110 protein-coding genes, 2 tRNA genes, 1 other RNA gene and 4 pseudogenes (1 of these 117 cut by a window edge) are annotated in these 107,839 nt (G+C 66.4%); 74 read left to right on the top strand and 43 right to left on the bottom strand.

All coding sequences use genetic code 11. From position 1 onward, the window contains the following. Positions 1 to 600: the 5' portion of a DNA polymerase III subunit gamma/tau gene (locus ABIE58_RS08620; RefSeq protein ID WP_354544293.1), read on the bottom strand. It extends 1,176 nt beyond the left edge of the window; only the first 600 of its 1,776 coding nucleotides appear in the window; it begins with the start codon at positions 598 to 600; its stop codon lies beyond the left edge, outside the window. Positions 601 to 720: 120 nt separating this feature from the next. Here ABIE58_RS08620 and ypfJ point away from each other — a divergent pair, with 120 nt between their 5' ends. From ypfJ to ABIE58_RS08605, 3 genes and pseudogenes are all read left to right on the top strand, one after another. Further along, on the top strand, positions 721 to 1,548 hold the full coding sequence (ypfJ, locus tag ABIE58_RS08615) for a KPN_02809 family neutral zinc metallopeptidase (RefSeq protein ID WP_354544292.1): 828 nt from the start codon (positions 721 to 723) through the stop codon (positions 1,546 to 1,548). A gap of 6 nt (positions 1,549 to 1,554) precedes the next feature. After that, positions 1,555 to 2,040, top strand: coding sequence for a phosphatase domain-containing protein (locus ABIE58_RS08610; RefSeq protein ID WP_354544291.1), 486 nt, complete (start codon positions 1,555 to 1,557; stop codon positions 2,038 to 2,040). A gap of 396 nt (positions 2,041 to 2,436) precedes the next feature. Continuing rightward, positions 2,437 to 2,625 (top strand): annotated as a pseudogene (locus tag ABIE58_RS08605) (IS256 family transposase); the annotation flags it as partial. Positions 2,626 to 2,869: 244 nt separating this feature from the next. Here ABIE58_RS08605 and ffs read toward each other — a convergent pair. Then, an RNA gene (gene ffs / locus ABIE58_RS08600) (signal recognition particle sRNA small type) lies at positions 2,870 to 2,966 on the bottom strand. A gap of 112 nt (positions 2,967 to 3,078) precedes the next feature. Beyond that, positions 3,079 to 4,863: pseudogene (locus tag ABIE58_RS08595) on the bottom strand (bifunctional 2',3'-cyclic-nucleotide 2'-phosphodiesterase/3'-nucleotidase); the annotation flags it as partial. A gap of 254 nt (positions 4,864 to 5,117) precedes the next feature. Here ABIE58_RS08595 and nudC point away from each other — a divergent pair. The 3 genes from nudC to ABIE58_RS08580 are packed head-to-tail and all read left to right on the top strand — an operon-like array spanning position 5,118 to position 7,525. Continuing rightward, the gene (nudC, locus tag ABIE58_RS08590; RefSeq protein ID WP_354544290.1) at positions 5,118 to 6,089 is read left to right on the top strand and encodes an NAD(+) diphosphatase; all 972 of its coding nucleotides are present in this window, start codon (positions 5,118 to 5,120) and stop codon (positions 6,087 to 6,089) included. 51 nt (positions 6,090 to 6,140) lie between these two features. Beyond that, complete coding sequence (locus ABIE58_RS08585; RefSeq protein ID WP_354544289.1) at positions 6,141 to 6,614, top strand: SRPBCC family protein; 474 nt, start codon at positions 6,141 to 6,143, stop codon at positions 6,612 to 6,614. Continuing rightward, on the top strand, positions 6,611 to 7,525 hold the full coding sequence (locus ABIE58_RS08580) for an AAC(3) family N-acetyltransferase (protein WP_354544288.1): 915 nt from the start codon (positions 6,611 to 6,613) through the stop codon (positions 7,523 to 7,525). Before ABIE58_RS08585 ends, ABIE58_RS08580 begins: the two co-directional genes overlap by 4 nt. A gap of 131 nt (positions 7,526 to 7,656) precedes the next feature. On the opposite strand, the gene ABIE58_RS08575 is transcribed toward ABIE58_RS08580, so the two are convergent. Continuing rightward, positions 7,657 to 8,499, bottom strand: a complete 843-nt coding sequence (locus tag ABIE58_RS08575) for a prephenate dehydratase (RefSeq protein WP_354544287.1) — start codon at positions 8,497 to 8,499, stop codon at positions 7,657 to 7,659. A gap of 134 nt (positions 8,500 to 8,633) precedes the next feature. On the opposite strand from ABIE58_RS08575, the gene ABIE58_RS08570 reads away from it, so the two are divergent. From ABIE58_RS08570 to ABIE58_RS08550, 5 genes are all read left to right on the top strand, one after another. Beyond that, positions 8,634 to 9,731 (top strand): c-type cytochrome, encoded by a 1,098-nt coding sequence (locus ABIE58_RS08570; protein WP_354544286.1) that lies wholly within the window; start codon positions 8,634 to 8,636, stop codon positions 9,729 to 9,731. 148 nt (positions 9,732 to 9,879) lie between these two features. Next, a complete protein-coding gene (locus ABIE58_RS08565; RefSeq protein ID WP_502950078.1) occupies positions 9,880 to 11,814 on the top strand; it encodes an extracellular solute-binding protein in 1,935 nt (644 codons plus the stop codon). Between the two features lie 18 nt (positions 11,815 to 11,832). Beyond that, on the top strand, positions 11,833 to 12,927 hold the full coding sequence (locus ABIE58_RS08560) for a microcin C ABC transporter permease YejB (protein ID WP_354544285.1): 1,095 nt from the start codon (positions 11,833 to 11,835) through the stop codon (positions 12,925 to 12,927). A gap of 94 nt (positions 12,928 to 13,021) precedes the next feature. After that, on the top strand, positions 13,022 to 14,128 hold the full coding sequence (locus ABIE58_RS08555) for an ABC transporter permease (RefSeq protein WP_354544382.1): 1,107 nt from the start codon (positions 13,022 to 13,024) through the stop codon (positions 14,126 to 14,128). Next, a complete protein-coding gene (locus tag ABIE58_RS08550; protein WP_354544284.1) occupies positions 14,125 to 15,723 on the top strand; it encodes an ABC transporter ATP-binding protein in 1,599 nt (532 codons plus the stop codon). Before ABIE58_RS08555 ends, ABIE58_RS08550 begins: the two co-directional genes overlap by 4 nt. A gap of 4 nt (positions 15,724 to 15,727) precedes the next feature. Here ABIE58_RS08550 and hemN read toward each other — a convergent pair whose 3' ends face one another. Further along, positions 15,728 to 17,083: an oxygen-independent coproporphyrinogen III oxidase gene (gene hemN / locus ABIE58_RS08545; RefSeq protein WP_354544283.1), complete on the bottom strand. Its 1,356-nt coding sequence runs from the start codon at positions 17,081 to 17,083 to the stop codon at positions 15,728 to 15,730. A 70-nt stretch (positions 17,084 to 17,153) separates the two neighbouring features. On the opposite strand from hemN, the gene fnrL reads away from it, so the two are divergent. Both fnrL and ABIE58_RS08535 read left to right on the top strand, forming a co-directional pair. Next, entirely contained in the window at positions 17,154 to 17,900 is a 747-nt protein-coding gene (gene fnrL, locus ABIE58_RS08540; RefSeq protein WP_502950081.1) for a transcriptional regulator FnrL, read from the top strand. A gap of 104 nt (positions 17,901 to 18,004) precedes the next feature. Continuing rightward, the gene (locus tag ABIE58_RS08535) at positions 18,005 to 18,490 is read left to right on the top strand and encodes a hypothetical protein (protein ID WP_354544281.1); all 486 of its coding nucleotides are present in this window, start codon (positions 18,005 to 18,007) and stop codon (positions 18,488 to 18,490) included. Positions 18,491 to 18,844: 354 nt separating this feature from the next. Here the strand turns inward: ABIE58_RS08535 and ABIE58_RS08530 are convergent, their stop codons facing one another. After that, on the bottom strand, positions 18,845 to 19,684 hold the full coding sequence (locus ABIE58_RS08530; protein ID WP_354544280.1) for a universal stress protein: 840 nt from the start codon (positions 19,682 to 19,684) through the stop codon (positions 18,845 to 18,847). Positions 19,685 to 19,890: 206 nt separating this feature from the next. Between ABIE58_RS08530 and ccoN the strand changes: the two genes are divergently transcribed. The 8 genes from ccoN to ccoS all read left to right on the top strand — a co-directional run bounded on the left by ccoN (position 19,891) and on the right by ccoS (position 27,802). Beyond that, on the top strand, positions 19,891 to 21,495 hold the full coding sequence (gene ccoN / locus ABIE58_RS08525) for a cytochrome-c oxidase, cbb3-type subunit I (protein ID WP_354544279.1): 1,605 nt from the start codon (positions 19,891 to 19,893) through the stop codon (positions 21,493 to 21,495). 14 nt (positions 21,496 to 21,509) lie between these two features. Further along, positions 21,510 to 22,235 (top strand): cytochrome-c oxidase, cbb3-type subunit II, encoded by a 726-nt coding sequence (gene ccoO / locus ABIE58_RS08520; protein WP_354544278.1) that lies wholly within the window; start codon positions 21,510 to 21,512, stop codon positions 22,233 to 22,235. Between the two features lie 12 nt (positions 22,236 to 22,247). Next, positions 22,248 to 22,442 carry a cbb3-type cytochrome c oxidase subunit 3 gene (locus tag ABIE58_RS08515; RefSeq protein ID WP_354544277.1) on the top strand — a complete coding sequence of 65 codons (195 nt, stop codon included), beginning with the start codon at positions 22,248 to 22,250 and terminating at the stop codon, positions 22,440 to 22,442. Between the two features lie 3 nt (positions 22,443 to 22,445). Then, positions 22,446 to 23,315, top strand: coding sequence for a cytochrome-c oxidase, cbb3-type subunit III (gene ccoP, locus ABIE58_RS08510; protein WP_354544276.1), 870 nt, complete (start codon positions 22,446 to 22,448; stop codon positions 23,313 to 23,315). A gap of 248 nt (positions 23,316 to 23,563) precedes the next feature. Then, positions 23,564 to 24,997: a cytochrome c oxidase accessory protein CcoG gene (gene ccoG, locus ABIE58_RS08505; protein WP_354544275.1), complete on the top strand. Its 1,434-nt coding sequence runs from the start codon at positions 23,564 to 23,566 to the stop codon at positions 24,995 to 24,997. Next, entirely contained in the window at positions 24,997 to 25,452 is a 456-nt protein-coding gene (locus ABIE58_RS08500) for a FixH family protein (RefSeq protein ID WP_354544274.1), read from the top strand. Before ccoG ends, ABIE58_RS08500 begins: the two co-directional genes overlap by 1 nt. A 3-nt stretch (positions 25,453 to 25,455) precedes the next feature. Continuing rightward, positions 25,456 to 27,639, top strand: coding sequence for a heavy metal translocating P-type ATPase (locus ABIE58_RS08495; RefSeq protein WP_354544273.1), 2,184 nt, complete (start codon positions 25,456 to 25,458; stop codon positions 27,637 to 27,639). A gap of 4 nt (positions 27,640 to 27,643) precedes the next feature. Further along, entirely contained in the window at positions 27,644 to 27,802 is a 159-nt protein-coding gene (gene ccoS, locus ABIE58_RS08490) for a cbb3-type cytochrome oxidase assembly protein CcoS (protein WP_354544272.1), read from the top strand. Positions 27,803 to 27,811: 9 nt separating this feature from the next. Here ccoS and ABIE58_RS08485 read toward each other — a convergent pair whose 3' ends face one another. Continuing rightward, positions 27,812 to 28,576: an adenosylcobinamide-GDP ribazoletransferase gene (locus ABIE58_RS08485; RefSeq protein WP_354544271.1), complete on the bottom strand. Its 765-nt coding sequence runs from the start codon at positions 28,574 to 28,576 to the stop codon at positions 27,812 to 27,814. A gap of 78 nt (positions 28,577 to 28,654) precedes the next feature. Here ABIE58_RS08485 and cobT point away from each other — a divergent pair, with 78 nt between their 5' ends. After that, positions 28,655 to 29,665, top strand: a complete 1,011-nt coding sequence (gene cobT / locus ABIE58_RS08480) for a nicotinate-nucleotide--dimethylbenzimidazole phosphoribosyltransferase (protein WP_354544270.1) — start codon at positions 28,655 to 28,657, stop codon at positions 29,663 to 29,665. Between the two features lie 65 nt (positions 29,666 to 29,730). On the opposite strand, the gene ABIE58_RS08475 is transcribed toward cobT, so the two are convergent. Next, positions 29,731 to 30,294 (bottom strand): TlpA family protein disulfide reductase, encoded by a 564-nt coding sequence (locus ABIE58_RS08475; protein ID WP_354544269.1) that lies wholly within the window; start codon positions 30,292 to 30,294, stop codon positions 29,731 to 29,733. 25 nt (positions 30,295 to 30,319) lie between these two features. Here ABIE58_RS08475 and argH point away from each other — a divergent pair, with 25 nt between their 5' ends. Genes argH through ABIE58_RS08450 form a run of 5 tightly spaced genes read left to right on the top strand, consistent with a single transcriptional unit; the run spans position 30,320 to position 36,130 of the window. Next, entirely contained in the window at positions 30,320 to 31,711 is a 1,392-nt protein-coding gene (gene argH / locus ABIE58_RS08470) for an argininosuccinate lyase (RefSeq protein ID WP_354544268.1), read from the top strand. Beyond that, positions 31,708 to 31,884, top strand: a complete 177-nt coding sequence (locus tag ABIE58_RS08465) for an argininosuccinate lyase (protein WP_354544267.1) — start codon at positions 31,708 to 31,710, stop codon at positions 31,882 to 31,884. Before argH ends, ABIE58_RS08465 begins: the two co-directional genes overlap by 4 nt. Further along, positions 31,881 to 32,189, top strand: a complete 309-nt coding sequence (locus ABIE58_RS08460; protein ID WP_354544266.1) for a DUF2834 domain-containing protein — start codon at positions 31,881 to 31,883, stop codon at positions 32,187 to 32,189. The genes ABIE58_RS08465 and ABIE58_RS08460 overlap by 4 nt, the downstream gene beginning before the upstream one ends. 41 nt (positions 32,190 to 32,230) lie before the next feature. After that, positions 32,231 to 33,496, top strand: coding sequence for a diaminopimelate decarboxylase (gene lysA, locus ABIE58_RS08455; protein WP_354544265.1), 1,266 nt, complete (start codon positions 32,231 to 32,233; stop codon positions 33,494 to 33,496). 36 nt (positions 33,497 to 33,532) lie between these two features. Then, positions 33,533 to 36,130 carry a TIGR02302 family protein gene (locus tag ABIE58_RS08450; protein ID WP_354544264.1) on the top strand — a complete coding sequence of 866 codons (2,598 nt, stop codon included), beginning with the start codon at positions 33,533 to 33,535 and terminating at the stop codon, positions 36,128 to 36,130. On the opposite strand, the gene ABIE58_RS08445 is transcribed toward ABIE58_RS08450, so the two are convergent. Further along, on the bottom strand, positions 36,127 to 36,948 hold the full coding sequence (locus ABIE58_RS08445; protein ID WP_354544263.1) for a zinc-ribbon domain-containing protein: 822 nt from the start codon (positions 36,946 to 36,948) through the stop codon (positions 36,127 to 36,129). The two genes, ABIE58_RS08450 and ABIE58_RS08445, sit on opposite strands and share 4 nt — an antisense overlap. A gap of 172 nt (positions 36,949 to 37,120) precedes the next feature. On the opposite strand from ABIE58_RS08445, the gene ABIE58_RS08440 reads away from it, so the two are divergent. The 4 genes from ABIE58_RS08440 to ABIE58_RS08425 all read left to right on the top strand — a co-directional run bounded on the left by ABIE58_RS08440 (position 37,121) and on the right by ABIE58_RS08425 (position 39,701). Continuing rightward, on the top strand, positions 37,121 to 37,798 hold the full coding sequence (locus ABIE58_RS08440; RefSeq protein ID WP_354544381.1) for a cell division ATP-binding protein FtsE: 678 nt from the start codon (positions 37,121 to 37,123) through the stop codon (positions 37,796 to 37,798). Between the two features lie 29 nt (positions 37,799 to 37,827). Next, the gene (locus tag ABIE58_RS08435; RefSeq protein WP_354544380.1) at positions 37,828 to 38,700 is read left to right on the top strand and encodes a cell division protein FtsX; all 873 of its coding nucleotides are present in this window, start codon (positions 37,828 to 37,830) and stop codon (positions 38,698 to 38,700) included. Next, complete coding sequence (locus ABIE58_RS08430) at positions 38,697 to 39,434, top strand: lysophospholipid acyltransferase family protein (protein WP_354544262.1); 738 nt, start codon at positions 38,697 to 38,699, stop codon at positions 39,432 to 39,434. The genes ABIE58_RS08435 and ABIE58_RS08430 overlap by 4 nt, the downstream gene beginning before the upstream one ends. 129 nt (positions 39,435 to 39,563) lie before the next feature. Beyond that, positions 39,564 to 39,701, top strand: coding sequence for a hypothetical protein (locus tag ABIE58_RS08425; protein ID WP_354544261.1), 138 nt, complete (start codon positions 39,564 to 39,566; stop codon positions 39,699 to 39,701). Between the two features lie 75 nt (positions 39,702 to 39,776). On the opposite strand, the gene ABIE58_RS08420 is transcribed toward ABIE58_RS08425, so the two are convergent. The 7 genes from ABIE58_RS08420 to ABIE58_RS08390 form a co-directional block, all read right to left on the bottom strand. Further along, positions 39,777 to 41,090, bottom strand: coding sequence for a M16 family metallopeptidase (locus ABIE58_RS08420; RefSeq protein WP_354544260.1), 1,314 nt, complete (start codon positions 41,088 to 41,090; stop codon positions 39,777 to 39,779). Next, positions 41,087 to 42,412 (bottom strand): M16 family metallopeptidase, encoded by a 1,326-nt coding sequence (locus ABIE58_RS08415; RefSeq protein WP_354544259.1) that lies wholly within the window; start codon positions 42,410 to 42,412, stop codon positions 41,087 to 41,089. Before ABIE58_RS08415 ends, ABIE58_RS08420 begins: the two co-directional genes overlap by 4 nt. 68 nt (positions 42,413 to 42,480) lie before the next feature. Continuing rightward, positions 42,481 to 43,017 carry a DUF3035 domain-containing protein gene (locus ABIE58_RS08410; RefSeq protein WP_354544258.1) on the bottom strand — a complete coding sequence of 179 codons (537 nt, stop codon included), beginning with the start codon at positions 43,015 to 43,017 and terminating at the stop codon, positions 42,481 to 42,483. A 50-nt stretch (positions 43,018 to 43,067) separates the two neighbouring features. Further along, the gene (gene lspA, locus ABIE58_RS08405) at positions 43,068 to 43,538 is read right to left on the bottom strand and encodes a signal peptidase II (protein WP_354544257.1); all 471 of its coding nucleotides are present in this window, start codon (positions 43,536 to 43,538) and stop codon (positions 43,068 to 43,070) included. A 10-nt stretch (positions 43,539 to 43,548) separates the two neighbouring features. Further along, positions 43,549 to 45,138: a bifunctional phosphoribosylaminoimidazolecarboxamide formyltransferase/IMP cyclohydrolase gene (purH, locus tag ABIE58_RS08400; RefSeq protein ID WP_354544256.1), complete on the bottom strand. Its 1,590-nt coding sequence runs from the start codon at positions 45,136 to 45,138 to the stop codon at positions 43,549 to 43,551. A 47-nt stretch (positions 45,139 to 45,185) separates the two neighbouring features. Then, positions 45,186 to 46,928: a heparinase II/III family protein gene (locus ABIE58_RS08395; RefSeq protein WP_354544255.1), complete on the bottom strand. Its 1,743-nt coding sequence runs from the start codon at positions 46,926 to 46,928 to the stop codon at positions 45,186 to 45,188. Positions 46,929 to 47,093: 165 nt separating this feature from the next. Then, positions 47,094 to 48,365 carry an RsmB/NOP family class I SAM-dependent RNA methyltransferase gene (locus ABIE58_RS08390; protein ID WP_354544254.1) on the bottom strand — a complete coding sequence of 424 codons (1,272 nt, stop codon included), beginning with the start codon at positions 48,363 to 48,365 and terminating at the stop codon, positions 47,094 to 47,096. Between the two features lie 68 nt (positions 48,366 to 48,433). Here ABIE58_RS08390 and ABIE58_RS08385 point away from each other — a divergent pair, with 68 nt between their 5' ends. Both ABIE58_RS08385 and ABIE58_RS08380 read left to right on the top strand, forming a co-directional pair. Further along, positions 48,434 to 48,622, top strand: a complete 189-nt coding sequence (locus tag ABIE58_RS08385) for a DUF1674 domain-containing protein (RefSeq protein WP_354544253.1) — start codon at positions 48,434 to 48,436, stop codon at positions 48,620 to 48,622. Positions 48,623 to 48,650: 28 nt separating this feature from the next. Continuing rightward, on the top strand, positions 48,651 to 49,904 hold the full coding sequence (locus ABIE58_RS08380) for a DNA polymerase IV (protein ID WP_354544252.1): 1,254 nt from the start codon (positions 48,651 to 48,653) through the stop codon (positions 49,902 to 49,904). 4 nt (positions 49,905 to 49,908) lie between these two features. Here the strand turns inward: ABIE58_RS08380 and ABIE58_RS08375 are convergent, their stop codons facing one another. Then, positions 49,909 to 50,772: an N-formylglutamate amidohydrolase gene (locus ABIE58_RS08375; RefSeq protein ID WP_354544251.1), complete on the bottom strand. Its 864-nt coding sequence runs from the start codon at positions 50,770 to 50,772 to the stop codon at positions 49,909 to 49,911. Between the two features lie 107 nt (positions 50,773 to 50,879). On the opposite strand from ABIE58_RS08375, the gene ABIE58_RS08370 reads away from it, so the two are divergent. Then, positions 50,880 to 50,954, top strand: a tRNA-Val gene (locus tag ABIE58_RS08370). An 82-nt stretch (positions 50,955 to 51,036) separates the two neighbouring features. Next, positions 51,037 to 51,162: a type B 50S ribosomal protein L36 gene (gene ykgO / locus ABIE58_RS08365; protein ID WP_025058716.1), complete on the top strand. Its 126-nt coding sequence runs from the start codon at positions 51,037 to 51,039 to the stop codon at positions 51,160 to 51,162. A gap of 54 nt (positions 51,163 to 51,216) precedes the next feature. On the opposite strand, the gene ABIE58_RS08360 is transcribed toward ykgO, so the two are convergent. Beyond that, positions 51,217 to 51,825 (bottom strand): (d)CMP kinase, encoded by a 609-nt coding sequence (locus tag ABIE58_RS08360; RefSeq protein ID WP_354544250.1) that lies wholly within the window; start codon positions 51,823 to 51,825, stop codon positions 51,217 to 51,219. Positions 51,826 to 51,921: 96 nt separating this feature from the next. Here ABIE58_RS08360 and ABIE58_RS08355 point away from each other — a divergent pair, with 96 nt between their 5' ends. The 3 genes from ABIE58_RS08355 to ABIE58_RS08345 all read left to right on the top strand — a co-directional run bounded on the left by ABIE58_RS08355 (position 51,922) and on the right by ABIE58_RS08345 (position 54,479). Next, positions 51,922 to 52,260 (top strand): DUF952 domain-containing protein, encoded by a 339-nt coding sequence (locus ABIE58_RS08355; protein WP_354544379.1) that lies wholly within the window; start codon positions 51,922 to 51,924, stop codon positions 52,258 to 52,260. Then, positions 52,257 to 53,315: a quinone-dependent dihydroorotate dehydrogenase gene (locus tag ABIE58_RS08350; RefSeq protein WP_354544249.1), complete on the top strand. Its 1,059-nt coding sequence runs from the start codon at positions 52,257 to 52,259 to the stop codon at positions 53,313 to 53,315. The genes ABIE58_RS08355 and ABIE58_RS08350 overlap by 4 nt, the downstream gene beginning before the upstream one ends. 189 nt (positions 53,316 to 53,504) lie before the next feature. Then, positions 53,505 to 54,479, top strand: a complete 975-nt coding sequence (locus ABIE58_RS08345; RefSeq protein ID WP_354544378.1) for a KpsF/GutQ family sugar-phosphate isomerase — start codon at positions 53,505 to 53,507, stop codon at positions 54,477 to 54,479. Positions 54,480 to 54,658: 179 nt separating this feature from the next. On the opposite strand, the gene ABIE58_RS08340 is transcribed toward ABIE58_RS08345, so the two are convergent. The 3 genes from ABIE58_RS08340 to ABIE58_RS08330 form a co-directional block, all read right to left on the bottom strand. Beyond that, entirely contained in the window at positions 54,659 to 55,435 is a 777-nt protein-coding gene (locus ABIE58_RS08340) for a C40 family peptidase (RefSeq protein WP_354544248.1), read from the bottom strand. Next, positions 55,432 to 56,811 (bottom strand): leucyl aminopeptidase family protein, encoded by a 1,380-nt coding sequence (locus tag ABIE58_RS08335; RefSeq protein ID WP_354544247.1) that lies wholly within the window; start codon positions 56,809 to 56,811, stop codon positions 55,432 to 55,434. The genes ABIE58_RS08340 and ABIE58_RS08335 overlap by 4 nt, the downstream gene beginning before the upstream one ends. Before the next feature lie 63 nt (positions 56,812 to 56,874). Further along, positions 56,875 to 57,267 carry a hypothetical protein gene (locus ABIE58_RS08330; protein WP_354544246.1) on the bottom strand — a complete coding sequence of 131 codons (393 nt, stop codon included), beginning with the start codon at positions 57,265 to 57,267 and terminating at the stop codon, positions 56,875 to 56,877. Positions 57,268 to 57,409: 142 nt separating this feature from the next. Between ABIE58_RS08330 and ABIE58_RS08325 the strand changes: the two genes are divergently transcribed. Further along, positions 57,410 to 58,060, top strand: coding sequence for a carbonic anhydrase (locus tag ABIE58_RS08325; protein WP_354544377.1), 651 nt, complete (start codon positions 57,410 to 57,412; stop codon positions 58,058 to 58,060). 100 nt (positions 58,061 to 58,160) lie between these two features. Here ABIE58_RS08325 and ABIE58_RS08320 read toward each other — a convergent pair whose 3' ends face one another. The 8 genes from ABIE58_RS08320 to ABIE58_RS08285 all read right to left on the bottom strand — a co-directional run bounded on the left by ABIE58_RS08320 (position 58,161) and on the right by ABIE58_RS08285 (position 66,654). Then, complete coding sequence (locus ABIE58_RS08320; protein ID WP_354544245.1) at positions 58,161 to 60,359, bottom strand: 3-hydroxyacyl-CoA dehydrogenase NAD-binding domain-containing protein; 2,199 nt, start codon at positions 60,357 to 60,359, stop codon at positions 58,161 to 58,163. A gap of 15 nt (positions 60,360 to 60,374) precedes the next feature. Further along, a complete protein-coding gene (locus tag ABIE58_RS08315) occupies positions 60,375 to 61,586 on the bottom strand; it encodes an acetyl-CoA C-acetyltransferase (protein WP_354544244.1) in 1,212 nt (403 codons plus the stop codon). A gap of 15 nt (positions 61,587 to 61,601) precedes the next feature. Beyond that, positions 61,602 to 62,237, bottom strand: a complete 636-nt coding sequence (locus ABIE58_RS08310) for a glutathione S-transferase family protein (RefSeq protein WP_354544243.1) — start codon at positions 62,235 to 62,237, stop codon at positions 61,602 to 61,604. 268 nt (positions 62,238 to 62,505) lie between these two features. Further along, entirely contained in the window at positions 62,506 to 63,639 is a 1,134-nt protein-coding gene (locus ABIE58_RS08305) for an acyl-CoA dehydrogenase family protein (protein WP_354544242.1), read from the bottom strand. Between the two features lie 25 nt (positions 63,640 to 63,664). Next, positions 63,665 to 63,877, bottom strand: a complete 213-nt coding sequence (locus tag ABIE58_RS08300; protein ID WP_354544241.1) for a hypothetical protein — start codon at positions 63,875 to 63,877, stop codon at positions 63,665 to 63,667. 19 nt (positions 63,878 to 63,896) lie between these two features. Continuing rightward, positions 63,897 to 65,675 carry an acyl-CoA dehydrogenase C-terminal domain-containing protein gene (locus tag ABIE58_RS08295; protein WP_354544240.1) on the bottom strand — a complete coding sequence of 593 codons (1,779 nt, stop codon included), beginning with the start codon at positions 65,673 to 65,675 and terminating at the stop codon, positions 63,897 to 63,899. A 34-nt stretch (positions 65,676 to 65,709) separates the two neighbouring features. Continuing rightward, a complete protein-coding gene (locus tag ABIE58_RS08290) occupies positions 65,710 to 66,111 on the bottom strand; it encodes a MerR family transcriptional regulator (RefSeq protein ID WP_354544239.1) in 402 nt (133 codons plus the stop codon). 174 nt (positions 66,112 to 66,285) lie between these two features. Continuing rightward, positions 66,286 to 66,654, bottom strand: a complete 369-nt coding sequence (locus tag ABIE58_RS08285) for a MerR family transcriptional regulator (protein WP_354544238.1) — start codon at positions 66,652 to 66,654, stop codon at positions 66,286 to 66,288. 112 nt (positions 66,655 to 66,766) lie between these two features. On the opposite strand from ABIE58_RS08285, the gene ABIE58_RS08280 reads away from it, so the two are divergent. The 3 genes from ABIE58_RS08280 to ABIE58_RS08270 are packed head-to-tail and all read left to right on the top strand — an operon-like array spanning position 66,767 to position 69,019. Then, positions 66,767 to 67,189 (top strand): PaaI family thioesterase, encoded by a 423-nt coding sequence (locus ABIE58_RS08280; protein WP_354544237.1) that lies wholly within the window; start codon positions 66,767 to 66,769, stop codon positions 67,187 to 67,189. After that, positions 67,189 to 67,698: a PaaI family thioesterase gene (locus tag ABIE58_RS08275; RefSeq protein ID WP_354544236.1), complete on the top strand. Its 510-nt coding sequence runs from the start codon at positions 67,189 to 67,191 to the stop codon at positions 67,696 to 67,698. The genes ABIE58_RS08280 and ABIE58_RS08275 overlap by 1 nt, the downstream gene beginning before the upstream one ends. Then, complete coding sequence (locus ABIE58_RS08270; RefSeq protein WP_354544235.1) at positions 67,691 to 69,019, top strand: MATE family efflux transporter; 1,329 nt, start codon at positions 67,691 to 67,693, stop codon at positions 69,017 to 69,019. Before ABIE58_RS08275 ends, ABIE58_RS08270 begins: the two co-directional genes overlap by 8 nt. Here ABIE58_RS08270 and ABIE58_RS08265 read toward each other — a convergent pair. Together ABIE58_RS08265 and ABIE58_RS08260 are read right to left on the bottom strand one after the other, a co-directional pair. Then, positions 69,003 to 70,628: an MFS transporter gene (locus tag ABIE58_RS08265; protein ID WP_354544234.1), complete on the bottom strand. Its 1,626-nt coding sequence runs from the start codon at positions 70,626 to 70,628 to the stop codon at positions 69,003 to 69,005. The genes ABIE58_RS08270 and ABIE58_RS08265 overlap by 17 nt on opposite strands. Next, positions 70,625 to 71,299: a thiamine diphosphokinase gene (locus tag ABIE58_RS08260; protein ID WP_354544233.1), complete on the bottom strand. Its 675-nt coding sequence runs from the start codon at positions 71,297 to 71,299 to the stop codon at positions 70,625 to 70,627. The genes ABIE58_RS08265 and ABIE58_RS08260 overlap by 4 nt, the downstream gene beginning before the upstream one ends. Before the next feature lie 148 nt (positions 71,300 to 71,447). On the opposite strand from ABIE58_RS08260, the gene ABIE58_RS08255 reads away from it, so the two are divergent. After that, positions 71,448 to 73,394 carry a hypothetical protein gene (locus ABIE58_RS08255; RefSeq protein ID WP_354544232.1) on the top strand — a complete coding sequence of 649 codons (1,947 nt, stop codon included), beginning with the start codon at positions 71,448 to 71,450 and terminating at the stop codon, positions 73,392 to 73,394. A gap of 266 nt (positions 73,395 to 73,660) precedes the next feature. Here ABIE58_RS08255 and ispH read toward each other — a convergent pair whose 3' ends face one another. Then, on the bottom strand, positions 73,661 to 74,611 hold the full coding sequence (gene ispH / locus ABIE58_RS08250) for a 4-hydroxy-3-methylbut-2-enyl diphosphate reductase (RefSeq protein ID WP_354544231.1): 951 nt from the start codon (positions 74,609 to 74,611) through the stop codon (positions 73,661 to 73,663). A gap of 185 nt (positions 74,612 to 74,796) precedes the next feature. On the opposite strand from ispH, the gene ABIE58_RS08245 reads away from it, so the two are divergent. After that, positions 74,797 to 75,183, top strand: a complete 387-nt coding sequence (locus ABIE58_RS08245) for a c-type cytochrome (RefSeq protein WP_354544376.1) — start codon at positions 74,797 to 74,799, stop codon at positions 75,181 to 75,183. Here ABIE58_RS08245 and ABIE58_RS08240 read toward each other — a convergent pair. Further along, positions 75,180 to 75,626, bottom strand: coding sequence for a YqaA family protein (locus ABIE58_RS08240; protein ID WP_354544230.1), 447 nt, complete (start codon positions 75,624 to 75,626; stop codon positions 75,180 to 75,182). The genes ABIE58_RS08245 and ABIE58_RS08240 overlap by 4 nt on opposite strands. An 18-nt stretch (positions 75,627 to 75,644) precedes the next feature. Continuing rightward, the gene (locus ABIE58_RS08235) at positions 75,645 to 76,226 is read right to left on the bottom strand and encodes a LabA-like NYN domain-containing protein (protein WP_354544229.1); all 582 of its coding nucleotides are present in this window, start codon (positions 76,224 to 76,226) and stop codon (positions 75,645 to 75,647) included. Between the two features lie 141 nt (positions 76,227 to 76,367). On the opposite strand from ABIE58_RS08235, the gene folK reads away from it, so the two are divergent. From folK to rnc, 10 genes are all read left to right on the top strand, one after another. Next, positions 76,368 to 76,964 (top strand): 2-amino-4-hydroxy-6-hydroxymethyldihydropteridine diphosphokinase, encoded by a 597-nt coding sequence (gene folK, locus ABIE58_RS08230; RefSeq protein ID WP_502950077.1) that lies wholly within the window; start codon positions 76,368 to 76,370, stop codon positions 76,962 to 76,964. A 65-nt stretch (positions 76,965 to 77,029) separates the two neighbouring features. After that, complete coding sequence (rpoZ, locus tag ABIE58_RS08225) at positions 77,030 to 77,383, top strand: DNA-directed RNA polymerase subunit omega (protein WP_354544228.1); 354 nt, start codon at positions 77,030 to 77,032, stop codon at positions 77,381 to 77,383. A gap of 36 nt (positions 77,384 to 77,419) precedes the next feature. Next, positions 77,420 to 79,558, top strand: coding sequence for a RelA/SpoT family protein (locus tag ABIE58_RS08220; protein WP_354544227.1), 2,139 nt, complete (start codon positions 77,420 to 77,422; stop codon positions 79,556 to 79,558). Positions 79,559 to 79,560: 2 nt separating this feature from the next. Then, the gene (locus ABIE58_RS08215) at positions 79,561 to 80,238 is read left to right on the top strand and encodes a DUF2062 domain-containing protein (RefSeq protein WP_354544226.1); all 678 of its coding nucleotides are present in this window, start codon (positions 79,561 to 79,563) and stop codon (positions 80,236 to 80,238) included. Between the two features lie 35 nt (positions 80,239 to 80,273). Then, positions 80,274 to 81,023: a pyridoxine 5'-phosphate synthase gene (locus ABIE58_RS08210; RefSeq protein ID WP_354544225.1), complete on the top strand. Its 750-nt coding sequence runs from the start codon at positions 80,274 to 80,276 to the stop codon at positions 81,021 to 81,023. Further along, the gene (locus ABIE58_RS08205) at positions 81,023 to 81,601 is read left to right on the top strand and encodes a hypothetical protein (protein ID WP_354544224.1); all 579 of its coding nucleotides are present in this window, start codon (positions 81,023 to 81,025) and stop codon (positions 81,599 to 81,601) included. The genes ABIE58_RS08210 and ABIE58_RS08205 overlap by 1 nt, the downstream gene beginning before the upstream one ends. Next, positions 81,598 to 82,005, top strand: a complete 408-nt coding sequence (gene acpS / locus ABIE58_RS08200) for a holo-ACP synthase (protein ID WP_354544223.1) — start codon at positions 81,598 to 81,600, stop codon at positions 82,003 to 82,005. Before ABIE58_RS08205 ends, acpS begins: the two co-directional genes overlap by 4 nt. 53 nt (positions 82,006 to 82,058) lie before the next feature. After that, a complete protein-coding gene (locus tag ABIE58_RS08195; protein ID WP_354544222.1) occupies positions 82,059 to 84,611 on the top strand; it encodes a cation:proton antiporter in 2,553 nt (850 codons plus the stop codon). Positions 84,612 to 84,668: 57 nt separating this feature from the next. Beyond that, positions 84,669 to 85,499, top strand: a complete 831-nt coding sequence (gene lepB, locus ABIE58_RS08190; protein WP_354544221.1) for a signal peptidase I — start codon at positions 84,669 to 84,671, stop codon at positions 85,497 to 85,499. After that, complete coding sequence (gene rnc / locus ABIE58_RS08185) at positions 85,496 to 86,182, top strand: ribonuclease III (protein ID WP_354544220.1); 687 nt, start codon at positions 85,496 to 85,498, stop codon at positions 86,180 to 86,182. Before lepB ends, rnc begins: the two co-directional genes overlap by 4 nt. Before the next feature lie 39 nt (positions 86,183 to 86,221). On the opposite strand, the gene ABIE58_RS08180 is transcribed toward rnc, so the two are convergent. Next, a complete protein-coding gene (locus ABIE58_RS08180; protein ID WP_354544219.1) occupies positions 86,222 to 86,776 on the bottom strand; it encodes a thermonuclease family protein in 555 nt (184 codons plus the stop codon). A gap of 83 nt (positions 86,777 to 86,859) precedes the next feature. Here ABIE58_RS08180 and era point away from each other — a divergent pair, with 83 nt between their 5' ends. From era to recO, 3 genes are read left to right on the top strand one after another with little or no spacing between them, the layout of a single operon-like run. Then, a complete protein-coding gene (gene era, locus ABIE58_RS08175) occupies positions 86,860 to 87,765 on the top strand; it encodes a GTPase Era (protein WP_354544218.1) in 906 nt (301 codons plus the stop codon). Positions 87,766 to 87,769: 4 nt separating this feature from the next. Next, a complete protein-coding gene (locus tag ABIE58_RS08170; RefSeq protein WP_354544217.1) occupies positions 87,770 to 88,102 on the top strand; it encodes a DUF1491 family protein in 333 nt (110 codons plus the stop codon). A gap of 7 nt (positions 88,103 to 88,109) precedes the next feature. Beyond that, entirely contained in the window at positions 88,110 to 88,841 is a 732-nt protein-coding gene (gene recO / locus ABIE58_RS08165; RefSeq protein ID WP_354544216.1) for a DNA repair protein RecO, read from the top strand. Positions 88,842 to 88,859: 18 nt separating this feature from the next. Here the strand turns inward: recO and ABIE58_RS08160 are convergent, their stop codons facing one another. Both ABIE58_RS08160 and ABIE58_RS08155 read right to left on the bottom strand, forming a co-directional pair. Continuing rightward, complete coding sequence (locus tag ABIE58_RS08160; RefSeq protein WP_354544215.1) at positions 88,860 to 89,246, bottom strand: META domain-containing protein; 387 nt, start codon at positions 89,244 to 89,246, stop codon at positions 88,860 to 88,862. 3 nt (positions 89,247 to 89,249) lie between these two features. Then, positions 89,250 to 89,771 (bottom strand): TetR family transcriptional regulator, encoded by a 522-nt coding sequence (locus ABIE58_RS08155; RefSeq protein ID WP_354544214.1) that lies wholly within the window; start codon positions 89,769 to 89,771, stop codon positions 89,250 to 89,252. 162 nt (positions 89,772 to 89,933) lie between these two features. On the opposite strand from ABIE58_RS08155, the gene phnC reads away from it, so the two are divergent. From phnC to ABIE58_RS08130, 5 genes are all read left to right on the top strand, one after another. Continuing rightward, on the top strand, positions 89,934 to 90,758 hold the full coding sequence (phnC, locus tag ABIE58_RS08150; RefSeq protein ID WP_354544213.1) for a phosphonate ABC transporter ATP-binding protein: 825 nt from the start codon (positions 89,934 to 89,936) through the stop codon (positions 90,756 to 90,758). Between the two features lie 54 nt (positions 90,759 to 90,812). Beyond that, complete coding sequence (phnD, locus tag ABIE58_RS08145; RefSeq protein ID WP_354544212.1) at positions 90,813 to 91,715, top strand: phosphonate ABC transporter substrate-binding protein; 903 nt, start codon at positions 90,813 to 90,815, stop codon at positions 91,713 to 91,715. Positions 91,716 to 91,786: 71 nt separating this feature from the next. Beyond that, entirely contained in the window at positions 91,787 to 92,659 is an 873-nt protein-coding gene (gene phnE / locus ABIE58_RS08140) for a phosphonate ABC transporter, permease protein PhnE (RefSeq protein WP_354544211.1), read from the top strand. A 4-nt stretch (positions 92,660 to 92,663) separates the two neighbouring features. Then, positions 92,664 to 94,004, top strand: coding sequence for a phosphonate ABC transporter, permease protein PhnE (phnE, locus tag ABIE58_RS08135; protein ID WP_354544210.1), 1,341 nt, complete (start codon positions 92,664 to 92,666; stop codon positions 94,002 to 94,004). 99 nt (positions 94,005 to 94,103) lie between these two features. Further along, entirely contained in the window at positions 94,104 to 94,724 is a 621-nt protein-coding gene (locus ABIE58_RS08130) for a DapH/DapD/GlmU-related protein (protein ID WP_354544209.1), read from the top strand. Between the two features lie 115 nt (positions 94,725 to 94,839). On the opposite strand, the gene phnF is transcribed toward ABIE58_RS08130, so the two are convergent. Beyond that, a complete protein-coding gene (phnF, locus tag ABIE58_RS08125; protein ID WP_354544208.1) occupies positions 94,840 to 95,559 on the bottom strand; it encodes a phosphonate metabolism transcriptional regulator PhnF in 720 nt (239 codons plus the stop codon). Between the two features lie 102 nt (positions 95,560 to 95,661). Between phnF and phnG the strand changes: the two genes are divergently transcribed. From phnG to ABIE58_RS08110, 3 genes are read left to right on the top strand one after another with little or no spacing between them, the layout of a single operon-like run. After that, complete coding sequence (gene phnG, locus ABIE58_RS08120) at positions 95,662 to 96,105, top strand: phosphonate C-P lyase system protein PhnG (RefSeq protein WP_354544207.1); 444 nt, start codon at positions 95,662 to 95,664, stop codon at positions 96,103 to 96,105. Then, positions 96,105 to 96,674, top strand: a complete 570-nt coding sequence (gene phnH, locus ABIE58_RS08115) for a phosphonate C-P lyase system protein PhnH (protein ID WP_354544206.1) — start codon at positions 96,105 to 96,107, stop codon at positions 96,672 to 96,674. Before phnG ends, phnH begins: the two co-directional genes overlap by 1 nt. After that, positions 96,674 to 97,756 (top strand): carbon-phosphorus lyase complex subunit, encoded by a 1,083-nt coding sequence (locus tag ABIE58_RS08110; RefSeq protein WP_354544205.1) that lies wholly within the window; start codon positions 96,674 to 96,676, stop codon positions 97,754 to 97,756. The genes phnH and ABIE58_RS08110 overlap by 1 nt, the downstream gene beginning before the upstream one ends. A gap of 54 nt (positions 97,757 to 97,810) precedes the next feature. Here the strand turns inward: ABIE58_RS08110 and ABIE58_RS08105 are convergent, their stop codons facing one another. Further along, positions 97,811 to 98,026: a hypothetical protein gene (locus tag ABIE58_RS08105; RefSeq protein ID WP_354544204.1), complete on the bottom strand. Its 216-nt coding sequence runs from the start codon at positions 98,024 to 98,026 to the stop codon at positions 97,811 to 97,813. Between ABIE58_RS08105 and ABIE58_RS08100 the strand changes: the two genes are divergently transcribed. Genes ABIE58_RS08100 through phnN form a run of 6 tightly spaced genes read left to right on the top strand, consistent with a single transcriptional unit; the run spans position 98,025 to position 102,482 of the window. Next, positions 98,025 to 98,627: an HAD-IA family hydrolase gene (locus ABIE58_RS08100; protein WP_354544203.1), complete on the top strand. Its 603-nt coding sequence runs from the start codon at positions 98,025 to 98,027 to the stop codon at positions 98,625 to 98,627. The genes ABIE58_RS08105 and ABIE58_RS08100 overlap by 2 nt on opposite strands. Continuing rightward, positions 98,624 to 99,496 carry an alpha-D-ribose 1-methylphosphonate 5-phosphate C-P-lyase PhnJ gene (locus tag ABIE58_RS08095; protein ID WP_354544202.1) on the top strand — a complete coding sequence of 291 codons (873 nt, stop codon included), beginning with the start codon at positions 98,624 to 98,626 and terminating at the stop codon, positions 99,494 to 99,496. Before ABIE58_RS08100 ends, ABIE58_RS08095 begins: the two co-directional genes overlap by 4 nt. Then, positions 99,493 to 100,263: a phosphonate C-P lyase system protein PhnK gene (gene phnK / locus ABIE58_RS08090; protein WP_354544201.1), complete on the top strand. Its 771-nt coding sequence runs from the start codon at positions 99,493 to 99,495 to the stop codon at positions 100,261 to 100,263. Before ABIE58_RS08095 ends, phnK begins: the two co-directional genes overlap by 4 nt. A gap of 34 nt (positions 100,264 to 100,297) precedes the next feature. After that, positions 100,298 to 101,254, top strand: coding sequence for a magnesium transporter CorA family protein (locus tag ABIE58_RS08085; protein ID WP_354544200.1), 957 nt, complete (start codon positions 100,298 to 100,300; stop codon positions 101,252 to 101,254). A gap of 11 nt (positions 101,255 to 101,265) precedes the next feature. After that, the gene (gene phnL / locus ABIE58_RS08080; RefSeq protein WP_354544374.1) at positions 101,266 to 101,937 is read left to right on the top strand and encodes a phosphonate C-P lyase system protein PhnL; all 672 of its coding nucleotides are present in this window, start codon (positions 101,266 to 101,268) and stop codon (positions 101,935 to 101,937) included. Beyond that, entirely contained in the window at positions 101,934 to 102,482 is a 549-nt protein-coding gene (phnN, locus tag ABIE58_RS08075) for a phosphonate metabolism protein/1,5-bisphosphokinase (PRPP-forming) PhnN (RefSeq protein WP_354544199.1), read from the top strand. Before phnL ends, phnN begins: the two co-directional genes overlap by 4 nt. Here the strand turns inward: phnN and ABIE58_RS08070 are convergent. After that, positions 102,464 to 103,141, bottom strand: a complete 678-nt coding sequence (locus tag ABIE58_RS08070; RefSeq protein ID WP_354544198.1) for a DUF1045 domain-containing protein — start codon at positions 103,139 to 103,141, stop codon at positions 102,464 to 102,466. The two genes, phnN and ABIE58_RS08070, sit on opposite strands and share 19 nt — an antisense overlap. A 53-nt stretch (positions 103,142 to 103,194) precedes the next feature. On the opposite strand from ABIE58_RS08070, the gene ABIE58_RS08065 reads away from it, so the two are divergent. Next, entirely contained in the window at positions 103,195 to 104,337 is a 1,143-nt protein-coding gene (locus ABIE58_RS08065; RefSeq protein ID WP_354544197.1) for an alpha-D-ribose 1-methylphosphonate 5-triphosphate diphosphatase, read from the top strand. A 219-nt stretch (positions 104,338 to 104,556) separates the two neighbouring features. Here ABIE58_RS08065 and ABIE58_RS08060 read toward each other — a convergent pair. The 3 genes from ABIE58_RS08060 to ABIE58_RS08050 form a co-directional block, all read right to left on the bottom strand. Further along, positions 104,557 to 105,739, bottom strand: a protein-coding gene (locus ABIE58_RS08060) for an IS3 family transposase (protein WP_502950076.1) whose coding sequence is annotated in 2 segments (ribosomal slippage) — positions 104,557 to 105,474 and positions 105,476 to 105,739 — 1,182 coding nt in all. Because the reading frame shifts where the segments join, the coding sequence is not laid out codon by codon here. Between the two features lie 22 nt (positions 105,740 to 105,761). After that, on the bottom strand, positions 105,762 to 105,983 hold the full coding sequence (locus tag ABIE58_RS08055; RefSeq protein WP_354544373.1) for a DUF6538 domain-containing protein: 222 nt from the start codon (positions 105,981 to 105,983) through the stop codon (positions 105,762 to 105,764). A 150-nt stretch (positions 105,984 to 106,133) separates the two neighbouring features. Beyond that, a tRNA-Gln gene (locus tag ABIE58_RS08050) sits at positions 106,134 to 106,208 on the bottom strand. Positions 106,209 to 106,424: 216 nt separating this feature from the next. Between ABIE58_RS08050 and istA the strand changes: the two are divergent. Then, a pseudogene (gene istA, locus ABIE58_RS08045) lies at positions 106,425 to 107,026 on the top strand (IS21 family transposase); the annotation flags it as partial. Between the two features lie 95 nt (positions 107,027 to 107,121). Continuing rightward, positions 107,122 to 107,839 (top strand): annotated as a pseudogene (locus ABIE58_RS08040) (transposase); the annotation flags it as partial.

The raw sequence follows: 107,839 nt of genomic DNA, 5'->3' as shown, positions 1-107,839 counted from the left end.
GCGGCGCAAGAGGCCGATCATCACCTCCGGCTCGATCCGGCGCAGGTCGAACCGCTGGCAGCGCGACAGCACGGTGACCGGCACCTTGCGGATCTCGGTGGTGGCGAAGATGAATTTCACATGCGCGGGCGGCTCTTCCAGCGTTTTGAGAAGCGCGTTGAAGGCCGAGGTGCTGAGCATGTGCACCTCGTCGATGATGTAGATCTTGTAGCGCGCCGAGGCCGCCCGGTAATGCACGCTCTCGATGATTTCGCGGATGTCGCCTACGCCGGTGCGGCTTGCGGCGTCCATCTCCATCACGTCGACATGGCGGCCCTCCATGATCGCCACGCAATGCTCGCACTGGCCACAGGGATCGGTTGTCGGGCCGCCCGTGCCATCGTGGCCGATGCAGTTCATGCCCTTGGCGATGATGCGCGCGGTGGTCGTCTTGCCGGTGCCACGGATGCCCGTCATGATGAAGGCCTGCGCGATGCGGTCGGCCTGAAACGCGTTTTTCAGCGTGCGCACCATCGCGTCCTGCCCCACCAGATCGGCAAAGGTCTCGGGGCGGTATTTCCGCGCGAGAACCTGATAGCCGGTTGTTGGGGCTTGTGACATGCGGGGCGGGCCTTTCGGATTCGTGCCGCCCATGAACCTAAGGCTGCAGGCCGGGGCCGTCCACCTTGCTTTTTGCGGCGGGTGCGGCAAACATCCGCGCAGGTAACGGGGCGTATGGTCATGAGGTTGAGAGGGATCGGGCGCAGCCGCAATGTCGAGGACCGGCGCGGGCGTGGCGGCGGGGCGAAGATCGGCGGGTTCGGCCTGCTTGTGGTGCTGGCCATCGGCTATTTCGCGGGGATCGACGTGACGCCGCTTCTGCAAGGGCCGGGCGGTGCGCCGCAGGCCACGCGCGCGCCGAGTGCCGGAGAGGAGCGCGCCGCCGAATTCTCGGCGCGGGTTCTCGCCACGACCGAAGAGGTCTGGGCCGATGTCCTGCCCGCGCAGGCGGGGCAGGCGTATCGCCCGCCCATCCTTGTGCTGTATTCGGGGGTGACGCAAAGCCCCTGTGGCGGGGCCTCGGGGGCGAGCGGGCCGTTCTACTGCCCGGCGGATCGCAAGGCCTATCTAGATACCGAGTTTTTCGACACGCTGGCCCGGCAACTGGGCGCCAAGGGCGATTTCGCCGCCGCCTATGTCATCGCGCATGAGGTGGCGCACCATATCCAGAACGAGCTTGGTATCCTGCCCGAGGTCAACCGGATGCGGCAGGCGGTCGGCACGGCAGAGGCCAATGCCCTGACCGTGCGGCTGGAATTGCAGGCCGATTGCCTGTCGGGCGTCTGGGCGCGGGCGGTGGACGGGTTGCTGGAGCCGGGCGATCTGGAGGAGGCGCTCAATGCCGCGAAGATGATCGGCGATGATCATCTGCAACGCCGGGCGGGGCGGCAGCCCAATCCGCACAGTTTCACCCATGGCACCTCGGCGCAGCGGGCGCGCTGGTTCGCGCGCGGCTATGAGAGCGGCGAGATGGCGCGCTGCGACACGTTCGGGTCCGAGCGGCTCTGACACGCGATGAGCGGGTTCGTCATCCACGCGTTGCATGTCGGTGGCGGCACGCTGGCCCTGTCGCCGCTGCCGGGGGCGGGAGGGGACTATGCCGACGACATGGCGCATCTGGCGGACTGGAAACCGGCGCTGGTGATCTCGCTGACGACCGAGGCCGAGATGGTGGCGGTCGGGGCGGGCGATCTGGGCGTGCATGTGCAGGAGGCAGGCACGCGCTGGATCGGGGTGCCGGTGGCGGATTACGGCGTGCCGGACACGGCCCAAGCCGAGGATTGGGCGCGCGCGAGTGCCACCGCGCGCGCGGCGTTGGCGGGGGGCGGCCGGGTGCTGGTGCATTGCCGGGGCGGCTGCGGGCGTTCCGGCATGGCGGTGCTGCGGCTGATGATCGAGACGGGCGAGGACGGGCAAACGGCGCTGGCGCGGTTGCGTGCCCTGCGGCCCTGCGCGGTGGAGACCGACGCGCAGATGACATGGGCGATGGGGGGGAGGTGAGAGGCTGATATCGACCTGTGAATAGTAAAAACAATGCGTTATAGGTTTTTTGCAACCATGTAACCGCATTTGAAATGGACAGATGACGTTGCATCAAGGTGATTGGCTCAACGAGGAGATGCCGTGGTTTGCGGGCCTTCTGTCGGTTGGAACGATCTGCGCACCTGTGTGGTCTTGATACGCTTGGCGGATGGTGTCGCCTACCGCGTCGGGCGGTTTGGATCGGGAACGAGGGTGAGGCGCTGATGGCCGTGTCTCAACGGTTGGTGTCACAGGCCGCGCGCGGAGCCGTCGGCACAGCGCGAGCCGCGCGGCCGGTGGTGACGCTCGCGGCCACCGTCGATTTTCGGCAAAGGTTCGGGTTGCAGCACTCGAAGCCAAAGACGGAGATCGACGATGCCCGATGAGAGAATGGCACTGCTTGAGCTGGTTGATCAGCAGGCCGCTGGCGATCTTGTGTGCGGGATGCTGGCCTTTGCGGCGGATCGGATCATGGAATTCGATCGTAGGGAAAATAAGGTCGAGATGCGGACCGGCGCTGCCAAGGGCGCGCGCTCACCGCTCCGGGCAATTCAGCGCAACGGTTAGCAGAGTGAGCGCTTGGCGTTAATCGCCGTCCAGCGGGCTTCGCAGCTCTGTCTTGCCGATGAGTCCGCGCAGATCTTTTGGAACCACCAGTCGGGCGTTATAGCGCCCGTTGCGGTTCACCATGTTCCTGACTCTGCCCGCCATCATGATCAGCCTTTGTAACCAAAACTGTGATCTTCAAACGGCCAATACCCCCTGTTTGCAAAGGGCTTTTGTTTTCAACGGGTTCCGAGGGGTGAAGGGTGAGAGGCTGGACAACGACCCAAGCGAGGCTCGTTACGGCTGCTTCCTTCCGGATCTGACCGGGTTGGCGAGGTGCCTGCCCGCGCCAACCTCTCGAGCGGTCATATAGGCATCGGCGCGCGGATAGGCAAGGGCCTGCGTGCCGTCGAGCGGCAGGCGCAGATTTATGAACCCGGCATCGTCGAACCCGGTCTCGGTGGCCCCGAGGGCGGCGATCTCTTCGGGATAGGTGCGCAGGCCAGGGCCGGTGGCGAGCAGCGCCGAGGTGCCCGGCGGCATCGTGGCGAAACGCCAGGTCGCGCGGGGGGTGGGCGCGACGGTGCCCGCCGCCTCGATATGGGCGGCGAGGATATCGCGGATCGCGCGTTCGGAGCGATGGATGAGCGTGGTTTCGGCCAGCGCCTCGAACGGGCCGCCCCCCCAGGCGCGGTAGGAATTGGTGGCCACGGCAAAGCGGTCCTTGTCTGCGACCGGGCGACCCATGAAACGCAGATCGCGGATGCGCCGCGCGCCGGGGTCCGCGAGCCTGCCATTGAGGTCGTATCGGGCCGGTTCGGCGAGGTCGATGGCATAGCTCAGCCCGTCGATCACGTCGAAGACATGGCCCGGCACATCGCGGTTCAGCAGCGGCTGATCCGCTTGGCCCGGCACGATCCGGTTGAAACAGATCGCCGCGCGTTCGAGCCAGTCGCGCAGCCCCGCCCCGGTGACCAGAAGGCCGCAAAGCGTGTTGGGAAAGCCGTAGAGATCGGCGAGGTTGCGCAGGCGCAGCGGGCCTGCGGGGATATCCGTGTAATGGCCCGGCCCCCCCGGCCCGCCGGTGCGGAACGGGGCCGAGGCCGAGAGCACCGGCAGGCCGGCAGGGGCGGTGCCTGCAAGCGCCGTGGCAAGGGCCGCGCGCTGGGCGGCATTGACCAGCGCGAGGCCGGGATCGTCGCGCGCCAGCGCCAGATAGCTGTGCAGCGGCACGCGGCTATGCCCGAGCGGGCGCGCGGTGAGGCGCAGCGTATGGGCATGGGCGCGCGCCAATGCACGCGACAGGCGCGGGCAGGGCGGGGCGCTCGTGGCGGGGAGCAGCGCGGTGCGGTGGCCGGTGACGCGCCAGCCGTCGCGATCATGGGCAAGGTGCAGGTCGATCTGCCCCAGATGCGAGGCGCCAAAGCCGGGGTTGACGCAAGGCAGCCCGTGCAGCGTGCCGCGGGTAATGTCGGCCCCCGGTATGCGGGCGTCGGCGGCCTCGGGAAAGCGGCGGTGGCTGTGCCCGGCGATGAGCGCGTCAAGACCGGGCAGGCGCGCCAGCGCGCGGGCTGCATTCTCCATCATCGGCTGGTCCGGCCCGGCACCGATCCCGCTATGGGCCAGCGCGATCACGATATCGGCCCCGGCCCCCCGGATCGCGGGAAGCCAGGCGCGGGCGGTCTCGACCATGTCGCGCAGCGCCAGCCGCCCGGCGAGGTGGCCGTGATCCCAGGTCGCCGCCTGCGGCGGGGTAAGGCCGATCACGCCGATGCGGATATCGCGGGCCGCGCCGTTGTCGCCACAGAGCGTGCGATGCAGGATCGTGAAGGGCGGAAGAAACGCGGTATCGTCGCGCGGGCCATCGCCGAGGGCGCGCACGGCATTGGCGCAGACCAGCGGAAACCGCGCCTGCACCAGCGCGCCCTCGAGCCAGTCGAGACCGAAGTTGAATTCATGATTGCCGATCGTGGCCGCGTCATAGCCCATCTGGTTCATGGCGCGGATCACCGGGTGCCTGCCATGCCAGCCGCTGCCCGGCCGCGCGGTCAGATCGGTGAGCGCCGTGCCTTGCAGGAAATCGCCATTGTCGAGCAGCACGCAGTTGTTCGCCCCCGCCTCGGCGCGCGCACGCCGGATCAGCGTCGCCAGCCGCGTCAGCCCGGCGCGCGTATCCGCCTCGCAGGTGAAATAATCGAATGGCAGCAGGTGGCCGTGCACGTCGGACGTGGCAAGGATGCGCAGCGTGGTGCCCATGTGGTCGTGTGGCTGGGCGACGAGGGCTGAGGTCGACTGGAACACGGAGGATCACTCTGGATGGAGAAAAAATGCGGCGACTTGCCTTGTTTCTGACATAATCAAATCGAAGTCGATCTTAAGGTGCGGAAATATTTATTCAATACCGCAAAGGTTGATTTGCTGGATTGTGTTGAAATCGTGATCTGACCTCTTGCTGCTTGCCCTCTGGCCCGCGCCGGTGCCAGTAAGGGGCGGGCGCAAGGGAGGCCGGGATGCAGCGTGCGGAAGAGGTGACATTCGGGGGATCGGCGCTTGACCGGGCCGATGATCTGCGCGGCGACGAGGGGGCGCTGGCGGCGGCGCTTGGCGGTGGTCAGGCGCGCGCGGCGGTGATCTGGCGCGGTAAGCCGCTGCTGGCGGGGGCGGCGCTCGACACGCTGGCGATGCTGCCCGTGGATCACCCGGTGTTGCGCCGCTACAAGGTGCCGCCCATCCTGATCGGGCGCGACGAGGGCGGCCTTTTGCTCTTTGCCGTGGATATTTCCGTCTGGGTTCCGCCGGAGCTCGAGCCTGACCGGCTCGACAGCTTTCTCGATGCCTCCGAGCAGGTGCATCCCGACTTGTCTGAGGGTATGGTTTTTGCCGAGTTGCGCCGCGTGATGACGCGGCTCACCCCGCGCGATGCCGAGATCGCGGCCACCGCCAAGGCGATTTTCGGCTGGCATGAAAGCCACCGCCATTGCGCCCGCTGCGGCGCGAAAAGCCGGATGATCCGCGCGGGCTGGCAGCGCGCCTGCGACGCCTGCGGCGCGCAGCACTTCCCGCGCACCGACCCGGTGGCGATCATGCTGGTGACGCATGGCAATTCGGTGCTGATGGGGCGCTCTCCGGGCTGGCCCGAGGGGATGTATTCGCTGCTCGCGGGGTTTATCGAGCCGGGCGAGACGGTCGAGGCGGCGGTGCGCCGCGAGGTCTGGGAAGAGGCGGGCGTGCGCGTGGGCCGCGTCAGCTATCTGGCGAGCCAGCCGTGGCCGTTCCCTGCCTCGCTGATGCTTGGCTGTCACGGTGAGGCGCTGAGCCGCGAGATCACCATTGACCCACACGAGATCGAGGATGCGCGCTGGATGCGCCGCGAGGAGATCCTTGCCGCCTTCGCCGGCGAGCACCCCGAGATTCTGCCCGCGCGCGAAGGGGCGGTGGCACATTTCCTGCTCAGGAACTGGCTTGCCGACAGGCTCGATTGAGGCGAGAGTGGCGCGCGGGGCAGGGGTAACGGCGGCGATGCCGGAGGCAGGATGGACATGCAGTTCACGAGTAGGGAAGATATCGAGGCGCCGATCGACGAGGTCTTTGCCGAGATCACGGATTTCACGCGGTTCGAGCGCGGGGCGATGCGGCGCGGGGCCGAGGTGGCGCGCAGCGATGCGCAGGTGGAGCCGGGCGTGGGCATGGGCTGGCAGGTGCGGTTCAAGCTGCGCGGGCGGATGCGCGACGTGGCGTTGCGGCTGAGCGAATATGACCCGCCCAACGGCATCGTGATCGAGGCCGAGGCAAGCACCGTCGAGGCGGTCCTGCAGGTGGACCTCGTGGCGCTGAGCCGCGCGCGCACGCGGCTCAACGTCGATCTGAGCGTCACGCCCCGCAACCTGGCGGGGCGGCTTCTGGTGCAATCCATGAAGCTGGCGAAAGGCAAACTCGGCAAACGCTTCCGCCTGCGGGTGGCGGAATACGCGATGGATGTCGAAGAGCGCCACAAGCGCAGCGCGTGAGCCGGGGCGCGCGGATGGTGGTGTGTGGCAAGGGGGGATGCGGCGAGGGGCGGGTGGAGCCCATTTTGACGGATGTTGCATATGCAGAAATGGTGGTAATCAGGCGTATGGTTCCCGTATTTCATACCCAGGCAAGCCTTCTCAATGATCTAGTATCGCTCGGCGTTCGCGCGGGAGACGGACTATTTGTGCATGGCTCGATGAGTGCCATAGGCGCTACCGTCGGCGGTGCCCGGACAATTGTGGAAAGTCTTCTGGAAGCGGTCGGCGAAACAGGTCTGATAGGAATGCCCGGCTTCTCTTCTGATGCCTATTTCCCTTCCGGTGTTGATAGGTCCGGCTTGACCCAAGGCCAGATCACACGGATCGAAGATGCTGTTCCCGGCTTCGATGTCTTCAAGTCTCCGACGTTCGGTATGGGTGTCATTGCGGAGACTTTCAGAACCTGGCCCGGCACGCAGCGCAGCGACCACCCCGCTGTTTCGATCTGCCTTAACGGCAAGAATGCAAATGGCTTTCTTGAGGAACACAGCCTCGCTTGGGCGACCGGAGAGAAAACACCTCTGGGGAAGCTCCGTGACCGCCAGTCGATGAAGATCTTACTCGTTGGGGTTGGCTGGAACCGGTGCTCAGCACTTCATACCGCTGAAACCCTTGCAAAACACAGACGAACAAAGGCAAGGCGCTTCAAGAATGGTGGCCTAGACGGGTCGTGGATCGAAACGCCTGATGTAGCAGATGATATGAACCGGTTATTTCCGGCAGTTGGTGAGGCGTTTGAGAAGACCGGCGCTGTTTCGTTTGGAACATTCGGAGATGCCGACTGCAAAACATGTGATTTTCGACATCTCGTCGATTTCGCATCTGACTGGATCGACTACGCCAACAAACAAAGCGGTGACGTCAGCTAGACAAGCTTCGCTGTCCAGCGGCAGCTACGCCCCGCACCCGCCACCAAACACCCGCCTACCAAACAATATCCGCCACGCAGACACACCCGGCCAGCCCTCGGATGTGTCGGCCACGGGCGGCTCCGCCCTCGTCAGCCGTCGCCGTGGCGTCTCGGGTCGGCGGGGTAGACGCCGAGGATGGTGATGTCGGAGGTGAAGTAATCCAGCTCGTCGAGCGCGCGGGCCACGGCCGGGTCGTCGGGGTGGCCCTCGATATCGGCGTAGAACTGCGTCGCGGTGAACGAGCCGTTCACCATGTAGCTTTCGAGCTTGGTCATGTTGACGCCATTGGTGGCAAAGCCGCCCAGCGCCTTGTAGAGCGCGGCAGGGATGTTGCGCACCTGAAAGATGAAGGTGGTCATCATCCCGTCATCGCCACGCGGGGTGAAATCGGGCTCGCGCGCCATCACCAGAAACCGCGTGGTGTTGGTGCCCTGATCCTCGATATGGTGCGCGATCACGTCAAGGCCGTAGGTCTCGCCCGCAAGCTCGCTTGCGAGCGCCGCCATCGCGGGTTCTCCCGCCTCGGCCACCTGCCGCGCCGATCCGGCGGTGTCGGCACCGGTGACGCGGTGGATGCCATGACGCTCCAGGAAAGCGCGGCACTGGCCCAGCAGCATGGTGTGGCTCATCGCGCTCTCGATCTGGTCGAGCCGCACACCGGGCAGCGCGAGCAGGTTGATGTGCACGCGCACGAAGGCCTCGGCCACGATATGCAGCCCCGACGAGGGCAGCAGGTGATGGATGTCGGCGACGCGCCCGAAGGTCGAATTGTCCACCGGGACCATTGCCAGCCGCGCGCGGCCCTCGCGCACCGCTGCGATCGTGTCCTCGAAGGTGCGGCAGGGCAGCGCCTCCATCTCCGGATAGGTCTCGACGCAGGCCTGGTGCGAATAGGCCCCCGGCTCTCCCTGAAAGGCGATGCGGTCGGTCATCGTGAAACTCTGCCCCCTTCTGGCCCCGGTCGGGCGTTTGGTCGCGGAAACTATACCTTGCGAAGCGGTAGGGGAAGCGGATAGATACGCGCCCAAGCGACAGAGCGATGGGAAACGAGCCAATGTTCGACACGATGACACTGACCAAGGCCACAGGCGCGGTATGCGGCTCCCTGCTGGTCTTTCTCCTTGGGGGATGGGTGGCAGAGTCCATTTACTCCATGGGCGGCGGCCACGGCGGGGACCATGTGCAGGGCTATGTAATCGACACCGGCGCCGAAGAAGCGGCAGAGCCGGTGGACGAGGGCCCCGATCTCGCGGCGCTGTTCGCTGCGGCCGATCCCGCCAAGGGCGAGCGCGTGTTCAACAAGTGCAAGGCGTGTCACCAACTCGAAGACGGGGTCAATGGCGTCGGCCCGTATCTCTACAACGTGGTGGGCCGCGATGTGGGCGTGGTCGAGGGCTATGGCTATTCCGGAGCGCTGAGCGAGGCGGCGGATGTGTGGACCGCCGAAAACCTCTTTGCCTTTCTCGAGAACCCGGCGGGCTATGCGCCGGGCACCAGCATGGGCTTTGCCGGGCTTGGCAAGGCCGAGGACCGTGTCAACGTGATTGCCTATATCGACGGGGTGGATGGAAGCGATGATATCGTGATCGAAGCTGCCGCCGAGGAAGCCGCAGCAGAGGAAGCTCCCGCAGAAGAAGCCGCAGCAGCGGAAGCCGCAGCAGAGGCCCCTGCCGAGCAAGAGCCAGCAGCCGTGGAACCCGTAAAGGAAGCCACAGCCGAAGCCCCTGCCGAGCAGGCAGCCGAAGAGCCTGCCGCCGCAGCGCCCGAGGCCGCTGCAGAAGAGCCTGCCGCCGAAGCGACCGAGGCCGCCGCCGCAGAAGCACCTGCCGAGGGCGCGTTTGCCGCGCTTGTTGCCGCCGCCGACGTGGCCGAGGGAGAAAAGATTTTCCGCCGCTGCGCCGCCTGCCACGCGGTCGAGCAGGGCAAGAACAAGGTCGGCCCGTCGCTTTATGGCGTGGTCGGTCGCGATATTGCCAGCGCCGAGGGTTTCAACTATTCCGATGCGCTCAAGGGGCTGGAGGGGGAATGGACCGTCGACAAGCTGAGCGCCTGGATCGAGAACCCGCGCGGCTTTGCCCCCGGTAACCGGATGGGCTATCCGGGGCTCAAGGACGAGCAGGATCGCGCCAACGTGATCGGCTATCTGAAAAGCGTCGCGAACTGAGCCGCGACATGCGCAAACGGGGCCGCTGCCTGCACGGGCGGCGGCCCTTTGCATGTCTGCGCCCTTCTATGCTTGAACAAGCCGGGCGCGCCGCCTAGCTTGCGCTGCAAGGCGCGGGACAACGCGCGACATCCGACAGGAGGACGACATGAGCCACCCGCCGAAGGCCGGATTCCCCCTCAGCCGCCGTTTCGCGCTCAAGGGCATGGGCGCGCTCTTGTCTGCAAGCGCGCTACCTGCCTTTCTGCCCCGCCCCGCGTTGGCCAATGACGAGGAGATCATCCGCTCGCATGGCTATTCCTTTTTCGGTGATCTGAAATATCCCGCCGACTACCCGCATTTCGACTATGTGAACCCCGACGCGCCCAAGGGCGGCGAAATCTCGCTCTATGCGCCCGGCACGTTCGATTCGATGAACCCCTATTCGCGCAAGGGCCGCGCCGGGCGGCTGTCGTGGATGGTCTATGAGAGCCTCTTGGGCGGCTCCGAGGCGACCGGAGAGCCGTTGCCGGGGGACCGCTATAACGAGGGCTATGGCCTGCTCGCCGAGAGCCTCGAATATGACCGGGGCAAGACCTGGGTGATCTTTCATATGCGCCCCGAGGCGCGCTTTGCCGATGGCACGCCGGTCACGGCGCATGACGTGGTGTTCTCGCACAACCTGTTTCTGGATCAGGGTTTGCGCTCTTATGCCGAGGCGGTGCGGCGGCGGGTGCCGGGGGCCGAGGCGCTGGACGATCACACCGTGAGGTTCGAATTCGCGGAAGGCATCTCGCGCCGGTCGCTGATAGATCAGGTGGGCGGCACGCCGGTGTTTCCGCGCGCATGGTACGAGGCGACCGGCGCGCGGCTCGATGAGCCACGGCTGGAGGCGGCACCGGGCTCGGGCCCCTATCAGGTCAAGAGCTATGACGTGAACCGCAATATCGTCTACGAGCGCAACCCCGATTACTGGGGCTGGCACCTGCCGATCAATGTGGGACGGCACAATTTCGATACCATCCGCATCGAGTATTTCGCCGATGACAACGCAGCATTCGAGGCGTTCAAGGCGGGCATCTACACCTTCCGCCCCGAGGGCAATTCCAAGACCTGGGCCACCGGCTATGACTTTCCCGCCGTGCGGCAGGGGCACGTCGTGCGGGCGGAATTGCCCGACGGGCTGCCGCCGACGCCATCGGGATTCGTCTTTAACCTCGGTCGCGAGGTGCTCAAGGACAGGCGGGTGCGGCGGGCAATCGCGCTCGGGTTCAATTTCGAGTGGACCAACCAATCGCTGCAATACGGGTTGTTCAAGCAGCGCCATTCCTTCGTGCAGGACACGCCTTTGCAGGCCGAGGGGCAACCCGAGGGCGACGAACTGGCGCTGTTGAAATCGCTTGGCGATCTGGTGCCGCAAGAGATGCTGACCGAGCCGGCGGTGATGGCGCATAGCTCCGATCCCGACCGGCTCAACGACCGGCGCAACCTGCGCCGCGCGATGAAGCTGCTCGACGAGGCGGGCTGGCCGGTGGGCGACGATGGCAAGCGGCGCAATGCCAAGGGCGAGCGGCTGAGCATCGAGATTCCGCTCTCGGCGTCCGGTTCCGCCACCATGTCGGCGGTGGTCGAGAGTTTTGTGAGCAACCTGCAACTCATGGGGATCGACGCGCGTTTCGACAAGATCGACGCCGCGCAATACACCGCCCGCGAGCGCGACCGCGATTACGACATCATCTTCGACAGCTACGTGGCGTTTCTGGAGGCGGGCACCGGCCTGCATCAGCGTTACGGCAGTCAGGAGGCTGCGTTCAGCCTCTTCAACCCGGCGGGGCTGGCGAGCCCGCTGGTCGATGCGCTGATTGACCGGGCGCTGGAATCGACCACTCTGGAGGCGCAAAACGTCGCGCTGATGGCGCTCGACCGGGCCTTGCGCTATGAATTCTTCATGATTCCGACATGGTATCTCGACAAAAGCTGGGTCGCCTATTGGGATCAATATGCCCATCCCGATCCGCTGCCGCCCTATGCGACCGGCGTGCTCGATTTCTGGTGGTATGATACTGAGAAGGCCGCCGCGCTGCGGGCGGCGGGTGCCTTGTGAGCGGGGGGCGCGCCTGAGATGGGGGCCTATATCCTGCGGCGGCTGTTGCTGATCATCCCGACGCTGTTCGGGATCATGGTGATCAACTTCGCGCTGGTGCAATTCGTGCCCGGCGGCCCCGTGGAGCAGATGATCGCGCAGATGCAGGGGCAGGGCAACGTGTTCGAGAGCTTTGCAGGCTCAGGCTCGGATACCGGGCAGGACCTTGTCGGCGCAGCGGGGGGCAATGATCAATATCTTGGCGCGCGCGGGCTGCCGCCCGAACTCATCAAGGAGCTGGAGCAGCAATTCGGGCTGGATAAACCGCCGCTGGAGCGGTTCATGGGCATGATGTGGAACTATATGCGCCTTGATTTCGGCGAGAGCTATTTCCGCAAGATCGAGGTGCTCGATCTGGTGCTGGAAAAGATGCCTGTCTCGATCACGCTGGGGCTGTGGTCCACGCTCATCGCCTATATCGTGTCGATCCCGCTGGGCGTGGCCAAGGCGGTGCGGGATGGGACACGGTTTGATACATGGACATCCGCGCTTATCATCGTGGCCTATGCGATCCCGGCGTTTCTGTTCGCAATCATGCTGCTGGTGCTCTTCGCGGGGGGCAGTTATTTCCAGATCTTCCCGCTGCGCGGCCTCACCTCGGACAATTTCGAGCAGTTGAGCCTTTGGGGTAAGGTCGTGGATTACCTCTGGCATATCGCGCTGCCGGTGATCGCCTCGACCATCTCGGCCTTTGCCACGCTGACGCTTCTGACCAAGAACAGCTTTCTCGACGAGATCAAGAAACACTATGTAATGACCGCGCGCGCCAAGGGGCTGTCGGAACGCCGGGTGCTCTATGGCCATGTGTTCCGCAACGCCATGCTGATCGTGATCGCGGGCTTTCCGGCGGTGTTCATCGGGGTGTTTTTCGGCGGCTCGGTGCTGATCGAGACGATTTTCTCGCTCGACGGGCTGGGGCGGCTGGGGTTCGAGGCGGCGGTGGGGCGCGATTATCCGGTGATGTTCGGCACGCTGTTTCTGTTCGGGCTGATCGGGCTGGTGGTGGGTATCCTGTCGGACCTGATGTATGTGCTGGTCGATCCGCGCATCGATTTCGAGAAGCGGGAGGGCTGAGGATGGGCCGCGCATCATGGGGGCGCTGCCCCCGCCGCGCCTTTGGCGCGCCCCCCCCGGAATATTTCTGGCAAGATGAAGGGGTGGCGTCGTGATCCGGCTCTCGCCGCTCAACCAACGTCGCTGGCGCAATTTCCGCCGCAATGGCCGGGCGTTCTGGTCGCTGGTGATCTTTTCTGTGGTCTTCACCGTGACGCTTTGTGCCGAGTTCGTGGCCAATGACAAACCGATCCTGGTGCAGTATCGCGGCGAATTCTACATGCCGGTTTTCCGCTTCTATCCCGAGACGGCATTCGGCGGGGATTTCGAGACCGAGGCGATCTATCGTGACCCCGAGGTGCAATGCCTCATTGCCACCGGCGGGATGGATGCCTGTTTCGACGATCCCGAGGGCTTGATCGCGGATGCGGGCGACGGGGCGATCGACGGGGCAGAGATCGCGCGGGGTTGGGCGCTCTGGCCGCCGATCCCCTATAGCTACGACACGATCGTGGATCGCGACGGGGCGGCACCGCTGCCGCCCAATGCGCAGAACTGGCTGGGGACCGACGACACCAAGCGCGACGTGCTGGCGCGGGTGATCTATGGCTTTCGGCTGTCGGTGCTGTTCACGCTGATCGTGACGGCGCTATCGTCGGTGATCGGGATATTCGCGGGCGCGGTGCAGGGCTATTTTGGCGGCAAGACCGACCTGATCTTTCAGCGGATCATCGAGATATGGGCCTCGACCCCGCAGCTTTACGTGATCATCATCCTGTTCGCGATCCTGCCGCGCAGTTTCTGGCTGTTGGTGGTGATCACGGTGCTGTTCGGTTGGATGGCGCTTGTGGGGGTGGTGCGGGCCGAGTTCCTGCGCGCGCGCAATCTGGAATATGTCCGCGCGGCCAAGGCGCTGGGGGTGGGCAATGTCACCATCATGTTCCGCCACATGCTGCCCAATGCGATGGTGGCGACGCTGACGATGCTGCCTTTCGTCATCACCGGCACGATTTCCCTGCTGGCGGGCTTGGATTTTCTGGGCTTCGGGCTGCCGTCCTCGTCCCCGTCGCTGGGCGAGTTGACGCTTCAGGCCAAGCAGAACCTGCAAGCGCCGTGGCTCGCGTTTACCGCGTTTTTCGCCTTTGCGATCATGCTGTCGCTGCTTGTTTTCATCTTCGAGGGCGTGCGCGACGCGTTCGATCCCAGAAAGACCTTCCAATGAGCGTGCTCGAAGTGCGCGATCTGCGCGTGAGTTTCCGGCAGGACGGGCAGGTGATCCCGGCGGTCAGGGGCGTGTCGTTCAGCGTGGACCGGGGCGAGACGGTGGCGCTGGTGGGCGAGAGCGGCTCGGGCAAATCGGTTACGGCGCTCTCGACGGTGTCGCTTCTGGGGGCCTCGGCCGAGGTTTCGGGCAGCGTGACCTATGCCGGGCGCGAGATGATCGGCGCGGATGACCGGCGGCTGCGGCAGGTGCGCGGCAACGATATCAGCTTTATCTTTCAGGAGCCGATGACCTCGCTCAACCCGCTCCACACGCTGGAAAAGCAGTTGCGCGAGAGCCTTGAGCTGCATCAGGGGCTGACCGGCGAGGCGGCGCGCGGGCGTATTGTGGAGCTGTTGGAGCGGGTGGGGATACGCGAGGCGGCAAGCCGTCTGGGGGCCTATCCGCATCAGTTATCCGGCGGGCAGCGGCAGCGGGTGATGATCGCCATGGCGCTCGCGAACAAGCCCGATATCCTGATCGCGGATGAGCCGACCACCGCGCTTGACGTGACGATTCAGGCGCAGATTCTGGAGCTGCTGGCCAATCTCAAGCGCGACGAGGGGATGGGACTTTTGTTCATCACGCATGATCTGGGGATCGTGCAGCGTATCGCGGACCGGGTCTGCGTGATGAAGGATGGCGAGATTGTCGAGGCGGGGCCGGTGGCCGAGGTCTTCGCCGCGCCGAAACACGCCTATACCCGCAAGCTTCTGTCGGCGCAGGCTGTGGGCGTGCCCGCGCCGGTGCCCGAGGGCGCGCCGGTGGTGGTGGAAACCGATCATTTGCGGGTGTGGTTCCCGATCCAGAAAGGGTTTCTCAAACGCACCGTGGGGCATGTGAAAGCGGTAAACGAGGCCACGCTGAGCGTGCGCGCGGGCGAGACGCTGGGGATCGTGGGCGAGTCCGGCTCTGGCAAGACCACGCTGGCGCTGGCGATCATGCGGCTCATTGCCTCCGAGGGCGGTATCCGCTTTGCGGGCGAGGATGTGAACGGCTGGTCCACGCGGGAATTGCGCCGTCGCCGGGCGGAAATGCAGATCGTGTTTCAAGACCCGTTCGGCAGCCTTAGCCCCCGCATGACCTGTGCGCAGATCATCGCCGAGGGGCTGGGCGTGCATGGCAATCCCGATGGGCGACCGGTGCGCGATCTGGTGGGTGAGGTGATGGACGAGGTGGGGCTGAACCCCGCCATGATGGACCGCTACCCGCATGAATTTTCCGGCGGGCAGCGGCAGCGCATCGCCATTGCCCGCGCCATGATCCTGCGCCCCAAGCTGGTGGTGCTCGATGAGCCGACAAGCGCGCTTGATATGACGGTGCAGGTGCAGATCGTCGATCTGCTGCGCGATTTACAGATGAAATACGGGCTGGCCTATCTGTTCATCAGCCATGACCTGCATGTCGTGCGCGCGATGAGCCACCGGGTGCTGGTGATGAAAGAGGGCGACGTGATCGAGGCGGGCGAGGCCGAGGCGCTGTTCACCGCCCCGCAGACCGACTATGCGCGCACGCTTCTGGCTGCGTCGCTGGAGGGGCGGGCGGGGGGCGCATAGCGCCTCAGATTGCCGAACTGTGGCCCTGTTCGTCCATCTCGTAGGCGTCGATGTCGCGCGCGATCATGCGGGTGAGCGGGCGCGCCGCCGACGGGATGAAAAGGCCGCCCTCGTCGAGATGCAGGTGGCCGTCAAAGGCGCGCGCAGTCTGTGACAAGAGCGCGTGCAGCGCCTCGGGTGTAATGTCGAAATCGCGCGTGATCGCGCCCGCGTCGATGCGGAAATCGCACATCAGCATTTCGATCATTCGGCCCCGCAGGCGATCCTCGGCGGTGAAGACATGGCCACGGGTGGTGGAAAACCGCCCGTCGCGAATCGCCGCCGTATGCGCGCCGGTGGCCGGTGCGTTCTGCGCGTAGCCTTGCGGAAAGCGCGAGATCGACGAGGCCCCGAGCCCGATCAGCACCTCCGACGTGTCGTCGGTATAGCCCTGGAAATTGCGGCGCAGGCGACCGGCCTTTTGCGCCACGCTCAGCCCGTCATCGGGGGTGGCGAAATGGTCGATGCCGATCTCGTCATAGCCATCCCAGAGAAACAAACGCCGCGCGGTGTCAAAGAGCGCGAGGCGTTCCTGCGGGGTGGGCAGCGCATCCGAGGGGATCATCTGCTGGCGCTTGGCCATCCACGGCACATGGGCATAGCCATAAAGCGCCACCCGGTCGGGATTGAGCGAGAGCAGCTTTTGCACGCTCTCGGTCATCCGTGCCTTGGTCTGGTGCGGCAGGCCGTAGAGGATATCGGCGTTGAGGCTGGCCACGCCGCGGGCGCGGATTTCCTCTGCCGCGTCGCGGGTGATGTCATAGCTTTGCAGGCGGCCGATGGTTTTCTGGATCTCCTCGTCGAAATCCTGCACTCCGATGGAGGCGCGGTTCATCCCCGCCGCCGCGAGCGCGTCGAGGCGCGACCCGTCGATCTCGCTCGGGTCGATCTCGACCGAGAATTCGGTGGCCTCGGTAAAGGGTGCGATATCGCGAATCGCCCCGGCCAGTTCCGACATCATCGCCGGTTGCAAGAGCGTCGGCGTGCCGCCGCCCCAATGCAGCCGCGAGAGCCGCACGCCCGCAGGCAGCAGGCGGCCCAGCATCGCGATCTCGGTCTTGAGCGTTTCGAGATAGGCGATCACCGGCGCGTCCGATTGCGTGCCCTGGGTGCGGCAGGCGCAGAACCAGCACAGCCTGCGGCAGAAGGGCACATGCACATAGAGCGATATCTCGGACCCTTCCGGGATCGCGGCGATCCAGTCGGTAAAATCCCCGGCCCCGACCGCGCGCCCGAAATGAGGCGCGGTCGGGTAGCTTGTGTAGCGCGGAACCTTGGCGTCAAAAAGACCCAGGCGGGCGAGTTCGGTTTGCGTATCCATACCCCAGAGCCTACAATCGCAAAAACAGGAATCCTTGACTCAGATCAATCCGTGGGTGGCAAACTTGGCAATCAGCGAAAAAATCACGCACTGCGCACCCGTGGACTGTGGCGACTGTCCGATCCGCCACCGCGCCGTGTGTGCGCGCTGCGAGAGCGAGGAACTCGAACTTCTCGAACAGATCAAGTATTACCGCAATTTCGAGGCGGGGCAGACGGTGATCTGGTCGGGCGACCAGATGGATTTCGTGGCCTCGGTTGTGTCGGGGATCGCCACGCTGACGCAGACGATGGAGGACGGGCGCACGCAGATGGTGGGTCTGCTTTTGCCCAGCGATTTCGTGGGCCGTCCGGGGCGCGAGCACGCCGCCTATAACGTGGTGGCCACCTCGGACATGGTGATGTGCTGTTTTCGCCGCAAGCCGTTCGAGCAGATGATGATGCGCACGCCGCATATCGCGCAGCGGCTGCTGGAGATGACGCTCGACGAGCTTGATGCCGCGCGCGAATGGATGCTGGTGCTGGGGCGCAAGACCGCGCGGGAAAAGATCGCCTCGCTGATCGCGATCATCGCGCGGCGCGATGCGACGCTCAGTCAGCAGGGGGCGCGTGGTCCGGTGGTGCTCGACCTACCGCTGACGCGCGAGGCGATGGCCGATTACCTCGGCCTCACGCTGGAAACCGTGAGCCGTCAGGTCTCGGCGTTGAAGAAGGACGGGGTGATTTCGCTCGAAGGCAAGCGCCGCGTGACCATCCCCGACATGGGCCGCCTGCTCGACGAGGCGGGCGATGACAGCGATGGCGGGATGTTGGCCTGATACTGGCCATGACGCGGGTGTGATCGGGCATCCGTCGGCGGCCTGTTCAGGTCATGCCTGTTTCAGCATAGCATTCCCCCGGTCAGGATAATTGGAGATGCACGATGACGAAATCCGGCAAACGTCGTAAGGCGACCGGGGCACAGCCGCAGGGCAAGCCCGCTTCCCGTCTGTCGCGGCGGGCGCTTCTTGCTCGGGTCGGGATCGGTGCCGTGGGGGTGGGTGCGCTGGGCGCGGCTGGCCTCTTGGGGGTACACAAGGCGCAGGCCATCACCGCCGAGCACGACCTGAGCCGCCTTGGCCAGGGGGTTCCGGTGGTGGTGCAGGTGCACGATCCGCAATGCCCGGTCTGCAACGCGCTGCAAGACGAGACGCGGGCCGCGCTGCGCGATTTCAAGGGCGGCGAGGTGCTTTACCTCATCGCGAATATCCGCACATCTGAGGGCACGGCCTTTGCCACCCGCCACGCCGTGCCGCATGTGACGCTGCTTTTGTTCGACGGCGCGGGCCGCCTGCGCGATACGCTGCGCGGGCCGCATCAGGCGGATGAGTTGCGCCCGATCTTTGCCCGGCTGGCGCGGCGGGGATAGCGTCCGGTATTTGCGAGATACTGCCCGAGGATGACTTGGCCTGCCATGCAGCGATGCGCGGCGGCAGAGGTTTTGAATGGCCTGTTGCTGCCATTCGATATAATGTGACGAGCCGCGCGAGTGCCCGACCGCGGGTGGGCGCTGCAACGGTTTTGGTGGGAGATTTATGGTGCCAAATACTTGAACGACTGTGCGGGATGCCACGTTGCAGAAGCGCCCGCCCGTCCGGGCGGTCGGGCGCTCGCGCGGCGGCGTGCAAGCACGCCTTGACTCCGCGCGGGAGACAGGGGGCGAACGTCCCCTCAAGGCCGCCAACTGCCGAACACCGGGTTGCCACCCCGCCCCGTCCGGGCCTCAATGCGCCATGAAAACCGGCACCGTGGCCTGTTCCAGCATGTAGCGCGTGGCCCCGCCAAAGATCGCCTCGCGGAACCGCGAATGGCCGTAGGCACCCATCACCACCATATCGGCATCCATGTCGGTGACATGGCGCAAGAGCACGTCCGAGACGCGCGGCAGCGAGCGCGACAGCACGTCGATCTCGGTCTTGACGCCGTGGCGCGCAAGATATTGCGCGACCAGCCCGCCGGGATCAGAGCGGTTTGGCCCGTGGGTGGGTGGGTCGATCACCACGATATGCACGACCTCGGCACTGCGCATGAGCGGCAGCGCGGCCCGCGCGGCGGTCAGCGCCTCGGTGCTTTCGTTCCAGCCCAGCAGGATGCGTTTGGGCGCGGCAGAGGGCGCCTGCCCGGTGGGCGCGATGAGCACCGGCGTGCGCCCCTCGAAAAGCGCCGCCTCGGTCAAGGCCTCAAGCTCGGCCCCGCGTCCCTCGCCATAGGGCTGCGGCAAAGTGACCAGATCGGCAAACCGCGCGCGTGCGGCAACGTGCCGCCCGATATCGGCAAGCTGCGCCACGCCCTTTTCGGCGGCCCAGCGGATCGTGGCCCCGCCAAGGCGTTCGCGCGCCAGGCTGTCGATTTCCTCTGCCTCGTCCTGCGCGCGGGTGATCGTTTCCTGCAACACCACGGCGCTTGCGCCGGCGTAATAATACCCGGTCTGGCTTCGGTCCACGCCAAGGCAGAGCACATCGAGATGGGCATCATTGGCCTCGGCCACGGCGGTGGCATGGGTGAGGGTCTCATCGACCAGCGCGGGGTCGGTCAGGACCGTGAATAGGCTGTTATAGGTCATTGTTCGTTTCCCTGAAGTCGCTTCGATAGAGATACACTAGGCGCATCGCGGGGCAGGGCGCATTGACGCGGATCAAGCGATGGCGCGTGCTGTTTTGACACAGATCAAGGTTTGTTGACTTGGTCCCTCGCATTAAGTGCACAGTCAAGCGCGTGCGCCGGTTATGGCGACTCGCGTGGGCACGGACGAGGACGAAGGGACGCAACATGACGAATTACATCAAGCTGATTGCGCTTGGGGTGATCACGCTTTTCGCGCTGATCGCGGCCAACTACGCGCGCGATCTGGCCTATCTGGTGAACGCGCTGACCATCGCGCTGGTATCGGGTGGCCTGTTTCTGTGGGTGCTGCGGCACACTGACGAGCCGGGGGCATCGGTTGACCTGTCCGGCGAATACATGGACGGCGTGGTGCGCGCGGGCGTGGTGGCCACCTGCCTTTGGGGCGTGGTCGGCTTTCTCGCGGGCACGTTCATCGCCTTTCAGCTTGCCTTTCCGCAGCTCAATTTCGACTGGGCGCAGGGCTATGCCAATTTCGGGCGGTTGCGGCCGCTGCACACCTCGGCGGTGATTTTCGCCTTTGGTGGCAACGCGCTCATTGCGACCTCGTTCTACGTGGTGCAGCGCACGAGCGCCGCGCGCCTCTGGGGCGGCAATCTCGCGTGGTTCGTGTTCTGGGGCTATAACCTGTTCATCGTTCTGGCCGCGACGAGCTATGTCCTGGGCGGGTCTCAGTCCAAGGAATATGCCGAGCCGGAATGGCATATCGACCTGTGGCTGACGATCGTATGGCTGGCCTATCTGGCCGTGTTCCTCGGCACCATCGTCAAGCGCCGCGAGCCGCATATCTACGTGGCCAACTGGTTCTACCTGTCGTTCATCATCACCGTTGCAATGCTGCATGTGTTCAACAACCTCAGCATCCCGGTCTCGATCTGGGGTTCCAAATCGGTGCAGGTCTTCTCGGGCGTGCAGGATGCGATGGTGCAGTGGTGGTATGGCCACAACGCGGTGGGCTTTTTCCTCACCGCAGGCTTCCTCGGTATGATGTATTACTTCGTGCCGAAACAGGCCGAACGCCCCGTGTTCAGCTACAAACTGTCGATCATCCACTTCTGGGCCCTGATCTTCATCTATATCTGGGCCGGTCCGCACCACCTGCACTATACCGCGCTGCCCGACTGGGCCTCGACGCTGGGCATGGTGTTCTCGATCGTGCTGTGGATGCCGTCCTGGGGTGGCATGATCAACGGTCTGATGACGCTCTCGGGCGCCTGGGACAAGCTGCGCACCGATCCGATCATCCGCATGATGGTGATCTCAATCGGGTTCTACGGCATGTCCACCTTTGAAGGGCCGATGATGTCCATTCGCGCGGTCAACTCGCTGTCGCATTACACCGACTGGACCATCGGGCATGTGCATTCCGGTGCGCTTGGCTGGAACGGCATGATCACCTTTGGCGCGCTCTATTTTCTTGTGCCGAAGCTCTGGAACCGCGAGCGGCTCTATAGCCTGAGCATGGTGAGCTGGCATTTCTGGCTCGCGACGATCGGGATCATTCTCTACGCCGCCTCGATGTGGGTGACCGGGATCATGGAGGGCCTGATGTGGCGCGAAGTGGACGCTAACGGTTTCCTCGTGAATTCTTTCGCCGATACCGTGGCCGCGAAACTGCCGATGTATGTCGTGCGGGGCCTGGGCGGGGTCATGTATCTCACCGGCGCGCTTATCATGTGCTACAACCTCTGGATGACTGTGAAACGTTCGCCGGCCGTAGAGGCCACGAACAGCGCAGTCCCGGCTGAATAAGGAGGGCCGGAGAGATGGCAATTCTGGACAAACACGCAATCCTGGAAAAGAACGTCACGCTTCTGGCGATCTTTGCCTTCCTCGTGGTCACCATCGGGGGGATCGTGCAGATCGCCCCGCTGTTCTGGCTCGAGAACACGATCGAGGATGTCGAGGGGATGCGCCCCTATTCGCCGCTGGAACTGACCGGTCGCGATATCTACATCCGCGAGGGCTGTTACGTCTGCCACAGCCAGATGATCCGCCCGATGCGCGACGAGGTGGAACGCTATGGCCACTACTCGCTGGCCGCAGAGTCGAAATACGATCACCCGTTCCAGTGGGGGTCCAAGCGCACGGGGCCGGATCTGGCCCGTGTCGGCGGGCGCTATTCGGATGCCTGGCATGTCGATCACCTGCGCAACCCGCAAGCGGTGGTGCCCGAATCGGTGATGCCGAAATACGGCTTCCTCGAAAACCGCCTGATCGACGGCGAGCATGTCGCCGATCTGATGAAGACGCACCGTCTTGTGGGCGTGCCCTATAGCGACGAGATGATCGAGACCGCACGCGCCGATTTCAAGGCGCAGGTCGATCCCGATGGCGATATCGACGGGCTGATGGCGCGCTACCCCAACGCGCAGGTGCGCAATTTCGACGGGCAGGCGGGGATTTCCGAGGCCGACGCGCTCATCGCCTATTTGCAGATGCTGGGCACGCTGGTCGATTTCTCGACCTTCACCCCCGTGCCGAGCCGCTGAGGAGGACGCGCAATGGAAACCTATTCGCTGCTGCGACAGTTCGCCGATAGCTGGATGTTGCTGGTGCTGTTTGCCTTTTTCGTGGGGGTCGTGATCTGGGTGTTCCGCCCCGGTGCGAGCAAGACCTACGAGAACCCGGCAAACATCCCCTTCCGGCACGAAGACAAACCGGCACCCGCTACCGGTGCCGACGCCAAGGAGGCGTAAGACATGGCCAAGAAACCGCAACAAAAGACCGAGGTCGAGACCACCGGCCATTCCTGGGACGGGATCGAGGAATACAACAACCCGCTGCCGCGCTGGTGGCTGTGGACCTTTTACGCCTGCATCGTCTGGGCGCTGTGGTATGTGCTCGCCTATCCCGCCTGGCCGCTCGTCAACCAGGCGACGGCGGGCTACAAGGGCTGGTCCACCCGCGCCAACGTCGCCGCCGAGATCGAGGCGGCAAGCGCGGCCAATGCCGGGATCAATGCCCGGCTTGTCTCGGCCGAGCTTGAGGCAATCCCGGCCGATCCCGAGCTCAACGCCTATGCCGTGTCCGCCGGCGGCGCGGTGTTCCGCACCTGGTGCGCACAGTGCCACGGTTCCGGCGCGGCGGGGGTCAAGGCGGGGGGCTATCCCAACCTTCTCGACAATGACTGGCTCTGGGGCGGCACGCTGGAGGAAATCCACACCACCATCGCCCACGGGATCCGCAACGAGACCGACCCGGATGCGCGCTGGTCGCAGATGCCCGCCTTTGGCGAGATTCTGGAGCCCGCCGAGATCGACCAGGTCGTGAACTACGTGATGTCGCTTTCGGGTGCGCCACAGGATGTGCAGGCCGCCGCAGCAGGCGCGGAGGTTTTCGCGAATAACTGCGTCGCTTGCCACGGCGAAGCGGGTGGCGGGGATATCTATCAAGGCGCCCCCAACCTTGCCGATGCGATCTGGCTCTATGGTGGCGATTACGACACGATCCGCGAAACCGTGACCTATTCGCGCTTCGGGATCATGCCGCCGATGGGCGGGGCCGAGCTGAGCGAGGCCGAAACGCGGGCCGTCGCCGTCTATGTCCACCAGTTGGGTGGCGGCGAGTAATCCTGCAAGAGATACCCCGGACCGATAGGTCCGGGGTAAGGTGCCGGTCCTTCCGTCCTGTTCGCGCGTTCCAGGAGGGGCCGGTGCCGTTTTCAAGGGGCTGATACAGCCGCCAGCGCCCGCCCCCGCGTCAATGCGACACGCGCGGACGGATGCAATCTTACCCCATATTGATACAGGTCAAAGCCCCGATTTGGCCTGCCTGCCAAAAGACGAACTTGAAACACATGATATCGGAGTGATCTCCTTTGCCCGAGACCCAGCCAAGCGCCCCGCAATCGCTTTACGCCGCGCGCGAGCCGATCTTTCCCCGGCGCGTTTCGGGGCAATTCCGCAACCTGAAATGGGTGATCATGGCGATCACCCTCGGCATTTACTACATCCTGCCGTGGATTCGCTGGGACCGGGGGCCGAGCTTGCCCGATCAGGCGGTGTTGCTCGATCTGGCAGAGCGGCGGTTCTTCTTCTTCTGGATCGAGATATGGCCGCATGAGTTTTATTTCGTGGCCGGGCTTTTGGTCATGGCGGGGCTTGGCCTGTTTCTCTTCACCTCCGCCTTGGGCCGGGTCTGGTGCGGCTATGCCTGCCCGCAGACGGTGTGGACCGATCTTTTCATCCTAGTGGAACGCTGGATCGAGGGCGACCGCAACGCGCGCCTGCGCCTCCACCGGCAGAAATGGGATCTCCGCAAGGCGCGGTTGCGGCTGGTTAAGTGGATCACATGGCTGCTGATCGCGGTGGCTACGGGGGGCGCGTGGGTGTTCTACTTTACCGATGCGCCGACGCTGCTGGTCGATCTCTTCACGCTCAACGCCCATCCCATTGCCTACACCACCATCGCCGTGCTGACCGGCACGACCTTTTTCTTCGGCGGGTTCGCGCGCGAGCAGATCTGCATCTATGCCTGCCCGTGGCCGCGGATTCAGGCCGCGATGATGGACGAGGACACGCTGACCGTTGGCTATCGTGCGTGGCGGGGCGAGCCGCGCAAACACTCCGAAGAGGTCAAGGCCGGAGAGCCGATGGGCGACTGCATCGACTGCATGGCCTGCGTCAATGTCTGCCCGGTGGGTATCGACATTCGCGACGGGCAACAGATGGAATGCATCACCTGTGCGCTGTGCATCGACGCCTGCGATGACGTGATGGAAAAGATCGGCAAACCGCGCGGTCTGATCGACTATATGGCCTTTACCGACGAGGAGCGCGAGCGCGCGGGCCAGCCGCCCAAATCCGTCTGGAAGCATATTTTCCGCCCGCGCACGATTCTTTACACCGCGCTGTGGTCGCTGGTGGGGGCGGGGCTGGTCTTTGCCCTGTTCATCCGTTCCGATATCGACCTGACGGTGGCCCCGGTGCGCAACCCGACCTATGTCACCCTGTCGGATGGCGAGATTCGCAACATCTACGAGGTGCGGCTGCGCAACATGAAACACGATGCGACGCGGTTCAAGTTCAGCGTCAAGGGTGACCCGGTGCTTTTCATCACGCTCGAAGGCACGCCCTACGCTTCCGTCGAGGTGCCCGCCGACGAGATGGTGCTGCAACGCGTCTATGTCACCGCGCCCAAGGGCTCTGCCCCGGCGCAGGCCGAGCGCACCGATATCCGTATCTGGGTCGAGGATACCGGCAGCGGCACGCGCGATTACAAGGACACCGTGTTCAACGGACGGGGGCAATAATGGCAGAGCGCAAGATCACCGGGCGGCATGTGCTCATCGGGTTTGTCGCGGCTTTCGGCGTCATCATCGGGGTCAATCTGGTGCTGGCCTATTCCGCAATCAGCACCTTTCCGGGGCTGGAGGTGAAAAACTCCTACGTTGCCAGCCAGGAATTCAACGAACGCAAGGCCGCGCAGGAGGCGCTGGGCTGGACCATCAGCGCCGATCACGCCGGGGGTGTGCTTACCCTTGGCATCACCGATGATACCGGCCAGCCGGTGCAGGTGGCCCGGCTCGAGGCGACGGTGGGCCGTGCCACCCATGTGCAAGAGGACCAGACCCCGACATTCCGCTTTGACGGCACCGCCTATGTCGCCTCGGTCGATCTGGGCGATGGCAACTGGAACATCCGCATGAAGGCTTGGGATAGCAATGGCACGCTTTTTCAGCAGCGGGTCGTGCTGCACAAGGAGTAGGCCATGAGCACCGCCTTCCACGCGCCGGTCTCGGCCTGCCCTGCCTGTTCCGCCGCACCCGCGGCAGAGGCGCTGGCGGCGCGCGCGCTGCCCGATGCGCGGATTGCGCTGTCGCTGCCGACGATCCATTGCGCGGCCTGCATTTCCAAGGTCGAACGCGCGCTCGGTGCCCATCCCGGCGTGAAATCGGCGCGTGTCAACCTTACCCTCAAACGCGCCAGCATCGACGCGGAACCGGAGGTGACGGCAGAGGAGATGCGCGCGCTGGTCGAGCAGGCGGGATACGAGGCACACGAGCTGGACGCCGGCACGCTGAGCGCCACGGCGACCGACCGCGCGGGACGCGAACTCTTGATGCGGCTGGCGGTGGCGGGGTTTGCCGCCATGAATGTCATGCTCTTGTCGGTCTCGGTCTGGTCGGGGGCCGAGGCCGCGACGCGCGACCTCTTTCACTGGATTTCCGCCGCGATCACCCTGCCTGCGATTGCGTTCGCCGGGGTGCCGTTCTTTCGCAACGCCTGGGCCGCGCTGCGCCACGGGCGGCTCAACATGGATGTGCCGATCACGCTGGCCATTCTGCTGGCGGTTGTCACCTCGCTGTGGGAAACCTCGCTTTCGGGCGAGCATGCCTATTTCGATGCCGCCATCGCGCTCACCTTCTTTTTGCTGGCGGGGCGCTATCTCGATCACCGCACCCGCGCCATTGCCCGTTCGGCGGCCGAGGAATTGACCGCGCTGGAAGTGCCGCGCGCGACGCGGCTGCGCGACGGCATTGAGGAGGTGGTGGGCGTGGCAGAGCTTGCCGTGGGCGATATGATCTTCGTGCGCCCCGGTGGGCGGATGCCCGTGGATGGGGTGATCGCCTCGGGCACGTCCGAGCTTGACCGCTCGCTTCTGACCGGCGAGACGCTGCCGGTCTTCGCGGGCGAGGGGCAGGCGGTGAGCGCGGGCGAGGTGAACCTTACCGGCCCGCTGACGATCCGCGCCACGGCGGTGGGGGCCGAGACCTCGCTGCATCGCATGGCCGATCTGGTGGCGATCGCCGAATCGGGGCGCTCGCGCTATACCTCGCTCGCTGATCGCGCCGCCAGGCTCTATGCGCCGGGGGTGCATATTCTCTCGGCGCTCGCTTTCGCAGGCTGGTATCTGGCGACATGGGATCTGCGCATCGCGATCAACATCGCCGCTGCCGTGCTCATCATCACCTGCCCCTGCGCGCTTGGCCTTGCCGTGCCTGCGGTGACCACCGCCGCCTCGGGGCGGCTGTTTCGGCGCGGGATGCTGATCAAGCACGAAACCGCGCTGGAGCGGCTGGCGCAGGTGGATACGGTGGTGTTCGACAAGACCGGCACGCTCACCACCGGCACGCCGCGCCTGACCAATCTCGACGTGCTGCCGCGCGAGGCGGTGGCGGTGGCGCTCGCGCTCTCGCAGGTCTCGGCGCATCCGCTGGCGCAGGCGATCACCACGGCGGCGCGCGACGCGGGGCTTGCGGCGGCGGAGGTGACGGAGATCACCGAGGTGCCGGGCTATGGCACCAAGGGGCGGATCAAGGGGCAGGAGGTGCGGCTGGGCCGGGCAAGCTGGGTCGGGGCCGAACCGCGCGCCGAGACGGCGACTTTCCTCAAGGTAGGAGAGGCCGCGCCGCTGGCCTTCACCTTCACCGACGCGCTGCGCCCCGGCGCGCAAGATGCGGTGGCGGCCCTCGTCGCACAGGGCAAGCGCGTGATCCTGATGTCGGGCGACACCACGCCCGCCGTCGAGACGCTGGCCGCGCGGTTGGGGATCGGGGAGTGGCTGGCCGAGGCGCTGCCCGCCGACAAGGCCGCGCGCGTGGCGGCACTGTCGCAGGAGGGCGCGCATGTGCTGATGGTGGGCGACGGGCTCAACGATACCGCCGCCTTGGCCGCCGCCCATGTCTCGATCTCGCCTGCATCGGCGCTGGATGCCGCGCGGGTGGCCTCCGATATCGTGCTGCTGGGCAATGATCTCACACCCATCGGCGCAGCCTGTGTCACCGCCCGTGCCGCGACCCGCCGCATCCGCGAAAACTTCCGCATCGCCACGCTCTACAATCTCGTTGCGGTGCCGCTGGCGGTGGCGGGTCTCTGCTCGCCGCTGATTGCGGCCTTGGCCATGTCGGCGAGTTCCATTACGGTATCACTCAATGCGCTGCGGTTGAGGTGAGCGAATGAACGTGCTGGCCTATCTCATACCGATCTCGCTGATCCTTGGCGGGTTGGGGCTGGTGTTCTTCATCTACACGGTGCGCTCGAACCAGTATGACGACCCCGAGGGCGACGCGCGGCGCATCCTGTCGGATGACTGGGACGACCGGCCCAAGCCCTGAGCCGGGGGGTCACGGCAACAGGCACAGGAGCGCGGCGATCTCGGCCACCTGCTGCGCCGCGCCAAGGATATCGCCGGTCTGCCCGCCGATCCGCGCCCGCGCCAGCCGCGCCACGATGAGCGCGCCAAGCGCCGCCGCCCCTGCCGCGATCGGCCCCGCGCCGCCGCCCAGCGCCAGCGCCCCCGCCAGCGCCAGCGCCGCGGCCAGAAGCACCGCAGCGCGGGGCGGGCGGCCCTGGGATTGCGCCAGCCCGTCCGCGCGTGCGTGGGGCAGCGCCGCCATCACGCCCGCCATCGCCGCGCGCGACACCATCGCCGCGATCACCAGCGCCACCGCCCCTGCCAGCGCGCCGCCCGCGAAGATGAGCGCCAGCGCCACCGCGCGCAGGCCGAGGCCCAGCACCAGCGCGATCACGCCATAGCTGCCGATGCGGCTGTCGCGCATGATCTCGAGCCGCCTTTCCCGCGTCCAGCCGCCCCAGAGCCCATCGGCGCTATCGGCAAGCCCGTCCTCGTGCAGCCCGCCGCCCCCCATCACCAGCGCCCCCAGCGCGACCAGCCCCGCCACCGGCGCAGGCAGGCCCAGCGCCAGCGCCGCGCCACCCACAAGTGCTGCCAGCCCGCCCAGCACTGCCCCCGCCAGCGGCCAGGCCCATGCCGCCCGCGCGCCGCGCGCGGTATCATGCACATGGATCGGAAGCCGTGTCAGAAGGCCCAGCGCCAGCGCAAGGTCGGAGCGGTGAAGAAGCGCGGTATCGTGGTCGGTCTCGGGCATGATCGGGGCCTTTTCGGGCTGGGGGCGGGGCCGCTTTCGCGATACAGCAAGGGTGCCCCCCCTTGCAACGAGGCCGTCATGCCCGCCCCTTTCGCCACGCTCGCCGAATTCGCAGCACTTCTGCGCGATCTGCCCGGCCCAGACCGCGCCGCCATCGCTACTGCGCGCGCGCGTGACGCCACTCTGACCAAGCCGCCCGGCGCGCTTGGCAGGCTCGAGGAGGTGGCGGCATGGTATTGCGGCTGGCGCGGGGATGGGCGCGCGCAGGTGTGCGCGCCGCAGGTGGTGGTCTTTGCCGGCAATCACGGGGTGGTGGCGCAGGGGGTTTCGGCCTTCCCCGTGGCGGTGACGGCGCAGATGGTCGCCAATTTCAACGCCGGCGGCGCGGCGGTCAACCAGTTGGCCGGGGTGGTCGGTGCGCGGCTTGATGTGGTCGCGCTCGATCTTGACCGGCCCACCGGCGATATCGCCACCGGCCCGGCCATGTCCGGGGCCGACTGTGTCGCGGCGCTGGCGGCGGGATGGGACGCGGTCGCCCCCGAGGCCGATCTGTTCGTGGCGGGCGAGATGGGCATCGGGAACACCACCTCCGCCGCCGCCATCGCGCTGGCGCTTTACGGTGGCGCGGCGGCGGATTGGGCCGGGCGCGGCACCGGGCTTGACGATGCCGGGCTGGCGCACAAGGCGCAGGTGGTGGGCCGCGCGGTGGCGGCCAACCCCGCGCGCGGCGGCCTGGAGGTGCTGGCAGCCCTTGGCGGGCGCGAGTTGGCGGCGATGGCCGGGGCGATCGCGCGGGCGCGCACCCTGCGCATCCCGGTGCTGCTCGACGGCTTCATCTGCACCGCCGCGGCCGCCTGTCTCGAGGCCGAGGCCCCCGGCGCGCTCGATCACGCGCTCGCCGCCCATGTCAGCGCCGAGCCGGGGCACGCGCGCCTGCTGGAGCGGCTGGGCAAGGTGCCGCTTTTGTCGCTGGGGTTGCGGCTTGGCGAAGGGTCCGGGGCGGTGCTGGGCGTGGGCGTGGTGCAGGCGGCGCTGGCCTGCCATTCCGGCATGGCGAGTTTCGCCGAGGCCGGGGTGAGCGGCGGGTGAGCGCCGGGCGCGATGGCGCTTTGCCGACGGTCGTTATACGCAAATCTCGGGGCGCGGTCGCCCGTTCAGCCCTCCGCGCCCGCCGTCAGGGCCGCGATGATTGCCTTTGCGCTGTCGCTGTTCCAGTCGGCATCGCCCGTCAGCCGCGCGATCTCGCGCCCCTGCGCGTCGAGGATCATGGTCATCGGCAGGCCGAACACGCCCATTTCACGCGCCAGCGCAGATCGCGGGTCGCGGTGCAGGGGCAGGTTGTCGGCGCCGATCTCCTCCATGAATTTCTTCATCGCGGGCGGTGGATTGCGCCCGGTGGCGATGGTCACGACGGCGAAATCCTCGCCGCCCATCTCGCGCTCAAGCGCCGACAGTGTCGGCATTTCGGCACGGCAGGGCGCGCACCAAGTGGCCCAGAAATTCACCAGCACGACGCGCCCCTGATAATCGCCCAGCGTGCCCGCGCCCCCCTCGCCGCGCTCGAATTCGACCTGCGGGGCGGGCTTGGGCGCGCTGTGGAACATGAGTTTCTTCATATCCCCGTCTTTCAGCGCCTCGGCCTGCGCCGAATCGGCAACGGCGGGGTTTGCACCAAGCGCGAGGGCCATATAAAGGACAATGCCAAGAAGACGTTTCATAATTCCCTCCAAAGGGCCGCAGCAGATGACCGATACGACCTCGAACAAGATGTGGGGCGGCCGCTTTGCCGCCGGGCCGGATGCGATCATGGAGGCAATTAATGCCTCGATCGCGTTCGACAAGCGGCTGGCGGCGCAGGACATCGCCGGATCGCGCGCCCATGCCGCCATGCTGGCGGCCACGGGTATCATCAGTGATAGGGATGCGCAGGCGATGAGGGAAGGGCTGCTCACGGTCTTGTCAGAGATCGAGGCGGGAGATTTCACCTTTTCCACCGCGCTTGAGGATATCCACATGAATGTGGAGGCACGCCTCAAGGAGATCGTGGGCGAGCCTGCCGGGCGGCTGCACACGGGGCGCTCGCGCAACGATCAGGTGGCGACCGATTTCCGGCTCTGGGTGCGCGACCAACTCGACGCCGCCGAGGGGGCGCTGGTGGCGCTGATGCGCGCGCTTGTGGCGCAGGCCGAGGCGGGGGCGGATTGGGTGATGCCGGGCTTTACTCACTTGCAGACCGCGCAGCCGGTGACATGGGGCCATCACATGATGGCCTATGTCGAGATGTTCGGGCGCGACCTGAGCCGGGTGCGCGATGCGCGCGCCCGGATGAACGAATGCCCCTTGGGCGCGGCGGCGCTGGCGGGGACATCCTTTCCGATTGACCGTGAGATGACGGCGCAGGCGCTGGGCTTTGATCGCCCCTGTGCGAATTCGCTGGATGCCGTGAGCGACCGGGATTTCGCGCTGGAATTTTTGGGGGCGGCGAGCATATGCGCCATGCATCTGAGCCGGTTTGCCGAGGAATTGGTGATCTGGTCCTCGGCGCAGTTCCGCTTTGTCGCCTTGTCGGATCGGTTCTCGACCGGATCGAGCATCATGCCGCAGAAGAAGAACCCCGACGCGGCGGAGTTGATCCGCGCCAAGGTGGGGCGCATCTTTGGCGCGAACGTGGCGCTGATGATGGTGATGAAGGGGCTGCCCTTGGCCTACTCCAAGGACATGCAGGAAGATAAGGAACAGGTATTCGACGCCGCCGACAACCTGATGTTGGCCCTGGCCGCGATGGAGGGCATGGTGCGCGACATGGAAGCGCAGCAAGGCAATCTGGAGGCGGCGGCGGCCTCGGGCTTTTCTACCGCGACCGACCTGGCGGATTGGCTGGTGCGGGTGGCGGGGATGCCGTTCCGCGAGGCGCATCACGTCACCGGCAGCCTTGTGGCACGCGCCGAGGCGCGGGGCTGTGACCTGCCCGACCTCACCCTTGATGAGATGCAGGCGGTGCATGGCGAAATTACCGATGCGGTCTATGATGTATTGGGTGTGCGCAATTCGGTGGCCTCAAGGATGAGCTATGGCGGCACCGCGCCCGCACAGGTGCGCGCGCAGGTGGCCCGGTGGAAGGAGCGTTTGGGATGAGGTTCTTGGCGGTGATGACAGCCCTCGCGCTGGTGGGCTGCGGTGTGGAGGGCGATCCGGTGCGCCCCACGCTCAGCACCACGGTAAGCGCGGGATCGGGCGGGGTGTATACGAGCGTGGGCACGGGTGCGCGCATCGGCGGCGTCAATCTCGGCGTGGGGGTCGGGCTGTGAGATGGGTCTGGCTGGCGCTGGCAGTCTGGGGCGCGGTGCATCCGATGTCGTGGTTTCTGGCGTGGTTCGGCGAGAACGGCTATGACCTGATGGCGATGGTCGCGGCCTGGCATGTCAACGCGGCCACGTCCGGGCTGGTCTGGGACCTGACGATTGCCGCCGTGACGCTCACGGTCTGGATCGTGGCCGAGGCGGTGCAGCATCGGCGCTGGCTGGGCCTGCTGGCGATCCCGGCGACGTTCGGGATCGGGGTGAGCTGCGGCCTGCCGCTCTATCTTTTCCTGCGCAGCCTGCGGCAGGCGTGAGCGATTTGGATATTTAAGGCAAGATGAAGCGGGGCTAGGGGTTGGATCATTTTCTCTATCGGGGCGGCGTGCTGCATGCCGAGGATGTGCCGCTGCCGGAGATCGCGGCAGAGGTGGGCACGCCCTTTTATTGCTATTCCACGGCGACGCTGGAGCGGCATTACCGCCTCTTTGACGAGGCGCTGGCGGGGATGGATCATCTGGTCTGCTATGCCATGAAGGCGGCGAGCAATCAGGCGATCCTGCGCACGCTGGCGGGGCTTGGTGCGGGGATGGATGTGGTCTCGGGCGGGGAATATGCGCGGGCGCGGGCGGCGGGTGTGCCAGGCGATAGGATCGTCTTTTCCGGTGTCGGCAAGACGCGCGAGGAGATGCGCGTGGCGCTGATCGGCGGGATAAGACAGGTCAATGTCGAGAGCGAGCCGGAGCTGCGTGCGCTGAGCGAGGTGGCGGCGAGCCTTGGGGTGCGCGTGCCCATCACCATCCGCGTCAACCCGGATGTGGACGCGAAAACCCATGCCAAGATCGCCACCGGCAAGAGCGAGAACAAGTTCGGCATTCCGATTGCGAAGGCCCGCGCGGTCTATGCCGAGGCAGCGCGTTTGCCGGGGATCGAGGTGGTCGGCATCGACGTGCATATCGGCAGCCAGTTGACCGATCTGGAGCCGTTCCGCCTTGCCTATCGCAAGGTGGCGGAACTGACCGGGGTGCTGCGCGCCGACGGGCATGACATCCGGCGTCTGGATCTCGGCGGCGGTCTGGGGATTCCCTATGCCCGCTCCAACGAGGCGCCGCCGCTGCCCATTGAATACGGCGCGATGATCCGCGAGGAGCTGGGCCATCTGGGCTGCGAGATCGAGATTGAGCCGGGGCGGCTTATCGTCGGCAATGCGGGCATTCTGGTGAGCGAGGTGATCTATGTGAAAGAGGGCGAGGGGCGCGATTTCCTCATTCTCGATGCGGCGATGAACGATCTCATCCGCCCGGCCATGTATGACGCCCATCACGATATCGTGCCGGTGGTCGAGCCTGCGCCGGGGGCCGAACAGCAGCCCTATGACGTGGTCGGCCCGGTCTGCGAATCGGGCGATACCTTCGCGCGCGGGCGGCAGATGCCTGCTGTTGAGGCGGGCGGTCTGGTGGCGTTCCGCAGCGCGGGGGCCTATGGCGCGGTGATGTCGAGCGAATACAACACGAGGCCGCTTATCCCCGAGGTTCTGGTCAATGGGCGTGACTTTGCCGTGATCCGCGCGCGCCCGAGCTTTGACGAAATGATAAATCGCGATACCATCCCCGAATGGCTCTGACGCGGGTGACGCGCCGGGCCCTGAGAAGGAGCGGCGATGCCCATGTCCCGACCCGATGATCCCCTGACCACGGCGCTGGCGCGTTTGCGCCCGGCGGTTGCGCTCACCTGGGCGGGGCTGGTGGCCGAACGGGGCACGCGCGCCTTCTGGCCGCTGCTGAGCCTTCTGGCCGCAATCTCGGGCGCGCTGTTCCTCGGCCTGCACGAGAGCGTGCCGCCCGTGTTGATGCCATGGGCGGGGGCCGGGCTAGCGCTGGCGGTGGTGGTGCTTGGCGGGTTTGGCCTGTGGCGGTTTCGCTGGCCGTCGCGCGCGCAGGCGCTGGCGCGGCTCGATGCCTCGCTGAGCGGGCGACCGCTGGCCGCGCTTGGTGATACGCAGGCGGTCGGCGGTGACGATGCCGCTTCGGTGGCGCTGTGGCGGGCGCATCAGGCGCGGATGGCGCAGCGCGCCGCCGGGGCGCAGCCGGTGTCGCCCGATCTGCGGCTGGCGCGGTTCGACCCTTACGGCCTGCGCCACGCTGCGCTCTTGGTGCTGGTGATCGGCCTTGTCTTCGGCTCGGTCTGGCGCGTCGGCACGGTGGCGCAGACCGGCCCCGGCGGCGGTGCGGCGCTTGCCTCTGGCCCCGCCTGGGAGGGCTGGATCGAGCCGCCGCGCCACACCGGGTTGCCGAGCCTTTACCTTGCCGATCAGGACGGCGTGATCCGCGTGCCGGTGGGTAGCGAGGTGACGTTGCGCTTTTACGGTGAGGAGGGGGCGCTGCGCCTGCACGAGACCGCCTCGGGACGGGGTGCGGAGACGGTGACGCCCGCCGCCTCCGAGCAGAGCTTTGACATCGCGCGCGATGGGGAGATGCGCATCGACGGCCCCGGCGGGCGCGGCTGGCAGGTCGAGGCCATCGCCGACGCCGCGCCGCAGGTGGTGGTGCGCGACGATGAGGCCAAGACGAGTTTCGAGGGGCAGATGAGCCTGCCTTTTGAGGCTCGCGACGATTATGGCGTGACCGGTGGCGAGGCGGTGATCGTGCTTGATATGGCGCGGGTCACGCGCCGCCACGGCCTGAGCGCAGAGCCGGAGCCGCGCGAGGCGATCCGGCTTGATCTGCCGCTGCCGATGATGGGCGGACGGGCCGAATTTACCGAGGCGCTCGTGGCCGACCTGTCGCAGCACGCTTGGGCGCATCTGCCGGTGACGCTTCGGATGAGCGTGACGGATGCGGCGGGGCAACAGGGCCTGTCCGCGCCGGTGGAGATGACGCTCCCGGCGCGGCGTTTCTTTGATCCGATGGCGGCGGCGGTGATCGAGCAGCGGCGCGACCTGCTGTGGAGCCGCGCCAACGCGCCGCGCGTGGCGCAGGTGTTGCGCGCGATATCGTGGAAGCCCGAGGAGGGGTTGTTTCGCTCCAGCGCCGCCTATCTGCGGCTGCGCGTGATCTTGCGCAGGCTCGAGGCGATGGTGGCCTCGGGCGGGCTTGACGATGTCGAGCGCGACGAGATCGCGCAGGCGCTGTGGGATCTGGGCATCCTGCTCGAGGATGGCGACGCGGGCGATGCGCTGGAGCGGATGCGCGCCGCGCAAGAGCGGCTCAGCGAGGCGATGAAGAACGGTGCGACCCCCGAGGACATCGCGCGCCTGATGCAGGAATTGCGCGACGCGACGCAGGACTATCTGCGCCAGAAGATGCAGCAGGCGCAGCGCGAGGCCCCCGATGGCGGCGATCAGCAGAGCGCCGAGAACACCATGCGCATGAACAGCCAGGATTTGCAGGACATGATGGACCGCATCCAGGAGTTGATGGAACAGGGCCGCCATGCCGAGGCGCAGCAGGCGCTGGAGGAATTCCAGCGTATGATGGAGAACATGCAGGTCACCCAGGGCCAGGGCGGCGCGCAGGGACAGCAGGCGATGGAGGGCCTGTCGGAGACTTTGCGCGAACAGCAGGGCCTCTCGGATCAGGCGTTCCGCGATCTTCAGGAACAGTTCAACCCCGATGCCCGCTCGGGGCAGTCGCGCCAGAACGAGGGCCGCTCGGGGGGCGATGGCCGCGGCCAGAGCCATGATGGCCAGCAGGGCCAAGGCGGCGGCGAGGGTGGCGCGCAGCCGGGTGGCGAGGGCGCGCAGGGGCGCGAAGAGGCCGAGGGCGGCGCGGGCGGATCGTTGGCAGAGCGGCAAGAGGCGCTGCGCGGTCAGCTTGAACAGCAGCGCGGCGGGCTGCCGCAGCTTGGCGGCGAGGCCGGAGAGGCCGCGCGCGAGGCGCTGGAGCGGGCCGAGCGGGCGATGGAAGGGGCCGAGGAGGCGCTGCGCAACGACGATCTGGCCGGTGCGCTGGAGGATCAGGCCGACGCGATGGAGGCGCTACGCGAAGGGATGCGGAGCATGGGCGAGGCGATGGCCCGCGATGCCAACCCCGGTAGCCCCGATGACGGGCGCGGCAACACGGGCCGTGCGCAGGCCGATCCGCTGGGGCGCGAGGCCGGACAAGGCCGTGGCGCAGGCACCGATGACAGCCTGTTGCAGGGAGAGGACGTGTATCGCCGCGCGCGCGACCTGCTCGACGAGATCCGCCGCCGCTCGGGCGAGGGCGCGCGCCCGGATATCGAACTTGATTACCTCGAACGCCTGCTGGATCGCTTCTAAAGCAGGGCAAGCAGCCCTGTGATCGTCGCCAACAGAAGCGCGCGCGCCTCATCCACCGCCTGCACATATTGCGCGAGCGGGGCGCGGGCGGTCGGCAAGAGCGCGGAAATCGAGGGGGCCAAGAGGTAGATTGCCAGCGCGATGAGGCAGGTGGCCACCGCGAGCCGGAACCCGGTGCGAAACCCGCCGCCGCGCCGGGGCGGCGGTATCTCGTCGGACAGGGCGGGGGCGAGTGAGCCTGCGGCGTCACCGGAAGCGCTCAGCGAGGAATTGATCTCTTCGATATCGGGAAAGAGGTTGCGCCGCGATCCGGGGTCGATGTCGCCGGTGTCATCCTCGTCGTCGTCAATGTCTTCGCGGGCGGCGCGGTTGCGCGGGGCCGGTCTCGCCTCGGCGGCGGGCTGGCCGCGTAGCCGCTGCATCCGTTCACGCGCTTCGCGCGCGCGCCGCGCATCCTCGGATTCGGGCTCTCCGAGGCCAAGATCGGGCTGCGTCTCGATCCGGCCATCTGCCTCGGCGGCGCGGGCGGCACGCTCGCGATCGGCCTCCTCGCGCAGGATGTCGGCCACCGAAGGATCAAGCCGCCGCTGCGCCGAGGGGGCGGCATTTGGTGCCGTGTCGCGATGAGGGTCAGGATCGGCTTCAGGCTCCGGCGCGGGATCGGGCTCAGCCTCGGGCGGTTCTGGCGGGGTGTGGTCGGGGTGATGCTGCCACCATGTCGTGCCGCAATTGGAGCATTGCACATCGCGCCCGCTCTCGGGGATCACCGCGTCCGGCACCTCGTATTGTGCCCCGCAGTTCGGACATGTCAGCCTCATCGTTCCACCCGCTGCCTGTTCCTTGCCACCGTTTCCCGGCTTTGCCGTCCCTCGCGCGAGCATAGGCGTTAATCCGCGACCCGAAAAGAGCAAAGCGAATCAGGCGGGCGGTGATTGCACATATGTGGCCTCTGGGGCATGAAGGGGGGTGCACAAGCAAGGGGCGCAGGCGGTGATCGAGCTTGAGGGCGTGGGGTATTCCTATGGCGGTGGCGAGTTGCTTGGCGATGTGTCGCTGGCGCTTGCGCCGGGATCGTTCCATTTCCTCACCGGCCCGTCGGGATCGGGCAAGACCACGCTGCTCAAGCTGTGTTACGGCGCGCTGGTGCCCACGGCGGGGCAGGTGCGGCTTTTCGGGCAGGACCGGCGCGAGATGAGCCGCGACGATATCGCGATGGTGCGACGTCGCATCGGGGTGGTGCACCAGGATTGCCAGTTTCTCGACCATCTCGACGTGGCCGAGAACATCGCCCTGCCGCTGGCGGTGTCGGGGCGCGACCTGCTTGGCGAAGAGGCGAACCTGCGCGAGTTGATCGGCTGGGTTGGCCTGCGCGAACGGGCAGCGGCCCGCCCGCCCGAGCTTTCGGGGGGTGAGCGGCAGCGCGCGGCGCTGGCGCGGGCGGTCATCATGTCGCCCGATGCCGTGCTGGCCGACGAGCCGACCGGCAATATCGACTGGGAGATGTCCGAACGCCTGATGCGCCTGTTGATCGAGCTTAACCGCATGGGCAAGACGATCCTGATCGCCACCCATGATCTGGCGCTCATCCGCGCGGCCAAGGCGCATGTGCAGGCGCGTGTTCTGCGCATCGCCGGGCGGCGGCTGCACTTCGCGGGGGCAGACCTGTGAGGGCGCTGGCGGGGTTTCTCTCCGAGCTTATGCCCGGTGACACACAGGCCGATCGGGTGGTGCCGCCAAGCGGGTTTACCGCGACGCTGACGCTCTTTACCGCCGCGGCGATGGCGTTTCTGGCGGTGTTCGCGCTGGCGCTGTCGCTGGCCACGGGGCGGCTGGCGGATCGCTGGGGCAACGAACTTGCGCGCACCGCGACGGTGCGCATCTCGGCCCCCGAGGGGCAGATGGCGGCGCAGACCGCCGCCGCGCTGCGGGTGCTCGAGACCACCACCGGCGTGGCGCGTGCGCGCGCGCTCGACGATGCCGAGCAGGCGGCGCTGCTGGAGCCGTGGTTCGGCCCCGGCCTGCCGCTCGATCAGTTGCCGATCCCGCGCCTCATCGAGGTGACCGAGACGGCGCAGGGGTTTGACGCGCAGGGGCTGCGGCTGCGGCTGGCCGCCGAGGTGCCGGGCGCGGTGCTCGACGATCACACCCGCTGGCGCAGGCCGCTGGTGCGCGCGGCGTCGCGGTTGCGGCTTCTGGGCTGGCTGTCGCTGGCGCTGATCGGGGCGGCGACGGCGGCGATGATCACGCTGGCGGCGCAGGCGGCGCTGGCGGCCAATGCGCAGGTCATCACCGTGCTGCGGCTGGTGGGGGCGCAGGACGGCTATATCGCGCGGGCCTTCGTGCGCCGCTTTGCCGTGCGGGGCCTTGGCGGGGCGGCGGCCGGCACCGTGCTGGGCTGTCTTGCTATCCTCGCGCTGCCAGCGGCGCGGATCGAAGGCGGGTTTCTGACCGGTCTGGGGTTCCAGGGCTGGCACTGGCTCTGGCCGCTGATGATCCCGCCGCTGGCGGGGCTGGTGGCCTATGGGGCAACCCGCGCGGCGGCGCGCCGCAGGCTGGAGGAAATGCCATGAGATACGCGGTTCAATGGCTGCGCTCGTTGATCTTCGTCGTGCAGATGTATGTGATGCTGCCGGTTATCGGGCTCACCTTCCTGCCCTGGGCGCTCGTGAGCCCGCGCGGCGCGCGCGCGGGCTGCATGGCCTATTGCCGCTGGGTGCGCTGGAGCGCCGCCTGGATGGTGGGCCTGCGCACCGAGGTGCGCGGCACGCCGCCCACGGGCGAGGCGCTCATCGCCGCCAAGCACCAGAGCTTTCTTGATATCCTCGTGATCTTCAGCGCCGTCCCGGCGGGCAAGTTCATCATGAAGCGCGAATTGATATGGACGCCGGTCGTGGGCCAATACGGGCTGCGCATCGGCTGTGTGCCGGTCGATCGCGGCAAGCGTGGCGCGGCGATCAGGAAGATGGTGGCCGATGTCGCGCGGGGGCTGCAACTCCCTGGGCAGCTTATCATCTTTGCGCAGGGAACCCGCGTCGCGCCTGGCGCGGTGCGTCCCTACAAGATCGGCGCGGGCGTGCTCTACGAGGAATTGGGCCAGACCTGCGTGCCGGCGGCGACCAATGTCGGCGTGTTCTGGCCCAAGCGCGGCATCTATCGCAAGCCGGGGCTGGCGGTGGTGGAATTCTTGGCCCCGATCGCGCCGGGGATGAGCAAGGCGGCGTTTATGAAGCAGCTTGAAGACGAGGTCGAGACCGCGTCCAATCGGCTCATGCGCGAGGCCGGGTTCGATCTGCCCGTGCGGTGAGGGCCGGACATTGCCTCGATATTGACCGGATGTTCACCTTTTTCGTCAAAACTTGGCCTTAAACCGGGGGTATCGTTGCGGATGAGTCAACAATGCCGCCGGTGCGGCGCAGGCAAGAGGATGGGGCAGATGAAGGCACGTTGGTTGAAATCCGTGGTCGAGCACAGCAAGGAGGCCGCGCCCGCGCTGCCCTATCACCGTCAGGTCCGCCGCGAGGGGCAACAGGCGCGCGTCTCCGCTATACTGCGCACGCGCAAAAGCGCCTGACCGCGCGATACCTGCGCGGGGCTATCCGGTCGGATCACGCGAAAGACGGGGGCGGCACGCCGACCCCCTCCGCCGTCAGTTCAGCGTGCTGTCTACGCCCTCGGGCTGGCCCACCACCACGAAGGTGAGCCGCTCGGGATCGAGCCAGTCGCGCGCCACGCGGTTGATCTCGTCGAGCGTGATCGCCTCGACCATCGCGTTGCGCTCTGCGATGTATTCCGGCTCCAGCCCGTCCATCTGCATCCCCACGGCGATGGAGGCGATCTGTGCATTGCCCTCGAAGCGCAGCGGGTAGGCCCCGGTGAGATAGGTCTTGGCGTCGGCGAGTTCCGTCGCGCTCACCCCCTCGGTGCGCATCCGCGCCCATTCGTCGCGAATGACTGCGATGGCCTCGCCCACGCGGCCGTTGGCCGACGCGACCGACCCCATCCACAATTCGGCGGCATCCTTGTCGGCGAGGTAGGAATAGACCCCGTAGGTCAGCCCGCGCTTCTCGCGCACCTCGGTCATCAGGCGGCTCTCGAACCCGCCGCCGCCAAGGATGTGGTTGAGCACATAGGCGGCCATGAAATCGGGATCGTGCCGGTCGGGGCCGGGCTGCACGAAGAGCGCCACTGATTGCGGTGTCTCGAACTCGACCACCTTGACGCCGCCGGGCAGGGCGGGATCGGCCTTGACGGGCAGCGGCGCGCCGGTTTCGGGCAAATCGCCCAAAAGCCGGTCGAGCAGCGCGCCCAGCTCCTCGGCGGTGATATCACCCACGGCGCTGACATAGATCCGGTCGCGCGCCAAGGCGGCACCATGGGCGGCCACGATATCCTCGCGGGTGAGGGCGCTGACGCTCTCGATGGTGCCATCGCCGGGGCGCGCATAGGGGTGATCGCCATAGATCAGCCGGGCCGCCGCGCGCGAGGCGATGCTGCGCGGATCGGTCTGATCCGAGCGCAACCCCGAGAGCACCCGTGCGCGCACCCGTTCGATGGCGTCCTCGTCGAAAAGCGGGGCAATCAGGCTGTCGCGCAACAGATCGACCGAGGCCACCCGGTTCTCGGTCAGGAACCGCGCCGAGACGCTCACCGCGTCGTCGCTCGCATCATAGCTGAACCGCGCGGCCAGTTCCTCGGCGGCGCGGGCAAAGCCCTGCGCGTCACGCGCGCCGGCACCTTCCTCCAGCAGCCCCGCCATCAGGTTGACGGCACCCGCCTTGCCCTCGGGATCGAGCGCCGTGCCACCGCGGAACCGCAGTTCCAGCGCGACGAAGGGGATGGAATGATCCTCGACCAGCCAGGCGTCGACGCCGCCGGGGCTGGTGACCTCCCGGACCTCGACCGCGGCGCGCGCGGGCAGCGTCGCGAGCGCGAGCAGGACAACAAGCGCGAAACGGATCATTGCGTCACCTCCGGGGTCATCAGATGGCCGGTTACCGATGCCCTGCGGTCAAACACCGCGCGGGCGGTGGCCATGATATCCTCGGCGGTGGTCTGTTGCAGGATGTCGGGCCATGCCTGCACATCCGCCACCGTGAGCCCCTGCGTCATCGCCTGACCATAGCGGCGTGCCAGCGCCGATACGTCGTCGCGGTCATAGATATCCTGCGCGCGCAACCGGCTCTTGATGCGGTCAAGATGCTCGGGGTCGGGGCCGGTCTTGAGGAACGTGGCCAGCACCTCGTCAAGCGCGGCCTCGGCCTCGTCGAGCGTGACACCCGCTGCCGGGACCACCATCAGATCAAGGCTGGTGTCATCGAGCGACAGGCCGGAATACCACGCGCCCACCTGCACCGCGATGCGCTGGTCGAATTGCAGCGCCTGGTTGAGCACCGAGGTTTGCCCGTTGCCCAGAAGTGCCGCCAGAAGCGTCAGTGCCGCCGCCTCGGTCTGCGCGCCGCTGTCACGCTCGGGTGCAAGGTAGGCGCGCGTGACATAGGGTTGCGAAACGCGCGGATCGCGATAGCTCAGCCGCCGTTCGGCGCGTTGCGGCGGCTCTTCCGGGCGCGCGCGGACGGGCAGGTCGGGGTTGGGCGGGATCGCGCCGTAATGCCGCTCGGCCATCGCGCGCACCTCCTCGGGGGTGACATCGCCTGCGATCACCGCGATGGCGTTGTTGGGGGCGTAATACTGCCGGTAGAAGGCCAGCGCCGCGTCGCGGTCGAGCGCCTCCATCTCGTGCCGCCAGCCGATGATCGGCACGCCGTAGGGATGGTTGAGATATTGCGCCGCCCCGAACTGTTCGCGAAAGAGCGCCGAGGGGCTGTTCTCCACCCGCTGGTTGCGCTCCTCCAGGATCACGTCGCGTTCGGTGGCGATATCCTCGTCGCGCAGGTGCAGGTTCACCATGCGGTCGGCCTCCATCCCCATCACCAGATCGAGCCGGTCGGCGGCGACGCGCTGGAAATAGGCGGTGTAGTCATAGCTCGTAAAGGCGTTGTCGCTGCCGCCGCTGCGCGCCACCGTGGAGGAGAATTCCCCCGGTGCGAGCGTATCGGTGCCCTTGAACATCAGGTGTTCGAGGAAATGCGCCACGCCCGACACGCCCGGTGCCTCATCCGCCGATCCGGCGCGATACCATACCATATGGGTGACCACCGGGGCGCGGTGATCCTCGATCACCACCACCTCCATGCCATTGGAGAGGGTAAAGCTGGTAACCGCTTCGGCCTGCGCCGGTCCGAAGGGCAGCGCAAGAAGCAGCGCGGCGAGGAGGGTTCGCATGTAAAGGCTCCGGGTTCGGAAAACACTCTTCTTTACATACGCGCCGCGCGCCTCGTTTCAAGCGGCGATCAGTTCTTCGGCGCTGGCGGGGCCGCGGGCGTCCGCACCCCGCGCCGCCGCAGGCGCTTTTCCTCGGCATAAGGGTCGAGCCATTGCCGACTGTAGGCCTGAAGATAATCGTCGGTTGGCAGGAACCGCAGCACGTTGACCCTGCCATATTGCCGCCGGATTTCGAGATCTTCGGCGGCAAGCTTCTGGCGAATCCCCGGATCGCGCCCGAACCGCCCGGTGCGGTTGACAAGCGTGGCATGGGCCGCAAGCGGGGCTGCGCTACGGCGCGTATCCGCATTGCCCCCCAGCGCGGCGATGCCGTCGGTGACCGGGTTCTGATCGGTACGGTTGGGGCCGCCGGGCGTTGGCTCTGGCAGGGCGGCCACGCTCTCGGGCATTTCCAGCGGCTTGCCGGGGATGATCGAGAATTCATCCGGCCCGTTGCCCGCCTGCCTGATCTTGCGCAGCGTCACATCGCCATCGCGCCCGCCGCCACAGCCTGCCACGATCACGGCGGCCATCAGCATCACAATGGTTTTCCGCGGCATCCACATCGCCACACTCCTTGCGGTTTGCGGCGGTGTATCGCATCCGCCTGCCAAGGTCACGAGGGCTTTTTGCCCCCCGGAAGCAACACCATGCCGAAGGCGCCTGCGAAAATCGCCACATCGGCCACGTTGAAAGCAAACGGGTTGTTGATCCCGCAACACGACATGTTGAGAAAATCCGCCACCGCCCCGTAGATCAGCCGGTCGATCACATTGCCCAGCGCGCCGCCCACGAGGACCCCCGCCGCGATCCGGTGCCATCGTCCGGCGCGCTCGGCATGGACCCACCACAGCACCGCCGCCGAGATTACTAACGCCACGGCGATCAGCACCCAGCGCAGGAGCGCGCCATGATCGGCGAGCATGCCGAAATTGATGCCCGTGTTCCACGCCATCCGCAGGTTGAGAAACGGCGGCCAGACTTCCATCGCGCCCAGCCTGCGCAAATCAAGCATATGCACCACGAGGTATTTCGTGGCCTGATCGAGCAGGAACACCCAGAAAGCCACCCAGAAGACGGTGCGCATCGGCCCTGCCTCAGTGCCGGAAATGGCGCTGACCGGTCAGCACCATCGCCAGCCCCGCCTCGTCGGCGGCGGCGATCACCTCGTCATCGCGCATCGAGCCGCCGGGATGGATCACCGCCGTGGCCCCCGCCTCTGCCGCCGTCAGCAGGCCATCGGCAAAGGGAAAGAACGCGTCCGAGGCCACCACGCTGCCTTGGGTGAGCGGCGCGGGCAGGCCCAGCGCCTCGGCCATGTCAACCGCCTTGCGCGCGGCGATCCGGCAACTGTCGACGCGACTCATCTGGCCTGCGCCCACGCCCACCGTGGCCCCGTCGCGGACATAGACGATGGCGTTGGATTTCACATGTTTCGCCACTTTCCAGGCAAAGAGCATATCGGCCATTTCCCGCTCGGTCGGCGCGCGTTTGGTCACCACGCGCAGGTCATCCGCGCCGATCTGCCCGGCATCCTTGTCCTGCACCAAATAGCCGCCCGAGACCTGCCGGATCATCCGCCCCGCCGCCGCCGGATCGGCAAGGCCCTCGGTCAGCAGAAGCCGCAGGTTCTTCTTCTTGGCAAAAATACCCAAGGCCGCATCGTCGGCCCCCGGTGCGATCACCACTTCGGTGAAAATCCCGGCGATTTCCTCTGCCGTGGCCCCGTCAAGCGGCTGGTTGAGCGCGATGATTCCGCCAAAGGCGCTGGTGCGGTCGCAATCGAAGGCGGATTTGTAGGCGTCGAGCAGCGTCGCGCCGCGCGCCACGCCGCAGGGGTTGGCATGCTTGATGATGGCGCAGGCGGGGCCGTCATCGGCGGCGAATTCGCTGACCAGCTCGAACGCGGCATCTGTGTCGTTGATGTTGTTGTAGCTCAGCTCCTTGCCCTGCACCTGCTGCGCCGTGGCCACGCCGGGGCGGTTCGGTCCGTCCACGTAAAAGGCCGCGCGCTGGTGCGGGTTCTCGCCATAGCGCAGGCTTTGCGCGAGCGTCCCGGCAAAGGCGCGGCGGCGCGGGGCCTCGTCGCCGATCGCCTCGGCCATCCAGGTGCTGACGGCGGCATCATAGGCGGCGGTGCGGGCATAGGCGCGCTGCGCCAGCTTGCGGCGGAATTTCGGGCAGGTCGCGCCGCCATGCTGATCCATGTCGCCCAGCACCTTGGCGTAATCCTCGACATCGACAACCACCGCGACATGGGCGTGGTTCTTGGCCGCTGCGCGAATCATCGCCGGGCCGCCGATGTCGATATTCTCCACGCAGGTCTCGTAATCCGCGCCCTTGGCCACCGTCTCCTCGAACGGGTAGAGGTTGACCACCAGCAGATCAATCGGCCCGATCCCGTGCGCCTCCATCGCCGCGACGTGATCGGGGTTGTCGCGCAGCGCCAGCAGCCCGCCATGCACCATCGGGTGCAGGGTCTTGACGCGCCCGTCCATCATCTCGGGAAAGCCCGTCACCTCGGCCACGTCGCGCACCGCCAGCCCCGCCTCGCGCAGTGCCTTCGCCGTGCCGCCGGTCGAGAGGAGCTCCACCCCCCGCTCGGCCAGCGCGCGGCCAAGATCGACAAGGCCGGTCTTGTCGGAAACGGAAATGAGGGCGCGGGTCACGGGCGCGAGATCGGTCATCGGGTTTGGTCCTGTCACAATGGGGCATCGAACGGGTGTTCGACGGGTCAGTCCTCGGCTTCCGGTTCCAGCGCGTCCACCGCCACATCGCGAATGCCGATGGGGGTGTCCTGCGCCTTGGCCAGTGACCAGCGGATACGGGTCGCATAGCCCGTCGCGCGGCCCGAGAGAACGATCTGTCGTGTCGCACGCGGCTTGAGACGCGTTTTTTCAAGATAGACGCTCGGGTTCAAGGCCAAAGCGGCCACGCCATCGCTGCGAAACACCCAGATTTCACCGCTGCGCAGCATCAGCGAGACCGCCGTGCCCCCCATATCGAGCGAGGCCGCCACATCGGGGTGCAGGTGAAAGCGGATGTCATAGGCCACGCCGTGCAGCCGCGTGGCATCAAGCGCGCGGTCGAATCGGGCCTTGTGCTCGTCTTCCAGCGCCAGCAGCATGTCCTCGCCCGCGAGCGCCCGGCCATCGCCCGCAAGGTCGAGCCTGCGCACCTGCATCAGCCCGTGGCTGCGCAGATAGCCGTCATGCCCGCCCTCGAAACGCAGCCCGTCGGGCGCGCGCGACATCTGCACCGGCACGTCGCGCGGGGCCTCTTCCAGCCTGCCGGGGTGGCGCTTGTCGCGGCCCAGCCGCGCGCTTGATCCGCCCGCCAGCACCAGCGCCGAATGCGATGGCGTCGCGCGTCCCGCGCGCCGCCATTCGGGGCCAAAGCTCGCCCCCGAGCCGCAATTCACGATCAGCGGCCGCCGCCCCGAGGTTAGCTCGAATGCCAGCGTCGAGGCATGGGCCTCGTCGGCCGCCGCGCCGGTGGGCGGGGGCGCTGCATCGACGATCACGCTCGTGCGCCCGCGCGCCAGCCGGGCATAACCCATCGCGCGCCCGCCGCGCGCCTGCCCCTTGACGCCGCTTGCCGCCAGCGCCGCGTCAAGCCGCCCGTCAAGGCCGCGCCCGCCGCCGTGAAACCGCGCCAGCCCGCCATCGGTATGGCGCAGGGCGCGCAGGCAGGGCGCGATCCGCTCGACCGCGCGCCAATGCGCCTCCGCCGCTTGCCGTCCGTTTTCGCTCAGCACCAGCGCCGCCCATGTCAGCAGGGTGAACACCTCCAGCAGCGCCTCGGGGTTGCGCCCCGGAATGCCGCCCTGCTCGTCGATAGAGGCCGCGCAATCGCGCGCCAGCGCATCGCGCGCCGCGTCGGCGAGCGGGGCCATCCCCTCCAGCGACACGCCGGCATAGACAAGCCCGGTCAGCGCCTCGATCCGCGCCAGCCCTGGCGTTGCCGCCTGCCAGCGCCACGACAGGAACCGCGCTTGCGCCGCCAGCGCGCGCAGGAACGCCGTTGACGCCTCTGCCTCCTGCGTGCGCATCAAGAAAAGCGCATGGCTGATCCAGCGGATGAGCCGCCGCCCGGCCAAATCAGGCACCCATCCCGGCCCCCGCCCGCGCCCGTAGCGCGTGATCCATTCCATCAGCCAGGCTTGCGCCTTGGCCCGCGCCGCCGCATCCCCCGCCGCCGCCAGATCGTCGAGCCAGCCAAAGCCGTGCATCTCTGCGGCAAAACCCGCATCGGGCGGCTTGATATCCCAGATCATCGTGTCGGGGGCCTCGACAAGGTGGCCGGCAAAGACGAAATTCCCGGCACAAAGCTGCCGCCCCCGCGCCAGATAGCCGATGCTGCGCGGCTCGGGCTGCGAGACAAAGGCGGTCACGGGGGCCCCGCGCCCGGCCCGCCGCGCGGCCAGCCGGTTTCTCAGGCGCGCCCAACGCGCGGACAGGGTTTCGGATTGCGACATGTGCCTCTGCACGCTTCTTGCGGCGCTCAAGGCCGCACTATAAAGGGGCCGCGCGTTCAAGTCACCGACGGAATGCAGGATTTTCGGCGTGATCCTCGGGCCTGACCCGAGGACCTGCTGATACCGAGAGATCCTCGGGGCAAGCCCGAGGATGACGGACAGCTATCATCGCGCGCGCCGCAGGCAGGCGATGTAGAACCCGTCCATGCCGCCCCGTTCGGGCCAGAAATCGGGCCGCAGGCGCAGCCCGCCCTCTTCGGTGATCCACGCGGGTTCTACCCCCGGCAGGGCGAGCGCTGCGGGGTCCGCGCGCAGACCCGGATGCCGCGCCAGCGCCGCCTCGACCTGGCATTCCCCCTCGTCGGGCAGTAGCGAACAGGTGCAGAAGACCAGCCGCCCGCCCGGTGCCAGAACGCTCAGCGCGTGGTCGATCATCGCGGCCTGCAACGCGATCAACCCGTCGATCCCGGCCCCGTCCTTGGCATGGGGCAAATCCGGGTGCCGCCGGATCGTGCCGGTGGCCGAACAGGGCGCATCGAGCAAGATCGCATCATAGCGCCCCTCATGCGTGAGCGCGTCGCCCACCACGCAGGTGGCGCGCAACCCGGTGCGCGCGAGGTTCTCGGCCACCCGCTCCATCCGCCGTTCCGAGAGGTCGAGCGCCGTCACCTCCGCGCCGCGTGCCGCGAGTTGCAGCGTCTTGCCGCCCGGCGCCGCGCACATGTCGAGCACCGCTTCGCCCGGCTGCGGGGCCAGCACCTTGGCCGCCAGCGCGGCGCTTGCATCCTGCACCCACCACGCGCCCTCGTCATAGCCCGGCAGGCCGGTGACCTGCCCCGCCTCGCGCAGCCGCAGCGATCCGGTCGGCAGCACCTCGCCGCCCAGCCGCGCGGCCCAGTCCCCGGCCCCGTCCTTTACCGTCAGGTCAAGCGGCGCGCCCGCGAGATGCGCGCGTTCCATCAAAGCCACCGCACCCTTGCCCCAGGCCGCCACCAGCGGGGAGCGCAGCCAGTCGGGCAGGCGCGGCACGCGCAGGTCGCCCCAGGCGCGGGGCGCCTCGTCCGCGAGCTTGCGCAGCACCGCGTTGACCAGCCCCTTGAGCCGGTTGTGGCGCGCGCTTGCGCCGACGATCCCCACCGCCTCGCTCACCACGCCATGCGCCTCGCCGCCCTGTGCCAGTTCGGTCACCGCCAGCCGCAACACGTTGCGCACCGGCAGCGGCGGGGCCTTGCGCGTGTGCCGCGCGATAAGCCGGTCGGCGCGCTCCAGCCCCCGGAGCGTGGCCAGCGCCAGCCGTTGCGCGCGGGCGCGATCGGCGGGCGACAGCGCGCCCAGCCCCCCCGCAGCCAGCGCCTCGGACAGAAGCCGCCCCTCGCCCAGCACCTGATCGAGCAGGTGCACGGCGGCGGCGCGGGCAGTGGGGGCGGGCGGGGGCATGGGCGCATCCTTGGCCTTTGGCGGGTGGTGCGATATATCAAGCCCGTCACCGATGGGAAAGCCCGACCATGAGCACCGAAGACAGCCCGCCAAAAGACCTGCACCCCGCCGCGCAACGCGCCCTTGCCGAGGCCGAGGCCCGCCGCGCCGCCGCCAAAGCGCCCGATCTGCCCCCAGAGCTTGGCGGGCGGCGCGAGGGGCTGGAGCCGGTGCGCTATGGCGATTGGGAGAAAAAGGGCCTCGCGATAGATTTCTGACGCGCGGTGTCATAGACTACCCCCTATCATGCCCAGCCTCTGCCGCGCCTGCCTGCACATGTTCGAGCGCGCCCCGCGCTGCCCCGCCTGCGGCAGCCCGCGTGTCGTGGCGCATCCAGACCTGTGGGATCTCGGCATCGCGCATATGGATTGCGACGCCTTCTATGCCAGCGTGGAGAAACGCGACAACCCGGCGCTGGCGCATCAGCCCCTCATCATCGGCGGCGGTCGGCGCGGCGTGGTCTCGACCGCCTGCTATATCGCGCGTATCCGTGGCGTGCGCTCGGCCATGCCGATGTTTCAGGCGCTGCGGCTCTGCCCCGAGGCGGTGGTGATCCGGCCCCGGATGGAGGTTTATGCAGAGGTGTCGCGCGCCATCCGCGCGATGATGCTCGACCTCACACCGGCGGTGGAGCCGCTGTCGCTCGACGAGGCGTTTCTCGATCTGCGGGGCACGGCGCGGTTGCACGGTGCGCCGCCTGCGGTGATGCTGGCGGGGCTGGTCCGGCGGATGCAGGCCGAGTTGGGGCTGACCGGCTCTATCGGCCTGAGCCACAACAAGTTTCTGGCCAAGATCGCCTCGGATCTCGACAAGCCGCAGGGGTTTTCGGTGATCGGTGAGGCGGAAACCACCGATTTCCTGCGTCCGCGCCCGGTGAGCCTGATCTGGGGGGTGGGGCAGGCGACGCGCGAGGCGCTGCACGCCGCCGGCATCCGCAGTTTCGCCGATTTGCTACGCTGGGAGCGGGCGGACCTGGTGGCTCGCTTCGGCGCGATGGGAGAGCGGCTCTGGCATCTCGCGCGGGGGCAGGACCGACGGCGCGTCTCGGCCAATGCGCCGGTCAAGTCGATCTCGAACGAGACAACCTTTGGCGAGGATATCGCGGATTCGGACCTGCTCGACGGGCATCTGTGGCGGCTGTCGGAAAAGGTCGCCGATCGGGCCAAGGCGCGCGGGCTGGCGGGGCGGGTCGTCACGCTCAAGCTCAAGCATAGCGATCATCGCATCCTCACCCGCAGGCAGGCTCTGCGCGAGCCGACGCAACTCGCCGATACGCTCTACCGCGCGGCGCGGGGGCTCATGGATCAGGTGCCGGGCGGCGGGGCGTGGCGGCTTTTGGGGGTGGGGCTGTCAGAGCTTGTGGCAGCAGGGGAGGCGGACCGGGCGGGCGATCTGCTCGACCCGCAGGCCCCGCGCCGCGCCGGGGCGGAACGCGCGACAGATGCGATCCGCGCGCGGTTCGGGCGCGATGCGATCGTGAAGGGGCGGGCGCTCCGGTGAGCGTCTATTCGGCGGCGAGCGGCATTTCCTGTGCGCGTCCGATCTCGGTGATTTCGCGGATGACGCCACGCATAAGCCGCCGGAATGCCTCGAAATTCCCGTTGGGCCGGATCAGGCGCTCGTTCATGTAAAGCGCGCGGTCGATCTCGATCTGCACGGCGTGGCGCGCGCGCGCGGGCCGCCCGTAGGCCTGTGTGATATAGGCCCCGGCAAAGGGCGTGTTGCGCGTGACCACAAGGCCCGCCGCGGTAAAGGCGGCCTCGATCCGGTCCACGATGGCGCTGTCGGCGGCGGCCCCGAACCGATCGCCAAGCACGATCTCGGGCCGCCGTATCCCGCGCCAGGCGACCGAGTCCATCGCCTCGTGGGGCATCGAGTGGCAATCCACGAGGATCGCCTGCCCGAACATCATATGCGCCTGGTCAAGCTGCGCCTGAAGCGCCTCGTGATAGGGCCGCCAATAGGTGTCGATGCGGTGGCGGGCCTCGGCGAGCGTGATCTTGCCGGTATAGATGGCGCGGCCATTGGCGACGACGCGCGGGATCACACCAAGGCCCGAAGCGATGCGGGGGTTGTGGCCATTGCGGCTCACCCCCTCGATCAGCGCTGGGTCAAGCTCGTCCACGCTGCGGTTGAGATCGACGAAGGCGCGCGGCGCACCGGCCCGCAAGAGCGGCGCCCCGGCGCGCGGCGCGCTGTCAAACAGTTGATCTACAAAGGCATCCTCGGACGAGCGCACCGAATGCTCATTGAGCCGGGTGCGCCGCAGGAACGACCACGGATAATCCCGCCCGCTATGCGGAGAGGCAAAAACCACCGCCGTGGTGCGGCGGTCGGGGTGGGTGAGATGATAGGCGGCCTTGGGCATCAGGTTCTCCTGCGAGGTATAATAGCCGGAAATTGCAGCGCTAAAAGCCCTTGATCCGGTCACCGACTCCTTTTATACGCCAGCGAACCGGTCCAAGGGTCGGGTCCGGGCGATTAGCTCAGTGGTAGAGCACTTCGTTGACATCGAAGGGGTCACAAGTTCGAACCTTGTATCGCCCACCATGAATTTATCGTTGCGTGTCAGGCACGTAACACCCGCAAACCCAGGTGCGCCGGCGCGTGCCGCGACAGACAGGAGACGACCATGAAGGTTCGCAATTCGCTGCGTTCGCTGAAGAACCGGCACCGCGATTGCCGCGTCGTGCGCCGCAAGGGCCGCGTTTACGTCATCAACAAGACCCAGAAACGGTTCAAGGCCCGCCAGGGCTGAGATCAGGCACAACCGACACGTTCGGGGCGTGAACCGCAGGGTTCGCGCCCCTTGTCATGCGCGCAGCGCCTCGACCCGCGCCACCGCCGCCGCGATCGCCTCTGTGATCGTCATCTCGGAGGTGTCGAGCATGAGCGCATCCTCGGCAGCCCTCAGCGGGGCTTCGGCGCGGGCGCTGTCGCGGGCGTCGCGGTCGCGTAAATCCTGCGCCACCTCTTCAAGCGTTACGGCATGTCCAGTCTCGACCATTTCCTTGTGCCGCCTGCGCGCGCGCTCGGCATCGGTTGCAGTCACGAACAGCTTTACCTCTGCCTCGGGGCAGATCACCGTGCCGATATCGCGCCCGTCAAGCACCGCGCCGCCCGCGCGCCGGGCAAAGGCACGCTGAAAATCCAGCAGCGCCTGCCGCACCTCGGGGATTGCCGCCACGCGGCTGGCGGCCTGGCTTACATCGGGGGTGCGCAGATCATCGGCATCCAGGTCCTCGGCGCGCAGGGTCTGCGCGGCCTCAACCGGATCGAGCCCGTCCAGCGTGCGCCGACCCGTGGCGCGGTAAAGCAGGCCGGTATCGAGATGGGCAAAGCCGAAATGCGCCGCCAGCGCCCGCCCGATGGTGCCCTTGCCCGCCGCCGCAGGCCCGTCGATCGCGATGGTGAATGCCATGTCTGCCCCTTTCGATGGACCCTCTTGCTAGACGATCCGCGCCCCTGCCTCAAGCATCGCTTGACGGCGGCGCGGCGGCGCGGCATCACCTCGCCCATGCTGATCTACAAGATATTCCGTGGCCCCGAATGGGCCGCCCTGCGCGACACCGGCGAAACCCCCGGCGCGCCGGTGGATATTGCCGACGGGTTCGTGCATTTCTCCACCGCCGCGCAGGCCGCCGAGACGGCGGCAAAGCATTTCGCGGGCGAGGACGGGCTGATGCTGCTCGCGGTCGAGGCCGACACGCTGGGCGATGCCCTGAAATGGGAGCCATCGCGCGGCGGCGCGCTCTTTCCGCATCTCTACCGGGCGTTGCGGCTCGATGATGTCGCCTGGGCACAGCCGCTGCCGCTGGTAAATGGCGCGCATGTCTTTCCGGCGGGGCTGGCATGACCGGGCTGGAGCGTCTGGGCCTCGGGCTGTTGCACCGGCTTGATGCGGAAACCGCGCATGGCCTTGCGCTGCGCGCGCTGCGGATGGGGCTTGTGCCCGCGCCGGGACAGATCACCTCGGAACGGCTGCGCACCGATCTCGCGGGGATCATGCTGCCCAATCCCGTGGGCCTTGCCGCCGGGTTCGACAAGAACGCCTGCGCGCTCGGGCCGCTGTCGCGCGCCGGGTTCGGCTTTATCGAGGCGGGCGCGATCACGCCCCGCGCGCAGCCCGGCAACCCGCGCCCCCGGCTCTTTCGCCTGACCGAGGACGCGGGCGTCATCAACCGCTTCGGTTTCAACAATGACGGCATGGCGGCGGCGGCGGCGCGGCTGGCGCGGCGCCCGGTCGGGGCGGTGATTGGCCTCAACCTCGGGGCCAACAAGGACAGCGCCGACCGCGCCGGGGATTTCGCCCGCGTTCTGGCCACCTGCGGCGCGCATCTCGATTTCGCCACCGTGAACGTGAGCAGCCCCAATACCGAGCGGCTGCGCGATTTGCAGGGGGCCGAGGCGCTCTCGGCGCTGCTGGCGGGGGTGATGGTGGCGCGCGATGCGCTGCCCCGGCCGATCCCGATCTTCCTCAAGATCGCGCCCGATCTCGACGATCCCGCGCTGGGCGAGATCGCTGCCGTTGCCCAGGAGGCAGGGGTTGCCGCGATCATCGCCACCAACACCACACTGGCGCGCGACGGGCTACGCTCGTCCGCGCGCGCCGAGGCCGGGGGCCTGTCGGGTGCACCGCTTTTCGAGCGCTCGACGCGGGTGCTGGCACGGTTGTCGCACCTGACGGGCGGGCAGATGCCGCTCATCGGGGTGGGCGGCATCGGCTCTGCCGAGGATGCCTATGCCAAGATCCGGGCGGGGGCGAGCGCGGTGCAGCTCTATTCGGCGCTGGCCTACAAGGGGCTGTCGCTGGTCCCGCAGATCGTTCACGGCCTTGATGCGCTGCTGGCGCGCGACGGCATGGCCTCGGTCGCCGAGGCGGTGGGCACCGGGCGCGGCGACTGGCTCTGAGTGCGCCGCACCAGGGGCAGACGGGGCCGGGGCGCGACCGGGACAGAGCGCAGCGACCTATCGCCGCCCTGACCGGGTTTGCAACAGGGGCTGGTATTTTCCGGTTGCGGGCGGATGAAAAGCGGGGCAGGCAGGCTGCCATCGCGGCGGGGCCGCGTGGGCAAGGGGCGGATGCGGGATGACGGGACGATGACGGGCAAGGACAGATCGGATCACGACAGGATACGCGCCAACGCGGCGCGGGTGCTGCGCGCCGAAGCGCAGGCGCTCGACACGATGGCCGATTGCCCGCCCGAAGGCGTTGCGCGCGCCGTCAAGCTGATGCTGGGGGCGCGGGGCCGGATGATCGTGTCGGGCATGGGAAAATCGGGCCATATCGCGCGCAAGATCGCGGCCACGCTGGCCTCGACCGGAGCACCGGCGCTGTTCCTTCACCCCGGCGAGGCAAGCCACGGCGATCTCGGCATGGTGACCGGCGAGGATGTCTGCCTGTTATTGTCGAATTCCGGCGAAACGCGGGAATTGTCGGACCTGATCCAATATACCCGCCGGTTCGACATCCCGATGATCGCGATCACGCGGGTCGCGGGCAGCACGCTGGCGCGGCAGGCGGATGTGGCGCTGATCCTGCCCGACGCGCCCGAGGCCTGCGCCATCGGCATGGCCCCCACCACCTCGACCACCTGCGCGCTGGCGCTCGGCGATGCGCTGGCTGTGGCGCTGATGGAGGAACGCGGCTTCAAGGCCGATGATTTCCACGTCTTCCATCCCGGCGGCAAGCTTGGGGCACAGTTCCTGCGGGTGCGCGACATGATGCATGTGGGCGATGCGCTGCCGGTGGTCTCGCCGTGCACGCCGATGGGCGAGACCCTGATCGAGATGAGCGCCAAGGGCTTCGGCATCGCCGCCGTCACCGAGGGCGGCATCCTGCAAGGCGCGATCACCGATGGCGACCTGCGGCGCAATCTCGACGGGCTGATGGGCTGTGCGGCCGGAGAGGTGGCCACCCGCGACCCGCGCACCGCGACGCCCGACATGCTTTTGTCCGAGGCGCTCGGGGTGATGAACCGCTACAAGATCGGCGCGCTTTTCGTCGTGGGCGAGGGCGGCGAACTCTGCGGGCTGGTGCATATCCACGATTGCCTGCGCGCCGGGGTTGTCTGAAACAGCGCCGCCGACCGAACCTTGGGCGAACAGGTTGACCATGCGCGTCGGGACGGCGGCGGCGTCCTTATCGTACCCTTCCCGCAGGCCATGGGCGGGCCTTTTCGTGATTGTCGGCAAGCAGGGCCGCGCGGCGGGCGCGGTCGTGCTCCTGCGCGAGCGTCACCTCGAATGCCGCCCTACCCCGCACCCCCAAGCCGTTTGCGCGCGGTCACCGGACCGTCGCCGCCCGCCTCGATGCGGGCGATGGCCTCGGCCAGCGGCTCGAAGGTGACCGCCATGTGATGGGCGTTGGCGTGCAGGAGCGTCTGCGCGTCGGCGACCCAGGCGACATGGCCGCGCCAGAACACAAGATCGCCGCGTTGCAGGGTGGCACCCTCGGGCAGGGCGTGGCCAAGCGCGCCCGCCTGCTCGGTGCTGTCACCGGGGCAGGCGATGCCGCAGGCGAGGCACCCGGCCTGCACCAGCCCCGAACAGTCGATCCCGAGCGCCGAATTGCCCCCCCAGAGATAGGGCGTGCCGATCAGGCGCGCGGCCACGGCGACGGGATCGGTCTCGGGCGCATCGAGCGGCGCGAGATGGGCGCGCGGCACGAAGCCCTGCGGCGTCTTGGCAAAGCGCGCGCCCTCGTCCAGCACCTCCAGTCGCGCGCCAAGGCTGAGCATCGCGCGCTCGCGCGTCTTGAAATCGGGCGCGGGATAAAGATGGGTGGCGCGGGTGGCGATGCGGTGGGTGACGCGGCCCCCGGTCAGCGCCGCCTCGGGCACGAAACCGGGATAGCCGTCGCGCAGGGCGCAGACCTTGGCCCAGCCTCTGGAGAATCCTCGGGTCAGGCCCGAGGAAGGTGCGGGCATGATCTCGACCGCCTCGCCCATCAGCAATTGCCGGTCGCGCGCCCCGTCGGGCGTGCGGCACAGATCCACGAGCGGCCAGCCGATGAGGCGCGTCTCGGTCACAGCCCCAGCACCTCGGGCAGCGCCTCAAGCAGCGCCCGCGCCCCCATGCCGACGCCACCCTTGGGGCGGGCAGGGGCGGGAGTGGGCTGCCAGGCATAGATATCGAAATGGGTATAGGGCAGGCCCTGCGCAAAGCGGCGCAGGAAGAGCGCGGCGGTGATCGAGCCCGCCATTCCGCCCGAGGGCGCGTTGTCGAGATCGGCGATCCCCGGCTCGATCATCGCCTCGTAGGGTGCGTGAAACGGCATCCGCCAGACCGGATCGGCCACGCGCGCGGCGGCGGTGTCAAGCGCGGCGGCAAAGCGGTCATCATCGGTGTAATAGGGCGCAAGATCGGGGCCAAGCGCCACCCGTGCCGCGCCGGTAAGCGTGGCCATCGAGATCATCAGGTCGGGCGTGCCCTCGGCCCCGAGGGCCAGCGCATCGGCGAGCACCAGCCGCCCCTCGGCATCGGTATTGTTGATCTCGACCGTGAGACCATTTCGCGCGGTCAGGATATCGCCCGGGCGAAACGCCGTGGCACTCACCGAATTCTCCACCGCCGGAATGAGCACCCGCAGGCGCAGTTTCAGCCCCAGCGCCATGATCATATGCGCCAGCCCCAGCACGGTGGCCGCCCCGCCCATATCCTTTTTCATCAGCCCCATGCTGCTGCCGGGTTTGAGGTTGAGGCCGCCAGTGTCGAAACACACCCCCTTGCCGACGAGGGTGAGGGCAGGCCCCTCGCTGCCCCAGGCCATGTCGATCAGGCGCGGGGCCTCTACTGCGGCGCGCCCGACCGCGTGGATCAGCGGAAAATTCCGCGCGATCAGGTCATCGCCACGGATCACCGTGATTTTGGCGTCATGACGCGCGGCAAGATCGGCGCAAGCGGCCTCGAGCGCGCCGGGGCCAAGGTCATTGGCGGGCGTGTTGACCAGATCGCGGGTCAGCGCCTCGCCCGCCGCGATCACCTCGAGGCGCGCGGCATCGACGCCCTCGGGGACAATCAGGCGCGCCCTGGCCGGGTTCTGGTCGCGGTAGCGGTCAAAGGCATAGTGCGACAGGAGCCAGCCAAGCGCCTCGACCTCTGCCGCATCAGGGGGCAGGCCCTCGATCCGGTAGCTGCCCTCGGGCAAGGCGCTTGCCGCCCCGGCAAGGTGAAACCGCCCACGCGCGCGGGTGGCCGCGCTGCCATACCCCGCCACCGCAAGCGCGATACCGCCCGCGCCATCGGGCACCGGCACGGCCTGCCCGATGGCGGCGGTAAAGCCGGTCGCGCGCAGCCATGCGGCGGTTTCGGGCGATTGCGCGGCAAGCCAGCCGTCGAGCGCGTCCTGCGCGATCACATGCAGCGGGATCGCAGGGGTGTCGGGTGCGGCAAAGCGGGCGGGCATCGGCGGTCTCCGGTGGCTGGGATATCGGCCCCACCCTAACCGGGATCGCGCTGCCTGCAAGGCTCAGAACGCGCCGTCCTGCATATCCCATATCTCGCAAAGCGACCGCTCGGCGATGCGCAAGAGCCGTGCGAAACTGGCCCCGAGCGCGGTGCCGTCGCCCGCGTCGATGCACGCGGTCACATCGCGTGCCACCCGCGCCATCAGTGGCATTCCCACCTCCTCGGCCATGCCGATAAGGCCACGGCATCCCTTGCGCATCCCGTCAAAGCGCGCGGCGCGGTAATCGCGTTCGGCCTGCGCCAGCCGCGCGGCGATCTCTTCGAGCGCGCGGCACACCACATCCTCTGCCCCCCGCGCGCCGAGTTGTTTATAGAGTGTCTCGAGCCGGTCGGCATCGAGGCGCACCCGTTCTGCCGGTTGCAGGGCCGTCACCTGTTCCACTGTCTCACCCATTCATCCTTTCGCCGCACCCCCACGGCCTTGGGCAGGATGCAGCGTAACGGTTCCCAAATGGTTGCCATGCGCGGGAATTCCCTCTCGAATTTCATGAAAATACCGTTTAATCGGAACCGACCCCGCCGGTTTGGAGACGATGATGGATCATGTGCGCCCTCTGCCCGCCTATCTGGTGCAGCGCTACCACGGCTGGAAGGCCACCGGCTATGCCGAGAACGAGGCGTGGTATCGCCACCTCGCCGAACAGGGGCAGCACCCGCGCGCGATGGTCATTTCGTGCTGCGACAGCCGTGTTCATGTCACCTCGATTTTTGGCGCGGATCAGGGCGAGTTTTTCATCCATCGCAACATCGCCAACCTGGTGCCGCCCTTCGAGGCCGGTGGCGGGCAGCACGGCACCTCGGCGGCGGTAGAATTCGCGGTGACCGCGCTCAAGGTCGCGCATGTGATCGTGATCGGCCATTCCGCCTGTGGCGGGGCCAAGGGCTGTCAGAAGATGTGTTCGGGCACGGCGCCGGAGCTTGAGGAAGAGACCAGCTTTGTCGGGCGCTGGCTGGAAATCCTGCGCCCCGGTTACGAGCGGGTAAAGGATGTGCCCGACGAGGCGGCACAGCTTGCCGCGCTGGAGCGGCAGACGGTGGTGGTGTCGCTGGAAAACCTCGCAAGCTTTCCGTTCGTCGCCGACCGCGTCGCGGCGGGCGCGCTGTCGCTGCACGGGTTGTGGCATGATATCGGCTCGGGCGGAATCGAGCAATATGACGCGGCGCGGGGCGCATTCGTGCCGTTATGATGAGAATTCCCGGCCAGTGCCGGGTGGCGGGCCGGGGAGTTGGGTATTTTCGCCAAGAAGAAACCCCGCGCGCCGAGGGATCAGCGCGCGGGGTCTTTTGTCAGGCGGCCTCAGCTGCTTGCCCGAAGCGGGCATAGAAGCCCTGACCCTTGTCGGCCATCTCGCGCAGCAGTTTGGGCGTGGTGAAGCGGGGGCCGAATTTCTCCGAGAGTTCGTCACAGCGTTCCGCCGCATAGGGCGTGCCGATGATGTCGATCCAGCCAAACGGCCCGCCCGACCAGGGCGCAAAGCCCCAGGCCAGGATCGCGCCCACATCACCCTCGCGGATATCCTCCAGAACACCTTCCTCCAGCGCGCGCACCGCCTCCAACACCTGCGCGAACATCAGCCGGTGCTGCACCTCTATAAGGTCGTGCTGTTCTGCCGCCCGAGGGTATTTGTCGGCTAGACCCGGCCAGTATCCCTGCCGCTTGCCTTTTTCGTCATAGTCAAAGAACCCGGCATTGGATTTGCGCCCCAGACGCCCCTCGCCCTCCATCCAGAAGATGACTTCGTCCACGGCCTCATCGGGGTAATCATCCCCCATCGCCGCCTTGGTCGCCCGCGCGATCTTGGCACCGAGATCAATCGAGGTCTCGTCCACCAGTTGCAGCGGCCCCACCGGGAAGCCAAGCTGTCGCGCGGCATTGTCGATGAGCGCGGGTGCCACGCCCTCGGCAACCATGCGGATGCCCTCGTTGATATAGGGGATGATGCAGCGATTGCAGTAGAAGAACCGCGCATCATTGACGACGATGGGCGTCTTGCGGATTTGCCGGACGTAATCGAGCGCCTTGGCCACGGCGCGCGGGCCGGTTTTCGCGCCCTTGATGATCTCCACCAGCAGCATCTTTTCCACCGGCGAGAAGAAATGGATGCCGATGAAATCCTCCGGCCGGTCACTGGCCTTTGCCAGATCGGTGATCGGCAGGGTGGAGGTGTTGGTGGCAAAGATACACTCCTCGCCCACCTCGGCCAGCGCCTGTTTGGTCACGCCTGCCTTGACACCGGGGTCTTCGAACACCGCCTCGATGATGAGATCACAGCCCCTGAGCGCGGCGTAATCGGTGGTGGCGGTGATACGGTCCAGCACCTCGGCCTTCTTCGCCTCGGTGGCCTTGCCGCGCTTGATCCCCTGATCCATGAAATCGGCGGTGTAGGCGCGGCCCTTGTCGGCGGCCTCCTGTTTCTGGTCGATCAGCACCACCTCGATGCCCGCTTGCGCCGAGACAAGCGCGATGCCCGCCCCCATCATGCCCGCGCCGAGCACGCCAAGCTTGCGCACCTTCTGATCGGGGGCCTCGGGGCGGTTTGCGCCCTTCTCCAGCGCCTCCTTGTTGATAAAAAGCGAGCGGATCATCGCGCTGGAGCTTGGGTCCATCAGCACATGGGTGAACCAGCGCGCCTCGATCTTGAGCGCGGTATCGAACGGCACGAGCGCGCCCTCATAGACCGCCGACAGCAATGCCTTGGCCGCCGGAAACGCGCCCTGCGTCTTGCCGTTGACCATAGCCGACGCGCCGACAAAGGTCATGAACCCTGCCGGGTGATAGGGCGCACCGCCGGGCATTTTATACCCCTTGTCATCCCATGGCTTGACGATATTGGGGTTGCTCAACACCCATTCGCGCGCCTTCTCGATCAGTTGATCGGCGGGCACCACCTCATCCACCACACCGGCGGATTTGGCCTTTTTCGGGTCGTTTAGCTTGCCCTCCAGCAACAGCGGCGAGGCTGCCATCGCGCCCAGTTTACGCACTAGCCGCGTGGTGCCACCCGCGCCGGGGAAAATCCCCACCATGATCTCGGGCAGGCCGATCTTGGCCTTGGGATTGTCGGCGGCAAAGATGCGGTGGCAGGCCAGCGGAATTTCAAGGCCAATGCCAAGCGCCGTGCCGGGCAAGGCCGCCGCAATCGGCTTGCCGCCCTTGTTGGTCTTGGGGTCCATGCCCGCGCGCTCGATCTTGCGCAGGATGGCGTGCATCCCCATCACCCCGTCAAAGAGGCCCTTGGCCGGATTGTCGCCGGCATCGTCGCGCATCTTGGCGATAATGTTGAGGTCCATACCGCCGGCAAAACTGCCCTCTTTGCCCGAGGTGAGGATCACACCCTTGACGGCCTCATCGGCCAGCGCGTCGTCAATCAGCGCCTCAAGGTCAAGGAAACCCTGCTGGTTCATCACGTTCATCGACTTGCCGACCGTGTCCCAGGTGATGATCGCAACGCCATCGGCGTGTTTTTCGATTGTGAAATCAGTCATATCCGTTATCTCCCGTTACACGCGCTCAATGATGGTAGCGGCACCCATGCCCGACGCCACGCACAGCGTGGCCAGCCCCACGCCCTTGCCGGTGCGCTCCAGCTCATCCAGCAATGTGCCGATGATCATCGCGCCGGTGGCCCCCAGCGGGTGCCCCATCGCGATGGCCCCGCCATTCACGTTCACACGGCTATGATCCACGTCAAAGGCCTGCATGAAGCGCAGGACAACGGCGGAAAATGCCTCGTTCACCTCGAAGAGGTCGATGTCGGAAATCGCCATGCCGCTGTCGCGCAGCGCTTTCTCGGTGGCGGGCACCGGGCCGGTCAGCATGATCGTGGGATCGGTGCCGATCTTGGTGGTCTGGCGAATGCGGGCGCGCGGCGTCAGGCCCCATTTCTCGCCGAACGCCTTGGAGCCGACAAGCACGCCCGCCGAGCCATCGACGATCCCGCTGGAATTGCCCGCGTGGTGGATGTGGTTGATCGCCTCCAGATGGGGGTATTTCAGCTTGGCCACGGCATCGAAGCCCGGCATCACCTCGCCCATCGCCTGAAAGGCGGGGGTCAGCGCGCCAAGCGTCTGCATGTCGGTGCCGGGGCGCATGTATTCGTCATGGTCAAGGATCGTCAGGCCGTTCTGGTCCCGCACCTCGATGATCGAGCGGGCAAAGCGCCGGTCGCCCCATGCCTCTGCCGCGCGGCGCTGCGATTCCACCGCCAGCGCGTCGGCCTCATCGCGGCTAATGCCGTATTCGGTGGCGATGATATCGGCGCTGATGCCTTGGGGGACGAAATAGGTCTCCATCGCGATGCTCGGATCAACGGCAATCGCCGCCCCGTCGCTGCCCATCGCCACACGGCCCATCATCTCGACCCCGCCCGCGATATAACCGTCACCTGCGCCTGCACGCACTTGGTTGGCGGCAAGGTTCACCGCCTCCATGCCCGACGCACAGAAGCGGTTGATCGAAAGGCCGGGAATGCGCTCGTCCAGATCCGAGGCCAGCACGGCCGTGCGCGCAAGGCAGCCGCCCTGCTCCATCACCTGCGTGGCATTGCCCCAGATCACATCCTCAACGGCATGGCCCTCAAGCCCGTTGCGGGCTTTCAAAGCGTTGAGCACCTGCGCGCTCAGCCGCGCGGCGTTCACCTCGTGCAGCGCGCCATCTTTGCGGCCCTTGCCGCGCGGGGTGCGCACGGTGTCGTAGATATAGGCATCGGTCATGTCGATCTCCTTCGTTCAGGCGCGGTCAGCGGGGCTGCCGGGCATCAGGTCATAGGGGGGCTTCCAGCCGGGGGTGGCGCTGATATTGTCTAGCCAGCGGCCGATATTGGGCCAGTCCTTGCGGTTGAATCCGAAAGGCTCGGGGTAAAAAAGATAGCCGCAACAACTCAGATCGGCATTGGTCAGGGCCTTACCAACGATCCAGTCACGCCCCGCAAGATGCGCATCAAGTGCGGTATAAGCGGCCTTGAGGCGGCCTTGGGTGAAGGCGATCACCTCGGCGGGGCGTTTGTCTTCGGGCAGGAAGTTCATCAGGAACCGCACCATCCCCGCCGGACTGCTGAGCTTGTGATTGTCCCAGAACATCCAGCGCAGCACCTCGCGCGCCTCCTGCGGCGTCGCGCCGCCGAATTTCCCCGTCTTCTCGGCGATATACATCTGCATGACGCCCGATTGCGTCAAGGTCACGTCGCCATCGACCAGCACCGGCACCTCGCCCATGACATTGATCTCGCGAAACTCCGGTTGCCGCGTCGCACCCCCGAAGAAATCGACAAAGACCGGCTCCCAGTCGAGCCCCGCCAGCTCCAGCGCCAGCGCTGCCTTGTAGGCATTGCCCGATTCGCCGAAACAGTGGAGTTTTATGGTCATGCTGCGGTTCTCAGTGACAAGGTTGGATTTGGATATTTTTGGCAAGATGAAACCGGTGGCTGTTCATCATTGATTAAGCTTGATGCGCTTTGATGCTCTTGCGTTACAGGCTGGGAAGCCGATGGACGTGCAAGGTGAAGCCCTGTCGTTGCGCCTGATGCCAATCGGCCCGCGCGCGCGGCAGGGTGCGCCTTCCCCCCTTCATCTTGCCCCAAATATCCCCGCCGGAGGCATCCGTCATGTGCCATATGCGCCACCGCCCCACCCCTCACAACGCCCTCGCGATCAGTTCTTTCATGATCTCGTTGGTGCCGCCATAGATGCGCTGCACGCGGGCATCGGCCCACATCTCGGAAATGTCATATTCCTGCATGTAGCCATAGCCGCCATGCAGTTGCAGGCAGTCATCGAGCACTTCGCCCTGCGCATCTGTGAGCCAGTATTTCGCCATCGCGGCCTTTTCGACACTGAGCGCGCCGCGCATATGCTCTGTGATGCAGTCGTCGAGAAAGGCGCGCGCAACAGCGGTTTTTGTCTGGCATTCGGCCAGTTTGAAGCGGGTGTTCTGGAATTGCAGGATCGGGCCGCCAAAAGCCTGGCGCTCCTTGCAATAGTCGATCGTGCGCTCCACCGCGCCCTCCATCGCGCCTTGCGCGCCGCAGGCGATGATCAGGCGCTCTTGTGGCAGTTGCTGCATCATCTGGTAAAAGCCGCGCCCCTCCTCTTGCCCAAGGATATTTTCAGGCGGGATTTCGACATTGTCGAAGAAAAGCTCAGACGTATCGCCCGCGTGCATGCCCAGTTTTTCGAGGTTGCGCCCGCGTGCGAATCCCTGCGCGCCCTCGGTTTCCACGACCACCAGCGAGATGCTCTTGGCCCCCTCTTTCGGGTCGGTCTTGGCCGCGACGATGATCAGGTCTGCGTGCTGGCCATTGGTGATGAAGGTCTTTTGCCCCGAGAGGCGAAAGGCGTTGCCGTCCCGAACCGCGCGGGTCTTGATCCCCTGCACATCCGATCCGGCGGCGGGCTCGGTCATGGCCAGCGCGCCGACCATCTCGCCAGAGACCATCCTGGGTAGCCATTTCTGTTTCTGCGCCTCGGACCCGTAGGCGAGGATGTAATGCGCGACGATGCCGGAATGGATCGGATTGCCCCAGCTTGCCAGATTGGCGCGGGCCTGTTCGATGCAGATCACCGCCTCATGGCCGAAATCGCCACCTGCCCCGCCGTATTCCTCGGGGATCGAGGGGCAGAGCAGGCCCAGTGCGCCCGCTTCACGCCAGCAATCGCGGTCCATGATGCCCGCCTTGCGCCAGCGTGCGTAATGCGGGCGCCATTCATCGGTGATGAACCTGGCGGCCATCTCCGAGAGCATGTGATGCTCGTCTGTCATCCAGGTCATGGCCGGGCCTCCCCTCCCTGCGGTGTCAGCGTTTGCGCGCGTCCAGCTCCGAATTGAACAGCCGCAGGCGGTGCGCAAACGTGTCCTCGTCGATCACGCTATCGAAATTCTCAAAGAGGAAGGACAGCGCCTCGCCCTCGTCCAGCCCCGCCTCGGCCGCGAATTTGCGCAACCGGCGATAGCCATCCTCGGTCATCGCCGCGTTGAAGCGGCGGGTGAGGCGAAAGCGTTTCGGCATCTGTCCCTCCTGTCGTCGTTCAGAACGCCTCTGCCTCCAGCGCCATGACGGTATCGGCCCCGCTTTCGATGCGCGCGAGGTGCAGCGCGGTCGCGGGCAGGCGGCGTTTCATGTAGTAGCGCCCGGTCGCGAGCTTGGTCTTGTAAAAGCCTTCGTCCGATGTGCCGCCCTCAAGCGCCGCATGCGCCGCCTTGGCCATCCGCGCCCACATCAGCCCAAGGCAGACATGGCCGAAAAGGTGCATGAAGTCATACGATCCGGCAAGCGCCGCGTTGGGGTTCTTCATGCCGTTCTGCATGAAGAACATGGCCGAGGCTTGCAGGTCTTTGGACGCCGCCTTGAGCGGGTCGAGGAAATCGGCCTTGAGCGCCGCGTTGTCCTCGTTCTCCTTGAGGAAGGTTTTCACCATCTCGAAGAAGGCCATGACATGCTTGCCGCTATCCTGCGCAAGCTTGCGGCCGACCAGATCGAGGGCCTGAACGCCGTTGGCCCCCTCGTAGATCATGGCGATTCGGGCGTCGCGGGCGAATTGCGACATGCCCCATTCCTCGATATAGCCATGGCCGCCATAGACCTGTTGGGCGAGGATGGTCATGTCGAACCCCTCATCGGTGAGGAACCCCTTGATGACCGGAGTCATCAGCGAAATCAGCCCTTCGGCGGCCTGATCGTCTCCACGATGCGAGCGGTCGATGAGTTCCGCCCCCCAGAGCATGAAGGCGCGCGCGCCCTCGATGAACGATTTCTGATCCATCAGTGAGCGGCGGATATCCGGGTGCACGATCAGCGGATCGGCAGGGCCGTTGGGGTTCTCAGTCCCGGTCACAGCGCGGCCTTGCAGGCGGTCCTTGGCATAGGCAAGCGCGTTCTGATAGGCGACCTCGGCCTGTGCCAGGCCTTGCATGCCCACGCCGATCCGCGCCTCGTTCATCATGGTGAACATGGCGCGCATACCCTTGTGTTCCTCGCCCAAGAGCCAGCCGGTGGCACCGTCATAATCCATCACGCAGGTGGAATTGCCGTGAATCCCCATCTTTTCCTCGATCTTGCCGCAAGTCACGCCATTGCGCGCGCCAAGGCTGCCATCCTCGTTCACGATGAATTTCGGCACGATGAACAGCGACACGCCCTTGATGCCCTCCGGCCCGCCGGGGATCTTGGCCAGCACGAGGTGGATGATGTTGTCGGCCATGTCATGCTCGCCCGACGAGATGAAGATCTTCTGGCCCGTCACCTTGTAACTTCCGTCGCCCTGCGGCTCTGCCTTGGTGCGCATCAGGCCCAGATCGGTGCCGCAATGCGGCTCGGTCAGGTTCATGGTGCCGGTCCAGTCGCAACTGGCCATTTTCGGCAGATACGTCGCTTTTTGGTCGTCGCTGCCATGCGCGAGGATCGCCGAGGCCGCGCCATGGGTCAGGCCCTGATACATGGTAAACGCCTGGTTGGAGGCCGAGAACATCTCGCCCACGGCGGTGCCGAGGATATAGGGCATGTATTGCCCGCCATATTCCTCGGGCAGGTCAAGCGCGGTCCAGCCCCCCTCGCGGACCTGATCGAACGCCGCCTTGAACCCCTTGGGCGTGCGCACCACGCCGTTTTCCAGAACGCAGCCTTCGGTATCACCGACAGCGTTCAGCGGCATCAGCACCTCGGAGGCGATCTTGCCCGCCTCTTCCAGAACGGCGCCGGTGAAATCGGCCTCAAGCTCGGCATAGCCGGGCACGTCCTGTTCGGAGACGTTCAGCACCTCGTGCAGCACGAATTGCATGTCGCGGGTGGGGGCGGTGTAGCTGGGCATCTGGTCTCTCTCCCTTGAAACGGTCGGGCCGGTGTTATTCGGCGGCGTCGCGGTTTTCCTCGAGCGAGGCGAGCATCCGCGCGCCCCATGTCATCTGTTCGCGCAATTCGGCGATGGCGGCGTCAAGCTCGGCGCGCTGGCGCTCCATATCCGCGAGGCGTTCGCCCGCGACCTCGTAGGCGGCGGCGATCTGGCTGTGTTGCTGGTCGCCACGGTCGTAAAGATCGAGCAGCTTGCGCAGGTCTTCGAGGCTGAAGCCAAAACGCTTGCCGCGCTGGATCAGCTTGAGCCGGGCACGGTCGCGCCGGGTAAAGAGCCGCCGCTGGCCCTGACGGATCGGCGACAGGAGTTCCTTGGATTCGTAGAATCGCAGGGTGCGCGGCGTCACTTGATACGCGTCGCACATCTGCCGGATTGTCATCACATCATCGCTCATCAAAGGGCCCCTTGCGGATCATCTGCCGACAATCTGCGCCTCATCGCCCCTCGATACAACATGCCCGCAGCTTTACGTAACCGCTACGTCGCGTCACTTTTGCGTTGACGTAAGATCAAGCAAGGTCAGGCACGTGGCAGGGCAACTTTCTTGCCCCTGCGTCACCTGCGCAGATCATGCCAAGCTGGCCTCGGTGTCGTCGCGCAGCGCGCGAAGCTCTGCCATCGCCTCGTCGATCTGCGCGCGCTGTTCGGCCAGTTCGGCAAGCTGCCGGTCGGCCAGCTCAATCCACTGGCGCATCTGCGCCTCGGTGCCCTCTTTTTCATAGATAAGCAGCCATTGGCGGATTTCCTCGAGCGCAAAGCCGAATTTCCGCCCGCGCAGGATCAGGGTCATGCGCGCGCATTCGCGCGGGCCATACCAGCGCGCGCGCCCCTCGCGTTCGGGCTGCAACAGCTCGATATATTCATAATAGCGCAGGGTGCGCGGGGTCACATCGAACCTGGCGCACATCTGCTTGAAGGACAGCCGTTGGTCGGACATTCCCCCCTCCCTTTGGGGAAAGGTTAGGACCAAGAGGCGACCTGCGCAACAGCCACCCTTGCCCCCGCGCCGATTTGCCCGCCATAAAGGGGACGTGCACGGCGGAGGCGAGATGGAAACGCAGAAAGACAAGATCGCGCGGCAATTCATGGCGGCGCTGCCCCATGCCCGCGCGCTCGGGATGCGGCTCACGCGGCTGGAGGATGGCCATGCCGCGATCGAGATGGATTACGACGCGCGGCTGATCGGCGACCCGGAAACGGGGGTGATCCACGGCGGCGCGGTCTCGGCCCTGATGGATACCTGCTGCGGCGCGGCGGCGATGAGCCATCCCGCCTCGCCCGGCGGCACTGCCACGATTGATCTGCGCATCGACTACATGCGCCCCGCCACGCCGGGCCAGACCATCCGCGCCGAGGCCGAATGCTATCATATCACCCGCTCGGTGGCCTTCGTGCGCGCCCGCGCGGTGGATGATGACAGCGCCCGCCCCGTGGCCACCGCCACAGGCACCTTTACCGTGGAGGGCAAATGATGACGCGCCCCCGTCCCGAGCCGGTGCAGGTGGTCAAGCAGCGCCGCGACGCGGCGTTGAAAGCGCTGGTGGATGGCGTGCCCTATATCGGCTTTCTCGGCGTTGAGTTCGAGCGGCGCGGCGACGAGCTGACCGCGATCATGCCCTTTGACGAGAAACTCATCGGCAACCCGCTCCTGCCCGCGCTGCATGGCGGCGCGACGGCGGCTTTCCTCGAGATCACCTCGATCATCGGGCTGAGTTGGGTCACGCTCTGGGAAGAGATCGAGAGCGGCAAGCTGGAGCCTGAGACGCTGACCCATGGCCGCCTGCCGCGCCTGCCCAAGACGATTGATTTCACCGTCGATTACCTGCGTTCGGGCCTGCCGCGCGACGCCTATGCGCGCGCGCAGGTCAACCGCTCGGGGCGGCGCTATGCGAGCGTTCATGTCGAGGCGTGGCAGGACAACCGCGCGCGCCCCATCGCGCAGGCCACCGGGCATTTCCTGATGCCGCGCCGTGATGGCTGAGATGGCCCGGCCCGTCACCCATGGCCGGGTCCTGAAAATCGCCATCCCCATCGTCATCTCCAACGCCACCGTGCCGATTTTGGGCGCGGTGGATACCGGCGTGGTGGGGCAATTGGGGCTGGCCGCGCCCATCGGCGCGGTCGGGCTGGGGGCGATTGTCCTGACCGGCGTCTACTGGGTGTTCGGCTTTCTGCGCATGGGCACGACGGGGCTGACCGGTCAGGCGCTGGGCGCGGGGCAGGCGGGCGAGGTGGCGGCGCTGCTGACGCGCGCGCTGATGATCGGGCTGGTGGGCGGCGTGGCGGTGATCGCGCTGCAACTGCCGCTATTCGCGGCGGCTTTCCTTGTCGCTCCGGCGAGCGACGAAGTGGAGGGGATGGCGCGCGGCTACATGGCCATTCGCGTCTGGTCCGCGCCCGCGATGATCGCGCTTTACGGCGTCACCGGCTGGCTCATCGCGCAGGAACGCACGCGCGCGGTGCTGGCCATTCAGGTGCTGATGAACGGGGTCAACGTCGGGCTCGACCTGTGGTTCGTGCTGGGCCTCGGCTGGGGCGTGGAGGGGGTGGCCCGCGCCACGGTGATCGCTGAATGGGGCGGGCTGGCGCTTGGCCTCTGGTTCTGCCGCGCGGCCTTTGGCGTGCCCGCATGGCGCGACTGGCCGCGGGTGTTTGATCCCGACCGGTTGCGCAACATGGCCTCGGTCAATGGCGATATCCTGCTGCGCTCGCTCATGTTGCAGGCGATTTTCATCTCCTTCCTGTTTCTGGGCGCGGGGTTTGGCGATGTGACGCTGGCGGCCAATCAAGTGCTGATGCAGTTCCTCAACATCACCGCCCATGCGCTTGACGGCTTCGCCTTTGCCGCCGAGGCCATCGTGGGGCAAGCCTATGGCGCGCGGACGCTGCTCGTGCTGCGGCAGGGTGCAATACTCGCCAGTTTCTGGGCGCTCGTGATCTGCCTTGGCATCGCGGCGGGCTACGCCGTTTTGGGGGGCGCGCTCATCGACCTGATGACCACCTCCGAGCCAGTGCGCGCGGCGGCGCGCGCCTATCTGCCCTACGCGGTGGCGGCGCCTGTGTTTGGCCTCGCCCCGTTCATGCTCGACGGCATCTTCATCGGCGCGACGCGCTCGCGCGACATGCGCAACATGATGGCGCTCAGCCTCGTGGTCTATTGCGGTGCGGTGCTGGCGCTGGTGCCGGTGATGGGCAATCACGGGCTGTGGCTGGCGCTTCTGGTGAGTTTCGTCGCGCGTGGCATCACGCTCGGCCTGCGCTATCCGGCGCTGGAGCGGGGGGTGGTCAGTCCACGCTCCTGAGCCGGGTGCGTTGCACCAGCGCCACTGCGAGCAGCGGCAGGGCGACGGTCAGGCCACTCACGATCAGGATCAGAACGCCCAACTGGCTGTAATCGGCGGGGGTGGTCACCGCCCCCGTGTCCGCGTCGCGCACCTCGCGCGTGACGATCAAGACCTCGTTGAGATACTTGGTCAGAAGCGAACTCGCCGACAGCGCCAGATTGGTAAACGACGCCATCACCGCAAAGAACGTGGCCTTGAGGTCATCGGGCGCGTTGCGCGCGATCCAGGCCAGCATCGGGATCATCGCGATCTGGCCCAGGGGCGATTCCATCGCCGTATCCATGATCGCGATGAACCGCGCATCGACCACGCCCCCGGTGAGCGGCCCGGTCATGTCCTGTATCCCGTAGTAAAGCCCGATATTGGGCAACGACAGCACGCCCCCCGCCACGGTCAGGATCACGATGATATAGACAATCGTGTGATTGGCGATGAGCGGGCGCAGGATCACCATCCCCGCCAGCGTCAAGAGCGAGGCGATGAGCGACAGCACCGACAGGAATTGTTGGTCAAATCCCAGCACGTCGATGGAAAACCACGTATAGCCGTCGCCCACCCGTGGCACCGCGCGAAAGATGAAGATGATGAGCGCCGTGCCGATGAGCGTGCGCGCCTGCGCCACCGGCAAGACCGCCACAAGCTGACGCATGAGCAAGAGCACAATCGCCAGCGACCCGGCAAAGATGATCTCCTGCCCGAAGGCCAGATCGCTCAGCCCGATGGTCAGCGACAGCGCCACAAACCCCGCGCCGCCGATGAAATACCACGGGTTCGGCGTGGTCTTCTCGTCCGGGCGCTCGAACAGCGCATCGGCCTCCGCCTCGCTCAGACCGCGCCGCAAAAGCCCACGGCGCGCGCGCCGTTTCTGCACGCCTGCCAGGATCACGCCCGAGACCGAGACCAGCGGAATGGCCAGCGCGGCAAGGTAGATGGTGGCATAGACCGCGCGCTTGCCCTCGGCATCCAGCGCCTCGATCCCCGAGAACATCGTGATGTTGAGCGCCGCCACCGCCACCGTGCCGCTGATGAGCGCGAAGCGGCCCAGCGTCTGCATCGTGGTGTGCAGCGCGCGCGAGGTCTCGGGGTCGATCTCGCGGCCCTCCGCATCGACGCGCGGCACCGCTTCGACCGACATCGCATCGGCCACCGCGTCCTGAATCACAAGACCCGAGGGCGCGAGCAGATAGGAAGTCACATACCACGCGCCCATCGGCATGATTGCCACCATCGCCTTGGTCTGCGTCAGCAGCAGATACATGATGAACACCGACAGCCCGATCAGCCCCGCGCCAAGATAGACCAGCAGCCATTTCCACCGCCACATGATATCCACCAGATGCCCCAGCGGCATCTTGAGCGCCCAGGGCAGCCCCGCCCAGAAGGCCAGACCGGCAAGGAAGGCGGCGGACAGGTCGAGATATTCCTTCACGAAGAAGGTGCCCACGATCATCGTCAGCCCCGAGAACCCGGCAGCGAAATAGACCATCAGCGGCGGCAGGAAAGTCCAGCGCATCTGCCGCGCAAGATCAAAGAGGACGGCATCGACCCAGCGGGCGGCGGCATTCATGCGGCACCCCACTTGGCCGGGGCGCTCAGCAGCGCGGTCGCGACCAGATCGAGCGTGCAGGCGGGCAGGATCACCAGCAGCTTGGGCGCGGTCACCGACAGGTTCAGCGGCCCAACCGCCCGGTTCGAGGTTCCGATGCGCCCGTCGGGCGCAAAATTGATCCCGCGTATGGGCCATTCCAGCCCGTCCGAGGCCCCCTCGACCGCGCCCATCGGGAAAAGCGACACACGACACCCCGCCGCAAGCGGCAGCGACAGCGTGGGTGGGCACAGAAACATCAGGTCCACCGCGCCCAGAAGAATACAGCGTTGCCCGGCATGGCGCACCAAAGCGGTGCAGGCGGCCATCTGATGATCGAGCCGATCGCCGGTAAACCCTACCCCGATGAGCAGCGGCGCGCTGACATGGGCAAGGCATTTCTCGAAATCGGTTGTGTCCTGATCCGCCATCGGGTGCAGGACCCTATCGGGCAGACGGGCGCGGGCCGCGGCGCTGATACTGTCGAAATCGCCGATCACCGCGCGCGGCGTGATCCCGGCTGCAAGCGCATGATCCGCGCCGCCATCGGCGGCCACTACCACCGGCGCGCGCGCAAGCGCGGCATCGAAATCGGCGCGCGCCACCGCCCCTCCGCCGACCAGCGTGATTGCCTCGTTTTCGCGAACAATCATTTCCCGTCGCCTTTATCGTTGCGTTAACACCTGCGATGACACAATCGGGCCATGAAATGATACAGTAAAGATCGAAGAATCGGGCCGCTTTGGTCGCGGAGGTCATGGTAAACACTGTCTTTGCAGGCAAGCAAAGTGAGCATTTGAAATGGTAGGTTCCAGTAAGATCCTGACGGTCTCCTACGGCACGTTTTCGTGCACGTTGGAGGGGTTCGACGAGTCATTCGAGACGATGAAGGCGATTGCCGAGTATTTTCGCGATCTCGCCGCCGATGACCGCTATTTCGGGGCCGAACCGCCTACGCCCGATGCCGACATGCTGGCGCGCATCGCCGAGCGCGAGATCGCGCGCCGGGTCGAGGCGCATGAACACGAGGGCCGGATCGTGCTTCGCGCGCAGGACAATGCAGCCGCGGGCAAGGCGCTTGCCGCGGCGTTAAGCCCAACCGTAGCACCCGAGCCTGCGCCAGAGGCCGCCCCTGCGCCTGCGCCAGAGGCCGCCCCCGCGCCGGAACAAGCGCCCGAAGCCAAGCCAGACTCTGTCGCCGAGACTTTCGCCACAACCGCGCCTGCCGCTGAGGCCGAGACCGAGACCGAACAGGCCGCCCTGCTTGACGCGCCAACGCCCGAGGGGCTGGAGACCGAAGACGAGGTAGAGGGTATTGATGTTCACGACGCTGCCGCAGAGGACGCTGCGCCCGAGGATATGCACGAGGCTGAGGACACCCGCGCGCCCGACTCCGAAACGGACAATCTCGCCGCGAGGCTCGATCTGATCCGTTCGGTGGTCGGCGCATCCGACAGCTATGACGAAGACGAGCACGCGCAGGATTTCACCGATGCCACCGCGTCGGATGAGATGACCTGGGACGATGCGGAGCAGAGCGAGGATGACGCGCAGGCCCTGACCGCGCAGGATGAGCCCGCCGAAATGGCGGATATGGAAGCGGCAGAAGCGGACGAGGATGGCGGGGACAGCGCCCCCGATCCCGCCGGGGACAGGCTCTTTGAGGATACGCTCGCCGCCCTTCTCGCGGATGCCGCACCCGAGGGCACGCGGCCCCAGGACATGGCGCAATCGGACGCGCCCGCCACCGAGGAAGCCACCGCCGCCCCCCCGGAACAAGCCACCGAGCCGCGCGGCGCGCGCGTCCTCAAGGTAAGCCGCGCCGATGTCGAGACCGCACGCGAGAGCGGGCTTTTGGCGGGCATGGATGAGGACGGCGAGGATACGGTCAATATTTTCAACGACGAGGATGGCGCGCTCAGCCCCGAGGACGAGGCCGAGTTGCAACGCGAGCTTGCCAGCCTCGACGCGGAACTGGGCGAGGATATCATTGCGGATGCCGAGGACGAGCGCGCTGCCCAGGACGAGGACACAGCCGAGGCCCCGCCTCCCGCGCCCCAGAGCCGCGCACCGGAGCAACCGGCCAGTGCCGACAAGAAAACCGAGGTATCGCGCATCTTTGACGAGGCCGACAGCCAGATGGCCGATCCCGGCTCGGTGCGGCGGCGCAACACGATCCAGCATCTGCGCGCGGCGCTGGCCGCGACCCGCGCCGAAAAGGCCGCAGGCGCAACCCTCGCGAAAAAGGTGGATGCCTTGCCCTATCGTGGCGACCTTGATGCCGCCGTGCGCCCGCGGCGGGCGATGCCCGCCCCCGATGCCCCGCGCAGCCGCCGCCCCGAAGAGCCGCGCCCAGCGCCGCTTAAGCTGGTGGCCGAACAACGCGTGGACATGCCGCAACGGACGGTGCGCCCGCGCCGCGTGGCCAGACCAAAGGCCGAGGTGGCCGAGGCGCAGGACAAGGATTTCTCGGTCTTTGCCGAGGAATTGGGCGCAACCGCCCTGCCCGACCTGCTCGAGGCCGCCGCCGCCTATCTTACCGATGTCGAGGGCCGCAACCAGTTCTCGCGGCCGATGCTCATGGGCAAGCTGCGCGAGATCGACGAGGACGGATTTTCACGCGAGGAGGGCCTGCGCTCCTTTGGCCAGCTCTTGCGCGAGGGCAAGCTGCAAAAGCTCTCGGGCGGGCGGTTCACGGTAACGGACGAGACCGAATTCCGCACCGCCGCCCAACGGCGCGCAGGTTGACCACCGCCGGATCGGCGCAGCAAAAGGGCCGGGGATCACCCCCCCCGGCCCTTGCGCGTTGGGAGCCTGGCCCACATGACCGTCTTGCCTCCCTCAGGGCGCGGTCGCTCTATGTCACGCCAACGCCTGAATATCTGCGCCCGGATGGCATGGATAACAGGGACCGCCCCGACCGTCAGAATCAGGTGGCGTGTTCCACGCCGGTCGATGCGACCCAACGCATGAGGGATCATCGGCGATGCCGTCCAAAGCGGGACATCCCCGCCTCATACCCTCTCCCGCAACACCCGCGGCACCTTGAACTCGACGTTCTCCTGCGCGGTCTCGACCACCTCTACCGTCACGTCATAGCGCGCGCGGAAGGCGTCGATGACCTCCTCCACCAGCACCTCGGGGGCAGACGCACCGGCGGTGATGCCGATGGCGGTGATGCCGTCGAGCGCGCGCCAGTCGATATCGGTCGCGCGCTGCACAAGCTGCGCGTAAGAGCAGCCCGCGCGCGCGCCGACCTCGACGAGGCGGCGGGAATTCGACGAATTGGGCGCGCCGACGACCAGCATCGCCTCGGCCTTCGCCGCCATTGCCTTGACCGCCGCTTGCCGGTTGGTGGTGGCGTAGCAGATGTCTTCCTTGTGCGGGCCGATGATGGCGGGAAAGCGCGCGGTGAGCGCGGCGACCACCTCGGCGGTGTCATCGACCGAGAGCGTGGTCTGGGTGACAAAGGCAAGGCGCGCGGGGTCGCGCACGGCGAGTTGCGCCACATCGGCGGGCGTCTCGACCAGGAGCACCTCGCCCGGCGGCAATTGCCCCATCGTGCCCACCGTCTCGGGGTGGCCCGCGTGGCCGATCATCACGATCTGCAATCCGTTCTCATGATGGCGCTCGGCCTCGATATGGACCTTGGAGACCAGCGGGCAGGTGGCATCGACATAAAGCATCTGCCGCGCGGCGGCCTCGGCGGGAACGGATTTTGGCACGCCATGGGCGGAGAAGATCACCGGGCGGTCGGGGGGGCAGTCGTCGAGTTCCTCGACGAACACGGCCCCCTTGGCGCGCAGATCATCGACGACGTATTTGTTATGCACGATCTCGTGGCGCACATAGACTGGCGCGCCCCATTTCGCGAGCGCCATTTCCACGATCTTGATGGCACGGTCGACACCAGCGCAAAACCCGCGCGGCGCGGCGAGCCAGAGGGTGAGGGGGGGCTTGGGCATGTCTCTCTCCTGCATGGGCCAGAGGTAGGCCAGCGCGCGCGCGGCGTAAAGAGAAGAGCCGCAAGGGTGCGACAATCGCGGCGCTTGACCTTCCGGTGCGGGAAGGTGGGAGAACCGCGAAAAAGATGGAGGCAGAGATGCGCAACATGATGGCGGCGGCCCTCGTGATATCGGCAGGGGCCGCGATGGCGGGCGAGGCGCGCGCGCCTTGGCGGGACGCGGATACGGTGGCGTTGGGGGCGATGGTCTATGGCGCGGAATGCGCCACCTGTCATGGGGCCAATCTCGAAGGGCAGCCAGAGTGGAAAACCCGCGATGCCGAGGGCTATCTGCCCGCGCCGCCGCATGACGAGACGGGCCATACCTGGCACCACCCCGACAGTATGCTGCTCGATATCGTGCGGCGCGGCACGGCGGCGGTGGTGGGGCAGGGCTATCGTAGCCGGATGCCGGGATATGCCGGCAAGCTGACCGAGGCCGAGATGCGCGCGGTTCTGGCCTATATCAAATCGACCTGGCCGCCGCGCGCAATCGAGATCCACAACGAGATCAACCGCAAGGCCGGCGGTTAACCGCCCGCCTGCGCCGTGAGCCACGCGAGCACGATATAGCGGCCCGTCTTGGCGATGGTGACGAGCGCGACGAAGAGCCAGACCGGCGTGCGCATCATGCCCGCGATCACGGTAAACCCATCGCCAAGGGGGGCCCAGCTCAGCAACAGCGTCCAGACACCCCAGCGAGCATACCAGCGCTGCGCGCGTGCCAGTTGCGTGGCGTTGACGGGGAACCAGCGGCGATGGCGAAACCGCTCGATGCCGCGCCCCAGGATGTAATTGACCACCGCGCCCAGCGTGTTGCCGATGCTCGCCACGATGACCAGCGCCAACACCGAGGCGCTGCCCGCCACCTGAAGCGCGACGAACACCACCTCGGACTGAAACGGCAGGATCGTCGCCGCGCCAAAGGCGGCGGCGAAGAGCCCGGCAAGCTGCGCGAGGGTCGCGGCGTCGGCCATGCCGCGCGCCGGTCTGCGTCAGTCTTGCGCGGCGGCGTAGGCGGCCTCGCGCTCGCCATGGTCGCGCGGCTCACGCGGGGGACGGCCGATCACCTCCTTGAGGTCGTCAAGCTCGATGAAATTGTCGGCCTGACGGCGCAGGTCGTCCGAGATCATCGGCGGCTGGCTGCGGATGGTCGAGACCACCGAGACGCGCACACCCTGGCGTTGCAGGCTTTCGACCAGCGGCCGGAAATCGCCATCGCCCGAGAACAGCACGATATGATCGACACGCGGCGCAAGCTCCATCGCGTCCACCGCAAGCTCGATATCCATGTTGCCCTTGACCTTGCGGCGGCCCTGGCTGTCGGTGTATTCCTTGGCCGGTTTCGTCACCATCGAATAGCCGTTGTAATGCAGCCAGTCGACGAGGGGGCGAATGGGCGAATACTCGTCATTGTCGAGCAGCGCGGTGTAGTAGAAGGCGCGCAGCAACTTGCCACGGCGCATGAATTCGCTGCGCAGAAGCTTGTAGTCGATGTCGAAGCCAAGCGCCTTGCCGGCGGCATAGAGGTTCGAGCCGTCGATGAACAAGGCCAGACGGTCATCCTTGTAAAACATCTTTGAATGTCCTTTCAAATCGGTCCGGCGCGCCTGTGAGTGGTGGCTGTGTGAGTGGTGCGACGCGCCGAATACAATGGTCGAGGTAATGGGTGGTCGGGAAGGCTGCAAGACAGTTATATGTCACAAAAGGATAGTTTGGTGGTGACGTTGGATCAATTATGCTTGATTGCGCTGGGCGCAAACCTGCCGTTGCGCGGGCAGGCGTCGGAGGGCGGTCCTGGGGCGACGCTTGATGCTGCGCTGCGGCGTCTTGAGGCGGTGGCGGGGGCGGCGGTTTCGGTAAGCGATTTTTATCGCACGCCCGCCTTTCCGCCGGGCGCTGGCCCCGATTTCGCCAACGCCGCCGCCGCGTTTCGCGGGACTGAGGCCCCCGAGGTTCTGCTTGCGCAGTTGCACGCCATCGAGGCGGAATTCGGACGCCGCCGCGAGACACGCTGGGGTGCGCGCACGCTCGATCTTGATCTGGTCGCGGTGGGGGAGCGGGTGCTGCCGGATACTGCTGCGCATGCGCAATGGCGCGCGCTCGGCCCGCGCGAGGCGCAGGGGCGGACGCCCGACCGGCTCATCCTGCCGCATCCGCGGATGCAGGAGCGCGCCTTCGTGCTGGTGCCGCTGGCCGATGTTGCCCCGGACTGGCGACACCCGATCTTGGGGCGCACGGTGCGCGAGATGCTGGCAGCGCTGCCGGATGCCGCGCGCGCCGAGGTGGTCCGCCTGCCCAATCGGCGCTTGTAAATCCCTGCCTGAGGCCTTAGTTGAGGGGCTTCTGATCGAAAATCCCGAGAGATACCGGAGGTCGCATGGCCCGCGTTACCACAGAAGACTGCGTCGACAAGGTTCCAAACCGTTTTGAGCTTGTGATGCTTGCCGCACACCGGGCGCGCGAGATCGCCGCCGGCGCGCCGCTTACGGTGGATCGCGACAATGACAAGAATCCGGTCGTGTCGCTGCGCGAGATCGCCGACGAGACCCAATCGGCCAGTGACCTGCGCGAACGGCTCATCGAATCGCACCAGACCCAGATCGAGGTGGACGAGCCCGAAGAGGACACGATGGCGCTCATGATGGGGGCCGAGGCCGATCAGCCGGAACCTGATGACATGTCCGAGGAAAAGCTGTTGCGCGCCCTCATGGAAGCGCAGGGCGAGGGCTGACGCCCGCCGCTGTCAAGGACCGGGGCACACCGTCAGATGATCGCCGTTGATGACCTGATTACCCTGGTGCGTCATTACAATCCGAAGACGGACGAGGCGCTTATCCGCGCGGCCTATGATTTTGGGCGAGAGATGCACGAGGGCCAGAACAGGCACTCGGGCGAGCCCTATTTCACCCACCCGGTTGCGGTGGCGGCCATCCTCACCGAGCAGCGGCTTGACGATGCCACCATCGTCACCGCGCTGTTGCACGACACGGTCGAGGATACCAAGGCCTCCTACCGGACGGTGGAAGAGCGATTCGGCACCCAGGTCGCTGAATTGGTCGATGGGGTGACAAAGCTCACCAACCTGCAACTGTCGAGTTCCGAGACCAAGCAGGCCGAGAATTTCCGCAAGCTCTTCATGGCGATGTCGCGCGATCTGCGGGTGATTCTCGTGAAACTCGCCGACCGGCTCCACAACATGCGCACGATCAAGGCGATGCGCCCCGACAAGCAGGCGCAAAAGGCGCGCGAGACGATGGATATCTATGCGCCGCTTGCGGGTCGCATGGGGATGCAATGGATGCGCGAGGAGCTGGAGGATCTGGCGTTTCGCGTGCTCAACCCCGAGGCGCGCGCCTCGATCATCCGCCGCTTCATCACCTTGCAGCGCGAGACCGGCGATGTGGTCGAGCGCATCACCGGCGACATGCGCGCGGAGCTTGACCGCGCTGGGATCGAGGCCGAGGTTTTCGGCCGCGCCAAGAAGCCCTATTCGATCTGGCGCAAGATGCAGGAAAAGCAGATGGGCTTTTCGCGCCTGTCGGATATCTACGGCTTTCGCATCATCACCCGGTCCGAGGCCGATTGCTACGCGGTTCTTGGCGTGATCCACCAACGCTGGCGCGCGGTGCCGGGGCGGTTCAAGGATTATATCAGCCAGCCCAAATCCAACGGCTACCGCTCGATCCACACCACCGTGTCGGGGCGCGACGGCAAGCGCGTCGAGGTGCAGATCCGCACGCAGGCCATGCATGACGTGGCCGAAACGGGCGTCGCGGCGCACTGGTCCTATCGCGACGGGGTGCGCAGCGAGAATCCCTTTGCCGTCGATCCCGCGCGCTGGATTTCCTCGATGAACGAGCAATTTGACGCCGAGGAGGATCACGAGGATTTCCTCGAGGCGGTCAAGCTCGAGATGTATGCCGACAAGGTATTCTGCTTCACCCCCAAGGGCGATGTCATCAAGCTGCCGCGCGGGGCGACGCCGATTGATTTCGCCTATGCGATCCACACGCGGATTGGCCATGCCTGCGTCGGGGCCAAGGTGGACGGGATGCGCGTGCCGCTCTGGACGCGGGTCAAGAACGGGCAATCGGTCGAGATCATCACCGCGGGCGGGCAGATGCCGCAATCGGCATGGCTCGACGTTGCCACCACCGGCAAGGCGCGCGCGGCTATTCGTCGCGCCTTGCGCGAGATGGACCGCGACCGCTATGTCAAGCTGGGCCGCGAACTGGTGCGCTCGGCCTTCGAGCATGTCGGCAAGCGCGCCACCGACAAGGCGCTGGAGGCGGCGGCGCGCACGCTGCGCCTGCGCGATGCCGACGAGGTGCGCGCGCGGCTTGGCAGCGCAGAGCTGACCGCGAACGAGGTGCTGCGCGCGGTCTATCCCGATCTTGTCCCGGCGGGCGAGGCCGAGGTGGCGCGCGAGCGGGCGGTGATCGGGCTCGGCGCCGACCAGGGAAGCAACCGCGCGCGCTGTTGTCAGCCGCTGCCGGGCGAGCGCATCGTCGGCATCACCCATCGCGGGCAGGGCGTGGTGATCCACGCCATCGACTGCGAAACGCTGTCGCGCTATGACAGCCAGCCCGAGCGCTGGCTCGACCTGCATTGGCAACCCGGCAAGCACCCGGCGGCCTATGCCGTCACGCTCGATCTGACCATCGGCAACGATGCGGGCGTGCTGGGGCGAATTTGCACCTTGATCGGCGAGCAGAAGGCCAATATCTCGGATTTGACATTCCTGGACCGGAAACCGGATTTTTACCGGTTATTGGTTGATGTCGAGTTGCGCGATGCCGAGCACCTGCACAGCGTCCTGTCGGCCCTTGATGCCGAAGCGGACGTTGCCGCTGTGGAGCGCTATCGCGATCCGTCCCGCTCGGGGGACAAGCGCGAGGAGCCATAGGCGTGATTTTCAGACGCCGAGACCGTAGGCCGTGGTGGCGCATCGTGGCGGAATTCCTGTGGCCGCGTGGCGGATGGGGCCGGGCGTTCATCTATGTAAAACACCGCCTGCACCGTCTGCCCGACCCGCCCGAACGCATCGCGCGCGGCATTTTCGCGGGCGTTTTCACCACCTTCACGCCATTCTACGGGGTGCATTTCGTAGTGGCAGGCACGATTGCGTGGGTTTTGCGGGGCAATATCCCGGCGGCGCTTCTGGGCACGTTCTTTGGTAATCCCCTGACCTATCTGCCCATCGGCGTCGTCTCGCTTCAGACGGGCCACGCCATTCTCGGGCGGGGCAGGCTGCACGAGGACGAGATCAGCCGATCCCTCGGGGGCAAGTTTCTCGACGCGGGCGGCGATCTCAAGAACAACGTCCTGGCGATTTTCACCGACCGGCAGGCGGATTGGCACGGGCTTGGCATCTTCTATGACGAGGTGTTCCTGCCCTACCTGATTGGCGGAATCGTTCCGGGGATCGTGGCGGGGCTTGCCGCCTATTACCTCAGCCTGCCGGTCATCACCGCCTATCAGAAGCGCCGCCGCGGCGCGCTCAAGGCCAAATGGGACGCGATCAAGGAAAAGAAGGCGCGCGAAAAGCTGGCGCGCGAGGCTGACGGCGACGGCAAAGCGGACTAGGTTGTCGCGCATATCGCGAGGGAAAGGACGGCAGCATGTCGGCAGAGGGTAAATTGCGCCTTGGTGTGAATATCGACCACGTGGCAACGGTGCGCAACGCGCGCGGGGGGGCCTACCCTGATCCCTTGCGCGCGGCCAAACTTGCCGAGGAGGCGGGGGCCGATGGCATCACAGCGCATCTGCGCGAGGACCGGCGCCATATCTCGGATGCCGATATCGACGGGCTGGCAGCGGGGCTTTCGGTGCCGCTCAATTTCGAGATGGCGGCGACCGAGGAGATGCAGCGCATCGCGCTGCGCCACAAGCCGCACGCCGTCTGCCTTGTGCCCGAGAAACGCGAGGAACGCACCACCGAGGGCGGGCTTGAGGTCGCGCGCGAGGAAAACCGGCTGGCGCATTACATCGCGCCGCTGCGTGAGGCGGGCTGCCGGGTGTCGATCTTCATCGCCGCCGACCGCCGCCAGATCGAGGCCGCGCACCGCATCGGCGCGCAGGTGATCGAATTGCATACCGGGGCCTTTTGCGACGCCCATGCCGAAGGGCGGCTTGAGGACCGTAACCGTGAGTTGGAGGCGTTGCGCGAGATGGCGACATATGCCCATTCGCTCGGGCTTGAGGTCCATGCAGGCCACGGCCTGACCTATGACACGGTGCAGCCTGTCGCGGCCTTCCCAGAGGTGGCAGAGCTCAATATCGGGCATTTCATCATCGGCGAGGCGATCTTTCGCGGGCTGGGGCCTGCGATCGCGGAAATGCGCCGCCTGATGGACGAGGCGCGGGGGTGATGTGGCTCATCAGGATCGTTCGTCGCTCCGCCATGTCGCTCGCCGTGATTGCCCTCATCGCCTCGATTGCCTTGAACCTGTCGATGCTGATGGTGTCGGGTGTTCACGCTGCGGCGTCGGCGGCGCTGTCGGGGATCGGGGTCACGACCGTCGCGGCGCGCGAGGCGGGCGCGCGTCTTGCGCGGCGCAATGCGACGCAAAAGATTGGTCAAAAGACGGCCCGCCGGGTCGCAACGCGCGCGCAACGCGGTGCCGTGCGCAGTATCTCCTCGGTCGGGGCCGAGGCGATTCCGGTCCTTGGGGTCGCGGTGCTCGCCGGGGCGCTTGCGCTCGAGGTCCAGGATGCCTGCGCCACCGCCGCCGACATGGCGGGGCTGGAGGCGGCGCTTTTGTCCGAAGATGATCCCGATACGGCGCGACAGAAAGCCGTTGATGCCTTCGATTGCGCAGAAATGATCCGTGAGGAATTGCCCGACCTGCCCGATTTGTCGGAAAGCTACGCATCCGGGCTGGATTGGATCATGGGAGTGGCCTGCGGGGGGCTGCCCTGCGACGAGAGCAAGGTGGCACCGGAATGATCCTCGGCATCGGCACCGATCTGGCCAATATCGAGCGGATCGCGGGCACGCTGGAGCGGTTCGGGGACCGCTTTCGCAACCGCGTCTTTACCGAGGTGGAGCAGCAAAAGGCCGAACGGCGCGCCGATACCGTGGGCACCTATGCCAAACGCTGGGCCGCCAAGGAGGCGTGCTCCAAGGCGCTGGGCACCGGGCTGCGCATGGGCATCGCCTGGAAGGACATGGCGGTGTCGAACCTGCCCACTGGTCAGCCCGTCATGGAGGTTACCGGCTGGGCCGCCGAGCGGCTGGCCGCGATGACGCCTGCGGGCCATGAGGCGATCATCCATGTCACGCTCACCGACGATCATCCCTGGGCACAGGCCTTTGTGGTGATCGAGGCGCGACGGCTCGACGCGGGGTGACGGTGCCGCCTTGGTGATTCCCCTCGGGGTGGGTTTCGCGCTATCTGTGGGCGATGGATATCGTCGTTCTCACCACAATCATTGCCACGCTGTTTCTGGTGCTGGGGCTGGCCGAGCCGCTGGCCGCGCGGCTACGCCTGCCCTACAGCGTGATCCTTGCCGGGTTGGGTATCCTCATCGGCGTGGCGGCAAGCTTTTTCCTGCGCACCGATCTGACCGATGCGCTCAACCCGGTGGCCGAGGCGATCCTCGGCCTGCCGATCCGCTCCAACGTGTTTTTGTATGTGTTCCTGCCGACGCTGCTGTTTCAGGTGACACTGGGGATCAACCTGCGGCGGATGCTTGATGACTGGGTGCCGATCCTCGTGCTCGCGGTGGTCGCGGTGGTGGTGGCGACGCTCTCGGTGGGTTATGCGCTGGCCTGGGCAAGCGCCCTGCCGCTGGCGGCCTGCCTGCTGATCGGGGCCATCGTCTCGACAACCGATCCCTCGGCGGTGGTGTCGATCTTTCGCTCGCTTTCGGCACCACGGCGGCTCACGCGGATCATCGAGGGCGAGAGCTTGCTTAACGACGCCGCCGCGATCGCGCTTTTCGGCCTGTTCATGGGCTTCGTGATGCTGGGAACGCCCGATCCAAGCCCCGGCGACGCGCTGGCGCGCTTTCCGATGCTGATGGCGGGGGGCGCGCTCACCGGCTGGCTGGCGGCGCGCGCGGCGCTGTGGCTGATGGCGCTCTTTGCCGCCTGGGAGCGCGCGCAGATCTCGATCTCGGTGGCGCTGCCCTATCTTGGCTATATCCTGGCCGAGCAAAGCATCGGTGCCTCGGGCGTGATCGCGGTGGTCAGTGCGGGCATCACCCTCAACCTTGGCGCGCCGGGGCGGCTGCGCCCCGAGGCATGGGCCAACATGCGCGAGGTCTGGGATCTTCTGGCGCATTGGGCGGGGGCGCTCATCTTTATCCTTGCCGCGCTGTTGATCCCGCGCCTCTTGCAAGAGGTCCGGGCAGAGGATTTCGCCCTGATCGGCGTGGTGATCCTCGCCGCTACGGGGGCGCGCGCGGTGATCCTGTTCGGGCTCTTGCCGCTGCTGACCGCGCTCAGGCTGTCGCCGACGGTAGAGCGGCCCTACCGCGTGGCAATCCTTTGGGGCGGGCTTCGCGGGGCGGTGACGCTGGCGCTGGCACTGGCGGTGACCGAGAGCTTTCGGGTGCCCGACGGCATTCAGCGCGTGGTCGGCATCCTTGCCACCGGCTATACGCTTTTTACCCTGATCGTGCAGGGCACGACGTTGCGGGCGGTGATCTGCCGTCTCGGGCTGGACCGGCTGTCGCCCATCGACGAGGCGCTGTCGCGGCAGGTGGTTGCTGTCTCGCTGCAAACCGTGCGCGAGGATGTGGCGCGCACCACCGTGAATTACGATCTGGACCACGATATCGTGCGCTCCGAGGCCAAGCTGTTCGGCGAGCGGCTCGACGAGGCGGTGAAACAGGCCGAGGCGGGTGCCAATATCCTCGATCGTGACCGCGTCACCCTCGGGCTGATCGCGCTGGCCGGTCACGAGCGCGACACGATCCTTGCGCGACTGCGCGAACGCACGATCTCGGCGCGCATGGCCGAGCGGGTGACGACCGATGCCGAACGGCTCATCGAGGCATCGCGCACCGGCGGGCGCAACGGATATCAGCGCGCCGCGCGCCGCAGCGTGGCCTATGGCCGCGCCTTTCGCGCCGCCGTCGTGCTCAACAACCGCCTGCGGCTCTCGGCCCCGCTGGCGCATCTGACGGCGGACCGGTTCGAGCATCTGCTGTCGCAGCGCCTGATCCTGCGCGACATGGGCGGCTTCATCGACCGGCGGATAAGGCGGATTCACGGGCGGCGGGTGGCCGATCTGCTGCACGAGTTGCTGGCGCGGCGCATCGAAGGGGTGGAGACCGCGCTTGACGGGCTACGCCTGCAATATCCCGGCTATGCCGAGCGGCTTGAGCGACGGTTCATCCGCCGCACCGCGCTGCGCCTTGAAGAGCGCGAATACGCCACCATGCGCGAGGACGGGCTCATCGGGGCCGAGGTTCACACCACGCTGATGGCCGATATCGCGCGCCGGCGCGCCGCGAACGAGGCGCGCCCCCGGCTTGATATCGCGCCGCAGCGCACCGAGCTTGTCCGGCGGCTGCCGCTGTTCTCCGATCTCGATGAAAGCGGCGTTCGGCGGCTCAGCCGCGCGCTCAGGACGCGCTATGCCAACCCCGGCGAACTCCTGATGCGCAAGGACGCGGCGGCGCGCAGCGTGTTCTTTATCGCCTCGGGTGCGGTCGAGATCGAACGCGCGGGCCAGACATGGCGGCTGGGTCGCGGCGAGATGTTCGGCCAGTTCGCGGTGCTGATGCACAGAACGCGGATTTTCGAGGCGCGCGCCATCGCGCCCTCGACCATCCTGGTGCTTGACGTGGCGCGATTCCGCCGCCTTGTGCGGCGCAGCACCGCGTTGCGCGACGCCGTTCGCGCCAGCGCCGAGAAGCGCGGGATCGACCCCGAGGCGCTGTTCGGGGACGCGACCGATGCCACCCAACCCGCCGAGGCAGCGAGGCAGGCAGCGCCCCCGGCTTGACACCCCGCGCCCCGCGCCGCATGAAGCGGGCGCAACGGGGCAGAGGCAGGGACAGGCATGGCATCCGAGACCCAGAAAGGCAGTTCCATCTGGGAGACGGTCAAGACCGTCTTCTGGGCGCTGGTGATTGCCGGCATTTTCCGCACGCTGTTCTTTCAGCCGTTCTGGATTCCCTCCGGCTCGATGAAGGACACGCTTCTGATCGGCGATTTCCTGTTCGTCAACAAGATGGCCTATGGCTATTCCTACGCCTCCTGCCCGTCGATCCGGCTGGGCGGGCTCAATGTCGATGCAAGCGATATCTGCGGCTGGCTCGATGGGGACAACACGCGCATCCTTGGCAGCACGCCCGAGCGCGGCGATATCATCGTCTTTCGCCACCCCGTCGATGGCACCGATTTCATCAAGCGGCTGATCGGCCTGCCCGGTGACCGGATTCAGATGCGCGGCGGGGTGCTGCAGATCAACGGCGCGGCGGTCGAGATGGTGCCCGCAGGTGATTTCGTCGAGGAATTCGCGCCGCAAGGGCCGATGCGCATCCGCCCGCGTTGTGCCAATGGCGCGGTGGGTCTCGGCGCGGACTGCATCAAGCAACGCTATACCGAGACGCTGCCGGGTGGGCGCAGCCACGCCATCCTCGACATCGGGCCGCAGCGCGCCGACAATACCGGCGTGTTCACGGTGCCGGAGGGGCATTACTTCTTCATGGGTGACAATCGCGACAATTCCACCGATTCGCGCTTTCCCCAGGCCGTGGGAGGCGTTGGTTTCGTGCCGTATGAAAACCTGATCGGCCGCGCGAACCGGGTGATCTTTTCGTCGGCGGGGCGGTCGATGCTGGCCTTCTGGACATGGCGCGGGGATCGGTTCTTCGAGGGGTTGGAGTGAAATTATCGCGTGAGGTAAGGGCTTTTGCGGCGCGGATCGGGCATGAATTTGCCCGGCCCGCGCTCCTGATCGAGGCGCTTACGCATTCGTCGATCTCGTCGCCGGGGCGCGAGGACAATCAGCGGCTGGAATTTCTCGGCGACCGGGTGCTAGGCCTTGCAATGGCCGAGGCGCTGCTCGAGGCCGACACCGCCGCCGCCGAGGGCCAGCTTGCGCCGCGCTTCAACGCGCTGGTGCGCAAGGAAACCTGCGCCGCCGTGGCGCGCGAGGTCGATCTGGGCGATGTGCTTCGGCTGGGGCGTTCGGAAATGCTCTCGGGCGGGCGGCGCAAGGAGGCGCTGCTTGGCGACGCGATGGAGGCGGTGATCGCCGCGGTTTACGTCGATGCGGGCTATGAGGCGGCGCGTGGGGTCGTGCGCAGGCTCTGGGGCGCGCGAATCGCGACCGTCGAGGCGGATTCGCGCGATGCCAAGACCTCGCTTCAGGAATGGGCGCAGGCGCGTGGCCTGGCACCCCCCGCCTATGTCGAGACCGCGCGCACCGGCCCCGACCACGCGCCGGTCTTTACCATCGAGGCGCGGCTGGCGGGCGGAGAGAGCGCCAGCGCCGCCGCCGGATCGAAACGGCAGGCCGAACAGGCGGCGGCGGCGGCGTTGCTGAGCAGGCTTGAGGGTGGGGCGTGAGGCTGCGGGTGCACATATGGTCAATGTGCTGAGTTCTCCTTATCCGTGCCGCTTCTCGTCGTAGCGCCCTTTCTGCTTGGCATCTGCGCGCCACAGCTTTTTTCTTATGCTTGGCGGTTCGAGGTGTCTGTAACGCCCGCCCGAAAACTTTGGCCAATCAATCGCCAAACCCATGCGCACGAGTTCTGCCGCAAGATCGCGCCCGTCCGGTAGGTAACAGATCGCGACAGCGCGGTCGTAGGTGCTTTCGGGTAGCAATTCCGCAGTGATGATCTGACCCTTGCAGAGCGCCATCATCGCGGCCTTTGAGTTCCGACCCCAAGGGTGATTGAGCTCTGGCGCGTCGATACCAGACAGCCGGATGCGAACCTGGTCGATTACAATCGTATCGCCGTCAATGACCCAGCACTTTCCTTTCAATGTGCGCGAGGCCACTTGTTTCTGAGACGACCGAGGCCCCGGATGTGCAGGGGGTCGTTTCACCGTGGTCGTCGAGGAGCGCGCCTCCTTAGCAGGTCGTGACTTGGATCGAGATTTCGGCTTGATCAGGAAAATCAGGGTTGCGATCAGAAGTAAACCGGCAAGAAGTTCCATGTTTGACCTATCCGATGGCGGGAATACGAGATACCTAGCAGATCAGCACGGTACGGGGACACAAGGCAAGGGGTTCCAGAAGAATGACAAACAGATGCGGCTTCATCGCCCTGATCGGAGAGCCCAATGCGGGCAAATCCACGCTCTTGAACCGCATGGTGGGGGCCAAGGTCTCGATCGTCACCCACAAGGTGCAGACCACCCGCGCGCGCATTCGCGGCGTGGCGATGGAGGGCGAGAGCCAGCTTGTTTTCGTGGACACACCCGGCCTGTTTCAGCCGCGCCGGAGGCTCGATCGGGCGATGGTGGCGGCGGCCTGGGGCGGGGCTGCGGATGCCGATATCGTGGTGCTGCTCATCGAGGCGCATCGCGGGATTTCCGAGGGAGTGGAGCGTATCCTCGAAGGGCTGTCAGAGATCGCAAAGGGCCGCAGAATTATCCTTGCGATCAACAAGATAGACCGGGTAGAAGCCCCCGTTTTGCTGGCGCTCACCAAGGAGATGAACGACCGGTTCGCCTTCGAGAAGACCTTTCTCATTTCCGCCGAGAAGGGGCATGGGGTGGACGATCTGCGCGGCTGGCTGGCGGGCGAGGTGCCGGAGGGGCCGCGGCTCTATCCCGAGGATCAGATCGCCGATCTGCCGATGCGCATGATCGCCGCCGAGATGACGCGCGAAAAGCTGACGCTGCGGCTGCATCAGGAATTGCCCTATCAACTCACCGTCGAGAGCGAGAACTGGGAAGAACGCGAGGACGGATCGGCGCGGGTGGATCAGGTGATCTATGTCATGCGCGACGGGCACAAGGGGATCATCCTTGGCCACCGGGGCGAGACGATCAAGGCCGTTTCGCGGGCCGCGCGCGAGGAGTTGGAGGCCTTTCTAGGACGCCGTATCCATCTGTTTTTGCAGGTAAAGGTGCGATCCGGTTGGATGGACGAGTCCGAGCGCTATTCCGAGATGGGGCTTGAGTTCAAGGACGGGAACTGATCCCGTGGCGCGCCTCACCGCGCGGTTCTGGATCGATGCCTATCTGGCGCGGTTGCGGCTGGCGGATATCCCTGCTTTCGTGGTGGCGCATGGCGATGACACCGGCGGCGCGGTGCTGGTCAAGCTCAACACGCTCGACGGAAAAGCGCATCTTTATCAACGCTCTATAGATCTGATGACGGGGCAGCGGGCCTGGGTTACACTGGCGGATGGCGACGAGGCCGGGGTGGATGCGGCGATTGCCCGGCAGCGCGGGTTTGATCCTGATCTTTGGGTGGTCGAGGTCGAGGACCGGGAGGGGCGGCATTTGCTGGATCAAGACGGCTTGAGCGGGTAGCGGGGCGATGGATTGGCGCGATCAGGGCCTGTTGCTGAGCAGCCGGAGGCACGGCGAAACATCTGTTATCATTGAGGTTTTCACGTCAGAGCACGGGCGGCACGCGGGCGTGGTGCGCGGCGGGGCGTCGCGCAGGATGGCGCCGGTGCTGCAACCCGGCGCGCAGATTGATGTGGAATGGCGCGCGCGGCTTGAGGATCACCTTGGCACCTTTCGGGTTGAGCCCGTAAAATCAAGGACTTGGGTGCTGGGGGACCGGCTGGCGCTGGCGGGGCTTTCGGCGGTATGCGCGCTCTTGCGCTTTGCCCTGCCGGAGCGCGAGGCGCATCGCGGCCTGTATCGCAAGAGCCTGATTTTGCTGGATTTACTGGACCAACCAGAGATATGGCCGCTGGCCTATCTTAACTGGGAACTGGGTCTGCTGGAGGAAATGGGCTTTGGCCTTGATCTGCGCCGTTGCGCGGTGATGGGGGAAAAGGCCAATGATCTCAGCTATATATCCCCCAAGACGGGGCGCGCGGTCTCGCGGGCGGGGGCGGGGGAGTGGGCCGACCGGCTGTTGCCGCTTCCACCCTGCCTGCTGGGCCACGGGCCTGCGCCGGATGCCGAAATCATGCAGGGATTTCAAGTGACTGGCCATTTCCTGCGCGATCATCTCGCCCCCCATCTGGGCGAGCGCCCGCTGCCCGATGCGCGGGCGCGGCTGATTGATGTCATCGCGGCGCGCGCGGCGGGGTGAGGCGCACGGCCCGCCCCGTCACTCTGCGCGGAACAGCATTTCGCGGCCCGCGTCGTTCGAGAGAACCAGCGTGTCGCCCGCCACTTCGACCAGCGTCATCTCGGCGAGGGCACCAAGAAAGCGCGTCTCGGCGTCCAGTTCGGGGCAGGCGCGGCGGGTGTAGATGATGCGCTCGGCGCGAAACCACGGATAGGGCACTGTCTGCTGCGCCGAATAGCGGTTGCAGGGGGCCTCGCCCGCGATCACGCCTTCCTCGGGAAAGCTGAGGGTGGCGCGGGCGGTGACCGGCGTGCCGTCGATGGAGACAAGCCCCCAGACCGCCGCCTGCCCGCCATGGCCCGACACGGTTTCATCCTTGCAATACCCGAGCAGCGACATGGCGATGAGCAAAAGAGCCGTCCGCATGGCTCACCGCAACGCAAGGATGAGATCGACCAGCGAGCCGATGGCGTCGGGATTACCGTCTGGATCGGGCAGGGCCTGCATCCCGATGGCGGCCCCGAGAAGGATGCGCGCCATATCCGGGTTGGCGATGCCGCAGTCCCCCAGAAGGGCCGCGAGCCGGGCAAGGCGGCTGGCATCGGTGGAGGCCACGGCCTGAGCCGCGAGGGTGTCGGTGGCCGCCCATGCGCGGATCGCGGGCTCTGCGGGATGCGGCGTGGCGATGGCCTGCGCCGTGCCGCGCAGCCGGGTGGCGGCGGGGGTATCCGGGTCGGTCTCGGGGGATTCGGCCTCCTGCCAGCGCGCCAGAAGCGTGGCGCAATAGGCGGGCACATCGGTGAAGTGCCAGTAGAACGATCCCTTGGTGGTGCCGATCCGGCGCGCAAGCTGCTCGGCCCCGAGCGCGCCCGGCCCACATTCGGCCAGCGCCGCGAGACCGGCGGCGAGCCAGTCATCACGGCTAAGACGGGGGCGGCGTGCGGCGGTCATGGCCGCGTGCTTACGCCGCGAGCCTCGATGCGGCAAGGGGCCAGATGGTCACGCCCGGTGTCGATGGCGGGGAGGGGGGGCTGTCACGAAAGCTTTGCATCATTGTCGCATGATCTTTGCACGGCGCACCTATCCGGGGCGCAACAGCCTTGGGGGTGACACGTGCTGAGCATTGACGCGCTGACCAAACGGTTTGGTCAAAACACGGCGGTGGATGCCGTGAGCATCGACGTGGACAGGCCTGCGATGATCGGGATCATCGGGCGCTCGGGCGCGGGGAAATCCACGCTTCTGCGGATGATGAACCGGCTGAGCGATGCCACGTCAGGGCGGATCGTGTTCGAGGGCCGCGACATCACCGCGCTCAAAGGGGCCGACAAACGCGCCTGGCAGGCGCAATGCGCGATGATCTTTCAGCAGTTCAACCTTGTGCCGCGGATGGATGTGGTCTCGAACGTGCTGCACGGCACGCTCAACCGGCGCTCGACGCTGGCCACCATGTTCAACCTCTACCCCGATACGGACATTCACCGCGCCATCGAGATTCTCGACCGTCTCGGCATTGCCGATCATGCGCCGAAACGGGCAGAGGCGTTGAGCGGCGGACAGCAGCAGCGCGTGGCGATTGCCCGCGCGCTGATGCAGGACCCCAAGATCATCCTTGCCGATGAGCCGATTGCCAGCCTTGACCCGATGAATGCGCAGATCGTGATGGACGCGCTGCGCCGCATCCACGAGGAGGACGGGCGCATGGTGATCGCCAACCTGCACACGCTCGATACCGCGCGGCGCTATTGTGACCGGGTGATCGGGATGCTGGCGGGGCGCGTGGTGTTTGATGGCACGCCGGAGCAGCTTACCACCGGCGTGGCACGCGATATTTACGGGGCCGATGCGAGCTTTTCCGAAGACGCCACATCGACCGCCATTGAAACGCTGGATCGTGGCAACCTGCGCGCGCTGCGCGAGGCCGAGGCCGCGATCTGACGACCCCGGCCCGCCGGGGGATGGCGGGCCATGACCCTAACCGGAGAGAGATCCATGAAGAAACTGATTGCTGCCGTTCTGGCCACCACCGCCCTTGTCAGCCCCGCGCTGGCGCAAGACAAGATCACCGAATTCCGCATCGGCGTGCTGGGCGGCGAGAACGCTCAGGACCGCATGACCTCGAACGAGTGCCTGCGCGCCAAGACCGAGGCCCTGCTCGGTGTGCCCACCAAGGTCTTTACCCCCGCCGATTACGACGGTGTGATCCAGGGCCTGCTGGGCGGCACCATCGACGTGGCGTGGCTCGGGGCCTCTGCCTATGCCAAGACCTTTCTGAATGATCCCGAGGCGGTCGAGCCGGTGCTGGTCAAGGTCAACATGGACGGCTCTTATGGCTATCACTCGATCGGCTTCACGCGCAAGGAAACCGGCATCACCTCGCTTGCTGACCTCAAGGGCAAGACCTTTGGCTTTGGCGATCCGAACTCGACCAGCGGTTACCTGATCCCGTCGATCGAGATCCCCGCCGAAATCGGCGCGAGCATGGAATCGGGCGATTATTTCGGCGAGGTCAAGTTCACCGGCGGGCATGAGCAGACCATCGTGGCCGTGGCCAATGGCGATATCGACGCCGGTGTGACCTGGGCCGATGGTCTGGGCGCGTGGGAAGACGGCTATAACTCGGGCGCGCTGCGCAAGGCCGCCGATGCGGGCCTTGTCGACATGAACCAGATGGTCGAAATCTGGAAATCCAAGCCGATCCCCGAAGGCCCGGTCGTGCTGCGCCAGAGCCTGCCCGAGGATGTGAAGCTTAAAGTGACGGCGCTCTGGGCCTCGCTCAAATCGCTGGACCCCGATTGCGCCTATGGCGTGCTTCAGGGCGATGCGCTGGGCTTCATGCCGATCACGCATGACGCCTATCTCTCGATCATCGAGGCGCGCAAATCCAAGATGTAAGCCCTCGGGGCTGACAGTCGGGCCGGGCCTGCCATGCGCGCGGGCCCGGCCTCATTTGACGGGGGCAGGGCATGAGCGATCTGACGGCAGGGCAGGCAGGCGTGGCGCGCATCGGCGATGTGCAGGCGGCCTATATGGCCATGACCCGGCGCAAGCGTGCCTATGGCACGGTGATGCTGGTGGTGTTCATCGCGCTGATGGTCTCGGGCTTTCGGGTGGCCGACGGGCGCAATGCGGGGGGCTTCTGGGACGGGATCGGCAATATATTCCAGTTTCCCGGCGAGGTGCTGGCCGAGGCGGGCGAGAAGATCGCCAACCTGCCGGGGCTGATGTGGAAATTCCTGCCCTCGCTGATCGAGACGATCAATATCGCGGCGGCGGCGACGCTTCTGGGGGCGATCGTGGCGGTGGTGCTGTCGCTTCTGTCGACGCGGGGCCTTGCGAAATGGCCGCGCCTGGTGGGGTTGTTCCGGCGGGTAATGGATGTCCTGCGCGCGGTGCCCGAGATCGTGATCGCGCTGGTGCTGATCTTTGTGCTGGGCGGCGGGCCGGTGCCCGCGATGATCGCCATCGCGCTGCACACGGCCGGCGCGCTGGGCAAGCTCTTCTCGGAGGTCAACGAGAACGCCAGCCTCAAGCCGGTGGAGGGGCTGCACTCGGTGGGCGCGGGCTGGGGCCAGCGGATGTGGCTGGGGGTGATCCCGCAGGTGGCGCCCAACTATCTCAGCTATGCGCTGCTGCGCTTCGAGATCAATATCCGCGCCTCGGCGATCCTCGGTTTCGTCGGCTCTGGCGGGATCGGCTATGACCTGAAGAACGCGTTTAGCTGGGGGCAGGGGCGCTATGACGAGGTGGCGGCGATTTTTCTGCTGCTCTTCGGGGCGATCGTGTTCTTCGATCAGCTCTCGGGCCGTTACCGCAACAAGATGATCGGGGGGGCCTGACGCCATGACCGCGACCGCAGACGCGATGCCCGGCTTTGACGCCGCCGCCCATATCCGCCGCAAGCGCATCGCCGCGCTGGCGGTGCCGGCGGTGATCCTGGCCTATTTCATCTATATCTTCTTTGCCTTCGACATCCCCGGACTGGCCGAGCGCGCGCGGATGGACAATGCCCGCATCCTTGTCGCCGACAGCTATAGCTACAAGACCCATGTCGCCCGCGATAACCGCATGGGCGGCGTGACGATTGCCATCGAGGGCGAGCGCAAGGGCACATGGCCCGAGGGCACCGGCCCCGACTGGGTGACGCGCGAGGGCGAGGACCGCACGCTTGTGGCGTTGAAACATGGCCAGGAGGTGGTGATCGACGGCGATGTGATGCGCTATGACGTGCCGGGCTATGGCCTGATCGAGACGCAGGTATCGCGCGGCGGGATTGCGTTGTCGCTGCCGCAGGGCGAGACCCCCGACTGGATCAGCGCCAGCAACGCGCGCGTGGATATCACCACCGATGCGGGGCGCGTCACCGTCACCCGCGCCCGCACCGAGGTGATGCGCTATCATTTCGGATGGGAGCTCTTTTGGTTCACCCTCGACAGCCCGTTCCACGGCAAGAGCCTTGGCGAATTGGCCGGGCTGGCGCTGTCAGGTGAGCGGCTGGTCGAAGGCAAAAGCAACCTTGCCGCGATGGCGCATGATGTCTGGAATAACCAGATGTGGCAGCACAAGGACGTGATGGGCGCGATCTTCGAGACCGTGCTGATGGCCTTTCTCGGGACGATGGGGGCGGGGCTGGTGGCGTTGCCGCTGGCCTTTGCCGCAGCGCGCAATTTCTCGCCGCTGATGGCGGTGCGCGCGGCGGTGCGGCGGGTGTTCGATTTTGTCCGCGGGGTGGATGCGCTGATCTGGACGATCATCCTGTCGCGCGCCTTTGGCCCCGGCCCCCTTACCGGCGCGCTGGCGATTCTCGTCACCGATACCGGCACCTTCGGCAAGCTGTTTTCCGAGGCGCTGGAAAACGTCGATGCGCGCGAGATCGAAGGCGTGCAATCCACCGGGGCAAAGCCGCTGCAACGCTATCGCTTCGGCGTCATCCCGCAGATCACGCCGGTGTTGCTGAGCCAGTTGCTCTATTACCTCGAATCCAACACCCGCAGCGCAACGGTGATCGGCGCGATCACCGGCGGTGGTATCGGGCTGTTGCTCACGCAGGCGATCATCACCCAGAAGGACTGGGAAGAGGTGAGCTATTACATCGTGCTGATCCTTGTCATGGTGATGGTGATGGACAGCGTATCCGGTTGGTTGCGGCGGCGGCTTATTGCCTCGGATGATGGCGGGCATTGAGCGGGCGGATTCGGATATTTGAGGCAAGATGAAGCGGGCGGGTTTCTTCTTGGAGAAAATACCCGCGCCGCAGGCATAAAACTCTGAAAGGGGGCCGTGATGTCGCGATTGCGGGACGACGGGGCGGTGATCCATCCCGACTGCGAGATCACCGATTGCGAATTCGGCGCCTTTACCGAGGTCGGGCGCGGCAGCCGTCTCGCCCATGTGGCGATGGGGGAGTATTCCTATTGCGACCGGCTTTGCGATCTGGCCAATGCCGAGATCGGCAAGTTTGCCAATATCGCCAGCCTTGTCCGTATCGGTGCGACGGATCATCCGCTCAACCGCGCGAGCCTGCATCATTTCCTCTACCGCTCGGCCTCTTATTGGGAGGATGCGGGCGATGACGAGGCGTGGTTTGCCAAGCGGCGCGGGCGGGTGGCGCGGATCGGGCATGACACATGGATCGGGCATAACGCGCAGGTCAAGCCCGGCGTGAGCGTCGGCCACGGCGCGGTGGTGGCGGCGGGGGCGGTGGTGACGCGCGATGTCGCCCCCTACACGATCGTGGCGGGGGTGCCGGCAAGCCCGCTGCGCGCGCGGCTGTCTGCGGATCTGGCCGCGCGGATGATCGCGCTGGCGTGGTGGGATTGGGACCATGTGCGGCTGCGTGCCGCGCTTGGCGATTTCCGCGCGCTGTCGCCGGAGGCGTTTCTTGATCGCTACGAACAGCAATAGGGCGGCCACTGGGACCGCCCTCGGGTGCTGAAATCGCGCTTGGAATCGGGGACGTTCAATATGCGCTCTGGGTAGCGGCGGGGTGTGACAGGGGCGTGACGGGTGTCGCCTTTTCTCAGGGATCGGTGAGGGTGAGGGTGATCCGGTCGCCCGCGAACCATGTGCGACCGTATTCGACGGGATGCCCCTCGGCGTCGATATTGATCGAGAGCGTGCGCAGGAGCGGCGCGCCGGGGGTGAGTTCGAGATGCAGCGCCTGCGTCGGGTCGGCGAGGGTGGCGGTGAGGCGGGTCGAGGCGCGGGTATAATCGGCCACGCCCGCTGCGCGCAGGGCGGCGGTGATCGAGTGGAGCCGCGTCAGCGCCTCGGGCAGGGCAGGCAGGCGCGTGGCCGGAAAGCTCGAGCGAAACAGCGCCACCGGCACGCCGTCGGCGCGCGACAGCCCGTCGCAGACATGCACCTTTGCGCCGGGGGCAAGGCCAAGCGCGCGGGCCTCGTCGGCGTCGGCGGCGCGGGTCTCGATGGCGAGGATATCGCGCGCCGGGAGCCTGCCTGCGGCGCGCAGGTTCTGGTGAAAGCGCACGCGGCGGCCCAGCGGGTAGTCGGTCGGGCGGTGGGCGACGAAGGCACCGGCCCCGCGCCGGGTGCGGATCGTGCCCGCGTCGGCGAGCGCCCCGAGCGCGCGGCGCACGGTGTGGCGGTTGACAGCGAAACGCGCGGCGAGCGCGGCCTCGGTCGGCAGCTTGTCGCCGGGGGCGTAGCGCCCGGCGGCGATATCGGCGTGCAGGCTGTCATGGATGGCGCGCCAGAGCGCATCGGGTTTGTCGCGGGTCATGTCACGGAAGTTTCACAGGCTGCGGGCTTGTCCGGGGGACGGGTTTGCGGTAATCATTTGTCTAGTTGTATAGTGACTTAGACAAATCCGCAAGGTGTCTGCATGGACGATATTTCACAGCGCAAGGCGTGGATGGGCCTGTTGGCCCGCGCCGAGGCGGGCGAGTTGGGCCGGCTTTGGCGCGCGGCGGGGGCTGAGCCGGATCACATCTGCCTGCGCCCGCCCGAGATTGGCACCGTGATGGTGCGGGGCCGCGCCGGGGCCACCGGCGCGCCGTTCAACCTGGGCGAGATGGTGGTGACGCGCTGCGCGGTGCGGCTGGATGATGGTCGTGTCGGGCATGGCCATGTGCAGGGCCGGGGCAAGGATCACGCGCGCCACGCCGCACTGGTGGATGCGCTGATGCAGGGGCCGGAGGCCGCGCATCTGCGCGCGGCGGTGCTCGATCCGCTGGCCGGGGCCGAGGCGGCGCGGCGCGCGGGGCGCGCGGCGAGGGCGGCGGCGACGAAGGTGGATTTCTTTACGCTGGTGCGGGGAGAGGATTGATGGAGCAAGCGGCGCTTGAGGGCGGGTTCGGCGAGGCATCGGTAGAGGCCGCGCGCGCCTTTCGCGCGGTGATGCGCGCGATGGCGCGGCCCGGCACGGTGGAGCGGGTGGCGGGGGCCGCCCCGCCTGCGCCGATGTCGGTGGCGGCGGGGGTGGCGGTGCTGGTGCTGTGCGACCCCACCACGCCGGTGCATCTGGCGGGCGCGCATGATTGCGCGGCTTTGCGCGGCTGGATCGGGTTTCACACCGGCGCGCCGGTGGTGGCGCGGGGCGAGGCGATGTTCGCGCTGGGCACATGGGACGCGCTGGCCCCGCTGGAAGGCTATGCGCTGGGCACGCCGGATTATCCCGACCGCTCGGCCACGTTGATTGTCGAGATGGCGCGGCTGGAGGTGGCGGGGGCGCGGCTGAGCGGGCCGGGGATCAGGGAGGCGGCGGCGCTGTCGCTGCCCGAGATCGCGGCGTTTCAGGGCAATGCGGCGCGGTTTCCACTCGGCCTCGATTTCCTCTTTTGTTGCGGCGACCGGCTCGCGGGCCTGCCGCGCACGACACGCGTGGAGGCGGGCTGATGTATGTGGCGGTAAAGGGCGGCGAGCGGGCGATCGAGGCGGCGCATGGCTGGCTCGCCGAGGAGCGGCGCGGCGATGTGGCGGTGCCCGAGTTGAGCGTGGCGCAGATCCGCGCGCAGATGGCGCTGGCAGTCAACCGGGTGATGGCGGAGGGATCGCTCTATGATCCCGACCTTGCCGCGCTGGCCATCAAGCAGGCGCGCGGCGACCTGATCGAGGCGATTTTTCTCATGCGCGCCTATCGCACCACGCTGCCGCGCTTTGGCGCGTCCGAGCCGGTGGAGACCGGCGCGATGCGCTGTGACCGGCGGATTTCGGCGACGTTCAAGGATGCGCCGGGGGGGCAGGTTCTGGGGCCGACCTTTGACTATACCCACCGCCTGCTGGATTTCGCGCTGGCCGCCGAGGGCGAAGCGCCACCGGCCCCCGAGGCGGCGGCGGCGGAGGGGGCGATGCCGCATGTGATGGGCTATCTTGGCCGCGAGGGCCTGATGGAGGGCGCGGGGGCGGGCGATGCGGTGCCGCCCGACATGACGCGCCAGCCGATGGAATTGCCCGCCTGCCGCGCGCTCAGGCTTCAGGCGCTGGCGCGGGGCGATGAGGGGTTCCTGCTTGGCCTCGCCTATTCGACGCAGCGCGGCTATGCGCGCAACCACGCCTTTGTGGCCGAGTTGCGCATCGGCGCGGTGGCCGTCGAGATGGAGATCCCCGAATTGGGATTCTCGGTGGAGTTGGGCGAGGTGGTGCTGACCGAATGCGAGACGGTCAATCAGTTTACCGGCTCGAAAACCGAGCCGCCGCAATTCACCCGAGGCTATGGGCTGGTGTTCGGGCAGACCGAGCGCAAGGCGATTTCGATGGCGCTGGTGGATCGCGCACTCCGCTGGAAAGAGCTTGGCGAAGAGGATGAGGGCGCGCCCGCGCAGGACGAGGAATTCGTGCTGATGCACGCCGACAACATCCAGGCCACGGGCTTTCTGGAGCATATCAAGCTGCCGCATTACGTCGATTTCCAGAGCGAGCTTGAACTGATCCGCAAGCTGCGCCGCGAGGCGGGCGCAGGGCGGGAGGCGGCGGAATGAGTATTTCGGGCAAGATGAAGCGGGGAGAATCACTCTTTCGGAGGCGTGTCGTCGTCATTCCTGTAAAGGCCAGGAAAGAGCTGTTTGCGGATGAGCACAAAAAGCACGATGCCGAAAATCGGCAGGATCCACGCAAAATCCGCGAAAGGCGCGCTGGTCGGTGGCCGCATCGGCCAGAGAGCGGATATCAACCTCATGCCAGTGCGGTAGCAGCGCGAACCGCGTATGGGCAAGACGCAAAATGTGCAGCGGTGTCATGGAGAGCGTCATGAAACTTGTTGTTTTCGATATCGGCAATGTGCTGATCCGCTGGGAGCCACAAGCGGCGTTTCGCCATGCGCTGGGGAGCGATGCGGAGATTGACGCGGTGCTGGAGAAGGTCGGATTTTACGACTGGAATTATGCCAATGACCGGGGGCGGGGACGCGCCGAGGCGGTGGCGGCGATGGCCGCGCGCTGGCCGGAGCATGGCGATTTGATGGACGGGTATTTCGAGCGGTTCGGCGAGACCATACGAGAGCGTATTGCGGGCAGTTGGCAGATCGCAGCAGAATTGCGCGCGCGGGGCGTGCGCCTCTGGGCGCTGACGAATTTCTCTGCCGATACATGGCCCGAGGCGCTGCGGCTACATCCTGACCTAGACGCGGTGTTCGAGGGGATCGTGGTGTCGGGCCATGAGGGCATGGTCAAGCCCGAGCGCGCGATTTTTGACCTTCTTTGCGCGCGGGCGGGCGTGGGGCCGGAGGCGTGTTTTCTCACCGATGACAGCGCGGCGAATGTCGCAGGCGCGCGGGCGGCGGGCTGGCAGGCGCATCATTTCGAGGGGCCGGACGGGTTGCGCGCGGCGCTGCGCGAAAGGGGATTGCTATGAGCGACTACAACTTTGCCTATCTCGACGAGCAGACCAAGCGGATGATCCGGCGCGCGATCTTGAAGGCGCTGGCGATCCCCGGCTATCAGGTTCCCTTTGCCAGCCGCGAGATGCCGATGCCCTATGGCTGGGGCACCGGCGGCGTGCAGGTGACGGCGGCGTGTCTGGTGCCCGAGGACCGGCTGAAGGTGATCGACCAGGGCGCGGATGACACCACCAACGCGGTCTCGATCCGGCGGTTTTTCGAGAGGACGGCGGGCGTGACCGTGACCGAGGAGACGGCGCGCGCGAGCCTTATCCAGACCCGTCACCGGATCCCCGAGACGCCGCTCAGCGAGGATCAGGTGCTGGTCTACCAGGTGCCGATCCCCGAGCCGCTGCGCTTTCTCGAGCCGCGCGAGACCGAGACGCGCAAGATGCACAGCTTGGAGGAATATGGCCTCATGCATGTCAAGCTTTATGAGGATATCAGCCGCCACGGCGCGATTTCGACCGCCTATGCCTATCCGGTGAAGGTGGCGGGGCGCTATGTGATGGACCCTTCGCCGATCCCGAAATTCGACAACCCGAAGCTGTCGGACTGCCCGGCGATCCAGCTTTTCGGTGCCGGGCGCGAGCAGCGGATCTATGCGCTGCCGCCTTATACGGAGGTGGTGAGCCTCGATTTCGAGGATCACCCGTTCGAGGCGAGCAAGGCCGATCAGGACTGCGCGCTCTGCGGCTCGGCGACAAGCTATCTTGACGAGGTGATCGTGGATGATGCGGGCGGGCGGATGTTTGTCTGTTCCGACACCGATCATTGCCGGGCGCGGCGGGCGGCGGGGCATGTCGGCACCCAGGGCGTGCCTTTTGCGGAGGGGGTGGCATGACCCCGCTGTTGCAGGTGCGCGATGTGGCGAAGTTCTACGGCGCGCGCGTCGGGTGCGAGGATGTGTCTTTCGATCTGTGGCCCGGCGAGGTGATGGGGATCGTGGGCGAGAGCGGGTCGGGCAAATCGACGCTGTTGGCGTGCCTCTCGGGGCAGATGGAGCCTGACCGGGGCGCGGTGATCTATGACACGCGCGACCGCGGGCCGGTGGATACGCGGGCGATGTCAGAGCCGGACCGGCGGATGCTGATGCGCACCGATTGGGCGCTGGTGCATCAGAACCCGCGCGACGGGCTGCGCATGGGCGTCTCGGCGGGTGGCAATGTGGGCGAGCGGCTGATGGCGGTGGGCGCGCGGCATTACGGCGATATTCGCGCGCGGGCGGTCGATTGGCTCGGCCGGGTCGAGATCGCCGCCGACCGGGTGGATGACCGGCCGACGGCGTTTTCCGGGGGCATGCAGCAGCGGTTGCAGATCGCGCGCAACCTGGTGACCGGCCCGCGCCTTGTGTTCATGGACGAGCCGACGGGAGGATTGGATGTGAGCGTGCAGGCGCGCTTGCTCGATCTGCTCAGGGGGCTGGTGCGCGAGATGGGCCTGTCGGCGGTGATCGTGACGCATGATCTGGCGGTGGTGCGGCTTTTGGCCGACCGGCTGATGGTGATGAAGGAGGGCCGCGTGATCGAGGCGGGGCTGACCGATCAGGTGCTTGATGATCCGCAGCATGGCTATACGCAGTTGCTGGTGAGTTCGGTGTTGCAGGTCTAGGACGGTCATGGATGACACGCAGGAGAGACAGGTCATGACCGATTACGTGCACGAGGCGGGCGGGCTGCGGCAGGCGGCGAGCGAGGAAGAGCGGCAGGCGGCGATCTGGGTTGATCTGGAGGCGCCCGAACCTGCCATGCTGGTGCGGCTTTCGGCGCGGTTCGGGGTGGAATTGCCGACGCGCGAGGATCAGGACGAGATCGAGCAATCCTCGCGGCTCTATCTCGAGGGGGGCATTCCGGTGATGACGGTGCTGTTGCCCGCGCGCGCCGATAGCGGCGAGATGGAGATCGCGCCGGTGTCGTTCGTGCTCGCCCCGCAGCGGCTGGTGACGATCCGCCACCACGCGCCGCGCCCCTTCGCGAGCTTTCCGGGCAAGGCGGCGCGGGCCTCGCATGGCTGTGCCTCGGCAGAGGCGGTGCTGGTGGGGCTGATCGAGGAGATCATCGACCGGCTGGCGGACATCACCGAGCAGACCGGGCGCGAGATCGACGTGGTGGCGCGGCGCATCTTCGGGACCGCACCCATGCGCACCGAGGATTACCGCGCTGCCCTGCGCGAGATCGGGCGCGCCGAGGGGCGGGTGATGCAGCTTCGCGAGAGCCTGACGACGATGGAGCGGATGCTGGGGTTTCTCATCCCGGTGATGGAGGGGCGCAAGGCCGGGAAGGCGCTGCGCGGGATGCTCAAATCGCAGTATCGCGACGCACGGACCATCGCCGAGCAGGCGGGCTATCTGCAACAGAAGATCACCTTCATGCTCGATGCGGCCCTTGGCCTCATCAATATCGAGCAGAACGCGATCATCAAGATTTTCTCGGTGGCGGCGGTGGCGTTCCTGCCGCCGACGCTGGTGGCGTCGAGCTATGGCATGAACTTTGTCCATATGCCCGAGCTGGACTGGACCCTGGGCTATCCGATGGCGCTGGGGCTGATGGTGCTCTCGGCGGCGGTGCCGCTGTGGTTTTTCCGCAAGCGCGGATGGCTGTGAAGGGGAAGGCGATGATCGAGGTCGAGGGGCTGGGCAAGCGGTTTGTCCTGCACAATCAGGGCGGTGCCGTGATCGAGGTGATGGCGGGCGCGCATCTGCGGGTAAGCGGCGGCGAATGCGTGGCGCTGACCGGGGCCTCGGGGGCGGGTAAATCGACACTGATACGGATGATCTATGGCAATTACCGCGCGAGCGCGGGGCGGATCATCGTGGGCGGCGTTGACGTGGCGCAGGCTGCCCCGCGCGAGATTATCGCGCTGCGCCGCGAGCGGCTGGGCTATGTGAGCCAGTTTCTGCGGGTGGTGCCGCGCGTGCCCACGATCGAGGTGGTGGCCGAGCCGCTCTTGGTGCTGGGGGTGGCGCGGGGCGAGGCGCTGGCGCGCGCCGAGGCGTTGCTGCGGCGGCTCAACATCCCCGAGCGGCTCTGGTCGCTCAGCCCCACCACCTTTTCGGGCGGCGAGCAGCAGCGCGTCAACATCGCGCGCGGCTTTGCCCATGATTGCCCGGCGTTGATGCTGGACGAGCCGACGGCGAGCCTTGATGCCGTCAACCGCGAGGCGGTGCTGGGCCTCATCGAGGCGGCCAAGGCACGCGGGGCGGCGATCCTTGGCATTTTCCACGACGAGGGCGCGCGGGCGCGGGTCTGCGACCGGGAAGTGGATGTGACCGGGTTTGCGGCATGAAGGCCGGGCGTTTCATTGCCGTGGTGGGGCCCTCGGGCGTGGGCAAGGATACGGTAATGCGCGCGATGATCGCGCAACGTCCCGGTCTGCGGCGGGTGCGCCGGGTGATCACGCGCACCGCCGATCCGCAAGGCGAGGGGCACGAGGCGGTGAGCGAGGCGGAATTCGACGCGCGGCTGAAGGATGGCGGTTTTGCGCTGCATTGGCGCGCGCATGGGTTGCTCTATGGCGTGCCGGTGGGGGTGTGTATGGATCTGGCGCAGGGGCGCGATCTGCTGGTGAACCTGTCGCGCGGGGTGCTTGCCGAGGCACAGGCGCGGTTCCGGCCCTTTCTGGTGCTGCACCTGGTGGCGGCACCCGAGGTGCTGGCGGCGCGGCTGGCGGGGCGCGGGCGCGAAGCGGCCGATGATATTGCCGAGCGGCTGGCAGGCGCTGCGATGACCTTGCCCGAGGGGGTGGGGCCGGTCGTGACGCTCGATACCGATGCAGCGCCCGAGAAGCTGGCCAAGGCGGCGATCAAAGCGCTTTACGCGGTGAAGCTGTGACGGTGGATCAGGTGAAAACGGCCCTCGGCGTCCTCGGCCATGAGCGACAGCGCGTCGATCACGAAGGGGCGCGGCAGGAGCGGCGCGAGGTGCAGCGCGAGGGCGCTTTGCACCGCCTCAAGCGTCTCGGGTGGCAGCGGGCCAGTGAGGGTGATGTGAAAGCGGAAGGCGTCCATCACGTAAGGATAGCCCCAGGCGCGCAGGTTGGCCTCATGCGCGGGCGAGAGGCCCTTGCCACGGCGGCGGGCCAGGTTTGCCTCGGTCAGGGGCGCGCGGAACGTATCAAACGCGCGCACGGTGGCGGCGGCAAGCGCGTCGAGCGCGCCGGTGTCGCCCACGGGCCGCAGCGCGAGAAAGCGGCCAAGCGCGGCGATCTCGAGCGCGTCGAGGGTGACGGGGGCGCGGGATGCGCAGAACGCGCCAAACGCATCGGCCAGCGCCGCCTCGGTCTGGCCGGGGGCGAGGCGAAAGGGCGGCTTCATCGTTGCGTGCAGCCCGTATTTGCGCGGGGTTGCGGTGATCTCGGCCACGGGCAGATCTATCTCGGGATGCGGGCAGGCGCGGCCCGTCGCGGAATCCCAGCCCAGCCACGAGGCACCGAAATCGGCCAGCGGCCCCGGCGCGGGGGTGAAATAGACGGCGTAGCGGGTGGGTGTCATGGGCGCTCTCTTACCGGGTTCGGCGTCGTATTGCAGGAAAGTGTGAGCGTGACATGACAGAAGAAACCATTCTCGCCAATGCAATGTTGGTGCTGCCCGGCGAGGTGCGGCGCGGGTCGGTCGTGCTGCGCGAGGGCCGGATCGCCGATCTGGCCGAGGGCGCGGGCGTGCCGAAAGGGGCGGTGGATTGCGGCGGTGATTACCTCGCGCCGGGGCTGGTGGAGTTGCACACCGACAATCTGGAACGCCACATCCAGCCTCGCCCCAAGGTGGACTGGCCGCACGAGGCGGCGATCCTTGCGCATGATGCAGAGCTTGCCAGCGTCGGGATCACAACGGTTTTCGATGCGATGCGGGTGGGCTCGGTCCCCACCGGCGTGGGGCGGTTCAAGGCATATGCGCGCGGGCTCGCCGATGAATTATGGGCCTTGCGCGCGGCGGATGCGCTGCGGATCAGCCATTTCCTGCACCTGCGCGCCGAGGTCTGTTCCGAGACGCTGGAACAGGAGATGGAAGAGTTCGGTGCGCAGGACCGGGTGGGGATCGTGAGCCTGATGGATCACACGCCGGGGCAGCGGCAGTTTCGCGATATGGCCAAGCTTGAGGCCTATGTGAAGGGCAAGCATGGCCTCGATGCTGCCGGATTCGCCGCGCATGTGGCGCAGCTCAGGGCGCTGCGCGAGGCCAATGGCGCGCGCCACGAGGCGGCGGCGGTGGCCCATGCGCGCCGCTATGGCGCTGTGCTGGCAAGCCATGACGACACCACCGAGGCGCAGGTGGCGGTCTCGGACGGCTATGGCATCCGGCTGGCGGAATTTCCCACCACGGCAGAGGCGGCGCGCGCCTGCGCGGCGCGCGGGATCGCGGTCATCATGGGCGCGCCGAACCTCATTCGCGGCGGCTCGCATTCCGGCAACGTGGCGGCGCGCGATCTGGCCGAGGCCGGGATGCTCGATATCCTGTCGTCGGACTACGTGCCCTCGGCGCTGCTTTATGGCGCGGTAAAGCTGGGGCTGCTCTGGGGCGACATGGCGCGGGGGCTGGCCACGGTGACGGCCAATCCGGCGCGCGCCGTGGGGCTGGCGGATCGCGGGCGGATCGAGGCGGGGGCGCGCGCCGATCTGGCGCGCTTTGGCCTGCGCGGCGAGGTGCCTGCGCTGCGCGCGGTGTGGTCGCAGGGGCGGCGCGTGGGATAACGGGGCGTGGTCTTTGCCGCCATTCGCCCCCTGTCCCCGTGAACCGGCGTGCAAAATTGGCCCACTTGGGTGGGTTATGAGCGAGTAAAATTGACCCGCCTGTTTCGTTAACATCCGCACTTCAAGTGCGGAGGAAAGAGCAGGTTTTATTGATGGAAAGAAGTGGTTCGGTTGATATGAACAGGTTCCGGACGTTTTCCAAGTGGATTTCCGCCTCTGTTACGCCGCTACCGCCTCGGGTATTGGCTGATTGAAGTCGGCCTGATCGGGGGTCTTCCCGTCAAGCGATGAATGCGGGCGACGGCTGTTGTAGAAGCCCAGATATCGGCCAATCCCGGCGCGGGGTTCCGAGACGCTGGTATAGGCCCGCAGATAGACTTCCTCGTATTCGATGGTTCGCCAGAGGCGCTCGACGAAGATGTTGTCGCGCCATGCGCCTTTGCCATCCATGCTGATCGTGATCTCGCGAGCGGCCAGCACTTTGATGAACTCGGTCGAGGTGAACTGGCTGCCCTGATCCGTGTTGAAGATCTCGGGCGCGCCATGACGTGCCAGCGCCTCCTCCACCGCTTCGATGCAGACGTCGGCCTCCAGCATGATCGATACCCGCCATGCGAGGACGCGGCGTGTGAACCAGTCCAGCACGGCGGCCGGGTAGATGAACCCGCGCGCCATCGGGAGTGGGGAGGATAAGAAAACAGTGTGAGGCACTGTTTTCCCGACGAACGTGATGTCCATCGCCCAGACCTGATTGGGCCGGGTGATCGGCAGCTTGCGCAGCAGATACGGGTAGATCTTGTGCCCCGGCGCTGGCTTCGAGGTATTCGGCTTGCGATAAAGCGCCTCTATCCCCATGCGTTTCATCAGCGTTGCGACATGCAAACGACCCACCTTGAAGCCTTCCTGGACCAGCAGCCCCTGCAGCATCCGGCTGCCCGCAAACGGGAAGTCCATGTGCAGCGTGTCGATCCTGTGCATCAGCTTCAGATCGGCATCCGACGCCGGACGGGGCTTGTAGTAGACGCTGCCCCGGCTGATCCCCAACACGCGGGCCTGTCGGCTGACGCTCAGCTTGGCGGTGGGATCGATCATTTTCTTGCGCTCGCCAACAGACCCGCCTCGGCCCAAGCGCGCCGGACAAAAAATCATTCTTCAGCGTCAGCTCTCCGATCTTCGCATGCAGGGTCTTCACATCGATGATCGGTTCCGGCTCTGACTTCGTAGCTTCGCCTAACACCCCGGTCGTGCCCTCAAGTAGCTGATCGCGCCATTGCTTGATCGTGTTCGGATGAACGTCGAAACCCTGCGCCAACTCGATCAAGGTCTTCTCGCCCTTGATCGCGGCTACCGCCACTTTCGCCTTGAATGCCGGGCTATGATTCCGGCGTGGTCGCCTTGCCATGGTCTTCTCCTCACTTGCAGCATCATGCCGCTGTTGCGTGGAAAATCCACCTATCCCCGCTGTTCAAATTCCCGGAACCACCTCTCTTTCCTGCCTCGATCGCGGACAGCAGGTCAGCAGACCGCTTTACCGCTTCGGCGAGAACGTGCGTCCGAAGAGAAACCGACAGAAATGCAGGCGCGCCGAAACGGCGGATTTTTTCGGGCCAGCGCCGCCGGAAGTAGAAGATCCCGTTTCTGCGAATGAGGTAGAGCCCCCACTTTCTCGAGGGTTTCCGCGTTCTGCACCCGGCGCGATGTGAACCAGTTTGTGAACCACTGCGACGTGGATACGGGAGGCTGGCCGCTTGATCAACGGCTATCCCATTGGGAAATATGGAGTTTTTTGAGGTCGTTGGCTGGGGTGGTAGGATTCGAACCTACGATACACGGTACCAAAAACCGATGCCTTACCACTTGGCTACACCCCAACGTGTTGCGCTCATTACTCCGGGGTCAGAGCCGGATCAAGACCGCAGTGGAAAAAAAGTGAAGGCGGTGGAGAGGGGGCCATGCGCTCGGTCGTGTCGCCTGTGAACCGGCATGCAAGGTTGCCCCCTGTATTGGGGTAATCGGCGTCCAAAAGTGACTCCCCTGATATTTCTGTTCAGAAGCTTCCCCGACGGATTAGAGGGAGCGAGTTGGGGATGTTGGTTGTGGAGACGATTGCGAAGATCAGGCGGGCGTATTTCATTCAGAGGAAACCGATCAAGGAGATCTACCGGGAGCTGCGGGTATCACGGAACACGGTGTGGAAGGTGGTGCGGTCCGGTGCAACCGAGGTCAGCTATGATCGAACCAGCCAACCCCGCCCCAAGATCGACCCTTGGCGGTCCGATCTGGATGAAATGCTGGCCGAGGATGACCGGCAAGCCAAACGCCCGCGGCTGAAACTGGTTCGGATTTACGAAGAGCGACGCAACCGAGGTTATGACGACAGCTATGATGCGGTGCGGCGCTTGCGGGGCGTTGGTCGAAGGCGACCCGCGAAGCTTCCGTCGCTGCGCATGTGCCGCTGAGCTTCGATCCGGGCGAAGCCTATCAGTTCGACTGGAGCCACGAGGTTGTCCTGATTGATGGCGTCACCACGACGGTGAAGGGTGCGCCTATGCGCCGGAGCCACAGCCGGATGCCGTTTGTGCGGGCCTATCCGCGCGAAACGCAAGAGATGGTGTTCGACGCCCACGACAAGGCGTTCGCGTTCCTCGGCGGAGCTTGCGCCCGGGGGATATACGACAACACGAGGTCCTGTCGCGAAGGTGGTGGAAATTTGAAGGTGGCGTAATCTCCCGGTGAACGGAACCCACCCAACCGGCGGCTGGCACCGCCAGAGGAGATCACGCCATGACCCAGATTACAGATACCAGCGCGCTTTCGCTACTTGCTTGCGATGACGGTTTTGACCCGATCGAGGACCGGCTGCGCGCCAACATCCGCGGCACCATCGAGGCGGTTTTCAACGAGGAACTGGACAGCTTTCTGGGCCGTCTGCGCTATGGCCGAGGGGCCGCTGCGGTGAAGGGGTATCGCCACGGTCACCGGGATCGCCAGATCACCGGAACATTCGGGAGCGAGACGATCAGCGTGCCGCGCGTCCGGGTGGAAGACGAGGCTGGCCGCGTCCGCGAATGGCGCTCAAAAGCGTTGCCGCGCTATCAGCGGCTGACCCGGACGGCCGAAGCGCTGATCGCGTCGGTCTATCTTTCGGGCACGAATACGCGCCGGGTGAAACGGGCGCTTTTCGCGCTGTTCAAGGGGGCGGTGAGCAAGGATGTGGTCAGCCGGGCCTGGCGCAAGGTCAAGACGGATTGGGACGCGCAGGTCGCGCCCGCAGCTTGGCCGATGAGGATATCATCCGGCTGATCCTGGACGGCACCGTGATCAAGACGCGGCTGGATAGAAAGGCCACGAACATCTCGGTTCTGGCGGCTATCGGGGTGCGCCGTGACGGCCAGAAAGTGCTGTTATCACTTATGAATATGGGTGGCGAGAGCACCGCCGCATGGCGACAATTCCTTGATGATCTGGATAAGCGCGGCCTGCAACGCCCCGAGCTTGTCAT

This window comes from Roseovarius sp. MBR-78, from assembly GCF_040547535.1.
Lineage (GTDB): Bacteria > Pseudomonadota > Alphaproteobacteria > Rhodobacterales > Rhodobacteraceae > Roseovarius.
Note: the sequence above shows the minus strand (reverse complement) of the source record. Positions and strands in the feature narration are given on the sequence as shown.

What these genes read in the sequence shown, in the direction of transcription:
- rpoZ (WP_354544228.1), top strand. Translation starts at nt 77,030, where the DNA reads ATGGCCCGCGTTACCACAGAAGACTGCGTCGACAAGGTTCCAAACCGT.
- ABIE58_RS08425 (WP_354544261.1), top strand. Translation starts at nt 39,564, where the DNA reads ATGAAGGCACGTTGGTTGAAATCCGTGGTCGAGCACAGCAAGGAGGCC.
- ABIE58_RS08260 (WP_354544233.1), bottom strand. Translation starts at nt 71,299, where the DNA reads ATGATTGTTCGCGAAAACGAGGCAATCACGCTGGTCGGCGGAGGGGCG.
- ABIE58_RS08195 (WP_354544222.1), top strand. Translation starts at nt 82,059, where the DNA reads ATGGATATCGTCGTTCTCACCACAATCATTGCCACGCTGTTTCTGGTG.
- phnE (WP_354544211.1), top strand. Translation starts at nt 91,787, where the DNA reads ATGAGCGATCTGACGGCAGGGCAGGCAGGCGTGGCGCGCATCGGCGAT.
- ABIE58_RS08435 (WP_354544380.1), top strand. Translation starts at nt 37,828, where the DNA reads ATGCCCGGTGACACACAGGCCGATCGGGTGGTGCCGCCAAGCGGGTTT.
- ABIE58_RS08355 (WP_354544379.1), top strand. Translation starts at nt 51,922, where the DNA reads ATGCTGATCTACAAGATATTCCGTGGCCCCGAATGGGCCGCCCTGCGC.
- ABIE58_RS08070 (WP_354544198.1), bottom strand. Translation starts at nt 103,141, where the DNA reads ATGACACCCACCCGCTACGCCGTCTATTTCACCCCCGCGCCGGGGCCG.
- ABIE58_RS08530 (WP_354544280.1), bottom strand. Translation starts at nt 19,684, where the DNA reads ATGACCTATAACAGCCTATTCACGGTCCTGACCGACCCCGCGCTGGTC.
- phnN (WP_354544199.1), top strand. Translation starts at nt 101,934, where the DNA reads ATGAAGGCCGGGCGTTTCATTGCCGTGGTGGGGCCCTCGGGCGTGGGC.
- ABIE58_RS08390 (WP_354544254.1), bottom strand. Translation starts at nt 48,365, where the DNA reads ATGCCCCCGCCCGCCCCCACTGCCCGCGCCGCCGCCGTGCACCTGCTC.
- ABIE58_RS08385 (WP_354544253.1), top strand. Translation starts at nt 48,434, where the DNA reads ATGAGCACCGAAGACAGCCCGCCAAAAGACCTGCACCCCGCCGCGCAA.
- ABIE58_RS08325 (WP_354544377.1), top strand. Translation starts at nt 57,410, where the DNA reads ATGGATCATGTGCGCCCTCTGCCCGCCTATCTGGTGCAGCGCTACCAC.
- acpS (WP_354544223.1), top strand. Translation starts at nt 81,598, where the DNA reads ATGATCCTCGGCATCGGCACCGATCTGGCCAATATCGAGCGGATCGCG.
- ABIE58_RS08220 (WP_354544227.1), top strand. Translation starts at nt 77,420, where the DNA reads ATGATCGCCGTTGATGACCTGATTACCCTGGTGCGTCATTACAATCCG.
- ccoN (WP_354544279.1), top strand. Translation starts at nt 19,891, where the DNA reads ATGACGAATTACATCAAGCTGATTGCGCTTGGGGTGATCACGCTTTTC.
- ABIE58_RS08445 (WP_354544263.1), bottom strand. Translation starts at nt 36,948, where the DNA reads ATGAGGCTGACATGTCCGAACTGCGGGGCACAATACGAGGTGCCGGAC.
- ABIE58_RS08330 (WP_354544246.1), bottom strand. Translation starts at nt 57,267, where the DNA reads ATGGGTGAGACAGTGGAACAGGTGACGGCCCTGCAACCGGCAGAACGG.
- ABIE58_RS08130 (WP_354544209.1), top strand. Translation starts at nt 94,104, where the DNA reads ATGTCGCGATTGCGGGACGACGGGGCGGTGATCCATCCCGACTGCGAG.
- lspA (WP_354544257.1), bottom strand. Translation starts at nt 43,538, where the DNA reads ATGCGCACCGTCTTCTGGGTGGCTTTCTGGGTGTTCCTGCTCGATCAG.
- phnH (WP_354544206.1), top strand. Translation starts at nt 96,105, where the DNA reads ATGGAGCAAGCGGCGCTTGAGGGCGGGTTCGGCGAGGCATCGGTAGAG.
- ABIE58_RS08320 (WP_354544245.1), bottom strand. Translation starts at nt 60,359, where the DNA reads ATGACTGATTTCACAATCGAAAAACACGCCGATGGCGTTGCGATCATC.
- ABIE58_RS08560 (WP_354544285.1), top strand. Translation starts at nt 11,833, where the DNA reads ATGGGGGCCTATATCCTGCGGCGGCTGTTGCTGATCATCCCGACGCTG.
- ABIE58_RS08210 (WP_354544225.1), top strand. Translation starts at nt 80,274, where the DNA reads ATGTCGGCAGAGGGTAAATTGCGCCTTGGTGTGAATATCGACCACGTG.
- ABIE58_RS08535 (WP_354544281.1), top strand. Translation starts at nt 18,005, where the DNA reads ATGACGAAATCCGGCAAACGTCGTAAGGCGACCGGGGCACAGCCGCAG.
- ABIE58_RS08465 (WP_354544267.1), top strand. Translation starts at nt 31,708, where the DNA reads ATGAGGTTCTTGGCGGTGATGACAGCCCTCGCGCTGGTGGGCTGCGGT.
- purH (WP_354544256.1), bottom strand. Translation starts at nt 45,138, where the DNA reads ATGACCGATCTCGCGCCCGTGACCCGCGCCCTCATTTCCGTTTCCGAC.
- ABIE58_RS08310 (WP_354544243.1), bottom strand. Translation starts at nt 62,237, where the DNA reads ATGACCATAAAACTCCACTGTTTCGGCGAATCGGGCAATGCCTACAAG.
- ABIE58_RS08350 (WP_354544249.1), top strand. Translation starts at nt 52,257, where the DNA reads ATGACCGGGCTGGAGCGTCTGGGCCTCGGGCTGTTGCACCGGCTTGAT.
- ABIE58_RS08180 (WP_354544219.1), bottom strand. Translation starts at nt 86,776, where the DNA reads ATGGAACTTCTTGCCGGTTTACTTCTGATCGCAACCCTGATTTTCCTG.
- ABIE58_RS08235 (WP_354544229.1), bottom strand. Translation starts at nt 76,226, where the DNA reads ATGTTTTACAAGGATGACCGTCTGGCCTTGTTCATCGACGGCTCGAAC.
- ABIE58_RS08315 (WP_354544244.1), bottom strand. Translation starts at nt 61,586, where the DNA reads ATGACCGATGCCTATATCTACGACACCGTGCGCACCCCGCGCGGCAAG.
- ABIE58_RS08610 (WP_354544291.1), top strand. Translation starts at nt 1,555, where the DNA reads ATGAGCGGGTTCGTCATCCACGCGTTGCATGTCGGTGGCGGCACGCTG.
- ABIE58_RS08485 (WP_354544271.1), bottom strand. Translation starts at nt 28,576, where the DNA reads ATGCCCGAGACCGACCACGATACCGCGCTTCTTCACCGCTCCGACCTT.
- ypfJ (WP_354544292.1), top strand. Translation starts at nt 721, where the DNA reads ATGAGGTTGAGAGGGATCGGGCGCAGCCGCAATGTCGAGGACCGGCGC.
- ABIE58_RS08155 (WP_354544214.1), bottom strand. Translation starts at nt 89,771, where the DNA reads ATGACCGCCGCACGCCGCCCCCGTCTTAGCCGTGATGACTGGCTCGCC.
- ABIE58_RS08415 (WP_354544259.1), bottom strand. Translation starts at nt 42,412, where the DNA reads ATGCGAACCCTCCTCGCCGCGCTGCTTCTTGCGCTGCCCTTCGGACCG.
- ABIE58_RS08065 (WP_354544197.1), top strand. Translation starts at nt 103,195, where the DNA reads ATGACAGAAGAAACCATTCTCGCCAATGCAATGTTGGTGCTGCCCGGC.
- phnE (WP_354544210.1), top strand. Translation starts at nt 92,664, where the DNA reads ATGACCGCGACCGCAGACGCGATGCCCGGCTTTGACGCCGCCGCCCAT.
- era (WP_354544218.1), top strand. Translation starts at nt 86,860, where the DNA reads ATGACAAACAGATGCGGCTTCATCGCCCTGATCGGAGAGCCCAATGCG.
- ABIE58_RS08255 (WP_354544232.1), top strand. Translation starts at nt 71,448, where the DNA reads ATGGTAGGTTCCAGTAAGATCCTGACGGTCTCCTACGGCACGTTTTCG.
- ABIE58_RS08395 (WP_354544255.1), bottom strand. Translation starts at nt 46,928, where the DNA reads ATGTCGCAATCCGAAACCCTGTCCGCGCGTTGGGCGCGCCTGAGAAAC.
- ABIE58_RS08515 (WP_354544277.1), top strand. Translation starts at nt 22,248, where the DNA reads ATGGAAACCTATTCGCTGCTGCGACAGTTCGCCGATAGCTGGATGTTG.
- phnF (WP_354544208.1), bottom strand. Translation starts at nt 95,559, where the DNA reads ATGACCCGCGACAAACCCGATGCGCTCTGGCGCGCCATCCATGACAGC.
- ABIE58_RS08100 (WP_354544203.1), top strand. Translation starts at nt 98,025, where the DNA reads ATGAAACTTGTTGTTTTCGATATCGGCAATGTGCTGATCCGCTGGGAG.
- ccoP (WP_354544276.1), top strand. Translation starts at nt 22,446, where the DNA reads ATGGCCAAGAAACCGCAACAAAAGACCGAGGTCGAGACCACCGGCCAT.
- ABIE58_RS08375 (WP_354544251.1), bottom strand. Translation starts at nt 50,772, where the DNA reads ATGCCCAAGGCCGCCTATCATCTCACCCACCCCGACCGCCGCACCACG.
- ABIE58_RS08565 (WP_502950078.1), top strand. Translation starts at nt 9,880, where the DNA reads ATGAGCCACCCGCCGAAGGCCGGATTCCCCCTCAGCCGCCGTTTCGCG.
- lepB (WP_354544221.1), top strand. Translation starts at nt 84,669, where the DNA reads ATGGCATCCGAGACCCAGAAAGGCAGTTCCATCTGGGAGACGGTCAAG.
- ABIE58_RS08570 (WP_354544286.1), top strand. Translation starts at nt 8,634, where the DNA reads ATGACACTGACCAAGGCCACAGGCGCGGTATGCGGCTCCCTGCTGGTC.
- ABIE58_RS08360 (WP_354544250.1), bottom strand. Translation starts at nt 51,825, where the DNA reads ATGGCATTCACCATCGCGATCGACGGGCCTGCGGCGGCGGGCAAGGGC.
- phnL (WP_354544374.1), top strand. Translation starts at nt 101,266, where the DNA reads ATGATCGAGGTCGAGGGGCTGGGCAAGCGGTTTGTCCTGCACAATCAG.
- ccoO (WP_354544278.1), top strand. Translation starts at nt 21,510, where the DNA reads ATGGCAATTCTGGACAAACACGCAATCCTGGAAAAGAACGTCACGCTT.
- ABIE58_RS08300 (WP_354544241.1), bottom strand. Translation starts at nt 63,877, where the DNA reads ATGCCGAAACGCTTTCGCCTCACCCGCCGCTTCAACGCGGCGATGACC.
- phnK (WP_354544201.1), top strand. Translation starts at nt 99,493, where the DNA reads ATGACCCCGCTGTTGCAGGTGCGCGATGTGGCGAAGTTCTACGGCGCG.
- ABIE58_RS08095 (WP_354544202.1), top strand. Translation starts at nt 98,624, where the DNA reads ATGAGCGACTACAACTTTGCCTATCTCGACGAGCAGACCAAGCGGATG.
- ABIE58_RS08280 (WP_354544237.1), top strand. Translation starts at nt 66,767, where the DNA reads ATGGAAACGCAGAAAGACAAGATCGCGCGGCAATTCATGGCGGCGCTG.
- ABIE58_RS08430 (WP_354544262.1), top strand. Translation starts at nt 38,697, where the DNA reads ATGAGATACGCGGTTCAATGGCTGCGCTCGTTGATCTTCGTCGTGCAG.
- ABIE58_RS08085 (WP_354544200.1), top strand. Translation starts at nt 100,298, where the DNA reads ATGACCGATTACGTGCACGAGGCGGGCGGGCTGCGGCAGGCGGCGAGC.
- ABIE58_RS08475 (WP_354544269.1), bottom strand. Translation starts at nt 30,294, where the DNA reads ATGAAACGTCTTCTTGGCATTGTCCTTTATATGGCCCTCGCGCTTGGT.
- phnG (WP_354544207.1), top strand. Translation starts at nt 95,662, where the DNA reads ATGGACGATATTTCACAGCGCAAGGCGTGGATGGGCCTGTTGGCCCGC.
- ABIE58_RS08270 (WP_354544235.1), top strand. Translation starts at nt 67,691, where the DNA reads ATGGCTGAGATGGCCCGGCCCGTCACCCATGGCCGGGTCCTGAAAATC.
- ABIE58_RS08585 (WP_354544289.1), top strand. Translation starts at nt 6,141, where the DNA reads ATGGACATGCAGTTCACGAGTAGGGAAGATATCGAGGCGCCGATCGAC.
- ispH (WP_354544231.1), bottom strand. Translation starts at nt 74,611, where the DNA reads ATGCCCAAGCCCCCCCTCACCCTCTGGCTCGCCGCGCCGCGCGGGTTT.
- ABIE58_RS08245 (WP_354544376.1), top strand. Translation starts at nt 74,797, where the DNA reads ATGGCGGGCGAGGCGCGCGCGCCTTGGCGGGACGCGGATACGGTGGCG.
- ABIE58_RS08205 (WP_354544224.1), top strand. Translation starts at nt 81,023, where the DNA reads ATGTGGCTCATCAGGATCGTTCGTCGCTCCGCCATGTCGCTCGCCGTG.
- hemN (WP_354544283.1), bottom strand. Translation starts at nt 17,083, where the DNA reads ATGGATACGCAAACCGAACTCGCCCGCCTGGGTCTTTTTGACGCCAAG.
- phnD (WP_354544212.1), top strand. Translation starts at nt 90,813, where the DNA reads ATGAAGAAACTGATTGCTGCCGTTCTGGCCACCACCGCCCTTGTCAGC.
- ABIE58_RS08240 (WP_354544230.1), bottom strand. Translation starts at nt 75,626, where the DNA reads ATGGCCGACGCCGCGACCCTCGCGCAGCTTGCCGGGCTCTTCGCCGCC.
- ABIE58_RS08160 (WP_354544215.1), bottom strand. Translation starts at nt 89,246, where the DNA reads ATGCGGACGGCTCTTTTGCTCATCGCCATGTCGCTGCTCGGGTATTGC.
- ccoS (WP_354544272.1), top strand. Translation starts at nt 27,644, where the DNA reads ATGAACGTGCTGGCCTATCTCATACCGATCTCGCTGATCCTTGGCGGG.
- ABIE58_RS08275 (WP_354544236.1), top strand. Translation starts at nt 67,189, where the DNA reads ATGACGCGCCCCCGTCCCGAGCCGGTGCAGGTGGTCAAGCAGCGCCGC.
- ABIE58_RS08110 (WP_354544205.1), top strand. Translation starts at nt 96,674, where the DNA reads ATGTATGTGGCGGTAAAGGGCGGCGAGCGGGCGATCGAGGCGGCGCAT.
- ABIE58_RS08305 (WP_354544242.1), bottom strand. Translation starts at nt 63,639, where the DNA reads ATGACCTGGATGACAGACGAGCATCACATGCTCTCGGAGATGGCCGCC.
- ABIE58_RS08105 (WP_354544204.1), bottom strand. Translation starts at nt 98,026, where the DNA reads ATGACGCTCTCCATGACACCGCTGCACATTTTGCGTCTTGCCCATACG.
- ABIE58_RS08450 (WP_354544264.1), top strand. Translation starts at nt 33,533, where the DNA reads ATGCCCATGTCCCGACCCGATGATCCCCTGACCACGGCGCTGGCGCGT.
- recO (WP_354544216.1), top strand. Translation starts at nt 88,110, where the DNA reads ATGGATTGGCGCGATCAGGGCCTGTTGCTGAGCAGCCGGAGGCACGGC.
- ABIE58_RS08495 (WP_354544273.1), top strand. Translation starts at nt 25,456, where the DNA reads ATGAGCACCGCCTTCCACGCGCCGGTCTCGGCCTGCCCTGCCTGTTCC.
- ykgO (WP_025058716.1), top strand. Translation starts at nt 51,037, where the DNA reads ATGAAGGTTCGCAATTCGCTGCGTTCGCTGAAGAACCGGCACCGCGAT.
- ABIE58_RS08380 (WP_354544252.1), top strand. Translation starts at nt 48,651, where the DNA reads ATGCCCAGCCTCTGCCGCGCCTGCCTGCACATGTTCGAGCGCGCCCCG.
- ABIE58_RS08410 (WP_354544258.1), bottom strand. Translation starts at nt 43,017, where the DNA reads ATGTGGATGCCGCGGAAAACCATTGTGATGCTGATGGCCGCCGTGATC.
- ABIE58_RS08265 (WP_354544234.1), bottom strand. Translation starts at nt 70,628, where the DNA reads ATGAATGCCGCCGCCCGCTGGGTCGATGCCGTCCTCTTTGATCTTGCG.
- ABIE58_RS08335 (WP_354544247.1), bottom strand. Translation starts at nt 56,811, where the DNA reads ATGCCCGCCCGCTTTGCCGCACCCGACACCCCTGCGATCCCGCTGCAT.
- argH (WP_354544268.1), top strand. Translation starts at nt 30,320, where the DNA reads ATGACCGATACGACCTCGAACAAGATGTGGGGCGGCCGCTTTGCCGCC.
- nudC (WP_354544290.1), top strand. Translation starts at nt 5,118, where the DNA reads ATGCAGCGTGCGGAAGAGGTGACATTCGGGGGATCGGCGCTTGACCGG.
- ABIE58_RS08345 (WP_354544378.1), top strand. Translation starts at nt 53,505, where the DNA reads ATGACGGGCAAGGACAGATCGGATCACGACAGGATACGCGCCAACGCG.
- ABIE58_RS08550 (WP_354544284.1), top strand. Translation starts at nt 14,125, where the DNA reads ATGAGCGTGCTCGAAGTGCGCGATCTGCGCGTGAGTTTCCGGCAGGAC.
- ABIE58_RS08575 (WP_354544287.1), bottom strand. Translation starts at nt 8,499, where the DNA reads ATGACCGACCGCATCGCCTTTCAGGGAGAGCCGGGGGCCTATTCGCAC.
- ABIE58_RS08420 (WP_354544260.1), bottom strand. Translation starts at nt 41,090, where the DNA reads ATGATCCGTTTCGCGCTTGTTGTCCTGCTCGCGCTCGCGACGCTGCCC.
- ABIE58_RS08290 (WP_354544239.1), bottom strand. Translation starts at nt 66,111, where the DNA reads ATGAGCGATGATGTGATGACAATCCGGCAGATGTGCGACGCGTATCAA.
- ABIE58_RS08285 (WP_354544238.1), bottom strand. Translation starts at nt 66,654, where the DNA reads ATGTCCGACCAACGGCTGTCCTTCAAGCAGATGTGCGCCAGGTTCGAT.
- ABIE58_RS08500 (WP_354544274.1), top strand. Translation starts at nt 24,997, where the DNA reads ATGGCAGAGCGCAAGATCACCGGGCGGCATGTGCTCATCGGGTTTGTC.
- cobT (WP_354544270.1), top strand. Translation starts at nt 28,655, where the DNA reads ATGCCCGCCCCTTTCGCCACGCTCGCCGAATTCGCAGCACTTCTGCGC.
- ABIE58_RS08295 (WP_354544240.1), bottom strand. Translation starts at nt 65,675, where the DNA reads ATGCCCAGCTACACCGCCCCCACCCGCGACATGCAATTCGTGCTGCAC.